Origin of the sequence: Bordetella petrii (assembly GCF_017356245.1) — a bacterium.
Lineage (GTDB): Bacteria > Pseudomonadota > Gammaproteobacteria > Burkholderiales > Burkholderiaceae_B > Bordetella_A > Bordetella_A petrii_D.
The window spans coordinates 506,238-618,988 of sequence record NZ_JAFMZZ010000004.1 but is presented as its reverse complement, the minus strand read 5'-3'; the positions used below and the strand labels follow the sequence as shown (position 1 = coordinate 618,988).

At 67.8% G+C, this 112,751-nt stretch carries 102 protein-coding genes, 4 tRNA genes, 1 other RNA gene and 1 pseudogene (2 of these 108 cut by a window edge); 79 read left to right on the top strand and 29 right to left on the bottom strand.

Annotated features, from left to right (window positions below; genetic code table 11):
* Positions 1–44 carry the 5' end (the start) of a thiamine pyrophosphate-binding protein gene (locus tag J2P76_RS21050; protein ID WP_207409788.1) on the bottom strand. 1,648 nt of this gene lie to the left of the window's left edge, so only the first 44 of its 1,692 coding nucleotides appear in the window; it begins with the start codon at positions 42–44; the stop codon falls past the left edge of the window.
* Between the two features lie 119 nt (positions 45–163).
* Here J2P76_RS21050 and J2P76_RS21045 point away from each other — a divergent pair, with 119 nt between their 5' ends.
* The 5 genes from J2P76_RS21045 (at position 164) to J2P76_RS21025 (ending at position 3,903) form a co-directional block, all read left to right on the top strand.
* Entirely contained in the window at positions 164–1,039 is an 876-nt protein-coding gene (locus J2P76_RS21045; protein WP_207409787.1) for a LysR substrate-binding domain-containing protein, read from the top strand.
* A gap of 46 nt (positions 1,040–1,085) precedes the next feature.
* Positions 1,086–2,018 carry a site-specific tyrosine recombinase XerD gene (gene xerD / locus J2P76_RS21040; protein WP_207409786.1) on the top strand — a complete coding sequence of 311 codons (933 nt, stop codon included), beginning with the start codon at positions 1,086–1,088 and terminating at the stop codon, positions 2,016–2,018.
* Between the two features lie 75 nt (positions 2,019–2,093).
* Complete coding sequence (ybaK, locus tag J2P76_RS21035) at positions 2,094–2,582, top strand: Cys-tRNA(Pro) deacylase (protein WP_207409785.1); 489 nt, start codon at positions 2,094–2,096, stop codon at positions 2,580–2,582.
* Between the two features lie 170 nt (positions 2,583–2,752).
* Positions 2,753–3,331, top strand: a complete 579-nt coding sequence (locus tag J2P76_RS21030) for a DJ-1/PfpI family protein (RefSeq protein WP_207409784.1) — start codon at positions 2,753–2,755, stop codon at positions 3,329–3,331.
* Positions 3,332–3,522: 191 nt separating this feature from the next.
* Positions 3,523–3,903: a ribbon-helix-helix domain-containing protein gene (locus tag J2P76_RS21025; RefSeq protein WP_207409783.1), complete on the top strand. Its 381-nt coding sequence runs from the start codon at positions 3,523–3,525 to the stop codon at positions 3,901–3,903.
* A 13-nt stretch (positions 3,904–3,916) separates the two neighbouring features.
* On the opposite strand, the gene pbpG is transcribed toward J2P76_RS21025, so the two are convergent.
* Together pbpG and J2P76_RS21015 are read right to left on the bottom strand one after the other, a co-directional pair.
* Positions 3,917–5,095 (bottom strand): D-alanyl-D-alanine endopeptidase, encoded by a 1,179-nt coding sequence (gene pbpG, locus J2P76_RS21020; RefSeq protein ID WP_242697634.1) that lies wholly within the window; start codon positions 5,093–5,095, stop codon positions 3,917–3,919.
* Positions 5,096–5,261: 166 nt separating this feature from the next.
* Positions 5,262–5,336: transfer RNA gene (locus J2P76_RS21015), tRNA-Arg, on the bottom strand.
* A gap of 329 nt (positions 5,337–5,665) precedes the next feature.
* Between J2P76_RS21015 and J2P76_RS21010 the strand changes: the two genes are divergently transcribed.
* The 13 genes from J2P76_RS21010 (at position 5,666) to J2P76_RS20955 (ending at position 21,361) form a co-directional block, all read left to right on the top strand.
* Positions 5,666–6,865, top strand: a complete 1,200-nt coding sequence (locus J2P76_RS21010) for an MFS transporter (RefSeq protein WP_207409782.1) — start codon at positions 5,666–5,668, stop codon at positions 6,863–6,865.
* Positions 6,866–6,868: 3 nt separating this feature from the next.
* Positions 6,869–7,003 (top strand): hypothetical protein, encoded by a 135-nt coding sequence (locus J2P76_RS23770; RefSeq protein ID WP_278253194.1) that lies wholly within the window; start codon positions 6,869–6,871, stop codon positions 7,001–7,003.
* 11 nt (positions 7,004–7,014) lie between these two features.
* A complete protein-coding gene (locus J2P76_RS21005; protein WP_207409781.1) occupies positions 7,015–9,693 on the top strand; it encodes a PD-(D/E)XK nuclease family protein in 2,679 nt (892 codons plus the stop codon).
* Positions 9,690–13,136, top strand: a complete 3,447-nt coding sequence (locus J2P76_RS21000; RefSeq protein WP_207409780.1) for a UvrD-helicase domain-containing protein — start codon at positions 9,690–9,692, stop codon at positions 13,134–13,136. The genes J2P76_RS21005 and J2P76_RS21000 overlap by 4 nt, the downstream gene beginning before the upstream one ends.
* Positions 13,137–13,433: 297 nt before the next feature.
* Positions 13,434–13,531, top strand: an RNA gene (gene ffs / locus J2P76_RS20995) — signal recognition particle sRNA small type.
* Between the two features lie 129 nt (positions 13,532–13,660).
* Entirely contained in the window at positions 13,661–15,715 is a 2,055-nt protein-coding gene (locus J2P76_RS20990; protein ID WP_207409779.1) for a DNA polymerase III subunit gamma/tau, read from the top strand.
* Positions 15,716–15,778: 63 nt separating this feature from the next.
* Positions 15,779–16,105, top strand: a complete 327-nt coding sequence (locus J2P76_RS20985; protein ID WP_207409778.1) for a YbaB/EbfC family nucleoid-associated protein — start codon at positions 15,779–15,781, stop codon at positions 16,103–16,105.
* A 19-nt stretch (positions 16,106–16,124) separates the two neighbouring features.
* Positions 16,125–16,733, top strand: coding sequence for a recombination mediator RecR (recR, locus tag J2P76_RS20980; protein WP_207409777.1), 609 nt, complete (start codon positions 16,125–16,127; stop codon positions 16,731–16,733).
* Between the two features lie 39 nt (positions 16,734–16,772).
* Complete coding sequence (locus J2P76_RS20975) at positions 16,773–18,038, top strand: CaiB/BaiF CoA transferase family protein (protein ID WP_207409776.1); 1,266 nt, start codon at positions 16,773–16,775, stop codon at positions 18,036–18,038.
* A gap of 91 nt (positions 18,039–18,129) precedes the next feature.
* Positions 18,130–19,170, top strand: a complete 1,041-nt coding sequence (locus J2P76_RS20970) for an ABC transporter substrate-binding protein (protein WP_207409775.1) — start codon at positions 18,130–18,132, stop codon at positions 19,168–19,170.
* A complete protein-coding gene (locus J2P76_RS20965; protein WP_207409774.1) occupies positions 19,163–19,975 on the top strand; it encodes an ABC transporter ATP-binding protein in 813 nt (270 codons plus the stop codon). The genes J2P76_RS20970 and J2P76_RS20965 overlap by 8 nt, the downstream gene beginning before the upstream one ends.
* A gap of 17 nt (positions 19,976–19,992) precedes the next feature.
* Positions 19,993–20,787 (top strand): ABC transporter permease, encoded by a 795-nt coding sequence (locus J2P76_RS20960; RefSeq protein WP_207409773.1) that lies wholly within the window; start codon positions 19,993–19,995, stop codon positions 20,785–20,787.
* A 46-nt stretch (positions 20,788–20,833) separates the two neighbouring features.
* Positions 20,834–21,361, top strand: a complete 528-nt coding sequence (locus J2P76_RS20955) for a carboxymuconolactone decarboxylase family protein (RefSeq protein WP_207409772.1) — start codon at positions 20,834–20,836, stop codon at positions 21,359–21,361.
* A gap of 128 nt (positions 21,362–21,489) precedes the next feature.
* Here J2P76_RS20955 and tal read toward each other — a convergent pair whose 3' ends face one another.
* The gene (tal, locus tag J2P76_RS20950) at positions 21,490–22,449 is read right to left on the bottom strand and encodes a transaldolase (protein WP_207409771.1); all 960 of its coding nucleotides are present in this window, start codon (positions 22,447–22,449) and stop codon (positions 21,490–21,492) included.
* A 177-nt stretch (positions 22,450–22,626) separates the two neighbouring features.
* On the opposite strand from tal, the gene carA reads away from it, so the two are divergent.
* From carA to J2P76_RS20935, 3 genes are all read left to right on the top strand, one after another.
* The gene (carA, locus tag J2P76_RS20945) at positions 22,627–23,781 is read left to right on the top strand and encodes a glutamine-hydrolyzing carbamoyl-phosphate synthase small subunit (RefSeq protein WP_207409770.1); all 1,155 of its coding nucleotides are present in this window, start codon (positions 22,627–22,629) and stop codon (positions 23,779–23,781) included.
* Positions 23,782–23,791: 10 nt separating this feature from the next.
* Complete coding sequence (gene carB, locus J2P76_RS20940; RefSeq protein ID WP_207409769.1) at positions 23,792–27,034, top strand: carbamoyl-phosphate synthase large subunit; 3,243 nt, start codon at positions 23,792–23,794, stop codon at positions 27,032–27,034.
* A gap of 192 nt (positions 27,035–27,226) precedes the next feature.
* Entirely contained in the window at positions 27,227–27,985 is a 759-nt protein-coding gene (locus tag J2P76_RS20935) for an SDR family oxidoreductase (RefSeq protein WP_207410625.1), read from the top strand.
* A gap of 3 nt (positions 27,986–27,988) precedes the next feature.
* On the opposite strand, the gene J2P76_RS20930 is transcribed toward J2P76_RS20935, so the two are convergent.
* Positions 27,989–28,630 carry a histidine phosphatase family protein gene (locus J2P76_RS20930; protein WP_207409768.1) on the bottom strand — a complete coding sequence of 214 codons (642 nt, stop codon included), beginning with the start codon at positions 28,628–28,630 and terminating at the stop codon, positions 27,989–27,991.
* A 138-nt stretch (positions 28,631–28,768) separates the two neighbouring features.
* On the opposite strand from J2P76_RS20930, the gene J2P76_RS20925 reads away from it, so the two are divergent.
* The 3 genes from J2P76_RS20925 to J2P76_RS20915 all read left to right on the top strand — a co-directional run bounded on the left by J2P76_RS20925 (position 28,769) and on the right by J2P76_RS20915 (position 31,389).
* Positions 28,769–30,091, top strand: coding sequence for a solute carrier family 23 protein (locus J2P76_RS20925; RefSeq protein WP_207409767.1), 1,323 nt, complete (start codon positions 28,769–28,771; stop codon positions 30,089–30,091).
* A gap of 351 nt (positions 30,092–30,442) precedes the next feature.
* Positions 30,443–30,919 carry a transcription elongation factor GreA gene (greA, locus tag J2P76_RS20920; protein WP_207409766.1) on the top strand — a complete coding sequence of 159 codons (477 nt, stop codon included), beginning with the start codon at positions 30,443–30,445 and terminating at the stop codon, positions 30,917–30,919.
* Between the two features lie 32 nt (positions 30,920–30,951).
* Entirely contained in the window at positions 30,952–31,389 is a 438-nt protein-coding gene (locus J2P76_RS20915) for a DUF4149 domain-containing protein (RefSeq protein ID WP_207409765.1), read from the top strand.
* On the opposite strand, the gene J2P76_RS20910 is transcribed toward J2P76_RS20915, so the two are convergent.
* On the bottom strand, positions 31,338–31,949 hold the full coding sequence (locus J2P76_RS20910; RefSeq protein WP_207409764.1) for a YhbY family RNA-binding protein: 612 nt from the start codon (positions 31,947–31,949) through the stop codon (positions 31,338–31,340). The genes J2P76_RS20915 and J2P76_RS20910 overlap by 52 nt on opposite strands.
* An 18-nt stretch (positions 31,950–31,967) precedes the next feature.
* On the opposite strand from J2P76_RS20910, the gene J2P76_RS20905 reads away from it, so the two are divergent.
* The 5 genes from J2P76_RS20905 to J2P76_RS20885 all read left to right on the top strand — a co-directional run bounded on the left by J2P76_RS20905 (position 31,968) and on the right by J2P76_RS20885 (position 37,898).
* Positions 31,968–32,603, top strand: a complete 636-nt coding sequence (locus J2P76_RS20905; RefSeq protein WP_207409763.1) for an RlmE family RNA methyltransferase — start codon at positions 31,968–31,970, stop codon at positions 32,601–32,603.
* A gap of 202 nt (positions 32,604–32,805) precedes the next feature.
* Complete coding sequence (gene ftsH / locus J2P76_RS20900) at positions 32,806–34,692, top strand: ATP-dependent zinc metalloprotease FtsH (protein ID WP_207409762.1); 1,887 nt, start codon at positions 32,806–32,808, stop codon at positions 34,690–34,692.
* Between the two features lie 12 nt (positions 34,693–34,704).
* The gene (gene folP, locus J2P76_RS20895) at positions 34,705–35,547 is read left to right on the top strand and encodes a dihydropteroate synthase (RefSeq protein WP_207409761.1); all 843 of its coding nucleotides are present in this window, start codon (positions 34,705–34,707) and stop codon (positions 35,545–35,547) included.
* Positions 35,544–36,887, top strand: coding sequence for a phosphoglucosamine mutase (gene glmM / locus J2P76_RS20890; protein WP_207409760.1), 1,344 nt, complete (start codon positions 35,544–35,546; stop codon positions 36,885–36,887). The genes folP and glmM overlap by 4 nt, the downstream gene beginning before the upstream one ends.
* A gap of 210 nt (positions 36,888–37,097) precedes the next feature.
* Positions 37,098–37,898, top strand: coding sequence for a GNAT family N-acetyltransferase (locus J2P76_RS20885; protein WP_207409759.1), 801 nt, complete (start codon positions 37,098–37,100; stop codon positions 37,896–37,898).
* A 65-nt stretch (positions 37,899–37,963) separates the two neighbouring features.
* Here the strand turns inward: J2P76_RS20885 and ppx are convergent, their stop codons facing one another.
* Positions 37,964–39,454: an exopolyphosphatase gene (gene ppx / locus J2P76_RS20880; protein ID WP_207409758.1), complete on the bottom strand. Its 1,491-nt coding sequence runs from the start codon at positions 39,452–39,454 to the stop codon at positions 37,964–37,966.
* 174 nt (positions 39,455–39,628) lie between these two features.
* Here ppx and ppk1 point away from each other — a divergent pair, with 174 nt between their 5' ends.
* The 5 genes from ppk1 (at position 39,629) to pstB (ending at position 45,733) form a co-directional block, all read left to right on the top strand.
* Positions 39,629–41,701 (top strand): polyphosphate kinase 1, encoded by a 2,073-nt coding sequence (gene ppk1, locus J2P76_RS20875; protein ID WP_207409757.1) that lies wholly within the window; start codon positions 39,629–39,631, stop codon positions 41,699–41,701.
* A 165-nt stretch (positions 41,702–41,866) separates the two neighbouring features.
* Positions 41,867–42,907, top strand: a complete 1,041-nt coding sequence (pstS, locus tag J2P76_RS20870; RefSeq protein ID WP_207409756.1) for a phosphate ABC transporter substrate-binding protein PstS — start codon at positions 41,867–41,869, stop codon at positions 42,905–42,907.
* A gap of 101 nt (positions 42,908–43,008) precedes the next feature.
* On the top strand, positions 43,009–44,025 hold the full coding sequence (gene pstC / locus J2P76_RS20865) for a phosphate ABC transporter permease subunit PstC (RefSeq protein WP_207409755.1): 1,017 nt from the start codon (positions 43,009–43,011) through the stop codon (positions 44,023–44,025).
* A gap of 20 nt (positions 44,026–44,045) precedes the next feature.
* Positions 44,046–44,903: a phosphate ABC transporter permease PstA gene (gene pstA / locus J2P76_RS20860; RefSeq protein WP_207409754.1), complete on the top strand. Its 858-nt coding sequence runs from the start codon at positions 44,046–44,048 to the stop codon at positions 44,901–44,903.
* Positions 44,904–44,944: 41 nt separating this feature from the next.
* Complete coding sequence (gene pstB, locus J2P76_RS20855; protein ID WP_207409753.1) at positions 44,945–45,733, top strand: phosphate ABC transporter ATP-binding protein PstB; 789 nt, start codon at positions 44,945–44,947, stop codon at positions 45,731–45,733.
* A gap of 141 nt (positions 45,734–45,874) precedes the next feature.
* On the opposite strand, the gene J2P76_RS20850 is transcribed toward pstB, so the two are convergent.
* Entirely contained in the window at positions 45,875–46,795 is a 921-nt protein-coding gene (locus J2P76_RS20850; RefSeq protein WP_207409752.1) for an alpha/beta hydrolase, read from the bottom strand.
* The gene (locus J2P76_RS20845) at positions 46,795–49,014 is read right to left on the bottom strand and encodes a TonB-dependent siderophore receptor (RefSeq protein ID WP_207409751.1); all 2,220 of its coding nucleotides are present in this window, start codon (positions 49,012–49,014) and stop codon (positions 46,795–46,797) included. Before J2P76_RS20845 ends, J2P76_RS20850 begins: the two co-directional genes overlap by 1 nt.
* A 175-nt stretch (positions 49,015–49,189) precedes the next feature.
* Here J2P76_RS20845 and J2P76_RS20840 point away from each other — a divergent pair, with 175 nt between their 5' ends.
* The gene (locus tag J2P76_RS20840) at positions 49,190–50,194 is read left to right on the top strand and encodes a helix-turn-helix transcriptional regulator (protein ID WP_207409750.1); all 1,005 of its coding nucleotides are present in this window, start codon (positions 49,190–49,192) and stop codon (positions 50,192–50,194) included.
* 23 nt (positions 50,195–50,217) lie between these two features.
* Here J2P76_RS20840 and J2P76_RS20835 read toward each other — a convergent pair whose 3' ends face one another.
* Positions 50,218–51,171, bottom strand: coding sequence for a LysR family transcriptional regulator (locus J2P76_RS20835; protein WP_207409749.1), 954 nt, complete (start codon positions 51,169–51,171; stop codon positions 50,218–50,220).
* Positions 51,172–51,306: 135 nt separating this feature from the next.
* On the opposite strand from J2P76_RS20835, the gene J2P76_RS20830 reads away from it, so the two are divergent.
* From J2P76_RS20830 to J2P76_RS20800, 7 genes are all read left to right on the top strand, one after another.
* On the top strand, positions 51,307–52,785 hold the full coding sequence (locus J2P76_RS20830; protein ID WP_207409748.1) for an aldehyde dehydrogenase: 1,479 nt from the start codon (positions 51,307–51,309) through the stop codon (positions 52,783–52,785).
* A gap of 22 nt (positions 52,786–52,807) precedes the next feature.
* The gene (gene tcuA / locus J2P76_RS20825) at positions 52,808–54,286 is read left to right on the top strand and encodes an FAD-dependent tricarballylate dehydrogenase TcuA (RefSeq protein ID WP_207409747.1); all 1,479 of its coding nucleotides are present in this window, start codon (positions 52,808–52,810) and stop codon (positions 54,284–54,286) included.
* A 74-nt stretch (positions 54,287–54,360) separates the two neighbouring features.
* Complete coding sequence (locus tag J2P76_RS20820; RefSeq protein WP_207409746.1) at positions 54,361–55,539, top strand: ABC transporter substrate-binding protein; 1,179 nt, start codon at positions 54,361–54,363, stop codon at positions 55,537–55,539.
* Between the two features lie 21 nt (positions 55,540–55,560).
* Positions 55,561–56,427 carry a branched-chain amino acid ABC transporter permease gene (locus tag J2P76_RS20815; protein WP_207409745.1) on the top strand — a complete coding sequence of 289 codons (867 nt, stop codon included), beginning with the start codon at positions 55,561–55,563 and terminating at the stop codon, positions 56,425–56,427.
* Positions 56,420–57,376, top strand: coding sequence for an ABC transporter permease subunit (locus J2P76_RS20810; protein WP_207409744.1), 957 nt, complete (start codon positions 56,420–56,422; stop codon positions 57,374–57,376). The genes J2P76_RS20815 and J2P76_RS20810 overlap by 8 nt, the downstream gene beginning before the upstream one ends.
* Positions 57,377–57,379: 3 nt before the next feature.
* Positions 57,380–58,132: an ABC transporter ATP-binding protein gene (locus J2P76_RS20805; RefSeq protein WP_207409743.1), complete on the top strand. Its 753-nt coding sequence runs from the start codon at positions 57,380–57,382 to the stop codon at positions 58,130–58,132.
* Complete coding sequence (locus J2P76_RS20800) at positions 58,119–58,841, top strand: ABC transporter ATP-binding protein (protein WP_242697632.1); 723 nt, start codon at positions 58,119–58,121, stop codon at positions 58,839–58,841. The genes J2P76_RS20805 and J2P76_RS20800 overlap by 14 nt, the downstream gene beginning before the upstream one ends.
* Before the next feature lie 84 nt (positions 58,842–58,925).
* Here J2P76_RS20800 and J2P76_RS20795 read toward each other — a convergent pair whose 3' ends face one another.
* Entirely contained in the window at positions 58,926–59,525 is a 600-nt protein-coding gene (locus J2P76_RS20795; RefSeq protein ID WP_207409741.1) for a nitroreductase family protein, read from the bottom strand.
* A gap of 263 nt (positions 59,526–59,788) precedes the next feature.
* On the opposite strand from J2P76_RS20795, the gene J2P76_RS20790 reads away from it, so the two are divergent.
* The 7 genes and pseudogenes from J2P76_RS20790 to J2P76_RS20760 all read left to right on the top strand — a co-directional run bounded on the left by J2P76_RS20790 (position 59,789) and on the right by J2P76_RS20760 (position 67,140).
* Positions 59,789–60,946 carry an iron-containing alcohol dehydrogenase gene (locus J2P76_RS20790; RefSeq protein WP_207409740.1) on the top strand — a complete coding sequence of 386 codons (1,158 nt, stop codon included), beginning with the start codon at positions 59,789–59,791 and terminating at the stop codon, positions 60,944–60,946.
* A 1-nt stretch (position 60,947) separates the two neighbouring features.
* Complete coding sequence (locus J2P76_RS20785; RefSeq protein WP_207409739.1) at positions 60,948–61,622, top strand: heavy metal response regulator transcription factor; 675 nt, start codon at positions 60,948–60,950, stop codon at positions 61,620–61,622.
* Positions 61,619–63,001, top strand: coding sequence for a heavy metal sensor histidine kinase (locus J2P76_RS20780; RefSeq protein ID WP_207409738.1), 1,383 nt, complete (start codon positions 61,619–61,621; stop codon positions 62,999–63,001). Before J2P76_RS20785 ends, J2P76_RS20780 begins: the two co-directional genes overlap by 4 nt.
* Before the next feature lie 107 nt (positions 63,002–63,108).
* Positions 63,109–63,360 (top strand): annotated as a pseudogene (locus J2P76_RS20775) (hypothetical protein); the annotation flags it as partial.
* Between the two features lie 19 nt (positions 63,361–63,379).
* A complete protein-coding gene (locus J2P76_RS20770; protein ID WP_207409737.1) occupies positions 63,380–65,089 on the top strand; it encodes a copper resistance system multicopper oxidase in 1,710 nt (569 codons plus the stop codon).
* A gap of 8 nt (positions 65,090–65,097) precedes the next feature.
* Positions 65,098–66,024, top strand: a complete 927-nt coding sequence (locus J2P76_RS20765; RefSeq protein WP_207409736.1) for a copper resistance protein B — start codon at positions 65,098–65,100, stop codon at positions 66,022–66,024.
* A gap of 39 nt (positions 66,025–66,063) precedes the next feature.
* A complete protein-coding gene (locus J2P76_RS20760) occupies positions 66,064–67,140 on the top strand; it encodes a permease (protein WP_207409735.1) in 1,077 nt (358 codons plus the stop codon).
* A 41-nt stretch (positions 67,141–67,181) separates the two neighbouring features.
* Here the strand turns inward: J2P76_RS20760 and J2P76_RS20755 are convergent.
* Positions 67,182–67,258 (bottom strand) — tRNA-Pro (locus J2P76_RS20755).
* Between the two features lie 184 nt (positions 67,259–67,442).
* Between J2P76_RS20755 and J2P76_RS20750 the strand changes: the two genes are divergently transcribed.
* A complete protein-coding gene (locus tag J2P76_RS20750) occupies positions 67,443–67,934 on the top strand; it encodes an MgtC/SapB family protein (RefSeq protein ID WP_207409734.1) in 492 nt (163 codons plus the stop codon).
* Positions 67,935–67,953: 19 nt separating this feature from the next.
* Here the strand turns inward: J2P76_RS20750 and J2P76_RS20745 are convergent, their stop codons facing one another.
* Both J2P76_RS20745 and J2P76_RS20740 read right to left on the bottom strand, forming a co-directional pair.
* Positions 67,954–68,337, bottom strand: coding sequence for an RNA-binding S4 domain-containing protein (locus J2P76_RS20745; protein WP_207409733.1), 384 nt, complete (start codon positions 68,335–68,337; stop codon positions 67,954–67,956).
* 26 nt (positions 68,338–68,363) lie between these two features.
* On the bottom strand, positions 68,364–69,023 hold the full coding sequence (locus J2P76_RS20740) for a glutathione S-transferase family protein (RefSeq protein WP_207409732.1): 660 nt from the start codon (positions 69,021–69,023) through the stop codon (positions 68,364–68,366).
* A gap of 294 nt (positions 69,024–69,317) precedes the next feature.
* On the opposite strand from J2P76_RS20740, the gene J2P76_RS20735 reads away from it, so the two are divergent.
* Genes J2P76_RS20735 through lpdA form a run of 4 tightly spaced genes read left to right on the top strand, consistent with a single transcriptional unit; the run spans position 69,318 to position 74,365 of the window.
* Positions 69,318–70,550: a 3-methyl-2-oxobutanoate dehydrogenase (2-methylpropanoyl-transferring) subunit alpha gene (locus tag J2P76_RS20735; protein ID WP_207409731.1), complete on the top strand. Its 1,233-nt coding sequence runs from the start codon at positions 69,318–69,320 to the stop codon at positions 70,548–70,550.
* Between the two features lie 2 nt (positions 70,551–70,552).
* Complete coding sequence (locus J2P76_RS20730; RefSeq protein ID WP_207409730.1) at positions 70,553–71,596, top strand: alpha-ketoacid dehydrogenase subunit beta; 1,044 nt, start codon at positions 70,553–70,555, stop codon at positions 71,594–71,596.
* Position 71,597: 1 nt separating this feature from the next.
* Positions 71,598–72,971: a dihydrolipoamide acetyltransferase family protein gene (locus J2P76_RS20725; RefSeq protein ID WP_207409729.1), complete on the top strand. Its 1,374-nt coding sequence runs from the start codon at positions 71,598–71,600 to the stop codon at positions 72,969–72,971.
* Positions 72,968–74,365, top strand: a complete 1,398-nt coding sequence (gene lpdA, locus J2P76_RS20720; protein ID WP_207409728.1) for a dihydrolipoyl dehydrogenase — start codon at positions 72,968–72,970, stop codon at positions 74,363–74,365. The genes J2P76_RS20725 and lpdA overlap by 4 nt, the downstream gene beginning before the upstream one ends.
* A gap of 115 nt (positions 74,366–74,480) precedes the next feature.
* Here the strand turns inward: lpdA and J2P76_RS20715 are convergent, their stop codons facing one another.
* Positions 74,481–75,638 carry an acyl-CoA dehydrogenase family protein gene (locus J2P76_RS20715; protein WP_207409727.1) on the bottom strand — a complete coding sequence of 386 codons (1,158 nt, stop codon included), beginning with the start codon at positions 75,636–75,638 and terminating at the stop codon, positions 74,481–74,483.
* Positions 75,639–75,725: 87 nt separating this feature from the next.
* On the opposite strand from J2P76_RS20715, the gene J2P76_RS20710 reads away from it, so the two are divergent.
* Positions 75,726–76,640 carry a LysR family transcriptional regulator gene (locus J2P76_RS20710; protein WP_207409726.1) on the top strand — a complete coding sequence of 305 codons (915 nt, stop codon included), beginning with the start codon at positions 75,726–75,728 and terminating at the stop codon, positions 76,638–76,640.
* Between the two features lie 3 nt (positions 76,641–76,643).
* On the opposite strand, the gene J2P76_RS20705 is transcribed toward J2P76_RS20710, so the two are convergent.
* Positions 76,644–77,630 carry a tripartite tricarboxylate transporter substrate-binding protein gene (locus tag J2P76_RS20705; RefSeq protein WP_207409725.1) on the bottom strand — a complete coding sequence of 329 codons (987 nt, stop codon included), beginning with the start codon at positions 77,628–77,630 and terminating at the stop codon, positions 76,644–76,646.
* Positions 77,631–77,857: 227 nt separating this feature from the next.
* On the opposite strand from J2P76_RS20705, the gene J2P76_RS20700 reads away from it, so the two are divergent.
* The 3 genes from J2P76_RS20700 to J2P76_RS20690 all read left to right on the top strand — a co-directional run bounded on the left by J2P76_RS20700 (position 77,858) and on the right by J2P76_RS20690 (position 80,968).
* Complete coding sequence (locus tag J2P76_RS20700; protein WP_207409724.1) at positions 77,858–79,414, top strand: AMP-binding protein; 1,557 nt, start codon at positions 77,858–77,860, stop codon at positions 79,412–79,414.
* 319 nt (positions 79,415–79,733) lie between these two features.
* Positions 79,734–80,291, top strand: a complete 558-nt coding sequence (locus J2P76_RS20695; protein WP_207409723.1) for an isochorismatase family protein — start codon at positions 79,734–79,736, stop codon at positions 80,289–80,291.
* 38 nt (positions 80,292–80,329) lie between these two features.
* The gene (locus J2P76_RS20690) at positions 80,330–80,968 is read left to right on the top strand and encodes a VOC family protein (RefSeq protein WP_207409722.1); all 639 of its coding nucleotides are present in this window, start codon (positions 80,330–80,332) and stop codon (positions 80,966–80,968) included.
* Between the two features lie 12 nt (positions 80,969–80,980).
* Here the strand turns inward: J2P76_RS20690 and J2P76_RS20685 are convergent, their stop codons facing one another.
* The 3 genes from J2P76_RS20685 to J2P76_RS20675 form a co-directional block, all read right to left on the bottom strand.
* Positions 80,981–82,240 (bottom strand): MFS transporter, encoded by a 1,260-nt coding sequence (locus J2P76_RS20685; RefSeq protein ID WP_207409721.1) that lies wholly within the window; start codon positions 82,238–82,240, stop codon positions 80,981–80,983.
* 138 nt (positions 82,241–82,378) lie between these two features.
* Positions 82,379–82,906 (bottom strand): SRPBCC family protein, encoded by a 528-nt coding sequence (locus J2P76_RS20680; protein ID WP_207409720.1) that lies wholly within the window; start codon positions 82,904–82,906, stop codon positions 82,379–82,381.
* Positions 82,899–83,237, bottom strand: coding sequence for an ArsR/SmtB family transcription factor (locus J2P76_RS20675; RefSeq protein WP_207409719.1), 339 nt, complete (start codon positions 83,235–83,237; stop codon positions 82,899–82,901). Before J2P76_RS20675 ends, J2P76_RS20680 begins: the two co-directional genes overlap by 8 nt.
* A gap of 192 nt (positions 83,238–83,429) precedes the next feature.
* On the opposite strand from J2P76_RS20675, the gene J2P76_RS20670 reads away from it, so the two are divergent.
* Both J2P76_RS20670 and J2P76_RS20665 read left to right on the top strand, forming a co-directional pair.
* Positions 83,430–84,788 carry an MmgE/PrpD family protein gene (locus J2P76_RS20670; protein ID WP_207409718.1) on the top strand — a complete coding sequence of 453 codons (1,359 nt, stop codon included), beginning with the start codon at positions 83,430–83,432 and terminating at the stop codon, positions 84,786–84,788.
* Between the two features lie 34 nt (positions 84,789–84,822).
* Positions 84,823–85,830 (top strand): ABC transporter substrate-binding protein, encoded by a 1,008-nt coding sequence (locus J2P76_RS20665; protein ID WP_207409717.1) that lies wholly within the window; start codon positions 84,823–84,825, stop codon positions 85,828–85,830.
* Between the two features lie 27 nt (positions 85,831–85,857).
* Here J2P76_RS20665 and J2P76_RS20660 read toward each other — a convergent pair whose 3' ends face one another.
* Positions 85,858–86,886 carry an asparaginase gene (locus J2P76_RS20660; protein ID WP_207409716.1) on the bottom strand — a complete coding sequence of 343 codons (1,029 nt, stop codon included), beginning with the start codon at positions 86,884–86,886 and terminating at the stop codon, positions 85,858–85,860.
* 55 nt (positions 86,887–86,941) lie between these two features.
* On the bottom strand, positions 86,942–88,591 hold the full coding sequence (locus tag J2P76_RS20655) for a thiamine pyrophosphate-dependent enzyme (protein ID WP_207409715.1): 1,650 nt from the start codon (positions 88,589–88,591) through the stop codon (positions 86,942–86,944).
* 160 nt (positions 88,592–88,751) lie between these two features.
* Here J2P76_RS20655 and J2P76_RS20650 point away from each other — a divergent pair, with 160 nt between their 5' ends.
* Together J2P76_RS20650 and J2P76_RS20645 are read left to right on the top strand one after the other, a co-directional pair.
* Positions 88,752–89,690 (top strand): LysR substrate-binding domain-containing protein, encoded by a 939-nt coding sequence (locus J2P76_RS20650; protein WP_207409714.1) that lies wholly within the window; start codon positions 88,752–88,754, stop codon positions 89,688–89,690.
* Positions 89,691–89,848: 158 nt separating this feature from the next.
* Positions 89,849–90,814, top strand: coding sequence for a Bug family tripartite tricarboxylate transporter substrate binding protein (locus J2P76_RS20645; RefSeq protein ID WP_207409713.1), 966 nt, complete (start codon positions 89,849–89,851; stop codon positions 90,812–90,814).
* An 11-nt stretch (positions 90,815–90,825) separates the two neighbouring features.
* Here the strand turns inward: J2P76_RS20645 and J2P76_RS20640 are convergent, their stop codons facing one another.
* Complete coding sequence (locus tag J2P76_RS20640) at positions 90,826–92,118, bottom strand: phospholipase A (RefSeq protein WP_242697631.1); 1,293 nt, start codon at positions 92,116–92,118, stop codon at positions 90,826–90,828.
* A 106-nt stretch (positions 92,119–92,224) separates the two neighbouring features.
* Entirely contained in the window at positions 92,225–93,727 is a 1,503-nt protein-coding gene (amaB, locus tag J2P76_RS20635; RefSeq protein ID WP_207409711.1) for an L-piperidine-6-carboxylate dehydrogenase, read from the bottom strand.
* A gap of 135 nt (positions 93,728–93,862) precedes the next feature.
* Between amaB and J2P76_RS20630 the strand changes: the two genes are divergently transcribed.
* The 7 genes from J2P76_RS20630 to J2P76_RS20600 all read left to right on the top strand — a co-directional run bounded on the left by J2P76_RS20630 (position 93,863) and on the right by J2P76_RS20600 (position 98,961).
* A complete protein-coding gene (locus tag J2P76_RS20630) occupies positions 93,863–94,612 on the top strand; it encodes an amino acid ABC transporter ATP-binding protein (protein ID WP_278253192.1) in 750 nt (249 codons plus the stop codon).
* Between the two features lie 111 nt (positions 94,613–94,723).
* Positions 94,724–95,515: an ABC transporter substrate-binding protein gene (locus tag J2P76_RS20625; RefSeq protein WP_207409710.1), complete on the top strand. Its 792-nt coding sequence runs from the start codon at positions 94,724–94,726 to the stop codon at positions 95,513–95,515.
* A gap of 15 nt (positions 95,516–95,530) precedes the next feature.
* A complete protein-coding gene (locus tag J2P76_RS20620) occupies positions 95,531–96,223 on the top strand; it encodes an amino acid ABC transporter permease (protein WP_207409709.1) in 693 nt (230 codons plus the stop codon).
* 2 nt (positions 96,224–96,225) lie between these two features.
* The gene (locus tag J2P76_RS20615; RefSeq protein WP_207409708.1) at positions 96,226–96,915 is read left to right on the top strand and encodes an amino acid ABC transporter permease; all 690 of its coding nucleotides are present in this window, start codon (positions 96,226–96,228) and stop codon (positions 96,913–96,915) included.
* Positions 96,916–96,938: 23 nt separating this feature from the next.
* Positions 96,939–98,228, top strand: a complete 1,290-nt coding sequence (locus J2P76_RS20610) for an NAD(P)/FAD-dependent oxidoreductase (RefSeq protein WP_207409707.1) — start codon at positions 96,939–96,941, stop codon at positions 98,226–98,228.
* An 11-nt stretch (positions 98,229–98,239) separates the two neighbouring features.
* Positions 98,240–98,824, top strand: a complete 585-nt coding sequence (locus J2P76_RS20605; RefSeq protein ID WP_207409706.1) for a helix-turn-helix domain-containing protein — start codon at positions 98,240–98,242, stop codon at positions 98,822–98,824.
* Between the two features lie 63 nt (positions 98,825–98,887).
* Positions 98,888–98,961 (top strand) — tRNA-Arg (locus tag J2P76_RS20600).
* 62 nt (positions 98,962–99,023) lie between these two features.
* Here J2P76_RS20600 and J2P76_RS20595 read toward each other — a convergent pair.
* Complete coding sequence (locus J2P76_RS20595) at positions 99,024–99,503, bottom strand: hypothetical protein (protein WP_207409705.1); 480 nt, start codon at positions 99,501–99,503, stop codon at positions 99,024–99,026.
* A 125-nt stretch (positions 99,504–99,628) separates the two neighbouring features.
* Here J2P76_RS20595 and J2P76_RS20590 point away from each other — a divergent pair, with 125 nt between their 5' ends.
* On the top strand, positions 99,629–100,978 hold the full coding sequence (locus J2P76_RS20590) for a class-II fumarase/aspartase family protein (RefSeq protein WP_207409704.1): 1,350 nt from the start codon (positions 99,629–99,631) through the stop codon (positions 100,976–100,978).
* Between the two features lie 65 nt (positions 100,979–101,043).
* Positions 101,044–101,421, top strand: coding sequence for a hypothetical protein (locus J2P76_RS20585; protein ID WP_207409703.1), 378 nt, complete (start codon positions 101,044–101,046; stop codon positions 101,419–101,421).
* Positions 101,422–101,444: 23 nt separating this feature from the next.
* Here the strand turns inward: J2P76_RS20585 and J2P76_RS20580 are convergent, their stop codons facing one another.
* Complete coding sequence (locus tag J2P76_RS20580; protein ID WP_207409702.1) at positions 101,445–102,902, bottom strand: phospholipase D-like domain-containing protein; 1,458 nt, start codon at positions 102,900–102,902, stop codon at positions 101,445–101,447.
* Between the two features lie 151 nt (positions 102,903–103,053).
* On the opposite strand from J2P76_RS20580, the gene J2P76_RS20575 reads away from it, so the two are divergent.
* Positions 103,054–103,129 (top strand) — tRNA-His (locus J2P76_RS20575).
* Between the two features lie 236 nt (positions 103,130–103,365).
* Here the strand turns inward: J2P76_RS20575 and J2P76_RS20570 are convergent.
* Entirely contained in the window at positions 103,366–105,327 is a 1,962-nt protein-coding gene (locus J2P76_RS20570) for an acyltransferase family protein (RefSeq protein WP_207409701.1), read from the bottom strand.
* A gap of 343 nt (positions 105,328–105,670) precedes the next feature.
* Between J2P76_RS20570 and J2P76_RS20565 the strand changes: the two genes are divergently transcribed.
* The 4 genes from J2P76_RS20565 to J2P76_RS20550 all read left to right on the top strand — a co-directional run bounded on the left by J2P76_RS20565 (position 105,671) and on the right by J2P76_RS20550 (position 108,109).
* Entirely contained in the window at positions 105,671–106,363 is a 693-nt protein-coding gene (locus J2P76_RS20565) for a metallophosphoesterase (RefSeq protein WP_207409700.1), read from the top strand.
* Positions 106,364–106,449: 86 nt separating this feature from the next.
* Positions 106,450–106,794, top strand: coding sequence for a hypothetical protein (locus J2P76_RS20560; protein ID WP_207409699.1), 345 nt, complete (start codon positions 106,450–106,452; stop codon positions 106,792–106,794).
* Between the two features lie 328 nt (positions 106,795–107,122).
* Positions 107,123–107,794: an N-acetyltransferase gene (locus tag J2P76_RS20555; RefSeq protein WP_207409698.1), complete on the top strand. Its 672-nt coding sequence runs from the start codon at positions 107,123–107,125 to the stop codon at positions 107,792–107,794.
* A 39-nt stretch (positions 107,795–107,833) separates the two neighbouring features.
* Entirely contained in the window at positions 107,834–108,109 is a 276-nt protein-coding gene (locus J2P76_RS20550) for a hypothetical protein (protein ID WP_207409697.1), read from the top strand.
* 87 nt (positions 108,110–108,196) lie between these two features.
* Here J2P76_RS20550 and J2P76_RS20545 read toward each other — a convergent pair whose 3' ends face one another.
* From J2P76_RS20545 to ypfJ, 3 genes are all read right to left on the bottom strand, one after another.
* Positions 108,197–108,958, bottom strand: a complete 762-nt coding sequence (locus tag J2P76_RS20545; protein WP_207409696.1) for a DUF1828 domain-containing protein — start codon at positions 108,956–108,958, stop codon at positions 108,197–108,199.
* Complete coding sequence (locus J2P76_RS20540) at positions 108,955–109,491, bottom strand: hypothetical protein (RefSeq protein WP_207409695.1); 537 nt, start codon at positions 109,489–109,491, stop codon at positions 108,955–108,957. The genes J2P76_RS20545 and J2P76_RS20540 overlap by 4 nt, the downstream gene beginning before the upstream one ends.
* Before the next feature lie 123 nt (positions 109,492–109,614).
* Complete coding sequence (ypfJ, locus tag J2P76_RS20535; protein WP_207409694.1) at positions 109,615–110,466, bottom strand: KPN_02809 family neutral zinc metallopeptidase; 852 nt, start codon at positions 110,464–110,466, stop codon at positions 109,615–109,617.
* Between the two features lie 42 nt (positions 110,467–110,508).
* Between ypfJ and J2P76_RS20530 the strand changes: the two genes are divergently transcribed.
* The 3 genes from J2P76_RS20530 to dapA form a co-directional block, all read left to right on the top strand.
* Entirely contained in the window at positions 110,509–111,132 is a 624-nt protein-coding gene (locus tag J2P76_RS20530; RefSeq protein WP_207409693.1) for an L-threonylcarbamoyladenylate synthase, read from the top strand.
* 13 nt (positions 111,133–111,145) lie between these two features.
* On the top strand, positions 111,146–111,793 hold the full coding sequence (locus J2P76_RS20525) for a site-2 protease family protein (RefSeq protein WP_207409692.1): 648 nt from the start codon (positions 111,146–111,148) through the stop codon (positions 111,791–111,793).
* 85 nt (positions 111,794–111,878) lie between these two features.
* On the top strand, positions 111,879–112,751 hold the 5' portion of the coding sequence (gene dapA / locus J2P76_RS20520) for a 4-hydroxy-tetrahydrodipicolinate synthase (RefSeq protein WP_207409691.1). Its footprint extends 27 nt past the window's final position; 873 of the gene's 900 nt are visible here — the first part of the coding sequence; it begins with the start codon at positions 111,879–111,881; the stop codon falls past the right edge of the window.

Genomic DNA, 112,751 nt, shown 5'->3' with positions numbered 1-112,751 from the left:
ATGTGCCCGCCCAGGCGGGGAGTGGGGGAGGTAGAAGTCGTCATAATCAGCCAGAATTCAAGCCGTCGAGAATAATGTTCCTGGGTTGCACAATGCAATTGATAAAATTGCACAATGTAGTGACCTGCCGGCACGTCGTCCCGCAGATAAACGCTATCTTCCCATGAGAAACGGCATTCCCAATCTCAGCGCCCTGCAGGCCTTCGAGGCGTCGGCCCGCCTGGGCAGCTTTTCGCGCGCCGCCGAAGAGCTGGCGCTGACGCACAGCGCCGTGTACCGCCAGGTGGCCAGCCTCGAGGCGCGCCTGGGCGTGCAGCTGTTCACGCGGGTGCGCCGCCGCATCGTGCTGACCGAACACGGCGCCGAGTATGCCGGGCGCATCCGCCACCATCTGGACCAGATCGAGAAAGACACCTTCGGCCTGGTCAGCCGCACCGGCATGGGCCGCAGCATCCATATTGCGGTGCTGCCCACGCTGGCCACCACCTGGCTGATCCCGCGCCTGGCCGGCTTCCAGCGGCAGCACCCCGACATCACCGTCAGCCTGTCGGTGCGCACGCTGCCGTTCCAGTTCAAAGACCAGCCCTTCGACGGCGCGCTGTACCACGCCAGCGGCATCTGGCCCGGCACACAGGGCGTGCTGCTGTTTCCCGAAAAAGAGCTGGTGCCGGTCTGCGCGCCGCATCTGCCGCGCCGCGCCGAAGACGGCCTGGCGGGGCTTACCCACCTGCACCTGAGTTCGCGCCCCGACGCCTGGCGCCAGTGGTACGGGGCCAACCGCCAGGCCTACGGCCCGCAGGCCGCGGGCGGGCCGCGCTACGAACTGTTCACCATGATGCTGGCGGCCGTGCAGGCCGGCCTGGGCGTGGGGCTGGTGCCGCACTTCCTGGCCCAGCCCGCGCTGCAGGCCGGCGAGTTGGTGCAGCCGGTGCCGCAGGTGCTGGCCGTGGGGCAGGGCTATTACTTCGGCTACCCGCAGCGCGACGAGCGTTCCGACGCCCTGCGCACCTTCGAGGCCTGGTTGAAGTCGGCCGTATAGTCCGTAGAATCAGCGCTCGTGCCGATTCCCTTGCCTTTCGCCCCGCATGCCTAGCGCCGCACCCCTGGCCTCGCAGGCCGATATCGATGCCTTCATCGACGCCGTCTGGCTCGAAGATGGCCTGGCCGCCAACACGCTGGCGGCCTACCGGCGCGACCTCACCGCCTTCGCGCATTGGCTGGAAACCCCGGCCGAACACGGCGGGGCGGCCGCGGCGGGCCTGCTGCGCGATGCGGGCACCGGCGACATCGAAGCCTGGTTCGCCGCGCGCCACGCCGACAGCCGCGCCACCACCGCCAACCGCAGGCTGGCGGCGCTGCGGCGCTTTTATGCCTGGGCGCTGCGCGAACACCGCGCCCAGCGCGACCCCTGCCTGACGCTCAGCGCGGCCAAGCAGCCGCCGCGCATGCCCAAGACGCTGTCCGAAGCGCAGGTCGACGCGCTGCTGCGCGCGCCCGACCTGAATACCGCGCGCGGCCTGCGCGACCGCGCCATGCTGGAAACCCTGTACGCCACCGGCCTGCGCGTATCCGAGCTGGTGAACATCAAGGTGCTCGAAGTCAGCCTGAACGAAGGCGTGGTGCGCGTGGTGATGGGCAAGGGCGGCAAAGACCGGCTGGTGCCGCTGGGCGCCGAGGCGGCGCACTGGATCGACCGCTACCTGCAGGCGGCGCGGCCCGAGCTGGCCGGCATGCGCGTCAGCGACGCGCTGTTTCTTACCGCCCGCGCGCAGTCCATGACGCGCCAGGCCTTCTGGCAACTGATCAAGAAATACGCCATTGTTTCGGGCGTGCGCGCGCCGCTGTCGCCGCACGTGCTGCGGCATGCCTTCGCCACGCACCTGCTCAACCATGGGGCCGACCTGCGCGTGGTGCAGATGCTGCTGGGCCATGCCGACATTTCCACCACGCAAATCTATACGCACGTGGCGCGCGAACGCCTGAAGGCGCTGCACGCCGCGCACCACCCGCGCGCCTGACCCGCGTTGCGCGGCCGGCGGCCGCTGCCTACACTACCGGCTTTTCCGTTCGCCGCACCGCGGCCTGCCGGCGCCATGAGCAAAGCCCGCCACGTATCCGAAACGCCCGCCACCCAGATGCTTAAGCGGCACAAAGTGGCGTACACCGAACACACCTACGACTACGTCGAGCACGGCGGCGCCGGCGAGGCCGCGCGCCAGCTGGGGCTGGACCCGCACGCGGTGGTCAAGACGCTGATCATGGAAGACGAGGCCGCCCGGCCGCTGGTGGTGGTCATGCACGGCGACCGCGAAGTGTCCACCAAGAACCTGGCGCGCCAGGCCGGCCTGAAAAAGGTCGCGCCCTGCCATCCCGAGGCCGCGCAGCGGCATTCCGGCTACCAGGTCGGCGGCACGTCGCCGTTCGGCACGCGCAAGCGCATGCCCGTGTGGGTCGAGGCCCAGGTGCTGGAATATCCCGTGGTGTATATCAATGGCGGGCGGCGCGGCTACCTGGTCGGCATCGACCCCAAGGCGCTGGTCAGCCTGCTGGACGCGCGGCCGGTCTCGGTGGCGCTGGAATAAGCCCGGGCGCCGCGGCGCCGCTTGCGGTATTCCGTTACCACCCGCGGCGCATCCGCCTGCCGCACAATCCTTGCATACCGGCCGCGATCCGCCCGGGCATGCGGCTTGCCGGGCGCCTGCGCCGGGCCGGCCTGGCCCGGCAGCCGCGCCACGACCACAAGGAGACCGACATGGCCAAAAAACTGCTGATGCTGGTAGGCGATTACGCCGAAGACTACGAGACCATGGTGCCGTTCCAGACGCTGCTGGCGGTGGGGCACACGGTGCACACGGTGTGCCCCGGCAAGAAGTCCGGCGACAGCGTCGCCACCGCCATCCACGATTTCGAAGGCGCGCAAACCTACAGCGAAAAGCGCGGCCACAATTTCGCGCTGAACCACGATTTCGAGCAGGTGGACGCCGACGCCTACGACGGCCTGGTCATTCCGGGCGGACGCGCGCCCGAATACCTGCGCCTGAACGAGCGGGTGCTGGAAATCGTGCGCCAGTTCGACCGCGCGGGCAAGCCCATTGCCGCGGTCTGCCACGGCGCACAGCTGCTGGCCGCCGCCGGCATCCTGAAGGGGCGCACCTGCTCGGCCTATCCGGCCTGCGCGCCCGAGGTGCGGCTGGCCGGCGGCACCTACGCCGAGATCGCCATCGACCAGGCCCACACCGACGGCAACCTGGTCACCGCCCCCGCCTGGCCGGCCCATCCCGCCTGGCTGGCGCAGTTCCTGAAAGTGCTGGGCACCACCATCACGCATTGAAGTGGAACCCACTCCCGGGTTCAGGTGTCTGGCTCCCGCAGGGTGCCAGACACCGAAGTGGGCAGCGGCCATCTCACCATACGGTGTCCGGCACCCCGCGGGAACCAGACGCCTGAACAGCCCGGCCCCGCGCCTTGCTGTTCGCCCCGCATTGGCCGTACATTGAAGCTCGCCTATCCGGAGCCGCCGCCATGTGCGAAATCTTCATCCGCGCCCATCCCGATTCTTATTCATCCGACACCCGCTCGCTGCGCCTGCATGGGGTCGCCACCAGCGTCCGGCTCGAACGCCTGTTCTGGTCGGTGCTGGAAGAAATCGCCGCGCGCGACGGCATGCGCGTCAATCAGCTGATCGAGCGCCTGTACGACGAACTGGTCGAATACCGCGGCGAGGCCGCGAATTTCACATCGTTCCTGCGGGTGTGCTGCCTGCGCTATGAGCTGCTGCAGGCCGATGGCCGCATTCCTACCGACGCGGCGGTGCCGATACGGTCGCTGGATGCCCGCGCGGTGCTGGCGGGGCTGTCGAGCGAACTGCACGATGGCGCGCTGCCGCGCCGCGCGGCCGCCTGAAGCGGCGCGCGCCTTACAGCATGGCCATCGCCACGTCGCTTTGCAGGATGCGCCGCAGGCGCACCGCGTCGCCGATGCGCGACAGCTTGCCCCGCGAGTCCAGCAGCACCATGGCCACGTCGCGGCCGTTGATGCGCGCCAGCATTACCAGGCATTCGCCTGCTTCGTTGATGTAGCCGGTCTTGGATACCTTGATGTCCCAGTCGGGCTTGCGCACCAGCAGGTTGGTATTGCGGAACACCTGCGTGCGGTTGGCGACATCCACTTCGTATTGGTCGTCGGTGGAATAGCGGTGGATCAGCGGGCGCTGCGCCGCCGCGCGCAGCAGGCGCGCCAGGTCGCGCGGCGACGAAACGTTCTCGCTGGACAGGCCGGTGGGCTCGATGAAATGCGTGCTGGACATGCCCAGCGCGCGCGCCTTGCGGTTCATGGCGTCGACGAACGCGGGCAGGCCGCCCGGGTAATTGCGCCCCAGCGCGTGCGCGGCGCGGTTTTCCGATGACATCAGGGCCAGGTGCAGCATGTCGCCGCGGCTCAGGCGCGTGCCCACCACCAGGCGCGACGAGGCGTGCTTCAGGGTGTCGACGTCGTCCTCGGTGATTTCCAGCATCTGGTCCATGGGCTGGTTGGCGTCCACCACCACCAGCGCCGTCATCAGCTTGGAAATCGACGCGATGGGCCGCACCACGTTGTCGTTCTTGGCGAACAGCACGGTCGAGGTTTCCAGGTCTTGCACATAGGCCGTGCTGGAACGCAGCGCTTCGATCTCGGCGCGCACCGACGCTGCCGGCGGCGGCAGGGCCGCGGCGCTGGAGCGGCGCGACTTGCTTCTGGATGCCGTGCGGGTTTTCCGGGATACGGTTTTTTTCTTGGAGGCCGTCTTTTTCGTGACGGTTTTCTTCGAGGCCGATTTCTTGGCGGTGGCCTTGCCCGAGGTCTTGCCTGACGCCTTGGCCGTGGCTTTCTTGCTGGTGCTCTTGCTGGTGCTCTTGCTGGTGGTGCTGCTGGTGGTCTTGGCGGTGGATTGCTTGGCGGCCTTGGCCTTGGCTGCCTTGCAAGCCGCCGACTTGGCGCTGGCCTTGCACGGATCGGTGGACTTGGCCGCCTGTGCCGCATCCGGCAGCAGGGTGCCCAGCGCCAGTGCCAGGGGCACCAGGGCGGTCGCAAGGGCGCGTTTCCAGAAAAAAACCATATGACAGGCAGGGTAAAAAGAGGCGCGCGACCGGGGATGGCCGGGAACGGCTTGAGCGGAGCCGGGAAAAACGAGATGAATTATAGACTTACGTGCAGAATTTAAACAGCTTTTTCAACTGTTGGGCAAGCACGCGATTGCAACAGGGCGGGATGAACAGGCGCGATGGCCTCGCCGGGTGGAATCGAACCACCAATTGACCCTTAGGAGGGGCCGGTTATATCCATTTAACTACGGCGAGAGGAGAAGCCTACCCCCGAAGCGCTACGCGCTTCCCCCCTCAAGGGGGCGACGCTGGCGGACCGGCAAAGCCGGCTCCGCGGCGTCCCCGGTTCACTCGCACCCGTTTTCATTGCGGGCGCGTCCGGTGCTGCGACACACTGATGACAAGATGCATTGTGTGCCACGACGGCAGCCGCGGGGGCTCTTTGCAAGAGCGGAATTCTAGCATCGGCGCGCGCGCGCGTCCGCGCGGCGGGGCGCAGACTTGTATATGATGGCTGCTGTTCCGTCCCCACGCGAACCGCCCCGCGCCGCGCAGGCGCCGATCCCCCTTGCCAGGCAGGCCCGATGTCCGATTCGCCCTCCATTTCGCTGCGTACCGTGCTGCTGGGCACGCTGGTCGTGCTGCTTGCCATGGGCGTGCGCGCCACGTTCGGGCTGTTCATGCAGCCCATGGGCCTGGCCCAGGGCTGGGGGCGCGATGTGTTTTCCATGGCCTTCGCCCTGCAGAACCTGGTGTGGGGCGCGGCCAGCATCCTGATGGGCATGCTGGCCGACCGCTACGGCTCGGGCCGCACCGTGGCGCTGGGCGCGCTGCTGTACGTGGCCGGCATGATCGGCACGCGTTTCGCCACCGATGAATTCAGCCTGTACCTGACGGCCGGCCTGCTGGTGGGGCTGGGCCAGGCGGGCACCACCTTTCCGGTGATCCTGCCCGTGGTGGCGCGTTCGGTGCCGCCGGCCTACCGCAGCACCGCCATGGGCATCGCCAGCGCCGGCGGCTCGCTGGGGCAATTTCTGGTGGTGCCGGCCGGGCAGCTGCTAATCACCGGATTCGACTGGACCGGCGCGCTGTGGGCGCTGTCGCTGCTGGTGGCGGCGGGCGCGCCGCTGGCGTATTTCCTGCGCGGCAAGCCGGACGCCCATGCCGGCGGCCAGTCGCTGTCGGCCGCGGTGCGCCAGGCGATGCGGCACCCTTCGTTCCATTTCCTGTATGGCAGCTATTTCGTCTGCGGGTTCCACACGGCGTTCATCACGCTGCACCTGCCGGCCTTCGTGGTCGATGGCGGGCTGAACGCCAGCCACGGCGCCACGGCCATCGCCCTGATCGGGCTGTGCAACGTGCTGGGCTCGTTCTACGCCGGCAAGCTGGGCGGCCGCCACAGCAAGAAGCTGCTGCTGGCGGGCGTATACGGCCTGCGCGCCTTCGGCATGCTGTTGCTGCTGGCGCTGCCGCTGTCGCCCTGGGTGCTGTATGCGTTCGCCGCCTGGATGGGCCTGTTCTGGCTGGGCACCGTGCCGCTCACGCAGGGCCTGATCGGGCAGATCTACGGCCTGCGCTATGCCGCCACGCTGTCGGGCATCGCCTTCCTGGGCCACCAGGTGGGCAGTTTCATCGGAGTCTGGCTGGGCGGCTATGTGTACGCCAGCACGGGCAATTACGATCTCATGTGGTGGATCGGCGTGGCGCTGGCCGTAGCCGCCGCGCTGCTGTGCCTGCCGGTGCGCGAACAGCCGCTCGAACAGCGCCTGCCGCAAGGGGCCTGAGCCATGGCGCGCCGCACCGTCTGGCGCATCCTGGGCGGCATCGCCCTGGCGGCCGTGCTGGCGCTCGGGTTCCTGGGCTATACCCAGCCCGCGCTGCGCATCAACTGGGAAACCCTGGCCGCCTTGTGCGGGTTCTAAGGCGCAGCGGCATGCCCCAGGCCCCGGATCCGGACTCGCTCATCACGCTGGAACAGGCCGGCCAGCTGCCGGCTGCCCAGACCCTGGTGCTTACAGTAAACAACCGGCTGGCGCGCCGCCTGACGCTGGACCTGGCGGCGCAATTGCGCCGCGAGCGGCAGGTCAGCGAACTGCCGCGCGTGTTGCCGCTGGCGGCCTGGCTGGCCGAGGCGGCGGGCGAACTGGCCTTCGCGCCGGGGGCCGAACTGCCCGCGCACCGGCTCGACAGCTTCGCCACGCAAATGGTGTGGGCCGACGCCATCGGCGAAGAAGAGGCCGGGCGCGTGCTGCTCGACACCGCGCAGGCCGCGGCCCTGGCCATGGACGCCGACACCCTGATGGACGAATGGCGCCTGCGCGTGCCGGACGGCGCCGATACCGACGAATACCGCGGCTTTTCGCGCTGGCGGCGCCGCTACCGCGCACGCCTGGCCGCCATCGACGCCGAAGATGCCAGCCAGGGCTACGCGCGCGTGCTGCGCGCGCTGCAGCAGGGCGAGGTGCCCGCGCCGCGGCACCTGGTGCTGGCCGGGTTCACCGATATCTCGCCGCGCTTCGCCGCCTTGCTCGACGCTTTCCAGCAGGGCGGCGCGGCGCTTGCCTGGCTGGGCGGCACGCTGGGCGAAGCCGCCGCGCCGCAGCGCTACGGCGCCGATGACCGCGGTGCCGAATGGCGCGCCGCCGCCGCCTGGGCGGCGCAGCGGCTGGCCGGGCAGCCGGACGGACGCTTCGCGATCGTGTCGGCGCAGCTGCAGGCCGAATCGCCGTTCGCGCGGCGCGTGGTCGGGCAGGCCCTGGCCGAAGGCGGCCATGCCTTCAACGTGGCGGTGGGGCGGCCGCTGACCGAATGGCCGGCCGTGCGCGCGGCGCTGGCCTGGCTGCACGCCTTGGCCGAGATGGCGCAGGCCGGCGCGGCCGACGCGCCGGTGCTGGGCGCGGCCCTGCTGGCCGGACACTGTGCGGGCGACCGCCGCGACCTGGCCCGCCTGGCGGCCATCGACGCGCGCTGGCGCCGCCAGGCGCGGGCGCGCATCGACGCCGCGCGCTGGCAGCGCGACCTGGCCGACGGCACCGCCATGTCGGCCGCCTGGCCGGCCGCGCTCGAAATCTGGCAACAGGCCGGCGAACGGCTCGGCACCGACCGGTGGATGCCGGTAATCCGCGCCGCGCTGGTGGCGCTGGGTTTTCCCGGCGAGCGGGCGCTGGACAGTGTCGGCTACCAGGTCATGGGCGCGTTCGGCGAGCTGCTGGGCCGCTATGCGGCGCTGGCGCCCGCCGCCGGGCCGCTGGACGGGCGCGGCGCCGTGCGCCTGCTGGCCAGCGCAGCCGCCGCGGCGTCATTCCAGCCGCAGCGCGATCCGCTGGCGCGCCTGGACGTGCTGGGCCTGCTCGAAGCCGAAGGCGGGCACTGGGACGGCATATGGATACTGGGCCTGACCGACGACGTGCTGCCCGCCACCCCGCAACCCAACCCGCTGCTGCCGCTGACGGTGCTGCGCCAGGCCGGGGCGCCGCGCGCCACGCCTGAACGCGAGCGGCAATGGGCCGAAGCGCTGTACGCCGCACTGTGCCGTTGCGCGCCCGAAGTCGTGGTCAGCCATGCCCATCTCGATGGCGAGCGTGAACTGCGGCCGTCGCCGTTGATCGCCGATGTCGCGCCGATGGCATGGCAGGCGCCCGCGGCGGCCGCCGCCGAGGCCTTGCCGCAGCAGGTGCTCGACGACGAACGCGGCCCGCCGCTGCCCCCGCCCGCGCCCGACAGCCCGCGGGCCGGCGCCACCGGCGGCCTGGACGTGCTGGACACCCAGGCGCGCAATCCCCTGTGGGCCTTCGTGCGCCACCGCCTGGGGGGCAGGGCGCTGGCCGACTATGCCGATGCCGCCAACCAGAATGTGCGCGGGCAATTCCTGCACCGCGCGCTCGAACTGGTATGGCGCATGCTGCCCGACCAGGAACAACTGCACGAAGCCATGGCGCAGGCCCGCCTGCCGGCCCTGATCCTGCAGGGGGTGGAACAGGCCGCCCAGGAAGAACTGCAGGCTTATCCGCGCGCGCTGCGCGAACTGGAATGCGAGCGCGCCTGCGCCGTGCTGGCCGACTGGTTCGACCTGGAAGCGCAGCGCCTGCCGTTCCAGGTGGCGCAAGTCGAAGAAACCCATCAGTGGTCGCGCGGGCCGCTGGCGCTGACGGTGCGGCTCGACCGCCTGGACCGCCTGCCCGACGGCCGGGCCGTGATCCTGGACTACAAGACCGGCATGACGCCGGGCAACCCCGAATCCGACTGGGCGCGCGCACGGCCCGTAAACCTGCAGCTGCCGTTCTACGCGGCCGTGCTGTCCGGCGACACGCCCGACGCCGACGTGGCCGCGCTGGTGCTGGCGCAGGTCCATGCGCGCCAGGTTGCCGCGGCCGGTCTCACCGACACCGAACTGGGCCTGGCGGGCGTCACCGCCGCCGACGCCGGCAAGGGCTTCGAAGGCCTGGCATGGCGCGACATTCTGTTGCGCTGGCGCGGCGCGGTCGAGGGCCTGGCCGACGAGTACGCATCGGGCTACGCCGCCAATCTGGCGTATCGCCGCGACGACCTGAAATATTGCGATGCCATGCCGTTCCTGCGGCTGCACCTTGAAGACGAGGACGACGCGGCATGACCGGATCCGCCCGCCAGCCCTCCGACCACCTGGCGCGCACCCGCGCGCTGGACCCGGCCGCCTCGTTCCTGGTGCAGGCGCCGGCCGGTTCGGGCAAGACCGAGTTGCTGACCGACCGCATCCTGGCGCTGCTGGCCACGGTAAGCCGGCCCGAAGAAATCGTGGCCATTACCTTCACCCGCAAGGCCGCGTCGGAAATGCATGCGCGCGTGCTGGGCAAGCTGCGCGACGGCGGCGGCCCCATGCCCGATACCGAGCACGGCCAGCGCAGCTGGCGCCTGGCGCGCGCCGCCCTGGAACGCAACGACGCGCTGGGCTGGAAGCTGCTGCAGCATCCCGCGCGCCTGTCGATCCGCACCATCGACTCGTTCTGCGCGGGCCTGGTGCGCGGCATGCCGTGGCTGTCCGAGCTGGGCGGCATGCCCGACATCGCCGACGACGCGCAGGCCCATTACGATGCGGCGGCGCGCGCCACGCTGGCCCTGGCCGACGATTTCGAGGCGGTGCGCATCCTGCTGGCGCACCTGGATGTCGATACCCAGGCGGCCGCCGAAGCCATTGCCGCCATGCTGGGGCAGCGCGACCAGTGGCTGCCGCTGCTGGCGCGCGGCAGCGACCGCGAGGCCCTGCAGGACGCCCTGGCCGAGGCCATCGGCGAAGACCTGCAGGCGCTGGCGCGCGCCATGCCGATGGGCTGGGACGAAGCCCTGCGCTGGCCGGCGCGCATGGCGGCGGCCGCGCTCGACGAAGACAGCCCGGCCCATGCGCTGGCCGCGCTGCGCGACTGGCACGCGCCGCTCGAACCCGACGCGGCCTGGCTCGATCAGTGGAAGGCCGTGCGCCATCTGCTGCTGACGGCGGCGGGCGGGCTGCGCAGCGCGCGCGGCGTCACCAGGAAGCTGGGTTTCCCGCCCAAGTGCGATCACAAAGAGCCCTTCACCCAGTGGCTGGACGCGGCCGACCCCAAAGCGGCCTGGATCTGGATGCTGGAGGCTGTCGACAAGGTGCCGCCGGCCGAGTTCAGCGAGGCGCAGTGGCGCGTGCTGGGCGCGCAGCTGATGACGCTGAAACTGGCGGTGGCCCAGCTGCACCTGCGTTTCGCCGAAACGCGCGAAGTGGATTTCATCGAGATCGCGCAGCGCGCCGCGCATGCCCTGGGCAGCGCCGACGATCCCGGCGAGCTGCTGCTCAAGCTCGACGCCTCGATCCGCCATTTGCTGATCGACGAATTCCAGGACACCAGCCTCACCCAGATCCACCTGCTGGCCACACTGACCGCCGGCTGGCAGCCGGGAGATGGCCGCACGCTGTTCCTGGTGGGCGACCCCATGCAGTCCATCTACCGGTTCCGCAAGGCCGAGGTGGGGCTGTTCCTGCAGGCCGCCGAACAGGGCGTGGGCGAAATCTCGCCCACCTTCCTGCAGCTTACCGACAATTTCCGTTCGCAGGCCGGCGTGGTGGACTGGGTGAACGCCACCTTCCGCGGCCTGCTGCCGGCGCGCAACGATGCGGCCGCCGGCGCCATCGCCTATACCGATTCAGCAGCGTTCAACCCGGCCATGCCGGGCCAGGCCGTGCGCCTGCACGCCGCTTTCAGCGCCGACGGCGCCGGCGCGGCCGATGCCGCGGCCGAGGCGCTGACGGTGCAATTGGTGCGCCAGGCGCTGGACGAAAGCGACCCCGCCAGCCGTCATCCGGTGGCCATCCTGGTGCGCGCGCGCGGCCACCTGGGCCAGCTGGTGCGCCGGCTGGCCCAGGCGGGCATCCGCTGCCGCGCGGTCGACCTGGTGCCGCTGGCGCAGCGCCACGTGGTGTCCGACTTGGTGCAGCTGTTGCGCGCGCTGTCGCATCCGGCCGACCGCATGGCCTGGCTGTCGGTGCTGCGCGCGCCCTGGTGCGGGCTGACGCTGAATTCCCTGCACACGCTGTTCGGCCACGACCTGGCGACCCCGGTGCCGGTGCTGCTGGCCGAGGCGCTGCGCACGCCGCGCCCGGCGCCCGATGCGGCCGCGCCCGGGCAGAGCCTGTCGCTGTGGGATGCGCCCGCCGCGCAGCCCTGCCGCGCGCAAGCCCTGCTGCCGGCGGCCGAGTACGCGCGCCTGGCCCACGTGGGCCCGATCTTGCTGGATGCGGCCAATGCCAGCGGCGCCATGCCGCTGGCGGCCTGGCTGGAATCGCTGTGGCGCAGGCTGGGCGGGGCGGGCCTGTACGCCAGCCCCAGCGCCGCCGAAGACGCCGAAAGCCTGTTCGTGCTGGTCGAGCGCCTGGCGCCGCACGGCGGCCTCGATCCGGCGCGGCTCGATGCCGCCCTGGCGCGCCTGTATGCCGCGCCCGAAGGCGGCGCCGGCGACGGCGGGGTGGTCGAGATCATGACCATGCACAAGTCCAAGGGCCTGCAGTTCGATACTGTCATTCTGTACGGCCTGCACAAGTCGCCGCGCGCCGAGCGCGCGCCGCTGGTCAGTTTCGAGCAAAGCGGCGAGCGCGTGCTGTTCGGGCCGGTGAAGCCGCGCGCCGACAAAGAGGCCGACCCGGTGTCGCGCTACCTGGGCCTGCGCGAAAAGCGGCGCGCCGCCTATGAAACCGACCGCCTGCTGTACGTGGCCGCCACGCGCGCGCGCCATCGCCTGCACCTGGTGGGCAACGTCGCCGTCGATCGCGCCACCGGCCAGCCCAAGGCGCCGCCCGCGGCCAGCCTGCTGGGACGCCTGTGGGAATGGCTGCCGGCCGACCAGAAAACCCCGCCGCCCGACTGGCAGGACGACACGCCCGCCGACGACGAAACGGCCGGCCAGCTGCGCGGCGAACCGCTGCGGCGATTGTCCGACCAGGCTATCGAAACCCTGCATGCCCGGCGCACCGCCATCGGCAGTCCCGGCTTTGCCGTGGGGGCGGCCATGGGGCAGGGCGCCGAACATCCCGCCTGGCAGCTGGACACCGCGCACGACGCCGCCATCGGCACGCTGGCGCACGCCTGGCTGGCCCGCATCGGCCAGGACGGCCTGCCCGCCTGGCCGGCCGACACGCTGCGCGGCTATCTGCCCGTGATGCAAAAACAGCTGACCCGCGCCGGCCTGCCGGCCGCGCAGGCCCCGGAAGCCGCGCAGGCCGTGCTCGACACGCTGCTGGCCACCCTGGCGCACGAACGCGGCCGCTGGCTGCTGTCGCAGTCGGCCGCCCGGCGCGAATGGCCGCTGATCGACGCCGCCGGCCGCGTGTCGGTCATCGACCTGGCGCTCAGCACCGAAGACGGCTGGCTGATCGTCGACTACAAGACCGCGCGCCCGCGCCCCGGCGAGCCGCCCGCCCATTTCGCCGCCCGCATGCGCGAACGCCACGCCGACCAGCTGGCCCGCTACTGCGCCCAGGTCACCGCGCTGGACAACCGCCCGGCCCGCGCCGCGCTGTACTTCCCGCGCGCCGAACTCTGGATCGACCTCTAGCGGGCCGGCGGTTACCAGGTGGTTTTGCCAGGTGTCTGACTCCCGCAGGGTGTCAGACACCGTACGACTGAGACGACTGCGGCCTACAGCGGTGTCAGGCACCTCGCGGAGCCTGACACCCATCAAAAAAAACAACCAAAAAAGCAAACAAAAGAACCCCATCTCTCACCCAGAGACGCCCCCCTCCCTCCCTCCAGGAGGGAGGGCCAGGGGAGGGAGCCCACATACAGCCCCCCGGGGCCCGCCAATTGAGATTCCAGCAGGCGGCCTTCCAGCCGCTCTGCTAGAATCTCAATTGGCGGGCCCCTTCGCATGGTTCGGCGGTGAACCTGGTCAGGTCGGGAACGAAGCAGCCATAGTCGTTTAGGATCAGTGCCGGAGTAAGGCTCGCCTACCGGTTTCCCCAAGGGGGCGCCGTAATCGGAACGAATTGCCGTGGGTTCATGGCAATTCGCGCCCTGGTTGCGGCGCCCCTTTGCATTTCCGGCGCGCCGGCCGCGCGCAACTGGCTCTACAATCCGTCCATGACTTATCTGGTACTGGCCCGCAAGTGGCGGCCGCGCTCGTTCGATACCCTGGTAGGCCAGGACCACGTGGTGCGCGCGCTGACACACGCGCTCGACTCCCAGCGCCTGCACCACGCCTGGCTCTTCACCGGCACGCGCGGCGTGGGCAAGACCACCCTGTCGCGCATCCTGGCCAAGTCGCTGAACTGCGAAACCGGCATCACTTCCAAGCCTTGCGGCCAATGCCGCGCCTGCACCGAGATCGACGCGGGCCGCTTTGTCGACTACCTGGAACTCGACGCCGCCTCGAACCGCGGCGTCGAAGAAATGACCCAGTTGCTCGAGCAGGCGGTGTACGCGCCCGGGGCGGGCCGCTACAAGGTCTACATGATCGACGAAGTCCACATGCTGACCGGGCACGCGTTCAACGCCATGCTCAAGACGCTCGAAGAGCCGCCGCCGCATGTGAAATTCATCCTGGCCACCACCGATCCGCAGAAAATCCCGGTCACGGTGCTGTCGCGCTGCCTGCAGTTCAACCTGAAGCAGATGCCGCCCGACGCCATCGTCGGCCATCTGCAGGCGGTGCTGGGCGACGAATCCGTGGCCTGCGAACTGCCGGCCCTGCGCCTGATCGCCCAGGCGGCCGGCGGGTCCATGCGCGACGCGCTGTCGCTCACCGACCAGGCCATTGCCTACAGCGCCGGCAACCTTACCGAAGAAGCCGTGCGCGGCATGCTGGGTACCATCGACCAGCGCCACCTGGTGCGCCTGCTCGACGCCCTGCCGGCCGGCGACGCCACCGGCGTGCTGGCCGTGGCCGACGAACTCTCCACGCGCGGGCTGTCGTACGCCGGCGCGCTGGCCGACCTGGCGGTGCTGCTGTCGCGCGTGGCCATCGAGCAGCGCGTGCCGGGCGCCACGCCGGCCGACGACCCGCTGGCCGCCGACATCTCACGCCTGGCCGGCGTGCTGCACCCCGACGCGGTGCAATTGTTCTATTCGGTGGCCGTGCACAGCCGCGGTGAGCTTTCCCTGGCGCCCGACGAATACGCCGGCTTCATCATGGCCTGCCTGCGCATGCTTGCGCTCAGCGGGCAAGCCGGCCCGGCCGCCGCACTGCAGGCCCCCGCGGCCGCCACGCCGCGGCCTGCCGAAGCCGCCGCCGCGCCCGTTGCCGCGGCCGCCGCCCCGGCCCGCCCGGCCGCCGCGCCGCCTGCCCCCGCGCAGCCTCCGCGCGCAGCGGCTGCACCCGCCGCCGCCCCTGCGGCGCCGGACGTCGAGCCTGCTGCTGCGCCCGCCGCGCCAGCCCGGCCCGCCGCATCGCCGCAGCCCGCGGCCGCCGATACGCCGCCCTGGGAAGATCCGCCCGCCGCGCCGGCCGCGGCCGAACCCGCGGCGGCTGCGCCCAAGGCGCCTCCGGCCGCCGCGCTGGCGGTCACGCCGCCCGCCACGCTGGCCAAGGCGCCGCCCCCTCAGGCCGACGGCGAGCCGCCGGCCTGGGTCGATGAAGACATTCCCGACGAAGCGCAGGGCGGCTACCTGCCCGCCGCCGAATTCACCGCCGACCCTGACGACGAATTCGAAACCCTGGCCACCGAAGTCTCCGCCGCCGAACTGGCGCCCGCGCCCCGTCCCCAGGCGGCGCCGCGCCGGGCCCGGCAGGCCGCGCCGCGCCTCGACAACATGTCGGCGGCCGAATGGCCGGGGCTGGCCGCGCGCCTGCCCGTCACCGGGCTGGCCGCCGAACTGGCGCGCCAGAGCGAATGGGCCGGCGTGCAGGGCGATGCCGTGGTGTTGCGGGTGGCCGTCAAAACCCTGGCCGAAAGCGAAAGCCGGGTGCGCCTGCAGACGGTACTGTGCGAACATTTCGGGCAGGGCCTGCGCCTGGAAATCGAAGTCGGCGCCACCGGCGACGCCACCGCGCACGCGGTGGCCCAGATCGAGCGCGCCGCGCGCCAGCAGGCCGCCGAAGACGCCGTGGCCGCCGATCCCTTCGTGCAGGCGCTGCGGGCCGATTTCGGCGGCCGGGTGGTGCCGGGCTCGGTGCGCGCCGTCGACCCCGCCGCGTAAGCGGCCCGGGGCCGCTATTGCGAGTTCCGCGAAAATTTCCCTCTATCCAAGGAAGCTTCCATCATGATGAAAGGACAACTTGCCGGTCTGATGCGCCAGGCGCAGCAGATGCAGGAAAACATGAAAAAGGCCCAGGACGCCCTGGCCGAGATCATCGTCGACGGCGAGTCCGGCGGCGGCCTGGTCAAGGTTTCCATGTCCTGCCGCCACGACGTCAAGCGCGTGGCCATCGATCCCAGCCTGCTGACCGATGACAAAGACATGCTCGAAGACCTGGTGGCGGCGGCCTTCAACGACGCGCTGCGCAAGGCCGAAGCCACCGCCCAGGAAAAAATGGCCGGCGTCACGGCCGGCATGCCGATTCCGCCGGGCATGAAGCTGCCCTTCTGATCCGCCGGCCGCCGCTGCGATGGACCCCCAACTGCCCGAACCCGAACCGCTCGTCTCGCTGATCGAGGCGCTGCGCCGCCTGCCCGGGGTGGGCGTACGTTCGGCCCGGCGCATGGCCTACCACCTGCTGCAGCACGACCTGCAGGGGGCCGACATGCTGGGCCGCGCGCTGGCGGGCGCCGTGCACAACCTGCGCCATTGCGCGCGCTGCAACAGCTTCACCGAAGACGAAGTCTGCGCCACCTGCGCCAATCCCAAGCGCGATCCGTCGCTGCTGTGCATCGTCGAAACGCCGGCCGACCAGAACATGATCGAGGCCAGCCACGGCTACCGCGGCCTGTACTATGTGCTGATGGGCCGGGTGGCCCCGCTCGAGGGCATCGGCCCGCGCGAGCTCGACTTCCAGCGCCTGCTCGAGCGCGCCTCCGACGGCGTGGTGCAGGAAGTGATCCTGGCCACCAACTTTACGGCCGAGGGCGAGACCACCGCGCACTTCCTGGGCGAAGTCCTGGCGGGCAAGGGCCTGAAGGTCACGCGCCTGGCGCGCGGCGTGCCGGCCGGTGGCGAGCTCGAATACGTCGATGCCGGCACCATCGCCTGGGCCCTGATGGAACGCAAGTCCGCCTAGGGCAGCCGGCGCCCGGGCCAGACCACAAAGGAGACCCCCATGTCCGCGCTCAAGGGCGTCAAAGTCCTGGAACTGGGCACGCTGATCGCCGGGCCGTTCGCCGCCCGCATGCTGGGCGAGTTCGGCGCCGATGTCATCAAGGTCGAAACCCCGCACGGCCCCGACGGCTCGGGCGGGGGCGACCCCATCCGCAGCTGGCGCTACCTGCATGAAGGCAATTCGCTGTGGTGGACGGTGCAGGCCCGCAACAAGCAGTCCATCGCGCTCAACCTGAAAGACCCGCGCGGACGCGAGATCGCGCGCCGCCTGGCGCTGGACGCCGACATCATCATCGAGAACTACCGTCCCGGCGTGCTCGAAAAATGGGACCTGGGCTACGAACAGCTGCGCGCCGCCAACCCGGCGCTGATCATGGTGCGCCTGTCCGGCTATGGGCAGACCGGGCCCATGCGCGACGCGCCCGGGTTCGGCGCCATCGCCGAGTCCATGGGCGGGCTGCGCTACGTTTCCGGCCACCCCGACCGGCCGCCGGTGCGCGTGGGCATTTCGGTGGGCGACTCGATCGCGGCGCTGCACGCGGTCATCGGCGCCATGATGGCGCTGCGCCACCGCGATGCCACCGGCGGGCGCTGGAACGGCAAGGCCGGCGCCGACTGCGTGGCCGGGCAGGGCCAGATGGTCGACGTGGCCCTGTACGAATCGGTGTTCAACCTGATGGAAAGCCTGGTGCCCGAATACGACGTGGCCGGCGTGGTGCGCGAACGCACCGGCGGCGCGCTGCCGGGCATCGTGCCGTCCAACACCTACACCACCCGCGACGGCCAGAACGTGGTCATTGCCGGCAACGGCGACGCCATTTTCAACCGCCTGATGCGCGCCATCGGCCGCGACGATCTGGCCCAGGACCCGCAACTGGCCCGCAACGACGGGCGCGCCCGGCGGGCCGACGAAATCGACGGCGCCATCCAGCGCTGGTGCGACACGCGCACCATCGACCAGGCCCTGGAGGCCCTGCGCCGCGCCGACGTGCCGGTGGGCAAGATCTACAGCGTGGCCGACATGTTCGCCGACCCGCAGTTCATCGCGCGCGGCATGATCGAGCAGCATCGCTTCCCCGACGGCGCCCCGGTCAAGCTGCCGGCCGTGGTGCCGCGCCTGTCCGAAACACCCGGAGGCACCCGCTGGCTGGGCCCGCGCCTAGGGGAACATACCGAAGAAGTCCTGAAAACGCTGGGGTATGATGCTGCGGCGATCGCAGAACTGGCCGAGGCCGGCGCAATCGGCGTCCCGCCGCCCGCCGCCTGACCCGCCAGCCAGCGCTTCCATAAAGCCAAGATGACGGCCTGCCGGGCCGCAATGCAGACACAGGCCGCACTGGCGGCAAAGGAGACCCTCAATGTCAGTCACTCGTCGTGAGTTGCTCAAGCTGGCCGGCGCCGCCGGCGCGATGGGCATGGCGCCCGCCATCGTGCGGGCCCAGAAGCTGGAAAAGAAAAGCGTGCAGATCGCCGTGGGCGGCAAGGCCCTCATCTACTACCTGCCGCTGACCATCGCCGAGGTCAAGGGCTTCTTCAAGGATGAAGGGCTGGACGTCAGCATTGCCGACTTCGCCGGCGGCTCCAAGGCCCTGCAGGCCGTGGTGGGCGGCAGCGCCGACGTGGTCTCGGGCGCCTTCGAGCACACCCTGCACATGCAGTCCAAGGGCCAGTTCTACCGCGCCTTCGTGCTGCAGGGCCGCGCGCCCATGATCGGCGTGGGCGTCTCGAAGAAGAACATGCCCGGCTACAAGAGCCCGGCCGACCTGAAAGGCAAGAAAATCGGCGTTACCGCGCCGGGCTCGTCCACCAACATGGTGGTCAGCTTCTTCCTGGCCAAGCACGGCCTGAAAGACAGCGACGTGTCCTTCATCGGCGTGGGCGCCGGCGCCGGCGCGGTCACCGCGCTGCGCAGCGGCCAGATCGACGCCATTTCCAACACCGACCCGGTGGTCTCGATGCTGGCCATGCCGGGCGACATCGACATCATCGTCGACACCCGCACCCTGAAAGACACCCGGGAAATCTTCGGCGGCAACATGCCGGCCGGCAGCCTGTACGCGCCCCAGGCCTTCCTGGACGCCAATCCCAACACGGCGCAGGCGCTCACCAACGCCATCGTGCGCGCCGACAAATGGATCCAGAAGGCCGGCGCCGAAGAAATCGCCAAGGCGGTGCCCACCCAGTACCTGCTGGGCGACCCGGCCGTCTACAAGGCCGCCATCGCCAAGAGCATGGAAGGTCTGTCGCCCGACGGCGTCATCCCCGAAGACGGCGCGGCCACCGCCGCCAAGGCGCTGGCCGCCTACGTCAAGGGTTTCGACGCTGCCAAGATCGACACCTCCAAGGTCTGGACCAACGAGTTCACCCGCCGTGCCAACCAGAAATATCCCAATGGCTGAAGCAGCACTTTCGCTCGATAGCATTACCTGCACTTTCGTGTCCCGCGACGGCGGGGGCAAGCGCTACACCGCCGTCCAGGACACCAGCCTGGCCATCGCGCCGGGCGAATTCGTTTCGGTGGTCGGTCCCACGGGCTGCGGCAAATCCACGCTGCTGAACGTGGGCGCCGGCCTGCTGGCGCCGTCGTCGGGGCAGGTAAAGGTGTTCGGCCAGCCGCTGTCGGGCATCAACACCCGGGCCGGCTACATGTTCCAGGGTGAAGCGCTGCTGCCGTGGCGCAGCGCCCTGGAAAACGTCATCGCCGGCCTGGAGTTCGCCGGCGTGGCGCGCCCCGAGGCGCTCGCGCGCGGCCGCGAATGGCTGCGCCGCGTGGGCCTGGGCGGTTTCGAAGAACGCTATCCGCACCAGATGTCGGGCGGCATGCGCAAGCGCGCCATGCTGGCGCAGACGCTCATCCGCGACCCCGACATCATCCTGATGGACGAGCCGTTCTCGGCGCTGGACATCCAGACGCGCCAGCTGATGGAAAACGAAGTGCTCGAACTCTGGATGGCCAAGCGCAAGGCCGTGCTGTTCATCACGCACGACCTGGACGAAGCCATTGCCATGAGCGACCGGGTGGTGGTGCTGTCGGCCGGCCCGGGCACCCACCCCATCGGCGAGTTCGCCATCGACCTGCCGCGCCCGCGCGACGTCGCCGAAGTGCGCACCCATCCGCGCTTCGTCGAATTGCACGCGGCCATCTGGGGCGTGCTGCGCGAAGAAGTGCTCAAGGGCTATGCCCAGCAAAAAACAGCCTCCTGAGGCGGTTCGGATCTGATATGTCGAAATTCATCAAACCCGGTTCAGCCAGCCTGCGGTTCTGGCAGCTGCTGTTGCTGGCGGCCATCCTGGTCATCTGGTATGTCGTGTCGCTCGATCCCAAGGTCGCCTTCTTCTTCGGCCAGCCGCTCGAAGTGTGGGGCCGCATCTGGGCCTGGTTCATCACCAACGGCGACATCTACCGCCACTTGTGGGTGACCCTGGCCGAGACCGTGCTGGCGTTTTTCATCGGCACCGTGTCGGGGCTGGGCTTCGGCCTGTGGCTGGGCCTGTCCAGCACGGCCAGCGCCATTCTCGACCCCTACATCAAGGCGGCCAATTCCATGCCGCGCGTCATCCTGGCGCCCATTTTCGGCATGTGGTTCGGCCTGGGCATCTGGTCCAAGGTGGCGCTGGCGGTCACGCTGGTGTTCTTCATCGTGTTCTTCAACGTCTACCAGGGCGTGCGCGAAGTCAGCCCCACCTTGCTCGACAACGCCCGCATGCTGGGCGCGGGCCGGCGCCAGCTGCTGCGCCACGTGTACTTGCCTTCGGCCACCAGCTGGGTGTTCTCCAGCCTGCATACCTCGGTGGGCCTGGCCTTCGTGGGGGCCGTGGTGGGCGAATACCTGGGCTCGGCCAGCGGCGTCGGCTACCTGATCCTGCAGGCCGAAGGCACCTTCGACGTCAACACCGTGTTCGCCGGCATCGTGGTGCTGACCGCGTTCGCGCTGCTGCTCGACTACATCGTGGGCCTGGGCGAGCAGCGCCTGATGAAATGGCAGCCCAAATCGGGCGAAACCGAAAAAATCTGAACCCGCGCGGCCCGGCCGGGGCCGCCCCTTTTCCGGAGTTAGCCGCATGGCGCGCCTGTCTTATGCTGACCTGAACCATCCCGATGCCAAGCCGCTGGTCGATCGCATCGTTGCCGAGCGCGGCAGCGTGCTGCACCTGTACCAGATGCTGCTGCACAGCCCCGCCGTGGCCGGCGGCTGGCTGAACTACCTGACGTCCATCCGCCAGCTCAGCACGCTGCCGGGCGACCTGCGCGAACTGGTCATCATGCGGGTGGCGGCGATCAACGGCGCGCCCTACGAAGCCGACCAGCACGCGCCCATCGCCCTGCGCGAAGGCATCACCCAGGCCCAGCTCGATGCGCTGGGCCAATGGAAGTCGTCGGACCAGTTCAGCGCCAGCGAACGTGCGGTACTGGCCTATACCGACGCCATGACGCGCCAGATCCAGGTGCCCCAGCCGGTGTTCGACGCCGCCCGCCAGGCCGTCGGCAGCGACAAGCTGATGGTCGAGCTCACCGCCACGGTGGCGGCCTACAACATGGTGTCGCGCTTCCTGGAAGCGCTGCAGGTGCACTCGCACGACGAGCGCTGAGCCTAGGCACAGGTGTCTGGCTCCGCGGGTGCCAGACACCGAAGTGTGGCAGGCTGTCTCGACAGCACGGTGTCAGGCACCCTGCGGGAGCCTGACACCTTGTATCCTGGCGCCCGCGCAGCTTGCCGCTATCGAGCCGGCGCCCCGCCCAGCAAGGCATCCAGCTTCACCGCATCCGCCGAAAACAGCCGGATGCCTTCGGCCAGTTTTTCCGTGGCCATGGCGTTGGCGTTCAGTTCGCTGCGAAACCACACTTCGTCGGCCGGGCGCCGCGCCGGCGTTTCGCCCGCATCGCCATCGCGCGCCAGGCGCGCCGGCACGTCGCCCGGCATGCCGTCGAGTTCGGCCAGCAGTTCGGGGCTGATGGTCAGCAGGTCGCAGCCCGCCAGCGCCAGGATCTGGCCTTTGTTGCGGAAGCTGGCGCCCATGATCTCGGTCGTGATGCCGTGCCGCTTGTAGTAGCGGTAGATCTCGGTCACCGACTGCACGCCCGGATCGTTGGCGCCGGCACGATCGGCCTCTACCCAGTCGGCGCCGGCCGCTTTCTTGTACCAGTCGTAGATGCGGCCCACGAAGGGCGAAATCAATTGCACGCCGGCATCGGCGCAGGCCACGGCCTGGGGCAGCGAGAACAGCAGAGTCAGGTTGCAGCGGATGCCGTCGGCCTGCAGCAGGCGGGCCGCCTGGATGCCTTCCCAGGTCGAGGCCGTCTTGATCAGCACCCGTTCGCGCGGAATGCCGGCTGCTTCGTACAGGGCGATCAGGCCGCGGCCGCGCTCGACCGTGGCGCGCGTGTCGAAAGACAGGCGCGCGTCGACTTCGGTGGATACCCGGCCCGGCACAATGTTCAGGATCTCGCGGCCGAACGCCACCAGCAGCCGGTCGGTCAGTTCGGCCAGGGGCGCGCCGCGGTGGTCGTGCACGACCTGGTCCAGCAACGGCCGGTAGGCGTCTTTCTGCACCGCTTTCAGGATCAGCGAGGGGTTGGTCGTGGCGTCGGTGGGGCGCAGCGCCCGCATGGCTTCGAAATCGCCGGTATCGGCGACGACGGTCGTGTGGCGGCGCAGGGCTTCAAGCTGGCTGGACATGGGGACAGATCAACTGGGGCGAAAGTTGGCGAAAAGGGTAGGGTATCACTACGCATGGGCCGCTTTTGACACGGAAATCTCCGCGCCCAGCCTTATACGGCGCGGTTCCCCGGGGAAAATGCCCTTCCAGGGTATAATTCCAAGGTTTGATCATCGATTCTGAAACCGGGGTTTACTGTGCTGCCGCAACTTTTTCCCGAGGGCGCCGATCGCTTCCCTCCTGCAATTCTGGCTTTGGCGGACGGTACCATTTTCCGGGGCGTGTCCATCGGCGCGCCAGGCCATACGGTCGCCGAGGTGGTGTTCAACACCGCCATGACCGGCTACCAGGAAATCCTCACCGATCCCAGCTATAACGGCCAGATCGTAACGCTTACCTATCCGCATATCGGCAATACCGGCGTCAATACCGAAGACGTCGAAACCGCGCGCGTGCTGGCCTCGGGCCTGGTGGTGCGCGACTGCCCCTCGCGTGTGTCGAACTTCCGCGCCACCCAGTCGCTGCCCGAATACCTGGCCGCGCAGGGCGTGGTGGCCATCGCCGACGTCGACACCCGCAAGCTCACCCGCATCCTGCGCGACGGCGGCGCCCAGGGCGCCTGCATCCTGGTGGGCGACGACGCCGAGCGCGCCGTCGAACTGGCGCGCGGCTACGCCGGCATGAACGGCCTCGACCTCGCCAAGGTGGTGTCCATCAAGGCCCCGCAAGACTGGTCCCAGGGCACCTGGCAGCTGGGCCAGGGCTTCGGCTCGCCCGAGCAGGGCCGCTTCCATGTGGTCGCCTACGACTTCGGCGTCAAGTACAACATCCTGCGCCTGATGGCCGACCGCGGCTGCCGCATCACGCTGGTGCCGGCCCAGACCTCGGCCGAAGACGTGCTCAAGCTCGATCCCGACGGCGTGTTCCTGGCCAACGGTCCGGGCGACCCCGAACCCTGCGACTACGCCATCGCCGCCACGCGGGTGTTCCTCGAGCGCAAGCTGCCCACGTTCGGCATCTGCCTGGGCCATCAGATCATGGGCCTGGCCGTCGGCGGCAAGACCGTCAAGATGAAAACCGGCCACCACGGCGCCAACCACCCCGTGCAAGACCTCGATTCCAAGCGCGTGTTCATCACCAGCCAGAACCACGGCTTCGGCGTCGACGCGGCCACGCTGCCGGCCAATGCGCGGGTCACGCACGTATCGTTGTTCGACGGCACGCTGCAGGGCTTCGAGCTCACCGACCGTCCCGCCTTCTGCTTCCAGGGCCATCCCGAAGCCAGCCCGGGCCCGCACGACATCATCGTGCTGTTCGACAAATTCATCAGCCTGATGGCCGGCCAGAAATAAATATCGCATCATGCCCAAGCGTACAGACCTAAAAAGCATCCTCATCATCGGCGCCGGCCCCATCATCATCGGGCAGGCCTGCGAGTTCGACTATTCCGGCGCGCAGGCGTGCAAGGCGCTCAAGGCCGAGGGTTACCGCACCATCCTGGTCAACAGCAACCCGGCCACCATCATGACCGACCCGGAAACGGCCGATGTCACCTACATCGAGCCCATTACCTGGCAGGCGGTCGAAAAAATCATCGAACGCGAAAAGCCCGACGCGCTGCTGCCCACCATGGGCGGGCAAACGGCGCTGAACTGCGCCCTCGATCTGGCCCACCAGGGCGTGCTGGCCAAGCACAACGTCGAGCTCATCGGCGCCAACGAGCACGCCATCGAAAAGGCCGAAGACCGCCAGAAGTTCAAGCAGGCTATGACCGACATCGGCCTCGAATCGGCCAAGTCGGGCGTCGCCCACAGCATGGACGAAGCCTGGGAAGTGCAGCGCCGCATCGCCGCCGAAACCGGCACCTCGGGCTTTCCGGCGGTCATCCGCCCCAGCTTCACCATGGGCGGCTCGGGCGGCGGCATCGCCTATAACGCCGAAGAATTCGAAACCATCTGCCGGCGCGGCCTGGAAGCCTCGCCCACCAGCGAGCTGCTCATCGAAGAATCGCTGCTGGGCTGGAAAGAATTCGAGATGGAAGTCGTGCGCGACAAGGCCGACAACTGCATCATCGTGTGCTCCATCGAAAACCTCGACCCCATGGGGGTGCACACCGGCGATTCCATCACTGTCGCGCCAGCCCAGACGCTGACCGACAAGGAATACCAGATCATGCGCAACGCCTCCATCGCGGTGCTGCGCGAGATCGGCGTCGACACCGGCGGTTCCAACGTGCAGTTCGCGGTCAACCCCGACAACGGCCGCATGATCGTCATCGAGATGAACCCGCGCGTGTCGCGTTCGTCGGCGCTGGCGTCCAAGGCCACCGGCTTTCCCATCGCCAAGGTCGCCGCGCGCCTGGCCGTGGGCTACACGCTCGACGAACTGCGCAATGAAATCACCGGCGGCGCCACGCCGGCCTCGTTCGAGCCGTCCATCGACTACGTGGTCACCAAGGTGCCGCGTTTCGCGTTCGAGAAATTCCCGCAGGCCGATGCCCGCCTCACCACGCAGATGAAGTCGGTGGGCGAAGTCATGGCCATCGGCCGCACCTTCAAGGAATCGTTCCAGAAGGCCCTGCGCGGCCTCGAAGTGGGCGTCGACGGCCTCAACCAGAAAACCACCGACCGCGAAAAACTGCAGGTCGAACTGGGCGAGCCCGGCCCCGAGCGCATCTGGTACGTGGGCGACGCCTTCGCGCAGGGCTTCAGCCTCGACGAAGTCCACAACATCACGCGCATCGACCCCTGGTTCCTGGCGCAAATCAAGGAAATCGTCGACATCGAGCTCGCGCTCGAACAGAAAACCCTGGCCGACCTCGACTACCCCACGCTGTGGCAGCTCAAGCGCATGGGGTTCTCCGACCGCCGCCTGGCGTTCCTGCTCGATTCGTCCGAATCCGAAGTCCGCAAGCTGCGCCACCAGCTCAACGTGCGCCCGGTGTACAAGCGCGTCGATACCTGCGCCGCCGAATTCGCCACCCGCACCGCGTACATGTACTCCACGTACGAAGACGAGTGCGAAGCCCAGCCCACCGACCGCAAGAAAATCGTCGTGCTGGGCGGCGGGCCCAACCGCATCGGCCAGGGCATCGAGTTCGACTACTGCTGCGTGCACGCGGCGCTGGCGCTGCGCGAAGACGGCTACGAGACCATCATGGTCAACTGCAATCCGGAAACCGTCTCCACCGACTACGACACCTCCGACCGCCTGTACTTCGAGCCGCTGACGCTCGAAGACGTGCTGGAAATCGTGCACAAAGAAAACCCGGTGGGCATGATCGTCCAGTACGGCGGCCAGACCCCGCTGAAGCTGGCGCGCGCGCTCGAAGCCAACGGCGTGCCCATCATCGGCACCAGCCCCGAATCCATCGACGTGGCCGAAGACCGCGAGCGCTTCCAGAAGCTGCTCAACAAGCTCGGCCTGCGCCAGCCGCCCAACCGCACCGCGCGCACCGAAGGCGAGGCCCTGGCGCACGCCACCGACATCGGCTACCCGCTGGTGGTGCGCCCCAGCTACGTGCTGGGCGGCCGCGCCATGGAAATCGTGCACGAACAGCAAGACCTCGAACGCTACATGCGCGAGGCCGTGAAGGTCAGCAACGATTCTCCCGTGCTGCTCGACCGCTTCCTGAACAACGCCACCGAGGTCGACGTCGACTGCCTGGCCGACGGCGAAACCGTGTTCATCGGCGGCGTCATGGAACACATCGAGCAGGCCGGCGTGCACTCGGGCGACTCGGCCTGCAGCCTGCCGCCGTACTCGCTGTCGGCCGAAGTCATCGCCGAGATCAAGCGCCAGACCACCATGATGGCGCGCGCCCTGAACGTCAACGGCCTGATGAACGTGCAGTTCGCTATCCAGGGCGGCGACGTCTACGTGCTGGAAGTCAACCCGCGCGCCTCGCGCACGGTGCCCTACGTGTCCAAGGCCACCGGCCTGCAGCTGGCCAAGATCGCCGCGCGCGCCATGGCCGGCCGCACCCTGGCCGCGCAGGGCGTCACCCGCGAAGTGGTGCCGCCGTATTTCTCGGTGAAAGAGGCCGTGTTCCCGTTCGTGAAGTTCCCGGGCGTGGACACCATCCTGGGCCCCGAAATGAAATCCACCGGCGAAGTCATGGGCGTGGGCAACAGCTTCGGCGAAGCCTTCGTCAAGTCGCAGCTGGCCGCCGGCGTGCGCCTGCCCGAAAACGGCACCGCCTTCATCAGCGTGAAAGACCAGGACAAGCCCCGCGCCGTCGAAGTGGCGCGCGGCCTGCACAACCTGGGCTTCAAGCTGGTGGCCACGCGCGGCACCGCCACGCAGATCGAGGCCTCGGGCATTCCGGTGCAGGTGGTCAACAAGGTCACCGAAGGCCGTCCGCACATCGTCGACATGGTCAAGAACGGCGAGATCTCGCTGGTGATCAACACCGTCGAAGAACGCCGCAACGCCATCGCCGACTCGCGCACCATCCGCACGCAGGCGCTGGCGGCCCGTGTCACCTTCTTTACCACCATCGCCGGCGCGCGCGCCGCGGTAGAAGGCATGCAATACCTGCGCCAGGGCCTGGGCCTGCAGGTGTATCCGCTGCAAGAACTGCACGCCAGCCTGGCTCAGCAGTAGGCCTCTCATGGCCAGGTGTCAGGCTCCCGAAGGGTGCCTGACACCGTAGAATTGAGACAGTCTTTGCCCACTTCGGTGTCTGACACCCGCGTTGCGGGAGTCAGACACCTGGCACAGACCCAGCCGCAACCCCCAGGCCCTATCATGCAAGCCATCACGGCCCATTCCGCGGGCCGGCACCATGAAACCGCCATGACCTCTGTTTTCATTACCGGCGCTTCCAGCGGCCTGGGCCGCGCCCTGGCCTGGCGCTATGCCCGCTCGGGGGCCCGGCTGGGGCTGGTGGCGCGCCGCGGCGAAGCCCTGCGCGCCCTGGCCGACGAGCTGCCCGGCGCGCATCACTGCTATGCGCTGGACGTGCGCGACCGCGCCGCGCTGCATGCCGCGGCCGGCGATTTCCTGGCGCACAGCCAGGGCAGGGTGGACGTGGTCATCGCCAGCGCCGGCATCAGCGCCGGCACCCTGACCGAGCACGCCGAAGACTTCGAGGTATTCAAGGCCATCGTCGATACCAACCTGCTGGCCACCGTGGCCACCTTCGAGCCGTTCATCGAACCCATGCGGCAGGCGCGCGCCGGCCGCCTGGTAGGCATCGCCAGCGTGGCCGGCATCCGCGGCCTGCCCGGCGCGGGCGCCTACAGCGCCTCGAAAGCCGCGGTGATCAGCTATTGCGAAAGCCTGCGCCTGGAACTGGCCGGCGCCGGCATCGGGGTGGTCACGATCGCTCCCGGCTACATCAAGACGGCGATGACGGCGGGCAACCCGTATTCGATGCCGTTCCTGATGGAAGCCGACGCCTTCGCGGCCAGGGCCCAGGCGGCGATCGAACGCGGGGTTTCGTATACCGTCATTCCGTGGCAGATGGGCATCGTGGCGCGGCTGATGCGCCTGCTGCCCAATGCGGTCTATGACCGGGCGGCCCGCAATGCGCCGCGCAAGCCGCGCCGCTGACCGCTACACCACATCGTTGCCGACGGCCGCGGCAATGTGCGCGACGTCGCCCCATTCCAGCACCTGCCAGCGCCGCGGCTCGACGCCGATCCGGTTGATGCTGGCGTTCAGCAGCATGGTCTGGCGCGGTAGCTCCAGGCCCACGCCCGAGGCATGCCGCCAGATGATGTCCAGCACGCCGCCGTGCGTCACGGCCAGCACCCGCTCGCCGGCGTGCCGCGCCGCCAGGTCTTCGATGGTGGCGACCACGCGCGCGTGGAACTGCCCCAGCGATTCCCCGCCTTGCAGCGGCCGGGCCGGATCACGGCTTTTCCAGGCGGCGGCCGCCTCGGGCGCCAGCTCGTCCACGCGATCCCAGGCCAGGCCTTCCAGCACGCCGAAGCCGCGTTCGCGGATGCCGGGCTCGACCCGCACGCGCAGCCCCAGCTGCTCGGAAACGGGCGCGGCCGTGTGGTGCGCGCGCTGCAGGTCGCTGCTGTACAGGGCGGCGAAGGGCCGGCCGGCGGCTTCTTCGGCCACGCGCGCCGCCAGCAGGGCGGCCTGGGCACGGCCGGTGTCGTTCAAGGGGGTGTCCTGCCATCCCTGCAGGCGGCGTTCGGTATTCCAGGCCGTTTCGCCATGCCGGATAAACCAGATTTCAGTCATGCGTGTTCCATCCCGTGTGCAGCCGAAAGCTTAACAGCGGCGCCGGCCCAGGGCAGCACCGTATTGCCGGCCGGACCGGCCGCCCCTACACTTGCGCCCGCGCTATTCCATAATTCCTGTCCTATTACCGGGGATCCCATGTCCGATTCTTATTTTCCACGCTGGAAGCTGGCCGACGAGACCGTGCCCGGCGCCATCATCGCGCCCGACGAACGCCTGTCGTGGCCGAAGAACGTCGCCATGGGCGCCCAGCACGTGGTCGCCATGTTCGGCTCGACGGTGCTGGCGCCCCTGATCATGGGCTTCGACCCCAACGTGGCGATCCTGATGTCGGGCGTCGGCACGCTGATCTTCTTCCTGTTCGTGGGCGGGCGCGTGCCCAGCTACCTGGGCTCCAGCTTCGCCTTCATCGGCGGGGTGGTCGCGGTTACCGGCTATGCCGGCGCGGGGCCCAATGCCAACATCGGCGTGGCGCTGGGGGCCATCATCGCCTGCGGCCTGGCCTATGCCCTGATCGGCGCGGTGGTGTGGTTCGCCAATGCGCGCGCCGGCGGCGGCGCCAACTGGATCGAGGCGCTGATGCCGCCGGTGGTCACCGGCGCGGTGGTGGCGGTCATCGGCCTGAACCTGGCGCCCATCGCTGCCAAGGGGGCCATGGGCGCCTCGGGCTTCGACGCCACCATGGCCATCGTCACCATCCTGTGCGTGGGCGGCATCGCCGTCTATACGCGCGGCACCGTCCAGCGCCTGCTGATCCTGGTGGGCCTGCTGCTGGCCTGCGTCATCTATGCCGTCTGCGCCAACGGCCTGGGGTTGGGCAAGCCCATCGACTTCTCCGGCGTCGCGGCCGCATCGTGGGTGGGCCTGCCGCAGTTCACGGCGCCGGTGTTCCAGACCCAGGCCATGGGGCTGATCGTGCCGGTGGCCATCATCCTGGTGGCCGAAAACCTGGGCCACATCAAGGCCGTCAGCGCCATGACCGGCCAGAACCTCGACCGCTACCTGGGCCGGGCGTTCGTGGGCGACGGCGTGGCCACCATGCTGTCGGGGGCCGTGGGCGGCACCGGCGTCACCACCTATGCCGAGAACATCGGCGTCATGGCCGTGACGCGCATCTACTCCACGCTGGTGTTCGTGCTGGCCGCCCTGATCGCCATCGTGCTGGGTTTTTCGCCCAAGTTCGGCGCCCTGATCCAGACCATTCCCGCCCCGGTGCTGGGCGGCATGTCGGTGGTGGTGTTCGGGCTGATCGCCGTGGCCGGCGCGCGCATCTGGGTAGTCAACCAGGTCGACTTCAGCAACAACCGCAACCTGATCGTCGCGGCCGTCACGCTGGTGCTGGGCGCGGGCGATTTCACCGTCAAGCTGGGCAGCTTCACCCTGGGCGGCATCGGCACCGCGACGTTCGGCGCCATCATCCTGTACGCGCTGCTGCAGCACAGCGGCCGGCGCGTGGTCTGAATGCCGTCAATATGCGTTTTACTGCAGCCAACTGCGACCAAATGACCGTTTCCTGAATGGCTTGCAATTCCGGCCGATTTTGACCACAATGGGGCCTTGCTTGCCCCGGTTCCGACCCGAGCCGGGGTTTTGTTTTGGTCGCAGCCTTGCCGTTGTCACGGGCCAGGGCCGATCAGAGCGGATGGTCGGGAACCACTGAAACATCGGGTCCGGCTTTGTTCCCGCCTGTTCGACCTTCCGCGCGTTCCATCGGCTTGCCCCGCCCCGGCGGCGCAGGCCACAAGCCTGACTGCGACCTTTCACCGAAACGCTCCATTCGGGGCGTTTTCTACTTTTTGTTTGGGAAACGACATGTCTGCCATTCCTTTGACCGCGCGCGGGGCGGAGCGCTTGCAAGCCGAACTCCAACGGCTGAAAACCATCGAGCGCCCCGCAGTGATCAACGCCATCGCCGAGGCCCGTGCCCAGGGCGATCTGTCGGAAAATGCCGAATACGATGCCGCCCGCGAACGCCAGGGCTTCATCGAAGGACGCATTGCCGAGCTCGAGGGCACGCTTTCCAACGCGCACATCATCGACCCCGCCGCGCTCGATGCCGAAGGCCGCGCCGTCTTCGGCGCCACGGTCGACATCGAAGACCTCGATTCGGGCGACCGCCTGTCGTACCAGATCGTGGGCGACGTCGAAGCCGATATCAAATCCAACCTGATCTCGGTATCCAGCCCCGTGGCTCGCGCCCTGATCGGCAAGTCCGAGGGCGATGTGGTCGAAGTCAAGGCGCCGTCGGGCGTGCGCGAGTACGAAGTGCTCGGCGTCCGTTACATCTGAACTGACGCCGCCGCCCCCCGGGAACACTGACGATGCCCAACCTGGCCCGTATCCTCGTCCGCCTGATCGCGGCGCTGTGGTGCGGTGCGCTCTGGAGCATCGGCGCGCTGGTCGCGCCCACCTTGTTTTCCTTGCTGGATGCCGCCGACGCGGCCAAGGTCGTCGCCCAATTGTTCCGGGTGCTCGCCATGGGCGGGCTGGGGGGCGCGGTATTTATGCTGATTCTCGACCGCCTGGCGCATGGCCAGGCGTTGCAAGCCCCCGGGCGCCGCACCGTCCTGCTGATGGCGGTGGGCACCGGCCTGGGGTATTTCGGGCTGAAAACGCTCATGGACTACGCCCGGGCGCTTGCCGCCGCCGGGCAGGCGGCGCCGGCCTGGGCCGACCCGGGCCTGCTGCACAACGTGTCCGGCGGAATTTACTTCTTGGTGGCCTTGGCGGCCCTGCGGCTGGTGGCCGCGGTGCGCTGAACGCCGCCGCGCGCGCCCGCGCGCAGGCTCAGCGCGCTGCCGGCGCGGCGCGGAATGCCATGCGGCGCCGCGGATGCGGTTTTCTTGGTAGTGGGACGCAGGGGGCGGCCGGCCTGATTCAGGCTGCCGCGGGCAGGCTTGGCGGGCTCGGCGGCCGTCTTGCGGGCGGGCGCCCGGCGCGGCTTGGCCAGGGTCTTGCCTTCGGCGGCCAGCTTCTTGGGCGTGTGCGGTTCAGACGGCTTGCGGCGGGCCGGGGCGCCGTCGGCGGGCGCGGCCACATTGCCGGGCAGCGGGCGGAACAGGATGAGCATCTTGCCCAGGTGGTGCACCGGCGCGCACGACAGGGCGTCGCAGATGGCGGCCAGCATGGCCTCGCGCTCGTCGCGGTCGCTGCCGCCGGCGCGCACCTTGATCAGCCCATGAGACGCCAGGGCGCGGTCGATTTCTTTCAAGACCGCGTCGGTCAGCCCGTTGTCGCCGATCAGGACGACCGGGCGCAGCGGGTGGGCGGCCGAGCGCAAATCGCTGCGCTCGCGTGAGGTGAGTTCTAATATAGGCATGCGTGGAATTGTACGGTAATGGCCAAAAAGAAATTCTCTAAAGACTGGATACACCAGCACATCAACGATCCCTATGTGAAGATGGCGCAACAAAAGGGCTACCGGGCCCGCGCCGCCTTCAAGCTGATCGAGATCCTCGACACCGAAAAGTTGATGCGCCGCGGCGATATCGTGGTCGACCTGGGCTCGGCCCCCGGCAGCTGGTCGCAGGTGGCGCGCGAGCGCCTGGCCGGCCCCGGCGGGGCGGTCGACGGCCGCATCATCGCCCTGGACCTGCTGCCCATGGAGCCCGTCGCGGGGGTGGAATTCATCCAGGGCGACTTCCGCGACGACGCGGTTTTGCAACAGTTGCAAGAAATGGTGGGTGGCCAGCCGGTAAGTCTTGTAATTTCGGACATGGCCCCCAACTTGTCGGGGGTCGGTGTCGCCGATTCGGCTCGCATCCAGCATGTCTGCGAGCTGGCCCTGGACTTCGCCTGCAACCATCTCAAGCCCGACGGGGCGCTGATCGTCAAGGCTTTCCACGGCAGCGGGTTCTCGCAGATCGTGCAAACCTTCAAGCAGCGCTTCAAGCGGGTGGTCGAACGCAAGCCGAAGGCCTCGCGGGACAAGTCCTCCGAGACCTTCCTGGTGGCGCGCGACCTGAAGTCCTGACCCGCCGCGGCACCCCGCCGCGGCCTGATCAACCCCACGCTGTCGAGGCCCCCCACCCAACCAGTCCGAATGTGTATCAGGCGCCCGCCGGGCGCTCAGACGGAATCTGCCCCGACAGGGTAGAATGAGCTATTGACATACTTGTGACTGTGCCATATACGCGGGGCGGTCGCCGGTCGGAATCGAAAGCAGGAGATCGACCTTGAACAATTCATTTTCTAAAGTCGCGGTCTGGATGGTGATCGCGCTGGTCCTGTTCACGGTATTCAAGCAGTTTGACGGGCGCGCCCAGACGCAAGACGGCGTCAGCTACACCCAGTTCATGGACGACGCCAAGGCAGGGCGCATCCGCAAGGTCGACGTGCAGGGCGACGTCCTGTACGTCACGCCCGACACCGGTCGCGCGTACACCCTGACCTCGCCGGGCGACCTCTGGATGGTGTCCGACCTGCTCAAATACGGTGTCGACGTCTCGGGCAAGGCCCGCGAAGAGCCGTCGCTGCTCATGAGCATCTTCGTGTCGTGGTTCCCCATGCTGCTGCTAATCGGCGTATGGGTGTTCTTCATGCGCCAGATGCAGGGCGGCGGGCGCGGGGGCGCATTCAGCTTCGGCAAGTCGCGCGCCCGCATGCTCGACGAAAACACCAACCAGATCACCTTCGCCGACGTGGCCGGCTGCGACGAAGCCAAGGAAGACGTCCAGGAACTGGTCGATTTCCTGCGCGACCCCAGCAAGTTCCAGAAGCTGGGCGGGCGCATTCCGCGCGGCGTGCTGATGGTGGGTTCGCCCGGCACCGGCAAGACGCTGCTGGCCAAGGCCATCGCCGGCGAGGCCAAGGTGCCGTTCTTCAGCATCTCGGGCTCCGACTTCGTCGAAATGTTCGTCGGCGTGGGCGCGGCCCGCGTGCGCGACATGTTCGAAAACGCCAAGAAGCATGCGCCCTGCATCATCTTCATCGATGAAATCGACGCGGTCGGCCGCCAGCGCGGCGCCGGCCTGGGCGGCGGCAACGATGAACGCGAACAGACCCTGAACCAGATGCTGGTCGAAATGGACGGCTTCGAGTCCGGCCAGGGCGTGATCGTCATCGCCGCCACCAACCGCCCCGACGTGCTCGATCCGGCCCTGCTGCGCCCGGGCCGCTTCGACCGCCAGGTCGTGGTGCCGCTGCCCGACATCCGCGGCCGCGAGCAGATCCTGCGCGTGCACATGCGCAAGGTGCCGCTGTCGCCCAACGTCGATGCCACGATCCTGGCGCGCGGCTGCCCCGGCTTCTCGGGCGCCGACCTGGCCAACCTGGTCAACGAGGCGGCGCTGTTCGCGGCGCGCCGCAACGGCCGCACCGTCGACATGTCCGACTTCGAAAAGGCCAAGGACAAGATCATCATGGGCGCCGAGCGCCGCTCGATCGTCATGCCCGAAGAAGAGCGCAAGAACACGGCTTACCACGAGTCCGGCCATGCCATCGTGGCCAAGATGCTGCCCAAGACCGACCCGGTGCACAAGGTCACCATCATCCCGCGCGGCCGCGCGCTGGGCGTGACCATGCAACTGCCCGAAAACGACCGCTACAGCATGGACAAAGACCGCCTGCTGAACACCATCGCGGTTTTGTTCGGCGGCCGCATCGCCGAAGAAATCTTCATGAACCAGATGACCACCGGCGCCTCGAACGACTTCGAACGCGCCACGGCCATCGCCCGCGACATCGTCACCCGCTACGGCATGACCAGCGAGCTGGGCCCCATGGTGTACGCCGAGAACGAAGGCGAGGTCTTCCTGGGCCGCAGCGTCACCAAGACCACGCACATGTCCGAAGCCACCATGCAGAAGGTCGACGCGGAAATCCGCCGCATCATCGACGAGCAATACGGCGTGGCGCGCAAGATTCTGGAAGACCACCGCGACATGGTCGAGACCATGACCCGCGCCTTGCTCGAATGGGAAACCATCGACGCCGACCAGATCAACGACATCACCTCGGGCCGTCCGCCGCGTCCGCCCAAGACCCCTGAAGGGCCGTCCGACAGCGCCGACACCCCGCCCACCGGGCTGGCCACGGGCGGCAGCACGCCGGCGGCGGTCTAGCGGCTCGCCTTCATGGCCAACACCTTCCTGTGCGGGCGCTTCGAGTTCGACCTTGAGCGCCCGCTCGTGATGGGTATCGTCAACATCACGCCCGATTCGTTTTCCGACGGCGGCCAGCACGCCGATGCCGATTCGGCCGTGCGCCACGCGCGGCAGCTCATCGACGAGGGCGCGCACATCCTGGACCTGGGCGCCGAGTCCACCCGGCCGGGCGCCGAGCCGGTGCCCGCCCAGGAAGAACTGGCGCGCCTGCTGCCCGTCATCGAGGCGCTGCGCGACTGCGGCGTGCCGCTGTCCATCGACACGTTCAAGCCCGATGTCATGCGGGCGGTGCTCGATGCCGGCGCCGACATGATCAACGACATCTACGGGTTTCGCCAGCCGGGCGCCATCGAGGCCGTGGCGCAGTCGCGCTGCGGGCTGTGCATCATGCACATGAAAGGCGAGCCCGGCACCATGCAGCAGTCGCCCGAATACGCCGACCTGCTGGGCGAGATCGGCGTGTTCCTGGGCGCCCGCGCCCAGCGCCTGCGCGCCGCCTGGGTCGACCCGCGCCGCATCGTGCTGGATCCGGGTTTCGGATTCGGCAAGACGGCCGAACACAACTACCAACTGCTGCGCAGGCTGTCCAGCCTGCGCGTATCCAGCTATCCCTTGCTGACCGGACTTTCCCGCAAGACCATGATCGGCGACGCCACCGGCAAGCCAGTGTCCGAGCGCCTGGCCGGCAGTATCGCCGGCGCGCTGGCCTGCGTGGCGCGCGGCGCCTCGATCGTGCGGGTGCACGACGTGGCCGCCACCATCGACGCCCTGAAAGTCTGGCAAGCAGCCGAACAAGGAGCCATACGAGCATGACGCAACGCAAGTATTTCGGAACCGACGGAGTCCGGGGCGAGGTGGGCGGCGAGGTCATCAACGCCGCCTTCGCACTGCGCCTGGGGTACGCCGCCGGCCGCGTACTGGCCCGCCAGCATGGCGGGCGGGGCGGCAGCCGCCCGCAGGTCGTCATAGGCAAAGACACGCGCATTTCGGGCTACATGCTCGAATCGGCCCTGGAAGCCGGCCTGTCCGCCGCGGGCATCGACGTGCTGCTGGCCGGCCCGGTGCCCACCCCGGCGGTGGCCTACCTGACGCGGGCGCTGCGCCTGGTGGCGGGCATCGTCATCAGCGCTTCGCACAACCCCTACCAGGACAACGGCATCAAGTTCTTCTCGGCCCAGGGCATGAAGCTGCCCGACGAGGTCGAAGCCGAGATCGAGGCCGCCCTGCACGAGCCCCTGGGCTGCGTGGGCTCCGAAGCCCTGGGCCGCGCGCGCCGCATGCAGGATTCCCAGGGCCGCTACATCGAATTCTGCAAAAGCACGTTTCCCAACGACCTGGACCTGAACGGCGTCAAGATCGTGGTCGATGCCGCCCATGGCGCGGCCTACAACGTGGCGCCGCATGTATTCCGCGAACTGGGCGCCGAGGTTCACGCCATCGGCGTGTCGCCCGACGGCTTCAATATCAACGAAGGCGTGGGCGCGCTGCATCCCGAATCGCTGGCGCAAGCCGTGCGCGAGCGCGGCGCACACCTGGGCATCGCCCTGGACGGCGACGCCGACCGCCTGCAGATGGTGGACGGCGACGGCCGCATCTACAACGGCGACGAACTGCTGTATGCCATTGTGCGCGAGCGCATGAGCCACGGCCCGGTGGCCGGCGTGGTCGGCACGCTGATGACCAACTACGGCTTCGAGCTGCAGATGCAGCGCTTGGGCGTGGGCTTCGAGCGCGCCAAGGTGGGCGACCGCTACGTCATGGAACAGATGCAGGCGCGCGGCTGGCTGTACGGCGGCGAAAGCTCGGGGCACCTGATCTGCCTCGATTGCCATACCACCGGCGACGGCATCATCGCCGCCCTACAGGTGCTGACGGCGCTGCGGCGCAGCAATACGCCGCTGGCCGAGTGGCTGGGCGATTTGCGCATGTACCCCCAGAAAATGATCAATGTGCCGCTGGCGCCCGGCACCGACTGGAAGTCCCACGCGGGCCTGGCCGCCGCCACGCGCGCGGTCGAGGCCGAACTGGCCGGCCGGGGGAGGGTGCTGATCCGCGCTTCGGGCACCGAGCCCAAGCTGCGCCTGATGGTCGAAGCCGAAGAGCCCAGCCTGGCCGCGTCCTGCGCCGAGAAACTGGCGGCCAGCCTGGCCTGAACCACACGCTTTAGCTGAAAGGGCCGGGCCTGCCAATGGCCCGGCCCTTTTTATTGCCAGGCGCGTATACGTCTGGATTTGTTTTGAATTAATCAGAAGTAAATTGAAGCGTTTGGGTTGGGCGTAAACTTCATAGTCATGTCACATTTCCGTCAGAACTCTGACACATCCGGTCTCCACACTGTCGCCATATTCTAGGAGTCCCGCGCAATGCTTGAATTAGCACGCATCGATTCTCGGCGTAATGCCGCCGAGCCCTGGACCGGCTCCGCGGCGCGGATCCTGGTGGTGGGGCTGGCGCGCACGCCCGACGAGGTCGAGCAGATCCAGCGGCTGCGTTACGACGTTTTTACCGAAGACATGGGGGTGGTTTTCCCCGATGCGCAAGACGGCATCGAGCAAGACCGCTACGACCCCTGGTGCGAGCACCTGATGGTACGCGAGCTCGACACCGGCCGCGTGGTCGGCACGTATCGCATCATGACCCCTGAAAAGGCGCGCGAGGCCGGCGGCTATTATTCCGAGTCCGAATTCGACCTGTCCGGCCTGGACGCGCTGCGCAACCAGATGGTCGAAGTAGGCCGTTCGTGCACCCACGCCGATCACCGCAGCGGCGCGGCCATCATGCTGCTGTGGTCCGGCCTGGCCGAATTCATGCGCCGCGGCGGCTACCGCTACATGCTGGGCTGCGCCAGCGTCAGCCTGCGTGACGACGGCGTTACCGCGGCCGAGGTCTGGCGCAATGTCGCCAGCCACCTGCAAGACCCCGACCTGCCGCGCATCGAGCCGCTGCACCGCTATCCGGTCGAGCGCCTGAACAGCGTGCTGCCGGCGCGCGTGCCGCCGCTGATCAAGGGCTACCTGAAGCTGGGTGCGCGCATTTGCGGCGAACCCGCCTGGGATCCGGATTTCAACGCGGCCGATTTTCCGGTGCTGCTGGACATGGCGCGCATGGATGACCGCTACCGGCGCCATTTCGGGCTGGATGCCGCGGCGCCCGAGGTGGCCTGATCATGCGCAGGCTGCTGCGGCGCTTGCGCATCCGGCTGATCCGCCGGGCCACCCGTCCGCTGCGGCTAGAACTCAAGCAGCTCGAACGAGAAACCGACTTTTCGCCATTCTGATTCTTCGGCGCGCAGCGTGAAATCGCTGAGCGGGTGCTTGGCCAGCCAGGCCCGGTTGACCCGCACCACGATCGAATCGCCGCGCACCGACACCGTCAGCGGCATTTGCGCGATATCGGCGCGGCGGCGCAGCAGCAGCACCGCCAGCCGCAGGCACAGAATGGCCACCCACTGGCTGCGGTCGCGCACCAGCGATTCCAGCTTGGCCAGCTTGCCCTGGTGCCCCAGCGCCAGCAGGGCCAGCAGTTGCTGGTCGGCGCGCGAGAACCCCGGCATGTCGGCATTGCCCAGCACGTAGGCGGTGTGCTTGTGGTATGCGTTGTGGGCGATGGACAGGCCCACTTCGTGCAGGTCGGCCGCCCAGCCCAGCGCATTGCGCAGCTCGGTGCGGCCGTTGTCGGCCGGATAGATCGAATCGAAGAACGACAGCGCCGCCTGGCGGACCCGCTGGGCCTGGTTGGCGTCGATGTGATAGCGCTTCATGAACTGCTGCACCGATTCATCGCGCTTGTCGTGCGCCGCGTCGCGGCCCAGCAGGTCGTACAGCACCCCCAGCCGCAGCGCGCCGTCGCCGGTATGCATGACTTCGATGCCCAGCTCGTCGAACAGGGCGCTCATGATGGCCAGCCCGCCGGGCAGCACGTCGGCGCGTTCGAGCTTGATGCCGGGCAGTTCCTGCGGAATGACGCGGCCCGAGCGGATGATGCGGTCTTTCAGCCGGTTCAGGCCCGCCCGCGTGATGCCCCGGTCGGAAAACCCGCATTCGGTCAGGATGGCGTACAGCGCCTTGGCGGTGCCCGACGAGCCATAGGCTTCTTTCCAGCCGGTCTTGCGGTACTGCTTGGCGATGATCTCGATTTCGCGCCGCGCCGCCAGTTCGGCCTGCTTCATCTGGTGGGCGTCTACCGCGCCGTCGGGAAAGAATTGCCGGCTGTAGCTGACACAGCCCATGTACAGCGACGACATCAGGCCCGGTTCGAAGCCCTTGCCGATGATGACTTCGGTAGAGCCGCCGCCGATGTCGATCACCAGGCGCCGGTTGGGCGAGGACGGCAGTGTATGGACTACCCCGGAAAAAATAAGCCGGGCCTCTTCGCGCCCGGCTATCACTTCAATGGGGAAGCCCAGCGCTTCCTGGGCGCGGGGCAGGAATTCGGGCGTGTTGCGGGCCACCCGGAAGGTGTTGGTGGCCACCGCGCGAACCCGGCTGGGGTGGAAGCTGTGCAGCCGTTCGCCGAAGCGTTCCAGTACTGCCACGGCGCGCTCGACCGCCGCTTCGCCCAGCCGCTTGTCCTGGTCCAGGCCCGCCGCCAGCCGCACTGTTTCTTTCAGGCGGTCGATCTGGTAGATGGCCTGCGCGCCGTCTTCTTGCTGGACGACCCGCCCGATCGAGAGGCGAAAGCTGTTGGAGCCGAGGTCTACGGCGGCCAGAAGATGATCCATGCGGTATGTCGGTAAGACTGTGAGTGGGCCGATTATAGATAACCGATATGACAGCCCGGCCGGGCCGCCGCGCGCCCCGGTTTTGGCGTACCCTAGCGGGTTAGCTGCAATGTCATGGAATCGTCATTTAACTGCAGTAAAACCAGGGCTTTGTCCTCCTCCATGGGATCCAGTATGTCGACTCGTCCGTCCGTTGAGCCTCCGTTCCTGAACCGCGAGCTGTCACTGCTGAAATTCAACGAACGGGTCCTGGCGATGGCGGAAAATCCCCGGGTGCCGCTGCTCGAACGCCTGCGCTATGTGTGCATTGTCAGTTCGAACCTGGACGAGTTCTTCGAAATCCGTATTTCCAGCCTGAAAGAACAGCAGCGGCAGAACCCCGCGCTGGTGGGGCCCGATGGCCGCACGCCGGCCGAGGCCTTCGCGCGCGTCCAGGAAAAAGTGCACGCACTGGTCGACCGCCAGTACAGCCTGCTGAACGACGACATCCTGCCGCGCCTGGACGCCGAGGGCATTGCGCTGCACCATGCCTCTGAATGGAACGCCGAGCAGCAGCAGTGGGCGCGCAACGTGTTCAACCGCGACGTCATGCCGCTGCTGACGCCCATCGGGCTCGACCCGGCCCACCCGTTTCCCCGCGTCTACAACAAAAGCCTGAACTTCATCGTGGCGCTGTCGGGCGCCGACGCCTTCGGCCGCCAGGCCTCGATCGCCGTGGTGCAGGCCCCGCGGGCGCTGCCGAGGCTGATCAAGATGCCGCCCGAGATTTCGGGCCAGCCCGACGGCTATGTCCTGCTCACCTCGCTGCTGCGAGCCTTCGTGGGCGAGCTGTTCCCGGGGCTGGAAATGCTGGGCTGCTACCAGTGGCGGGTAACGCGCAACAGCGACCTGTTCGTCGACGAAGAAGAAGTCACCAACCTGCGCCACGCCCTGCAGGGCGAGCTGTCGCAGCGCAACTTCGGGGCGGCCGTGCGCCTGGAAATCGACCGCCTTACCCCTCCCGACCTGGAAGCCTACCTGCAGCGCGAGTTCTCGCTTACCGCGGAAGACACCTACCGCGTCAACGGCCCGGTGAACCTGTCGCGCCTGATGCAGCTGTGCAATGCCGGCACGCGCCCCGACCTGGTCTTCCCGCCGCACCACGGCACGGTGCCGCCGCCGTTCGAGCGCGTGGCCGACAAGCCGGCCGAGCTGTTCGCGGCCGTGGCCGAGGCCGACCGGCTGCTGCACCATCCGTACCAGTCATTCCAGCCCGTTATCGATTTCCTGACGGCTGCCGCGCTGGATCCCGACGTCATGGCCATCAAGCAGACCATCTACCGCACCGGCGAAGACTCCGAGCTGATGCAGATCCTGCTGGCCGCGGCGCGCGCCGGCAAGGAAGTGACGGTGGTGGTCGAGCTGATGGCCCGCTTCGACGAGCAGACCAACATCAATTGGGCGGCCCGCCTGGAAGAGGTGGGGGCGCACGTGGTGTACGGCGTCGTGGCCCACAAGACGCACGCCAAGATGGCCCTGGTGCTGCGCCGCGAAAAGGGCCGGCTGCGCCGCTACGCCCACCTGGGCACCGGCAACTACCATCCCCGCACCGCGCGGCTGTACACCGATTTCGGCCTGCTGACGGCCGATCCGCGCCTGTGCGAGGACATGGACAAGGTCTTTACCCAGCTTACCGGCCTGGGAGCCCGGCGCAGCCTGAAGGCGCTGCTGCAGTCGCCTTTCACCCTGCACGAGACCATGATGGCCCTGATCCGGGCCGAAATCCGGGCCGCAAAGGCCGGCCGCAAGGCCCGCATCATGGCCAAGATGAACTCGCTGCTCGAAGAGCAGATCATCGCCGAGCTGTACAAGGCCAGCCAGGCGGGGGTGAAAATCGACCTGGTGGTGCGCGGGGTATGCGCCCTGCGGGCCGGGGTGCCCGGATTGTCAGACAATATCCGGGTGCGTTCCATCGTGGGGCGCTTCCTCGAGCACTCGCGGGTGTTCTATTTCCATGCCGACGGCGAGGAAACCGTGTACCTGTCATCCGCCGACTGGATGGACCGCAATTTCTTCCGCCGGGTCGAGGTGGCTTTCCCGGTGGCCGACAAGGCGCTCAAGAAGCGGGTCATCGACGAGGCCTTCACCTATGCCCTGCGCGACAACCAGCTGGCCTGGCAGCAGCAGTCCGACGGCACCTATGCCCGGGTGCGCAGCCGCCGCGCGCCCTTCAATCTGCACGATTTCCTGATGGAGCGCCTGGGATAGGGGGCGGCGCCCCAGGGGGCTGCCCCCCGGGGCGGGCGCGGCGCATGTCGCGTATGTGACTGTCACGGTCTTGTCATGTTGCGCTTCTAACATTCGTTGCGTCGGCGATCAGACGGGCGCAGTCAGCCCGCCGCGACTTCCTCAACGAGCACAGAAGGAACCCGAATGTTCAACCGTGTCTTCAAGCAAATTACCATCGGCGTCGCCCTGAGCGGCGCTGCCTTCGCCGTGCAGGCCGCCAATATCACCGGCGCCGGCGCTTCATTCCCGTACCCCGTCTACGCCAAGTGGGCTTCCGACTACAAGGCCGCCACTAACAACGCCGTGAACTACCAGTCGATCGGCTCGGGCGGCGGCCAGCAGCAGATCAAGGCCAAGACGGTCGATTTCGGCGCCTCGGACGACCCCCTCAAGGCTGCCGACCTGGAAAAGAACGGCCTGCTGCAGTTTCCGGCCGTGATCGGCGGCACCGTGCCGGTGGTCAACATCGAAGGCATCAAGCCGGGCCAGCTGAAGCTGTCGGGCCCCGTGCTGGCCGACATCTTCCTGGGCAAGGTCAAGAAGTGGGACGACGCCGCCATCAAGGCGCTGAACCCCGACGCCAAGCTGCCCGCGGCCGACATCATCGTGGTGCACCGTTCCGACGGTTCGGGCACGACCTTCGGCTGGACCAACTACCTGTCGAAAGTCTCGCCCGAATGGAAAGAAAAAGTGGGCGAAGGCAAAGCCGTGAAGTGGCCCACCGGCCAGGGCGGCAAGGGTAACGAAGGCGTCGCCGCCTACGTCGGCCAGCTGAAGAACTCGATCGGCTACGTCGAATACGCCTACGCCAAGCAGAACAAGCTGGCCTGGACCCAGCTGCAGAACAAGGATGGCAAGTTCGTGCAGCCCGAGCAGTCGGCCTTCGCCGCCGCAGCCGCCAACGCCGACTGGAAGAGCGCGCCCGGCATGGGCGTGGTGCTGACCAACGAGCCGGGCGCCGAATCGTGGCCCGTCACCGCCGCCACCTTCATCCTGGTGCACAAGGTGCAGGACAAGCCCGAGCAAGGCCGCGCCGTGCTGGAATTCTTCGACTGGGCCTTCAAAAATGGCAACAAGTCGGCCGAAGCGCTGGACTACGTGCCGCTGCCCGATTCGGTCACGGCTGAAATCCGCGCCGCCTGGGGCGAAATCAAGAGCGCCGACGGCAAGCCGGTCTGGAAGTAAACGCAGTCTGCAGTTCATGGCGCACGGGCCTGCGGGCCCGTGTGCCAGGTCGCGCCGCCCGGCGCGCCTGTTCCGAAGCGTCCTCCAAGGAAAGCCCATCCATGAGCGCGGTAATGGATAATACGGTGTTGCTACCGTCCCGCGAGACGGATTCCGTCACCACCGGCACGCCCTCGCCTATGAAGCAAAGCAAAAACGCGCTAATGGATGCGCTGTTCAAGAACCTGACCCGGCTGTTCGCCTTCCTGGTGTTCATCCTGCTGGCGGCCATCATGGCGTCGCTGATCTACGGCAGCCGCGAAACCCTGGCGGAATACGGCCTGTCGTTTCTCTGGACCAACGACTGGGATCCGGTCAAGCAGCACTTCGGCGCCGTGGTGCCCATCGTGGGCACGCTGCTCACCTCGGCCATCGCGCTGATCATCGCCGTGCCGGTGTCGTTCGGCATCGCCATCTTCCTGACCGAACTGTCGCCCGCCTGGCTGCGCCGCCCGCTGGGCACCGCCGTTGAAATGCTGGCCGCCATCCCGTCCATCATCTACGGCATGTGGGGCCTGTTCGTGTTCGTGCCGATCTTCCAGGAATACGTGCAGCCCGGGCTGATCGCCACGCTGGGCAGCCTGCCGCTGATCGGCGGCATTTTCGCCGGCCCGCCCTTCGGCATCGGCATCTTCACGGCGGGCCTGATCCTGTCCATCATGATCATCCCGTTCATCGCCGCCGTCATGCGCGACGTCTTCGAACTGGTTCCGCCCATGCTGAAAGAATCGGCGTACGGGCTGGGCAGCACGACCTGGGAAGTCATGTGGCGCGTGGTGCTGCCTTTCACCAAGTCGGGCGTCATCGGCGGCATCATGCTGGGCCTGGGCCGCGCCCTGGGCGAGACCATGGCGGTCACCTTCGTCATCGGCAACGCCTTCCGCTGGCCCGATTCGCTGTTCTCGCCGGGCAACTCCATTGCTTCCGCGCTGGCCAACGAATTCAACGAAGCGGGCGGCATGCAGAAGTCCGCGCTGCTCGAACTGGGCCTGATCCTGTTCCTGATCACCACGGTGGTGCTGGCATGCTCGAAGGTGCTGCTGCTGCGCCTGTCGGCGGCCGAAGGCAAGAAAACCTGAGCGAGCACCGGGAAAAACACATGGCTGAATCCGTACTCAACATGAAGAACGGCATCTATCGCCGGCGCCACCTGGTCAACAAGGTGATGCTGACGATTTCGCTGGCAACCCTGATGTTCGGGCTGTTCTGGCTGTTCTGGATCATTCTGACGCTGGTGTTCAAGGGCGCGCCGGCGCTGTCGCTGACGCTGTTTACCGAAATCACGCCGCCGCCGGGCCAGCAGGGCGGGCTGATCAACGCCATCACCGGCAGCCTGCTGATGGCCGGCGTGGGCACCCTGGTGGGCACGCCGGTGGGCATCCTGGCCGGCACCTACCTGGCCGAATACGGCCAGCGCGGCTGGCTGGCTCCGGCCACGCGCTTCCTGAACGACGTGCTGCTGTCGGCTCCGTCGATCATCATCGGCCTGTTCATCTATGCCGTGTACGTGGCCCAGGTGGGGCACTATTCGGGCTGGGCCGGTTCGCTGGCGCTGGCCATCCTGGTGATCCCGGTGGTGGTGCGCACCACCGACAACATGCTGCTGCTGGTGCCCAACAGCCTGCGCGAAGCCACCGCCGCGCTGGGCTGCCCCAAGTGGCGCATGATCACCCTGGTGTGCTATCGCGCCGCCAAGTCCGGCATCATCACCGGCATCCTGCTGGCCATCGCCCGCATCTCGGGCGAAACCGCGCCGCTGCTGTTCACGGCGCTGTCGAACCAGTTCATGTCGATGAACATGAACCAGCCCATGGCCAACCTGCCGGTGGTCATCTACCAATACGCGGCCAGTCCGTTCCAGGACTGGAACAACCTGGCCTGGGCCGGCGCCACCCTGATCACCCTGCTGGTGCTGGGCATCAACATCCTGGCCCGCAACCTGTTCCGCAAATCGTGATTGCACGCCGGCGCCCGCGCGCGCCGGCCTCGGGAAGATAAATGGAAAACACCGCTGCTACCGCCGCCCCCGCCGCCAAAGCCAAGATCGAAGTTAAGGACCTGAACTTCTACTACGGCAAGTTCCATGCCATCCGCAACGTGAACATGTCGATCCGCGAAAACAAGGTCACCGCGTTCATCGGCCCGTCGGGCTGCGGAAAATCCACGCTGCTGCGCACCTTCAACCGCATGTTCGAGCTGTACCCGGGCCAGCGCGCCGAGGGCGAAATCATGCTCGACGGCGAAAACCTGCTGACCTCCAAGACCGATATTTCGCTGATCCGCGCCAAGATCGGCATGGTGTTTCAGAAGCCCACGCCGTTTCCCATGAGCATCTACGACAACATCGCGTTCGGCGTGCGCCTGTTCGAGCGCCTGTCCAAGGGCGAAATGGACGAGCGCGTGGAATGGGCGCTGTCCAAGGCCGCGCTGTGGGGCGAAGTGAAAGACAAGCTGCATCAAAGCGGCAACAGCCTGTCGGGCGGGCAGCAGCAGCGCCTGTGCATTGCGCGCGGAGTGGCCATCAAGCCCGAAGTGCTGCTGCTGGACGAACCTTGCTCGGCGCTCGACCCGATTTCCACCGCCAAGATCGAAGAGCTGATCGCCGAACTGAAGAACGACTACACCGTGGTCATCGTGACGCACAACATGCAGCAGGCGGCGCGCTGCTCCGACTACACCGCCTACATGTACCTGGGCGAACTGATGGAATTCGGCGAAACCGACCAGATCTTCGTCAAGCCGGCCCGCAAAGAAACCGAAGACTACATCACCGGCCGCTTCGGCTGATCCGGCCGGATCGGCAGGTGTCAGGCTCCCGAAGGGTGCCTGACACCGTATAGCCGAGACAGTCTCCGCCCGCTTCGGTGTCTGGCGCCTGCGGAGCCAGACACCTGTCAGCCCGCCAGACACTGCCATGCCGCGCCTGCATCAGGGCAGGGCGGAGATGCGCGCCGCTTCGCGCGCCGACACCGGCAGCATCGCGCCATGCCCCAGGCCCGGAAAGCTGCGGTAGTGCACCGCCAGCCCTTCTTTGCCGCCCAGTTCGGCCGCCAGTGCCCGCGCGCCGGCGCCAGCGCTGGAAGCCGCGGGCCCCGGCCTGTCGCGTTCCCGGCGCGACCGTTCCGCTTCTCCCACCCACAGGTACAGCTGCCGCGGCGCCGCCGCGCAGCAGGCGGCCGTGTCCAGCGTACGCAGGCGTTCGGCCATGTAGGGCGCGCGCCACCACAGCGACGGGCTGGCCGCCACGTAGCGCTGGAACGCCTGGGGGCGGACGCGCAGGGCGTGCAGCACGAACAGGCCGCCGTAGGAGTGCCCGTACAGCGTCTGGCTCGCCGCGTCGATGGGCGCGGCCGCGCGCACCAGCGGCTTGACGCGCTGCTCGATCAGATCCAGCCAGGCATCGGCGCCGCCATTGCGGCGGCCGGACTGGCGCGGGTCCGCCCCGCCTGAACGGCCGGCGTGGGGCGGCCGCGGCGTGTAGTCCCAGGCGCGCGCGTCCACATCCAGGCGGGCATCGATGTCGTAGCCGATGCCCACCAGCACCGCCGCGGCAGGCCTGCCGGCATCGGCCAGGGCCTGCAGGGTGGCGTTGCCGTCCAGCAGGTACAGCACCGGCCACCCGCGGGCAGGGGCCGGCCCGGCCGGCACGATCACATCCACGCGCACATCGCGCAGGCCGTCGCCGCGCGGCAGCACCGCCTGCCGGGCCAGGCCCAGCAGGCCGAGCCGGGCGCGCGCCTGGGCCGGCGTCATCCCGTCGTCCAGCACCGGCTGTCCATGGGCGTTCGGCGCGGCGGCCAGCAGGGCGCCGCACAGCGCCGCCAGCGCGGGCAGGCTCAGGCGCGCCATCAGTACGTCACCGTCATGGTGGCGTAGTAGGCGCGCCCCGGCTCGTTGTAGGTCGCGGCGCCGGCGGCGCTGGAATTGCCTTCGCGGTACAGCTGCTTGTCGAACAGGTTGCTGACGCCGACGCGGAAACGCAGCCGCCTGCTGGGCTCGTAGCCCACGCTCAGGCCCACCAGCGCATAGGGGCTGAGCGTCTGCAGGCCTTCGTCCTGCAGGTCTTCGCCGGTGCGCGGGTTGGTCGACGGGCCTTTCTGCTTGCCGTAGTACGTGACATTGGCCTGGAACGACCACTGCGGCGTGTAGAACCAGTCCAGCGTGCTGTTGATGGTGTATTCGGGAATCACGCTCAGCGGTTCGCCGGTGCTCTTGTCCTTGGACTGGATCATGTAGGTGAAGTTGGTGTTCCAGTCCAGCGCCGGGGTCAGCGGAATGAACAAGTTGCCTTCCAGGCCCTCGACCACCGCCTTGCCGCTGTTGGTCCATTGCAGCACGCGCGCGCCGTTGGGCAGGCGGTAGGCGTAGTCATTGCTGGCCACGATCTTGTTCTTGTAGTCGTTGCGGAAGTACGCCGCGCTGGTGCGCCACGTGCCCGGGTCGTACTCGAAGCCGATTTCCTTGTTCACGCTGGTCTCGGGCGACAGGTCCTGGTTGCCCACCAGGTAGCAGCCGCCCGAGTTGGTCTGCGATTGCAGGCAGCCATTGCCGCGGCTGTACAGCAGGTAGTTGGGGTTCGACTGGTACAGGTTGGGCGCCTTGTAGGCGCGCGCGATGCCGCCCTTCAGGCGCAGGCTGTCGGTGGCCGCGTACGAGGCGTTCAGGCTGGGGCTCCAGTTATTGCCGAATTCGCTGTTGTGGTCAAAGCGCAAGCCCGGCGTCAACGTCGTGCGCAGGCCGGCCTCGATGTTGTCTTCGACGAACAGCGCATAGCTGTCCTGGCTGGTCTTGGTGGGGCGTTCGCTGCCCGCCGTGCCGCCGATGCCGCCGCCGGTGCCCGAGTGTTCCTGGCGCATGGCCGACGGGTCGTCCAGCGACTCGTGCAGGGCTTCCACGCCCACGGTGGCCACCTGCTGCCAGCCCAGTTTGAACGGCACGTTGACCTCGCCGGCCGCGCGCAGGTTGCGCAGGCGCGCGGTGTCGCGGCCGATGTCCTGCGGCGCGCCTTCGGGGCCGCCCGCCAGGCCTTCCTGCTGGCGCGAGTTGCGGGTGTAGTCGTACGACAGCGTGGCGCGCGACGTGCCCCAGGCATAGTTGCCGCGGTGCGTCAGGCCCACGTTCTGGCGGTACATCGCGTTGGTTTCCTTGCCGTACAGGCTGTCCGAGAAGTCGCTGTTGTTGTTGTTCATGGTGTCGCCGGCAAACAGGTTGCCCTGGCGGCTGTAGCCCATTTCCAGTTCCACCGTGTTGCGGGTGTCGGGACGCCAGGCGAACAGCGCGTTCAGGTCCTGGTTGATCACCCCTTCGCGGCCCGCGGTATCCGGGTTGCCGTTGTCCGAGGTCTCGGCGTGGCCGGCGTTGATGTCGCGCGCGTCGGGGTTGGTCTTGTTGTAGTTGCCGTAAACCCGCATGCTGAGGGTGTCGGTAATGGGCGTGGACAGGCGCACGTTGACGCGGTTGGTATTGCCTTCCTTGCTGTCTTCCGGCTGGTTCAGGTAGTACGTGGCCGATGCGCTGGGCTTGTCGGCGGGTTGCTTGGTAATGATGTTCACCACGCCGCCCATGGCGCCCGACCCATAGCGGGCCGCGGCGGGGCCGCGGATCACTTCGATGCGTTCCACTTCTTCGGCCGGCACCCAGTTGCTGTCGCCGCGCGTGTCGCGGTCGCCGTTCCAGCCGTAGCGCACGGCGTTGCGGGAATCGACCGGCTTGCCGTCGATCAGGATCAGCGTGTTCTCGGGGCCCATGCCGCGGATGTCGATCTGGCGGCTGTTGCCGCGCGCGCCGCTGGCGCTGTTGCCGGTCAGGTTCACGCCGGGCTCGCGGCGGATGATGTCCGACAGGTCGTTGGTGGGCGGACGGCGCTGGATTTCCTCGGCGGTGATCACCGAAACTCCCAGCGATTCCTTGATTTCCTCTTCGGCCGTGCCCAGCACCTGCACGGTGGCCATTTCCTGCACCACATCCGCATCGCGGGGCAGGGGCGCGTTCTGGGCCAGGGCCGCGCCCGACAATGCAAAACCGACAACGGCGCCGACATACGGTCGCGGGGAAGGGGGCGTGTACATGCGGTGTTCTCCGGGTGCGCAATAAGCGGCGCGTCCCGGTTGCCCGGTGACGCGCCTGTTATGGTTTAATTGGGAATGATTTCCAATATCATTCACGCTTCAACATTATGTCAGCCATGTTTCCGCCCGGGCTTTGCCCACCCACCAGAAAGCTTTGCCTGATCCTCATTTCCCCATGAGTTCCGCATCGCTCAATACCGGCGCGCCGTTCCGCCGTGATCCCGGCTTGGTGGACGAGCCGGCGCTGCGCCGCCAGGCGCGCCATGGTACGGCGCAATATGCGGTGGCGGCGCCCGGCGCCAGCCAGCCGATGTTCGAAGGCCTGGTCGATACCGTGGCGCTGGCCGATGGCCTGATCCTGCATCGCGTCGATGCGCGCGACCTGCAGGGCGTGGCCGTGCACGCCACCCTGCGCCCGGGGCTGCGCATTGCCCTGACGGTGGGCGGCAAGGCGGACGTGAACTTCGGCGGGCGGCGCATCCTGCTGGGGCCGCGCGCCGACGGCGGCGCGCGCGGCGCCGTGGTGGCCGTGGCCCGGCCCACCGACTTCGTGCGCCAGTCGCGGCGCGGCGACCTGGAACGCACAGTCAGCCTGACGTTCGGCGATGAATGGCTGCAGCGCCGCTTCGGCGGCGAACTGCAGGCCTGCCTGGCTTTCTCGCGCCGGCATTTGTCGATATATGAATGGAATGCCTCGGCGCAGGCCGTGGCGCTGGCCGAGCAGATGCTGGCGCCGCCCGAGCTGGACAGCGCGCTATGGCGCATGTACCAGGAATCGCGTTCGCTGGACCTGGCGGTAGAGGCCTTTGCCTGCCTGCGCGGCGGGGCGCCGGCCCGGCCCGCGGCGTCGATGCGCCAGCGCGAGCGCGCCCGCATGGAGCAGGTGCGCGACCTGCTCGACAGCGGGCAGGCCGATACCCTGACTCTGGAACAGATCGCGCGCCATGCCTGCGTCAGCGCCAATACCCTGCAGCGCCACTTCCGCGCGGCGTGGGGCAAGACCGTATTCGCCTATCTGCGCGATGCGCGCCTGGCGCGGGCCAGGCTGGCGCTGGAACGCGATGCCGTCAGCGTGGCCCAGGCGGCCTGGATCGCCGGTTATTCCAGCCCCGCCAATTTCGCCACGGCATTCCGCCAGCAGTACGGCATGCCGCCGGGGCAGGTGGGGCGGCGCGCCTGAGGCGCCGCGCCGCTGTGTGAATCCTAGGCCTGCAAGGCCTGCCGCGCCGTGCTGGCCGCCAGCACGGCGTCGACGGTGGCGCCGGACTTGAAGCGCCGCGCCGAGTCTTCCACCCAGGCCCTGAACGCCTGCACCGCCGGCGAGTCGCGCTTGTATTCCGGGTACACCAGGCAATAGCGCTTGGCATGCTTCAGCGCGATATCGAACGGAATGACCAGGTCGCCGCGCATGAGTTCCTGCTCGACGTAGAAGCGCGGCACCAGCGCCACGCCCAGGCCGGCGCGGGCCGCCTCGATCACCATGGAATACAGCTCGAACCGCATGCCGGGCAGCGGGCGGTCGTTGGGCGCGTCCACCATGTCGAACCAGCGGCGCCAGACATCGGTGCGCGTGGCCTTGTGCAGCAGGGGCACGCGGGTCAGGTCGGCGGGCTCGCGCAGCGCGGCCAGGTCGTGGTGGCGCGGGCTGATCACCGGCACGACTTCTTCGTCGAACAATTCGATTTTCACCACGCCGGTCCAGGCCGGATGGTCGAAATGCAGGGCCGCGTCGAAGTTGGTGCCGCGAAACAGGAAGGGCTCGGGCCGCTCGCTGAAATTCATGGTGATGTACGGGTGCAGCGCCTGGAATTCATACAGGCGCGGCAGCAGCCAGCGGTTCGAGAACGTGGGAATGACCGCCAGTTCGAGTATGCCGCCGGCGCCGCGGTGCGCCATCAGTTCCTGGGTGTGCAGCTCGATTTCTTCCAGGTGCGGCGCGATGCGGTCGGCATAGTAGCGGCCCGCGTCATTGAGCACCACCTGCTTCTTCACGCGCGTGAACAGGCGCGCATCCAGGTAGTTTTCCAGGGCGGCGATCTGGCGGCTGACCGCGCTTTCGGACAGGCAGAGCTCTTCGGCCGCCCGGGCGAAGTTCTCGTGGCGCGCGGCCGCTTCGAAGACCGCCAGCGCGACCGTGCTGGGTATTTTCCGCTTCATGCGTGCCCCCCGGACAGGTTGATTTGATGACAAAACCGCATCAACTCCTGATTATTAATCAGTTCCGGCCCCGGCAGGGTGCTGCCCATAATGGCGCATCGCATTCAGGCAGGCACATCAGACAAGGTCGAGGCAATGGAACGTTACCAACTCTTCATTAACAACCAATGGGTGGACGCCGCGGCGGGCGAGTGGTTCGACACCGAAGATCCGTTTTCCGGCAAGGCCTGGGCCCAGGTGCCCCGGGCGCGCGCCGCCGACGTGGACCGTGCGGTGGCCGCCGCCAAACAGGCGTTCGAGGGCGAATGGTCCCGGTTGTCGGCCAGCGACCGCGGGCGGCTGCTGTACAAGCTGGGCGAACTGGTCGAGCGCAATGCGCAGCGCCTGGCCGAAGTGGAAAGCCGCGACAACGGCAAGTTGATGAGCGAAGTGCTGGGGCAAGTGAAATACTGCGCCAAGTATTTCTATTACTACGGCGGCCTGGCCGACAAGATCCAGGGGCACGTCGTGCCCATGGACAAGCCGGGGGTGTTCAACACGGTGCGCTACGAGCCCATCGGCGTGGTGGCCAGCATCACCCCCTGGAACTCGTCGCTGCTGCTCACGGCCTGGAAGCTGGGGCCGGCGCTGTGCGCCGGCAATACCATCGTCTGCAAGCCGTCGGAATTCACGCCCACGTCGCTGCTGGTGCTGGCCGAACTGGCCGGCGAAGCCGGCTTCCCGCCCGGGGTGCTCAATGTGCTGACGGGCTTCGGCCCCGAGGTGGGCGAGCCGCTGATCCGGCATCCGGACGTGGGGCGCGTGGCCTTCACCGGCGGCGACGCCGCCGGCCGCCGTGTGTATGTGACCGCGGCCGAGGGCCTGAAGCGGGTGTCGCTGGAGCTGGGCGGCAAGTCGCCCAACATCGTCTTCGACGACGCCGACCTGGACCGCGCCGCCAATGGCGTCATCACGGGCATTTTCTCGGCCGGCGGGCAGACCTGCATGGCGGGCTCGCGCCTGCTGCTGCAGGAATCCATCCACGACGAGTTCCTGGCGCGCATCGAGAAAATCACGCGCTCGGCCAAGATAGGCGACCCTACCCAGTCCGATACCCAGATCGGCCCGGTGGCCACGCGGCCGCAGTACGAAAAGGTGCTGCAGTACATCGACATCGCCAAGCAGGAAGGCGCGCGCTGCGTGACCGGCGGCCGCGCGCTGTCGGGGCCGCAATACGGCGCGGGCCAGTTTGTCGAGCCCACCATCTTCGCCGACGTGACCAACAAGATGCGCATCGCCCAGGAAGAAGTGTTCGGGCCGGTGCTGGCGGTGCTGAAATTCAAGGACGAGGAAGACGCCATCCGCATCGGCAACGATATCCGCTTCGGCCTGGCCGCCGGGGTGTGGACCAAGAGCCTGCACCGCGCCATGCTGCTGTCGGACAAGCTGCGCGCCGGCACGGTGTGGGTGAACAACTACCGCTCCACCAGCTACATGACGCCCTTTGGCGGATTCAAGGACAGCGGCCTGGGCCGCGAAGGCGGCTTTGAATCGGTGAAGGAATATATGGAAGTCAAGAGCGTGTGGATGTCTTCGGACCTGAACATGCCGAATCCTTTCATTCGCAAGTACTGACCAAGCGGGAAGCGGAGCCACAATGAGCGAGACAACATCCCCGGACGCGCGCAAGACCTATGACGTGGTGGTGGTGGGCTGCGGCATCGCCGGCCTGAGCGCGGCGGTGACCGCCCTGCAGGCCGGCGCCCGCGTCGCCATCCTGGAGCGCGCGGCGCGCGAAGACCGCGGCGGCAACACGCGCTGGACCGAGGCCATGCTGCGCATGAAAAGCGAATCCGAGGTCGCCGACGACTTCGAAGAGCATTTCGCCGAGAACGCCGGCCACTACCTGGACCCGGAACTGATCAAAGAGGCCTCGGGCGCCTACGAGAACTGGTCGTCCATCGTCAAGGTGCTGGGCTTTGCCGACCCGGAGTTGATCTCGACCTTCGCCGACAATGCCGGCTCCGCAATCGCCTGGCTGAAATCGTTCGGCGTGCGTTTCGATTTTCTGCCCGGGTATTTCATTACCACCTGCACCAGCCGCATGGGGCCGGTGGGCGGCGGCCTGGCCTTGGTCGAGGCGCTGGCCGGCTGGGCCGAGCAGAACGGCGCCGACATTTATTACCGCACTACCGCGCGCGAATTCCTGCGCGCGGCCGACGGCGCCATCGCGGGCATCCGGGCCACCGGCCCCGATGCCCGCGCCTTCGACCTGGCGGCGCCGGCCACGGTGCTGGCCTGCGGCGGCTTCGAAGGCAACCCCGAGATGCTGGCCCAGTACCTGGGGCCGCGCGCCCGCTACCTGCGGCCGGTGGCGCGCGGCGGCTACTACAACAAGGGCGAGGGCCTGCGCATGGCGCTGGCGGCCGGCGCGGCGCCGTCGGGAGACTTCGGCCAGTTCCATGCCGAGCCGCTGGATCCGCGCTCGGGCGCGCCCGAACCCATCGTGCTGGTGTTCAACTACGGCGTGCTGGTCAACCGGCGCGGCGAGCGCTTTATCGACGAGGCGCCGGCCACGGTGGACGCCACCTACGAATCCATCACCCGCGTCATCCACGATCAGCCCGAAGGCATCGCCTGGGCGGTGCTCGACGCGCGCATCGACGACGTGCCCAACTGGCGCCGTAGCGTGCGTTCCGACCAGCCGCCGGTGCGCGCCGACAGCGTGGCCGAACTGGCCGCCAAGATCGGCGTGGACGCGGCGGCGCTGCAGGCCACGCTGGACGCCTACAACCAGGCCTGCGCGCCGGGCGATTTCGACGCGCTGCGCACCGACGGGCTGGCCACGCGGGCCGGCTATGCGCCGCGCAAATCGAACTGGGCGCGGCCCATAGACCGGGCGCCGTTCCTGGCGTATCCCATTATTTGCGGCAATTGCTTCACCTTCGGCGGCCTGAAGGTCGACACGCGCAGCCAGGTGCTCAATACCGACGGCGACCCGATTCCCGGGTTGTACGCGGCGGGCGAGACGGTGGGCCTGTACTACGGCACCTATACCGGCGCCACCTCGGTACTGCGCGGCGCGGTGTTCGGCCGGCTGGCCGGCGCCGCGGCCGCGGCGCGCCGCCAGCAGTGACCCCGCACCCGCGGGCGGGCCGCGCGCCCGCCCGCCGGGCGGTTCATACAACACAGTAGAACCAGGAGACAACCATGAAACGACGCACGCTGCAAAGCCTGCTGGCCGCCGCGGCCATTGCCGTCCTGCCGCTGGCGGGGCATGCCGCCGACACCACCGGCGTCACGGCGGACACCATCCGCATCGGCATGTTCGGCCCGCTGACGGGTCCCACCGCGGTGGGGTCGCTGCCGCTGTTGGGCGCCACCGCCATCTACCGCCACGTCAACGAAGCGGGCGGCATCAACGGCCGCAAGCTGCAGGTGCTGGTCGAGGACGACGCCTGCGATCCCAACAAGACCATCGCCGCCACCAAGAAGCTGATGTCGCAGGACCAGGTTTTCATGATCCACGGGGGCTGGTGCAGCGGCACGGTCATGGCGATCAAGCCCGAGCTGGCGCGCCATCCCGGGTTTCCGTTCATGGTGCTGGGCGCCGCCAGCACGGCGATATCCAGCCCGGTGCAGCCCAACATCTTCCATCCGGTGGCCACCACGGCCACGGTGGCGCGTTCGATGGTGGACTTCGCCCTGAGCAAGCCCGGCGCCAAGCGCATCGCCATCATCAGCCATTCGGACGAATGGGGTAAATCGCACATCGAGCCGGCGCTGGCCGAGCTGAAAGCGCGCGGCCTGGAGCCGGTGGAAACCGCCTACCTGGAACGCGGCAGCACCGACGCCACCTCGCAGCTGCTGCGCGTGCGCGCGGCCAAGCCCGACGCGGTGCTGGCCATTCTGTATCCGCCCGAGCTGACCGTCTACCTGCGCGACGCGCACAAGTACGGCATCAAGGCGCCGGTGATCGCCACGCAGGGCGTGTCGCTGGAAGACATGGTCAAGCGGGTGGGCAACCCGGCCGCCACCCGCGAACTGTATGTGTTCTACCCGCTGTCCAAAACGCTGGACGACCCGGCCTTCCGGCAATGGAAAGACATCTATGCCGCGGCGCATCCCAAAGACCCGGTCGAGACCCTGAGCTTCATGGGCATGACCGGCGCGCTGGCCATCGTCGAGGCACTCAAGCGCGCCGGGCCCGATCTGACCCGCGAGAAGTTCATGGCCGAACTGAACCAGCTGCGCGACTTCGATCCGGGCATCCAGTCGGGCCCGCTGACGTTCACTCCGCAGGACCATGCCGGCATCAAGCAGGGCAAGATGATCTACATGAAAGACGGCAAGCCCACCATCGTGTCGGCTTACCCGGCCGGCGGCTGACAGGCGGGGGCGCAGACCGTCATGCTTGCTCAATTGATCGTCAGCGGCATCGCGGTGGGGTGCGTATATGCCCTTATCGCGCTGGGGATGACCATTCTGTTCCGCTCCACCACCGTGGTGAACTTCTGCCACGGCGAGTTCTTCATGCTGGGGGCGTTCGCCGTGCTGGTGCCGCTGCAGACGCTGGGGTGGTCGTACGGGTGGTGCATCGTCTTTTCGCTGGGCCTGCTGTTCGTGGTGGGCATGGCGGTCGAGCGCGGGCTGATGCGGCCGCTGCAGCACGCGCCGCACATCAGCCTGGCCATGATGACCGTGGCCCTGTCGTACCTGTTCAAGGGCATTTCGCGCTTCTTCTACGGCCGCGAAGTGGTGGCCCTGCCGCCGCTGATGGCGGGCGACCCGGTGTTTTTCGGCGACGTGGTGCTGCTGCCGCAGGACATGCTGATCATGGGCCTGGTGCTGCTGGTGGTGGTGGCCTTCTTCGTCTTCTTCCAGAAGACCGAGACCGGCAAAGTGATCGAGGCCGCCTCGCAGGCGCCGCGCGGCGCCTTCCTGTCGGGCATCAACGTTCCGCTGCTGCGCAACCTGATGTGGGGCGTGGGCGCGGCCATGGGCGCGCTGGCCGGCATTCTGATCGCGCCCAACACGCTGGTGTACCCCGACATGGGCGGGCACATGCTGGTGCGCGGCTTTGCCGCCATGACGCTGGGCGGCTTCGGATCGCTGCCCGGCGCGGTGCTGGGCGGCGTCGTGCTGGGGGTGTTCGAGAACCTGGCGGGCGGGTATCTGTCCAGCGCGCTGGTGGACATTACCGCTTACCTGGTCATTATCCTGGTCCTGCTGATCCGTCCGCAGGGCCTGCTTGGATGGAGGCGCGACCGTGGCTGATTCCCGCAAGCGCACGCGCCGCGTGGCGTGGCTGCTGCTGTTCATCGTGCTGGCGGCCTTGCCGCTGGGCGTGAACAACTACGTACAGTTCGTCATCAACACCATGCTGGTCTACTGCCTGGCGGCGGTGGGCTTCAACATCGTCATCGGCTACCTGGGCCAGCTGGCTTTCGCCAACGCGGCGTTTTTCGGCATCGGGGCCTATGCCGCGGGCCTGGCCATGGCGCGCCTGGACCTGCCTTTTCCGCTGGCGCTGGTCCTGTCCGCCGCCGCCGGCGGCCTGGCCGGCGGGCTGGTGGGCCTGCCGGCGCTGCGCGTGCGCGGCTATTACCTGGCCATTGTGACGCTGGCGTTCGGCGAGCTGATGCGCTGGTTCTACGTGCACGCCGACGGCCTGACCTACGGCGCGGGCGGTTTCAGCGTGCCGCCGGCCAGCCTGTTCGGCGCGGCGCTGAACGAAACCGGCAAGTACTACGTGTTCCTGGCGGTGCTGGCGCTGGGCATGGCGGCCACGCTGCACTTGTTGAAGTCGCGCATCGGCCGCGCCTTTGTCGCCATCCGCAACAACGAGCCGGCCGCCGCCTCGCTGGGAATCGCGGTGGCGCGCAGCAAGGTGCTGGCCTTCGCCTGGAGCGGGCTGATCGCGGGCCTGGCGGGCGGCCTGTACGCGCTGCTCAACGGCCGTATTTCGCCCGACACGTTCGGACTGGCGCAGATGCTGATGCATTTCGCCATCGTCATGATCGGCGGGCTGGGCAGCATGGCGGGTTCCATCCTGGGCGCGGTGCTGCTGACCGGCGCGCCGGAGCTGCTGCGCAACTTCCCGGGCCTGGAAGAGATCGTGTTCAGCCTGCTGCTGATGCTGGTGCTGTTTTTCATGCCGCGCGGCCTGGGCGGGCTGGCGGCCGACCGCATCCCCGCCATGCGCGAACGGCTGTACCGGGAGTAGGCCATGCTGCAAGTCGAGAATATGACGGTGCGCTTCGCCGGCCTGAGCGCGGTCAGCGACCTGTCGTTCCAGGTCCGGCCGGGCGAGATATTCACCATGATGGGGCCCAACGGCGCGGGCAAGACCACGGCCTTCAACGCCATTACCGGCTTCGTCCGGCCGGCCAGCGGCGCGGTGTCCTACAACGGCGTCTCGTTGCTGGGCCGCACGCCCGACCAGATCGCCGGCATGGGCATACGCCGCAGCTTCCAGAACAACGGCATCCTGCGCGAGATGACGGTGCTGGAGAACGTGCTGACCGGGCTGGAGCTGGCCATTCCGCGCGCATTCTGGCGCACTGTGGCGGGGCTGCCGTCGGCGCGCCGCGCCGAGCGCGAGGCGGTGCGCACGGCCCGCGCCATGCTCGAGCGCATGGGCATCGCCGAGCTGGCCGAACGCACCGCCGGCGATCTGTCGTTCGGCCAGCAGCGGCTGGTGGAAATCAGCCGCGCGCTGGTTGCCGGCGCCGAACTGATCATGCTGGACGAGCCGGCGGTGGGGCTTTCGCCCAGCGACCGCCATCACCTGGGCGGCGTGCTGCGCGGCCTGGCGCGCTCGGGCATCGCCGTCGTGCTGGTCGAGCACGTGCAGGACCTGGTTATGGCCGTGTCCGACCGCATCCTGGTGCTGAACTACGGAAAATGCCTGGCCGAGGGCGCGCCGGATGCGGTGCGCAACAACCAGGCGGTGCTGGAGGCATATCTTGGCCACGAATGAACTGTTGCTGGACGTCGCCGGCCTGTCGGTGCGGCACGGGCGGGTGCCGGCCCTGGCGGGCATCGACCTGCAGCTGCGCCAGGGCGAAGCGATCGGGCTGCTGGGCGCCAATGGCGCCGGCAAGACCACGCTGCTGAACGCATTATCCGGCTTCCTGCCGCATGAGGCCGGCGCGGTGCGCCTGTTCGGCAAGCCAGCCCGCGCGGGCGCGCCGCACCGGGTGGCGCGGGCCGGCCTGCTGCAGGTCTCGCAAGACCGCGACCTGTTCGGCGACCTGAGCGTGCGCGACAACCTGCGCCTGGGCTGTCTGGCGCGCGCCAAGGCCCGCTACGAACGCAATCTGGAGCGGGTGTTCGGTTACTTTCCGCGCCTGCAAGAGCGCATGGCGCAGCGCGCCTCCACCATGTCGGGCGGCGAGCAGCAGATGCTGGCCATCGGCAGGGCGTTGATGGCCGAGCCGCGCATCATTCTGCTGGACGAACCCTCGGCGGGGCTGTCGCCCCTGTTCGTGCAGGAAATCGGCGCCATGATGCAGGCGCTCAAGCGCGAGGGTGAAGTGGCGCTGGTGCTGGTCGAGCAGAACATGCGGCTGGCGGCCCAGGTGGTCGACCGCTTTTATATGCTGCGGGCCGGACAGGTAGTGGCGCAGGGGCCGGCGGCCGAGCTCGAGCGCGATTACGAGCACCTGGCGCGCGAGTACTACCTGTAGGCGCGGGCGGCAGCGGCGGCCTCTCGCTCAAAAGAAAAGGCCCGCAGATTCGCCTGCGGGCCTTTCGTGCGCCTGGCCGGCCGATCAGCCCGCCACGCGGAAACGCTCGGCGTCGTCCATGAAGGGCTTGTCGCCGAAGCCGGCTTCGTTCGAGCCGAACGGCATCTGCGCCCGCAGCTTCCACGACGCGGGGATATTCCATTCGCGCGCCACGGCGGCGTCGATCAGCGGGTTGTAGTGCTGCAGGCTGGCGCCCACGCCGGCGTTGGCCAGGGTGGCCCATACCGACATCTGCGCCATGCCGCCGGCCTGTTCCGACCAGACCGGGAAGTTGTCCGCGTACAGGGCGAATTTTTCCTGCAGGCTGCGCACCACGTCCTGGTCTTCGAAGAACAGCACGGTGCCCACGCCGGCGGCGAAGCTGTTCAGCTTGGCTTCGGTCTGGGCGAAATTCTCGGGCGGCGCGACCTTGCGCACTTCGTCCACGGCAATGCGCCAGAGCTTTTCGCTTTCGGCGCCGAACAGCACCAGCGCGCGCGAGCTTTGCGAGTTGAACGACGACGGGCTGTGCTTGACGGCTTCCTGGATCAAGGACAGCAGTTCTTCTTTGGAGGCCGAGAGGTTGCGGCCCAGCGAATATTGCGTGCGGCGCTGCTTCAGCGCATCGAGAAAAGCGTTGTTCATGTGTGATCTTCCAACCAGTAGGTAGACGGTGCGAAGGCATTCTAACTGCGGCATTGCGCCGCGAACACCCAAAACACGCAGTCCGGCGTGGAACGGATTGTTCCTTTCATGGTGCGAATTGCGGCGCCGGCGTTCCGCCGTCCCGGGCGGGCGGCAGCCGCGCCGTGGCCGGGCCGGCGCCGCGCGGCCGTTGGTGTACGCTACATCCAGCCAATGAATAGCGGGGCGGCATGCACCGCCCGGCGCGCCCCCAAGGAGACACCATGACAAGCTTCCAGTTCACCACGGTCCCGACCCTGGCCATGGAATTCGGCGCCGCGCGCCGGCTGGGCAGCCTGCTGCGCGAGCGCTACACGGCCACCCGGCTGTGCCTGGTCACCGACGCGTTCCTGCATGCCAGCGGGCTACTGGCGCCGGCGCTGGCCGACCTGCAGGCGCACGGCTGGCAGGTCACCGTCATCGACGACGTGGTGGCCGATCCGCCCGACCATGTGGTGCTCAAGGCCGCGCAGCGCGCGCGTGATTGCCGCGCCGAACTGGTGCTGGGCCTGGGCGGCGGATCGTCGATGGACGTGGCCAAGCTGCTGGCCGTGCTGTGCGGCTCGGAGCAGTCGCTGGCCGACATGTACGGCATCGGCAAGGTGCAGGGCCCCCGGCTGCCGCTGGTGCTGCTGCCGACCACGGCGGGCACCGGCTCGGAAGTGACGGCGATTTCCATCGTCACCACGGGCGAAACCACTAAAAGCGGGGTGGTGTCGTCGTTCCTGATGGCCGACCTGGCCATCCTGGATGCCGAACTGACGCTGGGCCTGCCGCCCGCGGCCACGGCCGCCACCGGTATCGATGCCATGGTGCATGCCATCGAGGCCTACACGTCGGCGCGCCTGAAGAACCCGATTTCCGACATGCTGGCCCGGCAGGCCCTGGCGCTGCTGTCGGCCAACCAGCTGCGCGCCTGCCGCGACGGCGGCGACCGCGCCGCGCGCGAGGCGATGCTGCTGGGCGCCACGCTGGCCGGGCAGGCGTTTTCCAATTCGCCGGTGGCGGCCGTTCATGCGCTGGCCTACCCGCTGGGCGGCCATTTCCATGTGCCGCACGGGTTGTCCAATGCGCTGGTGCTGGTGCATGTGCTGCGCTTCAACCGGCAGGCCGCGTTGCCGCTGTACGCGGAGCTGGCGGCCGTGCTGCCGGGCGAAGGCTGCCCGGCCGATCCGGGCCAGGCGGCGGATTATTTCATCGCGCGCATGGAATCCCTGGTGCGCGAGACCGGCATACCGCGCACCCTGCGCGAGGTGGGCGTGGCCGAGCAAGACCTGCCCATGCTGGCGGCCGACGCCATGCTGCAGCAGCGGCTGCTGGTGAACAACCCGCGCCCGGTCGCCGAGGCCGACGCCCTGGCGATCTACCGGGCGGCGTTCTAGGATGCGCATCCTGGTCATCGAAGACGAGCGCAAGCTCGCCCACTACCTTCAGAAAGGCCTGGCCGAGCACAACTATGTGGTGGACGTGGCCCTGGACGGCGTCGACGGCAGGCATGCCGCCCTGGAAGGCAGCTACGACCTGATCGTGCTGGACGTCATGCTGCCCGGCATCGACGGGTTCGGAGTGCTGGCCGACCTGCGCCAGGCCAGGGACACGCCGGTACTCATGCTGACCGCCCGCGACAAGGTGGAAGACCGCGTGCGGGGCCTGGAGGGCGGGGCGGACGACTACCTGGTGAAGCCGTTTGCATTTTCAGAGCTGCTGGCCCGCATCCAGGCCCTGTTGCGGCGGGGCCGGGGGCAGGAATCCACCCTGTTGCGGCTGGACGACCTGGAGCTGGACCTGGCGCGGCGCAAGGCGCACCGCGCGGGCGCGCGCCTGGATTTGACCGCGAAAGAATTCACCCTGCTGGCCCTGATGCTGCGCCGCCAGGGGCAGGTGCTGTCCAGGACCCAGCTTGCCGAGCAGGTGTGGGACATGAATTTCGACGGCGACACAAATGTCATCGAGGTGGCCGTGCGCCGGCTGCGCGCGAAAATCGACGACCCGTTCGACAAAAAACTGCTGCACACCGTGCGCGGCATGGGCTACGTGCTCGAGGCCAGAGCGCCGTGAAGCGCCGGCGCATCCCCTCGATCGAAATCCGCCTGACGCTGCTGCTGGGGGCGATTGCCCTGGTTGTTTCCTGCGTGGCCGGCTATACCCTGTTCTGGGCGCTCAAGCGCGAAGTGCAGCGGCAAGAGATGGCCGAGGTCGCCGGCAAGCTGGAACTGATCGACCACTTGGTCGACATGCTGAATGCCCCGCCCGAAATGAAGCAGCTGCGGGATTCTCTCGACAACATTCTGGTCGGCCACACCAATCTGCGGGTGTGGATCCTGGGCCGTGACGGCGATGTTTTCCACGGCGGCGCGGCGCCCCGGTCGATACGTCCGGCGGGCGGGCAGGAAATATTCCTCAAGACTCAAGACGGCTGGGACATGCGGGGGCTGAGGCTGCCGATAGACGGCCCGGTCTTCAACGACGCGGATCTGGTCGTGGCGGTCAACATCCGGCCGGGTATCCAGTTCTTGTATGCGTTCGCCACCGCATTGATACTGATTTGCGCGCTGTGGGTGGGGGCGACGGTGGTGCTGTCCGCCTGGGCTGTCCGGCGCTCTCTGGCGCCGATACGGCGGCTGTCCGGCCAGGCCGCGCGCATCCAGCCGGGCAGCCTGGCGCTGCGGCTGCCCGAACACGGCATCGACCGCGAACTGTGCGAATTCACGCATACGTTCAATGCCACGCTCGACCGCCTGCAGGCCGCGTATCAGCAAATGGAGGGCTTCAACGCGGATGTCGCGCATGAGCTGCGCACGCCGCTGGCCACCTTGATCAACGGCACCGAGGTCACGCTGTCTTCGGCGCGTTCCGCCGATGAACTGAAAGAGTTGCTCGAATCCAACCTGGAAGAATTGCAGGGCCTCAAAACGCTGGTCAACGACATGCTGTTCCTGGCGCGCGCCGACGGCGGAGAGCTTGCCCAGGACCTGCAGGAAGTCCAGCTGCGCGGCGTGGCGGCGCACGTGGCCGAGTACTACGACGCCGCCCTGGCCGAGGCTGGGCTGTCGGTGGAAATTCATGGCGGCGGCACAGTGCTGGCCAATCCGCGGCTGCTGCGCCGCGCGCTGTCGAATTTGCTTAGCAACGCCATCAAGGCCAGCCCGCGCGGCCAGAGCATCGCCATTCATTGCAGTGCACAGAATGGCGGCGGCGAATTCAGGGTGCGCAATACCGGCGCTGCCATCGAACCGCAGGCATTGCCGCGGATTTTCGACCGTTTTTTCCGGGCCGACAGCGCGCGCAGCAGTAGAACCGAGGGGCACGGCCTGGGCCTGGCGATTGTCGATGCCATCGCGCGCATGCACGGCGGCGCCGCCTTTGCCGCGTCTGACGGCAGCGGCACCGAGGTGGGCTTTTCCCTGGCCCGGCCCGCGCACATTACAAAAAAGTAATTTTCCTGACAGCTTGGGGTTGGGTGCGGATGCCTATAGTGGCAGCCACTTCTTCTTGTTGGATTCAGGAAATCACGATGACCGGGAAACGCGTCTTCGGCCAGGTGTTCAAAGTCACCAATTCGGGCAAGATTCGCCACGAGATGGTGCTGGGAATGGAAGCAGACCTCAATAGCCACTATCAGATGATGCTCAAGAATCCCGGCATGCGGCATGACGCGCCCAACTCGGTGTCGCTGCAGGCTGGCAAAACGGGCGAGATCGTGTGGCAGTTCAGCAAGGCGGGCCGGGTGGCGTTCGGCTGCCTGGAGCCCGGCCATTATCCGGTCGGCATGAAGGGCGCCGTGTCGGTCAAATGACCTCGCACCGGGACCGCTCATGACCAAAGCCGTTTCGAACCCGCGGCGCCGCTTCGTGCAGGGTCTGGCCGCCGGCGGCACCCTGGCAAGCCTGGGCGCGTGGCGCGCGCCCGCATGGGCGGCTGCCCAAGCGGCGCAGGGCGCCGTGCTGTCCGGCACCGAGTTCAACCTGGATATCGCGCAGACTGCCGCCAACCTGACGGGCGCGCCGCGCATGGCCACCACGGTCAACGGCATGCTGCCCGCGCCCACGCTGCGCTGGCGGGAAGGCGATGCCGTGACGCTGCGCGTGACCAACCGGCTGGAAGAGGACACTTCGATCCACTGGCACGGCATACTGCTGCCCACCGCCATGGATGGCGTGCCCGGCCTCAGTTTTCCGGGCATACGCCCGGGCCAGACCTTTACCTACCAGTTCCAGGTGCGGCAAAGCGGCACGTACTGGTACCACAGCCATTCGGGGTTCCAGGAACAGACCGGGCTGTACGGCGCCATCGTCATCGATCCCAAATATCCCGACCCGGTCAGCGCGGACCGCGACTACGTCGTGCTGCTTTCGGACTGGACCGACGAAGACCCGATGAGCCTGTTCCGCAAGCTGAAGGTGATGCCCGACTACTACAACCACATCCAGCCATCGGTGGAAAACCTGCGCGAAGATGCGCGGAAAGCGGGGTGGAAGCAGGCGTTGGACGAGCGCCTGATGTGGCAGCGGATGCGCATGAACAATACCGACCTGGCCGATGTGTCCGGCGCCACCTACACCTTCCTGACCAACGGGCAATCGCCCGCCGGCAACTGGACGGGGCTGTTCCGGCCTGGAGAAAAAATCCGCCTGCGTTTCATCAACGGTTCGGCGATGAGCTACTTCGACGTGCGCATTCCCGGTTTGAAGATGACGGTGGTGTCGGCCGACGGGCAGCCTGTCAGGCCGGTGGAAGTGGACGAGTTCCGCATAGCGGTGGCGGAAACCTACGACGTTATTGTCGAGCCGGACGGCGACCGGGCCTACACCATTTTTTCGCAAGCCATGGACCGCTCGGGGTATGCGCGCGGGACGCTCGCGCCGCGCGCGGGCATGCAGGCCGACGTGCCGGCGCTGGACGCAGTGCAAGTCCTGACCATGATGGACATGGGCATGGCCCACGACATGTCCGGCATGGCGGGCATGCACCACGGCGGCGGCGCGGGCGAGGGCGGCATGGTGCAAGTAAAGCATCCCTATCCGGCCGAGCACGGCCCGGCCAATACCATGCCGCCCCAGGTCGTTTCGACCAGCCTGGGCGATCCGGGCGTGGGCTTGCGCGACAACGGCCGCAGGGTCCTGACGTACGCCGACCTGCATTCCATGGTCCAGCCGGCCGACAACCGCGCGCCCACGCGCGAGATCGAGCTGCACCTGACGGGCAACATGGAACGCTATATGTGGTCGTTCAATGGCTTGAAGTTCAGCGAGACCAAGCCCATCGTCCTTGAGTTCGGCGAACGGGTCCGCTTCGTGCTGGTGAACGACACCATGATGACGCATCCCATCCACCTGCACGGCATGTGGAGCGATCTGGAGTCGCCCGATGGAAGCTTCCAGGTGCGCAAGCACACCATCAGCCTGAACCCGGCGCAGCGCGTCACGTATCGGGTAAGCGCCGACGCCAAGGGAAACTGGGCTTATCACTGCCATCTGCTTTATCACATGGAAGCCGGCATGTTCCGCGCGGTGGTCGTGGAGTGATGGCAAGCATGAAAAATCATCGATATCCGCGCAACCGGCTTGCCGCGGCGGCGGGAATGCTGGCCTTGGCGCTTGCGAGCGCGGCGGCCCTGGGACAGCCGGCCCCGGCAACCATGCCGGACATGGACCATGGCTCGATGCAGGGGATGGGCCACGGCTCGATGCCCGGCATGGATCATGGTTCGATGCCGGCAATGCCAGGCGAAGCGAAAGCCGGCGCGGTGCCGGTGGGAACGCTGCCCACCAGCGACGGCACGGCGCAACAGCGCTATTCCGCCTACGGCATTCATCCGCACATGATGGACAACATCATCACCAGCCAGTTGTTGTTCGACAAGCTGGGCGTCGCCTATGACAGGGTCGGCCAGACCGGCCTGCAATGGGACGGCCAGGTCTGGGTGGGACGCGACCTGGACAAGCTCTGGATCAAGAGCGAGGGCGAGCGCGTGGGCGGCAGCACGGACGGCCGGGTAGAGGCTTTCTGGAGCCATGCCGTGACGCCATTCTGGGACTTGCAGCTGGGCGCGCGGCGCGATATCGGCGCCGGCCCCAAGCGCAACTGGGCCGCCATCGGCGTGCAGGGCGTGGCGCCGTACAACATCGAAACCGAAATGACCGGTTACGTCGGCGGCTCGGGGCGCACCGCGCTGGGGCTGAAGATGGAATACGACCTGCTGCTGACACAGCGGCTGATCCTGACGCCCGAGATCGAAGCCAGCCTGTACGGAAAAGACGACCCGGCGCGAGGCATCGGCGCGGGCCTGGCGGATGCCCGGTTCTCGCTGCGGCTGCGCTACGAACTGGCCCGCGAAGTGGCCCCGTATATCGGCGTGTCGTTCGGGCGCAAGTTCGGCCAGACCGCCAGCTACGCCAGCGCGGCGGGCGAAAGCCGCTCCGAGCGCGCCATCCTGGCCGGCGTGCGCATCTGGTTCTAATCGCCGATAATGCGGTCCGTTGGTTCCTGCCGCAGAGTCATGACAAGCACATCCAAGCCGCGCCGCCTTTCCCCGGCGCTGGGCATCGCCGTTTTCGTGGCGCTGGCCGCCATCGGCCTGTATTACGTGAAATGGTCCCCGTACTACCATCGCGCCTTCACCGCCGCCGACACGCATTCCATCGGGTCCTCCATCCTGATGGGCGCCGAATCCGCTCCGCCGGCTGCTTCGCTGGACGCCGCGCTGCATTACGCGCTGGCCTACGGCAAGGCGATCTGGCAGGCCATGGTGCTGGGGCTGCTGCTGGGCTCTGCGGTGCAGGCCTTGCTGCCGCGCCGCTGGATCGTCCGCGCGCTAGGGGGCACAGGCCTGGGCAGCGTGGTGGCGGGCGGCCTGATGTCGCTGCCCGGCATGATGTGCACCTGCTGCGCCGCGCCGGTGGTCGCCGGGCTGCGCAAATGCCAGGCGGCGCCCGGCAGCGCCGTGGCGTTCTGGCTGGGCAACACCATGCTCAACCCGGCCACGCTGGTCTTCATGGGCTTTGTGCTGGGCTGGAACTGGGCGGGCCTGCGCCTGGCGCTGGGCATCGTGCTGGTGTTCGGCCTGGGCTGGCTGCTGAACCGCATGAGCCGCAGCGATGAGCGCACGTTCGATTCCGCCCAGATGAAGGCCATGCAGGCGCAGGCCGAAGCCGCCGGAAGCGACGAGCCGAACCCGTTCAAGCGCTGGGCGGCGCTGTGCGCGCGCATGACGCTGCGGCTGGTGCCCGAGTACATCGTGCTGGTGCTGCTGCTGGGCGCCGCCCGCGCCTGGCTGTTTCCGCAGATCGGGGCGGGCGTGGACAACCACGTTTTGTGGATAGTGGGGCTGGCGCTGGCCGGCACGCTGTTTGTCATTCCGACCGCCGGCGAAGTGCCGATCGTGCAGGCCATGCTGGCGCTGGGCATGGCCGCCGGCCCGGCGGCCGCGCTGCTGATGACGCTTCCGCCCGTCAGTCTGCCGTCGCTGGCCATGGTGGCCAGGTCGTTCCGGCCTGTTGAGCTGGCGATACTGGTGCTGGCGGTGATCGCCGCGGGCCTGGCGGCCGGCGGGATTGCGGTGGGGCTGGGGTTCTAGGCTGCTGCCTGGCGGCAGTCGATGCCCGGCGTTGAATTCAGTGGTCGGGGCGGCGGGATTCGAACTCGCGACCCTCTGCTCCCAAAGCAGATGCGCTACCAGGCTGCGCTACGCCCCGACGTGCCGCTAAGATTAGCAGCGGGGAGGCATTGTACCTTAGCCGGCTGGTGGTTTTCGCGGGCACGGGCCGACCCGCGGCACGGCATGTAGGCGGATGTTGCACCAAGCCGATATGATGGGTGCGTGCGCCCTGTGCCGGCCGGCGCCGGGAACCTCCGTTCCGCCCTCCAGGAGACGCCGCCATGACGATCTGGCAAGAAATCTGGGCCACCATCCATAGCGAATTCAGCGACATTCCGGACGCGGGCGAAGCCACCCGCATTGTGCTGCGGCTGGGCATGGCTTTCGTGCTGGGCGGGCTGCTGGGCTACGAGCGCGAGCGCAGCGGCAAGGCCGCGGGCCTGCGCACCCATATGCTGGTGGCCCTGGGCGCGGCCCTGTTCGTGCTGGTGCCGCTGCAGGGCGGCATGCAGGTCGGCGACCTGAGCCGGGTGCTGCAGGGGGTGATCGCAGGCATCGGCTTCCTGGGCGCGGGCGCCATCATCAAGCTCAGCGGCGAAGGCGTGATCCACGGGCTGACCACCTCGGCCAGCATCTGGATGACCGCGGCCATCGGCGTGGCGGCAGGCATGGGGCGCGAAGCCACCGCCGTGGTCAGCACCCTGATCGCCCTGTTCGTGCTGGCGGTGCTGCGGCGGGTGGAAAAGCGCATCGACAGCAAGCCCGACGACTGACGCGATGCCCGGCTTGGGGCTACTTGCCGCGGATCTGGCCGATCAGCCGGCGGTCGCGCTTGGTGGGGCGGCCCGCGGTAATCGCCTGGGCCGGCTCGGGCGCCAGGCGGCGCATTTCGGCGGCGCGCTCGCGCGCGGCAATGCTTTCAGGGGTTTCTTCATACAGCTGGCGCGCCGCCGGCGCGGGGCCGCGCACGGCGCTCAAGGCCCGCACGCAGACGTGCATGGCGGGATCTTCCTTGCGCACCGCGACGCGGTCGCCGACCGCGATATCGCGCGCCGGCTTGGCGGGCTGGTCGTTGACCAGCACCCGCCCCTTGCCGATCTCTTGCGCGGCCAGGCTGCGGGTCTTGTAGAAGCGCGCCGCCCACAGCCATTTGTCGAGTCGCATCTTGTCTGCCATAGCGCGCCATTTTAGTGGCAAGCGCGTCAGTCGCGGTCCGGCGTGCCCAGCGGGAAGAGCTGCCGGTAGGGCCGGGCTTCGTCCACCGCGCGCGCGAACGACGGGCGCTGCAGCAGGCGGCCGCGATAGGCGATGACATTGGCATGGGCGGGGCCGATGGGATGGGTCCAGTCGGCGTAAAACAGGAACGGCGCGGCGGCGCAGTCGGCCAGGCTGAAATCGGCGCCCGCGGCCCACTGGCGGCCCTGCAGCCGCTGTTCCAGCCAGGCGTACGCGGTTTCCAGCATCTGGCGCGCCTGCTCCACGCCGTACGGATCACGCACGTCGGCCGGCCGCAGCGCGTCGAACACGACTTTCTGCTGGGGCGTGGATACATAGTTGTCGAAAAAGCGGTCCAGCATGCGCACTTCCAGCGCGGCGCGGGGGTCTTCGGGAATCAGCCGCACCGGCCCGGGATGGTGCAGGCCCAGGTGTTCGATGATGCAGGTGGCTTCCAGAATGGTCTGGTCGCCGTCCACCAGCATCGGAAAGCGCTTCATCGGCCACAGCTGCGCCAGCCGCTGCATGGCGGGACTGTCGGGGCCGGCCAGTATCTGTGGCTCGAATTCGATGCCGTTCTCATAGAAGGCGACCAGGGCCTTCTGGCAGTACGACGAAAAGGGGTGGAAATACAGTTGCAATGCCATGGCAGGGGCTCCTGAAGTTGGCGGCGGAGGATTCCGCCCTGTTACGACGAACGGGCGGGGCCGGAATCGACACGCCGGCGCCCGGCAGCCGGCTGTTTCACCATGTGCAACACAGCCCCCGGGCCGGGCCGTCTGGCGGGCGGGCAGGGCAGGCGCTTATGCTAATCTGTTCTCAGCCGGACGCACGCATTTACCCCGCCTGCGATCCGGTAGCGGCCGACTGCGCGGTTACCTCCAGCACCAGGCCTTTGCAAAGCAAGAACGCATGACACGATCAAGCGTGGAGACATAACCATGAGCCAATACGGCCCGCTGAAACTGCACGTCCCCGAGCCCACCGGGCGTCCGGGTTGCAAGACCGACTTCTCTTATCTGCATCTTTCGCCCGCCGGCGAAATCCCCAAGCCCCCCATTGACGTGTCCGCGGTCGATACCGGCCAGATGGCGTACCAGCTGGTGCGCGTCATCGACGACGACGGCCGGGCAGTGGGCCCCTGGGCGCCGCAGCTCGACGCCGACACCTTGCGGGCCGGCATGCGCGCCATGCTGAAGACGCGCATTTTCGACGCCCGCATGCTGACCGCGCAGCGGCAGAAGAAAATCTCGTTCTATATGCAGAGCCTGGGCGAAGAGGCTATCGGCTCGGCCCATGCGCTGGCGCTCGAGCCCGGCGACATGTGTTTTCCCACCTACCGGCAGCAAAGCATTCTGCTGACCCGCGACGTGTCGCTGGTCGAGATGATGTGCCAGCTGATGTCCAACGAGCGCGACCCGCTCAAGGGGCGCCAGCTGCCGGTCATGTATTCCAAGCGCGAGGCGGGGTTTTTCACCATCTCGGGCAACCTGGCCACCCAGTTCATCCAGGCGGTGGGCTGGGGCATGGCCTCGGCCATCAAGGGCGACACGCGCATCGCGTCGGCCTGGATCGGCGACGGCGCCACGGCCGAAGCCGATTTCCACACCGCGCTGACCTTCGCGCACGTGTACCGCGCGCCGGTGATCCTGAACGTGGTCAACAACCAGTGGGCGATCTCGACCTTCCAGGCCATTGCCGGCGGCGAAGGCGCCACCTTCGCGGGGCGCGGCGTGGGCTGCGGCATTGCCTCGCTGCGCGTGGACGGCAATGATTTCCTGGCGGTGTATGCCGCCTCGCAGTGGGCCGCCGAACGCGCCCGCCGCAACCTGGGCCCCACGCTGATCGAATGGGTCACGTACCGCGCCGGGCCGCACTCGACTTCCGACGACCCTTCCAAATACCGCCCCGGCGACGACTGGAGCCACTTCCCGCTGGGCGATCCGATCGCGCGCTTCAAGAAGCACCTGGTCGGGCTGGGCATCTGGTCCGACCGTCAGCAAGACGAGCTCAAGGCCGAACTCGAAGCCGAGATCCTGGCCGCCCAGAAAGAGGCCGAAAGCCACGGCACGCTGGTCGACGGCCACGTGCCCAGCGCCGCCAGCATCTTCGAAGACGTATACAAAGACATGCCGGAGCACCTGCGCCGGCAGCGCCAAGAGCTGGGGGTCTGATCATGGCGGACGAAAAGAACATGGGTCCGGCGACCACGTCGATGACCATGATCCAGGCATTGCGTTCGGCCATGGATGTCATGCTGGAGCGCGACGGCAATGTGGTGGTGTTCGGCCAGGACGTGGGCTATTTCGGGGGCGTGTTCCGCTGCACCGAAGGCCTGCAGGCCAAGTACGGCACCTCGCGCGTATTCGACGCGCCGATTTCGGAAGGCGGCATCGTGGGCGTGGCGGTGGGCATGGGCGCATACGGCTTGCGGCCGGTCTGCGAAATCCAGTTCGCCGATTACTTCTATCCGGCGTCCGACCAGATCGTGTCGGAAGCCGCGCGCCTGCGCTATCGGTCGGCCGGCGAGTTCATCGCCCCGATGACCATCCGCATGCCTTGCGGGGGCGGTATTTACGGCGGGCAGACGCACAGCCAGAGCCCCGAGGCGATGTTCACGCAAGTGTGCGGCCTGCGCACGGTGCTGCCGTCGAACCCGTACGATGCCAAGGGCCTGCTGATCGCCGCCATCGAAAGCGACGACCCGGTCATTTTCCTGGAGCCCAAGCGCCTGTACAACGGCCCCTTCGACGGCCACCACGACCGGCCCGTCACGCCCTGGAGCAAGCATCCGGGCAGCCAGGTGCCCACCGGCTACTACACCGTGCCGCTCGAATCCGCGGCCATCGTGCGGCCCGGCGAGGCGCTGACGGTGCTGACCTACGGCACCACGGTGCACGTGTCGCTGGCCGCCGCCCAGGAAACCGGCCTGGACGCCGAGGTCATCGACCTGCGCAGCTTGTGGCCGCTGGACCTGGAGACCATCGTCAACTCGGTGCGCAAGACCGGCCGCTGCGTGGTGGTGCACGAGGCCACCCGCACCTGCGGCTTCGGCGCCGAGCTGGTGTCGCTGGTGCAGGAGCACTGCTTCCACCACCTGGAAGCGCCCATCGAACGCGTAACCGGCTGGGATACGCCCTATCCGCATGCGCAGGAATGGGCGTACTTTCCCGGGCCGGTCCGCGTGGGCGCGGCGTTCCAACGCGTGATGGAGGCATGACATGGGAATCCACATCATCAAGATGCCCGACATCGGCGAAGGCATCGCCGAAGTAGAGCTGGTGGCCTGGCATGTGAACGTGGGCGATACGGTGGCCGAAGACCAGCCGCTGGCCGACGTGATGACCGACAAGGCCACCGTCGAGATTCCTTCGCCGGTGGTGGGCAAGGTGGTGGCGCTGGGCGGCAGCGTCGGCGACACCATGGCCGTGGGCAGCGAGCTGATCCGCCTGGAAGTCGAAGGCGCCGGCAATGCCAGGGCCGACGCCGCCGCGCCCGCCCGCGCCAGCCAGGAAACGGCCGCGCCGGCGCCCGCCAGCGTCGCTGAGCAGGCCGAGGCCGCGCCCGCGGCGGGCGGCATCGCGGGCCAGATCGCCAGGGACATGGCCAGCGGCGCGGCTGCCGCGCCCGGCGCCGCACAGCCGGCCCCCGCCGCGCCGGCCCGCCCCGCGGCCGGCCCCCGGCCAGCGCCGGCCGCGGCCGCGCGCCAGCCCGGCGAACGGCCGTTGGCCTCGCCGGCCGTGCGCAAGCGGGCCTGGGACATGGGCATCGAACTGCGCTTCGTGCAGGGCAGCGGCCCGGCCGGCCGCATTCTGCACGAAGACCTGGATGCCTATCTGCAAGGGCAGGGCGCCGCCGCGCCCGAAGCGCAGGCCGGATACCGCGAGCGCAACGACGAGCAGCAAGTGCCGGTGGTGGGCCTGCGGCGCAAGATCGCGCAGAAAATGCAGGAGTCCAAGCGCCGCATTCCGCACTTCAGCTATGTCGAGGAAGTCGACGTCACCGAGCTGGAAGCGCTGCGCACGCAGCTCAACCGCAAGTTCGGCGAGTCGCGCGGCAAGCTGACGCTGCTGCCGCTGCTGGCGCGCGCCATGGTGATCGCGCTGCGCGATTTTCCGCAGATCAACGCGCGCTACGACGACGAGGCCGGCGTGGTCACCCGCTACGGCGCGGTGCACCTGGGCGTGGCCACGCAGACCGACAACGGCCTGATCGTGCCGGTGCTGCGCCATGCCGAAGCGCGCGACATCTGGGCGCTGGCGGCGGAAATCGCGCGCCTGGCGCAGGCGGTGCGCAGCGGCAAGGCCGAGCGCGACGCGCTGTCGGGCTCGACCATCACTCTGACCAGCCTGGGCGCGCTGGGCGGCATCGCCAGCACACCCGTCATCAACCATCCCGAAGTCAGCATCGTGGGCGTGAACCGCATTGTCGAGCGGCCGGCCATCTACCAGGGCGCGGTGGTGGCCCGCAAACTGATGAACCTGTCCTCGTCGTTCGACCATCGCGTGGTCGACGGCATGGATGCGGCGCAATTCATCCAGGCGGTGCGCGCGCTGCTGGAACAGCCCGCGCTGCTTTTCGTGGAGGCGCCATGAGCGAGACCCGAACCACAACCCTGCTGGTGATCGGCGGCGGGCCGGGCGGCTATGTGGCGGCCATCCGGGCCGGCCAGCTGGGCGTGCCCACCATCGTGGTGGAAGGCCAGCAGCCTGGCGGCACCTGCCTGAACATCGGCTGCATTCCTTCCAAGGCGCTGATCCACGCCGCCCAGGAATACGAACGCGCGCGCGAGTACGCCGGCGAGTCGGCCCTGGGCATCTCGGTGCAGGCGCCCGCCATCGATATAGGCAAGACGGTCGCCTGGAAAGACGGCATTGTCGGCCGGCTGACCGGCGGGGTGGAAGCCCTGCTGAAGAAGAACGGCGTGCAGCTGGTGCGCGGCTGGGCGCGCGTGCTCGACGGCAAGACGGTCGAGGTCGACACCGGGCAGGGCAGCCAGCGCATCCAGTGCGAACACCTGCTGCTGGCCGCCGGATCCGAACCCATGCCGCTGCCGTCGATGCCGTTCGCGGGCAGGGTGGTCTCGTCCACCGAAGCCCTGTCGCCCACGGCGATTCCTGGCCGCCTGGTGGTGGTGGGCGGCGGCTATATCGGCCTGGAGCTGGGCACGGTGTACCGCAAGCTGGGCGCCCAGGTAACGGTGGTCGAGGCGCAGGACCGCATCCTGCCCACCTATGACGCCGAGCTGACCAGGCCCGTGGCGGCGGCCCTGGCGCGCATGGGCGTGGAATTGTGCCTGGGGCGCAAGGTGCTGGGCATGAACGCGGCCGGCGATGCCGTGCGCGTGCAGGATACGCACGGCGCCGAGACCGCGCTGCCGGCGGACCAGGTCTTGCTGGCCATCGGCCGGCGCCCGCGCACCCAGGGCTGGGGCCTGGAAAACCTGCAGCTCGACCGCGCCGGCAACGCCTTGCGCATCGACGACCAGTGCCGCACTTCGATGCGCAATGTGTGGGCCATCGGCGATATTGCCGGCGAGCCCATGCTGGCGCATCGGGCCATGGCGCAGGGCGAGATGGTGGCCGAGCTGGTGGCCGGCCGGCGGCGCCGTTTCGCGCCGGCGGCGATTCCCGCGGTGTGCTTTACCGATCCGGAAATCGTCACGGCCGGGCTGGCCCCGCAGCAGGCCCAGGCCGCGGGGCTGGATTGCGTGGCGGCGGCGTTCCCGTTCGCCGCCAACGGGCGGGCCATGACGCTGGAATCCACCGAAGGCTTTGTGCGCGTGGTGGCGCGCCGCGACAACCACCTGGTGGTGGGCTGGCAGGCGGTGGGGCGCGGCGTGTCGGAACTGGCGGCGGCGTTTTCGCAGTCGCTGGAAATGGGCGCGCGCCTGGAAGACGTGGGCGGCACCATCCATGCCCATCCCACGCTGGGCGAAGCAGTGCAAGAAGCCGCCCTGCGCGCGCTGGGGCACGCCCTGCATATCTAGGCGCAGCAGCCCAGGTGTCAGGCTCCGCCAGGTGCCTGACACCGATGTGCGCCAGACTGTGTCAAAAGTACGGTGTCAGGCGCCTGGCGGAGCCTGACACCTGGCTGCGCCGCGTTTACGCCAGTACGCCCTTGGCGATGGTATTGCGCTGGATTTCGCTGGTGCCTGTCACGATGCGGTACAGCCGCAGCCGCCGGAAAATGAACTCCACCGGATGGTTCTTGGTGACGCCCACGTTGCCGTGGATCTGCATGGCCTTGTCGGCGATCTCGAAGCAGCGCTCGGATACGAACAGCTTGCACATGGCGCCCAGCTGGCGCACGTCGTCGCCGGCGTCGGCGCGTTCGGCGGCGGCCAGCACCATCTGTTCGCACGCATACAGCGCCGTGGCCATGTCGGCCAGCATGTGCTGGATGGCCTGGAAGCGGCTGATCGGGCCGCCGAACTGCTGGCGCGTCTTGGCATAATCGACCGCCATCCGGAACGCCTGCCGGGCCAGCCCGATCATGGTGGGGCAGTGCAGCAGCCGGTTCACGCTGACCCGGTTCATGGCGATGCGAAAGCCTTCGCCCGGCTTGCCGATCAGGTTCTGCCTGGGCACGCGCACTTGGTCGAGCACGATGTCGGCATCCACGTACTGGCCCGTCATGGGCACGCAGTCGTGCACCAGGCGCACTCCGGGCCGGTCCAGGTCTACCAGAATCGCCGAGATTCCATCAGCGCCCTTGTCCGGGTCGGTCACGCACAGGGTGACCGCGAAGTCGGCGAACATCGAGGCGGTGATGTAGTGCTTGACGCCGGTGATCACGTAGTCGTCGCCGTCTTCCACGGCGCGCGTGCGCAGGCTGGTGGCGTCTGAACCCGACTGCGGCTCGGTCATCGCGAAGCACGCGCCGCGCTCGGCGTTGATTACCGGCATGATGTAGCGTTCAAGCTGGTAGGGCGTGGCGTAGCGGACCAGGTTGCCGATGCGCGACGGCCCGCCCCAGTCTCCCAGCACATGCGGAAACAGGATGGCGCCCGAGGCCGCCGCGTCGTCTTTCAGCACGCACAGGTCGCGGTACGGCAGCGCCTGCCCGCCGATTTCCCGGGGCAGCTGCAATCCGTACAGGCCCAGCTCGCGCGAGCGTTGCCAGATCGACTTGACCAGTTCGCGCGGGAACTCGTCTTCGTATCCCAGGCCCAGTTCGCGTTCCATGGGCAGCAGTTCATCGTGCAGGTAATGATGCAGGCGGTCGCGCAATGCCGCCAGCGCCGGGCTGTGTTGGGCCATGATGTCTCCTTGCGTAGTCTCCAGCTTGACAGCCCTGCGCTTCTTCGCAATTATCTTTTCTTCGATCTTGATAACCAGACGGAATCGATGAGACTCGAAGACCTGGACTATTTCCTGGCCGTGGCGCGCGCCGGGCACGTGGGGCGCGCCGCCGACGGCATGGGCATCAGCCAGCCGGCCCTGACCAAGGGCATCCGGCGCCTGGAAGACGAACTGAAGCTGCAGCTGTTCGTGCGCACGCCCAAGGGCATGGAGCTCACCATGCCCGGCAAGGCGTTCTACCAGCGCAGCCTGCAGGCCCGGCGCGAGCTGGACGAGGCGCTGCGCGAGGCCGGCGACCTGCATCGCGGCAGCATCGGGCTGGTGCGCGTCGGCGTTACGCCGCTGCTGGCCGAGCCGGTATTCAACCAGGCCTGCATCGACCTGCTGGCGCAGCGGCCGGCGGCCAGGATCAACGTCATGGTGTCGCTGAACGACGTGCTGATTCCGGCGCTGCGCCAGGGCGCCCTGGACTTTTCCATCAGCTCGCTGCACGACTCGGCCGCGCCGGCCGAGTTCGACCGCATTCCGCTGTTTCGCGACAACCTGTTCGTGGCCGCGCGCCAGGGGCATCCGGTGTTCGGCCACGCGAAAATCCGCTTCGACCACCTGATCGGCTATGGCTGGATGCTGCCCGGCCTGCAGGCGGCCTCGCGGCGCTGGCTGCAGACGCGCTTCGAGCAGCGCGGCGCGCCGCCGCCCGAAATCGTTATCGAATCCAATTCATCGGTGTCCAGCCTGGTCAGCATCCTGCACAGCACCGACCTGCTGACCGTGATCAGCGAGATCACGCTGCAGTCCGACGCCGGCAAGGGCCTGGCCGCTGTGCCGCTGGAAGACGTCACCTGGCACCGCGAGATCGGCATCATGACGCGCCACGGCAGTTATCAGTCGCCGCTGGCGCAGCGCCTGATCGAGATACTGCGCGAGCGCGCCCGCGCCGGCACGCCGCGCGCCCGGTAGGGCTTACTGGTTGCTGAGCCCCAGCTGCTTGATCAGCGGGCCGTAGCGGTTCGATTCGTCGTCGATCAGCTTCTGGAATTGCGCCTGCGATCCGGCAATGGGCTTGAACGACTGGGATTCCAGCGCCTTTTTCACGTCGGGCTGGTTCACGACCTTGACGATGGCCTGGTTGAGCCGTTCGACGATATCCGGCGGCGTGCCCCTGGGCACCGCGATGCCGCCCCAGCTGCCGCTTTCGAAACCTGGGTAGCCGGCCTCGGCCACCGTGGGAACCTGCGGCAGCGAACGGGCCCGCTCGGCGCTGGTAACGGCAATGGGCCGCACCTTGCCGCCCTGGATGAAGGCCATGGCGGGCGCCACCGCAATGATGCCCACGCCGACCTGCCCGCCGGCCAGGTCGTTGATCATGTTGCTGCCGCCCCGATAGGGCACGTGCAGGGCGTCGATACCGAAATGCTGCTTCACGGCCTCGAAGATCAGGTGCATGGATGAGCCGACGCCGGGGCTGCCGTAGCTGAGCTTGCCCGGATGCGCCTTGGAATACGCCACCAGTTCCGCCAGGTTGTGGATGGGCAGGCTGCTGTTGACCAGAATGACGTGCGGCGACAGGCTGATGCCCGCCACCGGCACGAAATCGCCGATGGGGTCGAATGTCAGGTTCGGCGTCAGGTGCTTGGCGATGGGGAAGTTGCCGCCGTATTCCAGCAGGGTGTAGCCGTCGGCCGGCGAGTTGGCGACCTTGGCGCCGCCGATGCTGCCGCCGCCGCCGCCCACGTTCTCGACGATGATGTTCTGTCCCAGTTCATGGCCCAGCGGGTCGGCCACCAGGCGGGCGATGTAGTCGAATTGGCCGCCGGCGGTAAAGGGCACCACCAGGCGGATCGGCCGGTCGGGGTAGCCGTCGGCGTGAACCGGCGCCGGCGCCAGGCCCGCCAGGCCCAGTGTGATGGCGGCGGTGGCCAGCCAGGGGCGGAAGTCGCGTATGTGCACAGATGTCTCCTATGGGTTGCCAGCAGGCTGTCGGCGCGCCTGTCGAGTGACGAGGCCTCAGATTTAACCTGCGGCGATTCCGCGCGCGATGCCGTATCTGCGCATTTCGATAACCGGGCGGTATGAATCCGGCGCGATAACGGCCCGGTATGAAAAATCGCGCCCGGGTTATCCCGCCAGTCTTGCGCGGCCTCACCATCCTGCTACGGAAACGAAGGAGGCATCCGATGAATCAAGGACGATATACCAGCCGCAATGCGGCCTATTGGCGCGATCGCCCCGCCATTATCTACGGCGACCGCACCGTCAGTTTCGGCCAGCTGGACACGCGTTCCAACCGCCTGGCCAATGCGCTGCTCGGCCTGGGCCTGGCCAAGGGCGACCGCGTTGCCGTGCAGGCCTGGAACTGCCCCGAGATCATCGAGCTGGAGTGCGCGCTGTACAAGGCCGGGCTGGTGAAGGTGGCGCTGAACGCGCGCCTGTCCAGCCGCGAAGTGGTCGACACGGTCAATAACGCGCAGGCCAGCGTGTTCATCGTGGACCCGGCCCACAGCGAAAGCGTGGCATCCATCCAGGGCGAACTGGCCACCGTGCGGCACATGGTCGTGACCGGCAGCGACAGCATCGAAGGCTGGCGTCCGTACGAAGCGTTCATCGCGGCGGGCGCCGACCGCAACCCCGACGTGGACATGACCGAGAGCGACCTGGCGGTGCTGCATTTCACCTCGGGTTCGACCGGCAAGCTGAAGGCCGCCATGCAGACGGTAGGCAACCGCATGGCCTCGCTGCGCAAGGTGGTGATGGGGCGCATGCGCGCCAATCCCGGCGAGGTGCTGGCGCTGGCCGGGCCGATCACCCATGCCAGCGGCATGTTCATGCAGCCCTTTCTGTTCCAGGGCGGCACCATTTTGCTGCACGACCGCTACGACCCAGAGGTTTTCCTGGATTCCGTCCAGCGCCACCGCGCGGCGTTCAGTTTCATGGTGCCCACCATGGTCAATATGCTGATCGCCGAGCCCAGCCTGCATCGCCACGACCTGAGCGCGCTGCGGCAGATTTCGTACGGCGGCGCGCCCATGGCGCCGGCCCGCATCCGTGAAGCCTGGGAAGCGCTGGGCCCCAAGCTCAGCCAGGGCTACGGCACCGGCGAGACCACCGGCGGGCTGGCGCTGCTGAGCACCGCCGACCATGCCCATGCGCTGGCCTCGCGTCCCGAAAGGCTGTCGTCCTGCGGCCGCCTGTTCGGCGAGGGCGAGCTGTACCTGGCCGACGACCAGGGCCAGCCCGTGGCCCCCGGCGAGGTGGGCGAGATCAAGGTGCGCGGTCCCGACGTGTTCGCCGGCTATTGGGGCGAGCCCGAGCTATCGGCCCAGGCGCTGCGCGACGGCTGGCTGCACACCGGCGACCTGGCCCGCATGGACGACGAGGGCTTTGTGTATATCGTCGATCGCAAGAAAGACATGATCATCACCGGCGGCTTCAATGTGTACCCCACTGAAGTCGAGCAGGCCCTGTACCAGCACCCGGACGTGTACGAGGCCTGCGTGTTCGGCATTCCCGACGACAAGTGGGGCGAAGCGGTCAAGGCGGTGCTGGTGCTCAAGCCCGGCGCGCAGGCCAGCGCGGATGACCTGCTGGCGCATTGCCGCACGCACCTGGCCGACTTCAAGAAGCCGCGCAGCATCGACATCGTGGCTGAACTGCCCAAGAACGCCAACGGCAAGCTGGCCCGCAAGCCGCTGCGCGATGCCTATTGGGCCGGGCAGGAACGCAAGGTAGGCTGAACGGCGCACGCCGCGAGAGCGGCGCCGCCAGGCCGCCAGATGCCAGACACCGCTGTGTGCCGCAGCTATCTCAGTCGTACGGTGTCCGACACCCTGCGGGAGTCGGACACTTGGCAATAAGGACGACGTCTGGCCCTGGGTATTTTCCAGGTGTCAGGCTCCGCCAGATGCCTGACACCGCACGACTGAGACGGCTGCCGCACACCGCGGTGTCAGGCACCTGCGGAGCCTGACCCCTGGATCACCTCGATCACGGAACGGCTGCTTGTGCGCGCCGCGCCGTCGTGGGTAGACTGGCTGCTTTCGCCTGGAGGCCGCCATGTCGTGCGCACTGCTGGTCGTGGATGTGCAAGAAGCCCTGTTCCGCCCGCAGCCCCGGCCCGCCGACGCCGACGCCACCGTGGCGCGCATCAATGCCCTGGCGGCGCGGGCCCGCCGCGCGGGCGCCGCTGTGATCCATATCCAGCACAATGCCGGCGGCACCGAGCTGGCGCACGGCAGCGCCGGCTGGCAGCTGTACGGCGGGCTGGAGCGCCTGGCGGGCGATCATGCCGTGGACAAGACCACGGCCGATGCCTTTTTGCGCACCGGCCTGGCGGCCCTGCTCGGGCAGCTGCAGGTGTCGCGCGTGGTGGTGTGCGGGTACGCCACCGAATTCTGCGTGGATACCACGGTGCGGCAAGCGGCCGCGCGCGGCTATGAAGTCGTGCTGGCCGCCGACGCGCACACTACCCACGACAAGCCGCACGCGAATGCCGCGGCCATCCGCACGCATCACAACATGACCTTGCCCGCCATATCCAGTTTCGGGCCGCGCATCGCGGCCATACCGGCCGGCCAGATCGTGTTCGGCGCGGCGCCTGCCCAGGCAGGGTAGACTGGCCGCTTTCCTTGCGCATCCCTGCCGGAGGCCGCATGCAAGCCTTGCTGGATCATATTGCCGTCGCGGCGCCGAACCTGGCCGCCGGCGCCGATTTTGTCGAACACGCGCTGGGGGTGCGGCCGCAGCCCGGTGGAGCGCATCCCCGCATGGGCACGCACAATCTGCTGCTGCGCCTGGGCGAATCCACCTATCTGGAAGTCATCGCCCGCGATCCCGCCGCGCCGGCGCCGTCGCGCCCGCGCTGGTTCGAACTGGACCGCCTGGCTCCGGATTCGCCGCCGCGCCTGGCAACCTGGGTGGCGCGCACCGATGATATCGCCGCGGCGGCCGGGGCCTGCGGCACGGCCGGGCAGATCGAGCCCATGACCCGCGGCGCGTTGTCGTGGCGCATTACCATTCCGCCCGACGGCAGCCTGCCCGCCGGCGGGGCCGCGCCCACGCTGATCCAGTGGGACGCCGCGCCGCATCCCGCCGCGAAGCTGGACGACCTGGGCTGCCATCTGGAAGCGCTGCAGGTCTTCCACTCTGATCCGGACGGCATCCGGGCCATGCTGGACGCCATCGCCTTCGATGGGCCGGTCGAGGTCCATGCCTTGCCGACCGGCGAGGCGCCGCGCCTGCTGGCGCGCATCCGCACGCCGCAGGGGCTGCGCACATTGCCGGCCGGCTGATGCGCCGGGCGCTCAGTGCGCCAGGCGCGCCGGCGCCATCAGGGTGAAACCCTGCAGCGGCAGGCGCAGCGAGATCAGCGCCGCCAGCAACAATATGGTGCCGGCGCTGCCGAAGGCCACCCAGTGCGTGCCGAAGGTTTCGTAGCCCCAGCCGCCCAGCCACGAACTGATCATGGCGCCCACCTGGTGGCCCAGATAGGCGCAGCCGTACAGCACGCCTACCAGGCGCACGCCGTACACGTCGGCCAGGATGGCCGACGACATGGCGATGCTGCCGGACCAGACCACGCCGCCGATGGCCGCGGCCAGGTACAGTTCCCAATGCGTGCCGACCAGCAGCAGGGCGAAGAAGCCCAGGCCGCGGATCAGGTAGATGGCGGCCAGGATCTTGCGGCGCGGCAGCACGTCGGACACCCGGCCCAGCACCAGCGTGCTGAAAATAGCCACCAGCCCGATCAGGCCGATGCCCAGCGAACTGGTGGTGGCGTCGAAGCCGTGGTCCATCAGCATGGGCATGCCATGCGTGCCCAGCAGGTTCATGCTGAAACCACAGGCGAACAGCCCCAGGGTGATCTTCCAGAACGGCGCCGTGCGCGTGGCTTCGCGGAACGCCAGGCTTTCGGGCGGCGCGGCGGTGCGGCCTGCCGGCCTGGCAGCAATCTGCTCGGGCGTCAGGTCGGTGTGCGGCGGGGCCTGGTCGCGCATCACGAACACGGCCATCGGCACGGTCAGCACGGTGAACAGCACGGCGAAGCCCAGCAAGGTGGTTTGCCAGGTGGTGGATTCGACGGCGTAGGTCAGCGCCGGCGTCATCACGGCAATGCCCGCCATCGAGCCGGTGGACAGGAAGAACAGCGCCATGCCGCGCCGGCGCGTGAACCAGCGGGTGAGCAGGGGCGTCAGGGCGACCGGGCTGGTGAAGGCCAGCCCCACCGACATCAGCACGCCGAAGGCCAGCAGGAAGCTGACCGGATCGCGCGCGTTGACCGTCCAGATGATGGAAACGACCACGATCGCGGTGCCCAGCAGCAGTACGAAGCGGGTGCCGCGGCGCGCCACCAGGATGCCCGCCACCGGCATGCCCAGGCCATAGCACAGCATGCCGATGGCCACGATGCCCGACAGCAGGCTGCGGCTGAAGCCCAGGTCTTGCGCCATGGGCAGGAAGAAAGGCCCGACCCCCATGCGCATGCCCACCGTCAGCAGCGTCAGCAGCGTGGCCGCCGCCACGATGTTCCACCCGAAATACCAGCCCTTCTGTGTGCCAGCCAACTTCGTCTCCGTATCTTGTCAGGCGGGCGCCTTGATGGCGGGCGCCCAGGCGGAGATTGTCGATGATTTCGGGGCGCCGCGCTCGCGGGGTGTACGGTCAGCGAACAGGCACGGCGGGCCCGCGGCGGCACGGCTTGTTCAGATGCCGAATTGCTTCTCGTATTCGGCCTTCAGGCGCGGCCACTCGAATTTCATGGCTTCGCCGCCGACAATGCGCCCGATGGGGGCGCCGGCCAGCAGCCGGTCGAGCACGTCCAGGCAGATATGCCAGCCGGCCGCGCCCATAGCGATGAAGCCGCGGTCGATGTTGTGCCAGAGCGTAAGGCGCGTGCCTTCGCCCAGCGGTTCGAGGGTCCAGCGCAGGTGGTTGCCGCTCCAGTCATATTCCAGCAGGCTGGGCGCTTCGGCCCGTGTTACCTGGGTGTCCGAGGTTTGCGGCGTTGGCGCTCCCACTGTGGAAAGCCGGGCGGGGCCCACCGCGCCCAGGCTGCGGTCGGCGTCGAACGGCGCCCATTCGCGCAGGCTGGCCGGGTCGGTCAGCGCTTTCCATACTTGTTCCGGCGGATGGCGCAGTTCGCGCGTGACGATAAGCGTCCATTTTTCGGCGTCTTTGCGGATTTGCGCGCCGGCGGCAGCGCCGGGCAGGTACTGGTTGCGGTCATTCATGCTTCTTGCCCCTTTGTGGCGGTACGGGATTTACTTGGTCCAGGTGGCGCTCCAGCGCGTCGAAACGGGCCGCCCAGAACTGGCGGAACGGCGCGAGCCAGGCATCGATCTCTAACAACGGTTCGGGCCTGATGCGGTACAGGCGCCGCTGCGCGTCGACCCGCGCCTCGACGAACCCGGCTTCGCGCAGCACCCGCAGGTGCTTGGAAACCGAGGGTTGTGAAAGATTCAGCCGGGTTTCGATATCGCCCACCGACTGCTCGGATGCGGCAAGCAGGCTGAGGATGGCGCGGCGGTTCGGCTCGGCGATGATGGCGAATGCGGATTCCATGCCCTATATATACTCAATAAGGCATATACGCGTCAAGGCATTTATCAGTGCGCTTTTCTTTGATATCGTCATACAATATTATTGACAGATAGCAATACCGGTTCGTATCATCCGCCGTACCGGGCCGCCTTTTCAGGGCGGCATGCCCTTATCAGCCGGCGTCCAGATCGGCTTTCACGGAGACAAGCAGCCATGGGCGGCACCGATACCCGCAATCTGACGCGCCAGCTGGCCGACTATGTGGTCGACACCCGCCTGGAAGACATTCCCGACGATGCGCGCAAGGAAGCGCGGCGCGCCCTGGTGAATTTCATGGGCTGCGCGCTGGGCGGCAGCCGCCACGAAGCCATGGACATCACGCTGGCCGCGCTGGGGCCCTATGCCGGCCCGCCCACGGCGCGCGTGCTGGGCCGCGCCGAACATACCGATCCGCTGCTGGCCGCGCTGCTCAATGGCATCAGTTCGCACGTGCACGATTACGACGACACTACGCCCAGCAACTACATCCATCCCACATCGCCGGTGGCCTCGGCGCTGTTCGCGTATGCCAGCATGCACGCCGTGCACGGCGCCGACCTCGAGCTCGCTTATGCGCTGGGCTACGAAACGGTCACGCGCATCGGCAATGCCACTTATCCCGCGCACTACCAGGCGGGCTGGCACAGCACCGGCTCGATCGGCGTGTTCGGCGCGGCCGTCGCGATCGGCAAGCTGCTGGGCCTGGACGCCCGGCAGATGGTGTGGGCCATAGGCCTGGCCGCCACGCAATCGGCCGGACTGCGCGAGATGTTCGGCTCGATGGCCAAGTCATTCCATCCCGGCCGATCGGCCCAAAGCGGCTATATCGCGGCCCTGCTGGCGCAGCGCGGCTTCACCGCGGGCGCGCATGCGCTCGAAGGGCCGCGCGGCTTCGCGGCGGTCGAGGCCGCCGACTACGACCTGGCCATGGTCAGCGAGGGCCTGGGCCGCCAGTACCATTTTCACCAGAACACCTACAAGCCGTTTCCGTGCGGCATCGTCATCCATCCCACCATCGACGCCTGCATCCAGCTGCGCCGCTCGCACCAGATCGACGCCGGCCATATCGCCGCGGTGCGCCTGCGCGTGGCGCCGCTGGTGCGCGACCTGTGCGACAAGAAACAGATCGCCACCGGGCTGGAAGGCAAGTTCTCGGTGTATCACGCGGCGTCCATCGGGCTGGTGCGCGGCAAGGCGGGTCTGGCCGAGTTCACCGACGAAGCCGTCAATGACCCGCTGATGCGCCAGGTGCGTGAGCGGGTCCAGGCCGAGGCCGACCCGTCCATGCCGGAAGACAGCGTGCACGTCGAGGTCTCGATGCAGGACGGCAAGACCCACACCCTGATGCTGGAGCATTCGCTGGGCAATCTGCAGCGGCCCCTCAGCGATGCCCAGCTTGAAGACAAGTTCCGCGACCAGGCCACCATGCTGCCCGCGACGCAAGTCGAGGCCCTGATCGCGGCATGCTGGCAGCTAGAGCGCATCGACGATGTGCGCAAGTTGGTGACGCTGGCAGTTCCCAGGGCGGGATAGCCCCATACCAGGCAGCACCCCCAAGGAGGAGACCATGAGAACAATTACCACCGTACTGTTGCTGGCCTTGGCGATGGCTCTGCCGCCGGCCGCGCGCGCCGAGGTCAGCGAGCTGCGCATTCCGCTGGGCGCCGGCGGTTTCGGATTCCTGCCCCTGTATATGATGCAGAAGCACAAGCTGATCGAGCAGCAGGCCGAAAAAGCGGGCGTCAAGGTGACGGTCGACTGGGCCAGGCTGGGCGGCCCGTCGGCAATGATCGATGCGCTGCTGTCGGGCTCGGCGCATTTCGTATCGGCTGGCCCGCCGTCGTTCCTGATCCTGTGGGACCGCACCAAGGGCAGCAGCGACGTCAAGGGCGTGGCGGCAATGAGTTCGATGCCCATGTTCCTGAACACCCGCGCCGCGCATCTGAAGTCTATCGACGATCTCAAGCAGGGCGACAAGATCGGCGTCACGTCGGTGAAGTCGTCGATTCCATCGATCATCATGCAGATGTACGCCGTCCAGAAGTACGGCAAGGACCAGGCCTTCCGCTTTGATCCGTACACGGTCACCATGGGGCATGCCGACGCCGCGGCCGCGCTGCTGTCCGGCAGCAGCAATATCACCGCGCACTATGCCTCGCCGCCGCTGGCCCAGCTCGAGCAGCACACCCCGGGCATCCGCAGCATCATGAATTCCGATGATGTGATGGGCGGGTCCACCACCTTTACCATGGTGTCCACCACCACGCGCTTCGCCAAGGAAAACCCGAAGGTCTACGCCGCCTTCGTGGCCGCGCTGAAGCAGGCGCAGGACATGATCAAGGCCGACAAGCGAGCGGCGGCGCAGGTGCTGATCGACTCGATGGGCGGCGGCAAGACTTTCAGCATCGACGACATGGTCCACATCCTGGATGATCCGGCCACCAAGTACACCACCACGCCCGAGCACGTGATGAAGTACGCGCAGTTCATGAACGACATCGGTTCGTTGAAGCACCGGCCCGCGTCCATCCGCGACCTGTTCTTCGACTACGGCGCGATTGCCGAAGGCAATTAAGGCAAGCCGGCTTGGCGCCGCCGCGGCTCAGTGGCGGCGCAGTTCGAAAGCGGGCCGGATCTGGCCGGTGCGCAGACCGGCCGCGTTGCGGATATCGGGCCGGGCCCATTCCCGCAGCGTGTCCAGCCGCGAGGCCGGCAGGCCAAGCTGCCGCAGGGTTTCGATGGCCGCGGCATGCACGGTTGCCATGTTGCCGTCCGACATCTTCACCGCGATGCCCAGGCCCTGTGCGCACAGGCCCATGCCCTGCACGCCGTCGGCGCCGGTCTTGGCGACCAGTTCGCCCGGCAGCGCGCCCATCAGCGCCAGGTCGGACCGCCCCGAGCCGGACACCAGCCGCGGATGCGCCATCATGGCCTGCCGCAGCGTGTGCAGCGCGGCTGCGGCGCCGGCATCGCCAGCCTGGGCGGCGGCCAGCCGGGCATAGCCGGTGGCCAGCGCCGACAGCGGCAGGGCGTAGGTGGGCGCCGAGCATCCGTCGATACCCGCGCGCAGCGCGTCGGCCGGGATGGCGCACGCCTGCGCCAGTTCGCCGCGCACGGCGGCTTGCAGCGGATGGGCGGCGGACAGGTAATCGTGGCGCGTCAACCCGTGCTGGGCGCAATAGGCCAGGAAGCCGGCATGCTTGCCCGAGCAATTGTGGTGCAGCGTGGTGGGCTGGAAGCCGGCCGGCGCCTGCGCGCCGCCGGGCATGCTGAACACAATCGGCATGTGGCACCCGCACTGCAATTCGTCCGGCCGGCAGCCCGCCTTGTCCAAAAGGCCGGCAACGATTTCGGTGTGCGCGGTTTCGCCCGAATGGCTGGCGCACAGCAGCGCGATTTGCTCGGAACGCAGGCCGAAGTGCGCGGCGCCGCCGGCGCGCATGAAGGGCAGCGCCTGGAACGGCTTGAGTGACGAGCGCGCAAAGGTCAGCGTGTCCGGGTCGCCCGCGCTGGCCACCAGCCGGCCGGTCGGGTCGACCACGGCAATCGACCCGAAATGCTGGCATTCCACGATGTCGCGGGCGGCCTCGGCGCCGCCGCGCGTGCGCTCGACCAACAGGGTATGGGGCATGGTTCGCTCTGCAAGAATGCGTCGGCTCACAGTGTAGTGGCACCACCCGGCGCGTTCAGCCGGCCGGCGCCGGCCCCGTGTCCGGCAGGATGGCCGCCAGGCTGCTGCGCACCTCGATGAACCGCGGCCCATCGGCGCGCAGGCCCGCGGCGATGGCCGCGTCGACCTGCCCGGCATGCTCGACGCGGCTCGACGCCATGCCGAACGCCGCGGCCAGGGCCGGAAAATCGGGATTGGACAGCGAGGTGCCGCTGACGCGGCCGGGGTACTGGCGTTCCTGGTGCAGGCGGATCGAGCCGTAGCTGGCATTGTTGGACACGATGAACAGGATCGGCAGCTGGCGCTCTACCGCGGCGATCATTTCATTGCCGGTCATCAGGAAGCCGCCGTCGCCCACCAGGCAGATGGTCTTGCGGCCGGGATGGCGCAGGGCGCTGGCGACGGCGGCCGGCGTGCCGTAGCCCATGGCGCCCGACAGCGGCGTCATCAGCCGCTGGCTGCCGCGGAACGGAAAATGGCGGTACACCGGCGCGGCGAAGGTGCCGGCGTCCAGGCAGACGATGGCGTCGTCGGGCGCCTGCTCGGCCAGGCTGCGCACCACCAGGTTGAAGTCGACGCCATCGGACGGCTGGCCCGCCACCCAGGCGGCGCGCTGCGTGTGCCGGCTGCGCAGTTCGGCGGCCCACTCGGGATCGCGATCAGGCCGGGCCGGCGCGTCGGCGGCCAGTTGCCGCAGCAGCGCCGCCGGGTCGCACACCAGGCCGTGGTCGGCTGCGAAATTCAGGCCCACGATATGCGGGTCCGGATAGCAGTGCAGCAGTTGCTGGCTGGCTTGCGGCAGGTCCGGAAAGGCATAGCCCTGCGTGGGCACGTCGCCCAGGCGCGTGCCCAGCGCCAGGATCAGGTCGCTGCGCCGCAGGGCGTCGATCTGCTCGGGCGGGTTGGCCAGGCCGAGTTCGCCCGCGTACAGGGCGTCGTCATTGGGGTACAGGTCGTGGCGCCGGAACGAAACGGCCACGGGTATCTGCCAGGCCTGCGCGAACGCACGCAGCGCCTCGCGGCCGCCCGGCTGCTCCAGTGCGCCGCCCGCCACGATCAGCGGCCGCCGCGCCTGGTTCAGCTGCTGCCGCACGGCCTCCAGTTGCGGGGCCGACGGCAGCGTGGCGGCGTGCGGCGTGGCGCGCCAGGCGGGCTGCGCGGCTTCCTGCTGCTGGATGTCTTCGGGAATCACCAGCACCACCGGCCCGGGCGTGCCGGTGGTGGCCAGGCGGATCGCCTTGAAGGCCGCCTCGGCCAGCTGGCCGGGGTCCGTGGGCTCGAACACCCATTTGGCGATGTCGCCGAACATCTTCTGGCAGTCGATTTCCTGGAACGCCTCGCGGCGCAGGTCGCGCTTGGGGATCTGGCCCACCACGACGATCAGCGGCACCGCATCCTGCTGGGCGGTGTGGATGGCGATCGCGGCATTGCTGACGCCGGGCCCGCGGCTGACCATCACGACGCCGGGCCGGCCGGTCAGCCGCCCGTCGGCCACCGCCATGTAGCCCGCGCCGCTTTCATGGCGGCAGACCACTGTGTCGATTTCGGGAAAATCCACCAGGGCGTCCAGAATGCCAAGATAGCTTTCGCCGGGAACCAGGAAAACCCGGTCCAGGCCGTTGATGTGGAAGATCTTGAGCAGGGCGTGTGCAGAGGTGTGCTTCATGCGTGGGGCGTGCGGGCAGGGGTGGGCCGCCAGGGGCGGCGGCATGGGGAGCTTGGCGGTATTCTGGTAGGCTGCCGCGTCGGCATCAATGATGCGGTGCCTATATCAGCTATGCGGGCCGGGCATGGGCCGCCCGCGCCTGCCAGGGAGGGCATGGGCCGTGGACCTGAAGCGCCTGGAATACTTTTTGTCGGTGGCCGAGCACGGCAGCTTTTCGCGCGCCGCCAGTGTCATCGGCGTGGCGCAGCCGGCGCTGGGCCGCCAGGTGCAGCGCCTGGAAGAAGCCTGCGGCACGCGGTTGTTCTATCGGCACGGGCGCGGCGTCTCGCTGACCCGCGAAGGCGAGGTCTATGCGCAGCGTATCCGGCCGCTGCTGCAGCAGCTGGGCGCCGCGGCGGCCGACCTGGCGGCCGGCACCACGCCGCTGGCCGGCGTGGTCACGGTGGGGCTCACGCCCACTGTGATGTCGCTGATCGGCCTGCCGCTGCTGCAGCGCATGCGCGCCATTGCGCCGGGCGTGAAGGTCAACTTTCTTACCGGCTACAGCGGCTACGTGCACGAATGGCTGGTCGACGGCCGGCTGGATGTGGCCATTCTGCACGACGCCCGCCGTTCGCGGCACATCGCCGTCGATTACCTGGCCAGCGCGCGGCTGTTTCTGGTGTCGCACCCCCAGCGCGCGCGCGAAGCCGGCATCCTGGGCCGCGCCAGCGTGCCGGTCAGCCGCCTGGCCGCGCTGCCGCTGGCCCTGCCGAGCCGCACGCACGGATTGCGGCGTACCCTGGAAGCCGCCGCCACGCGCGCGCGGCGAGTACTCGAACCCGACTACGAGCTCGACACCCTGGCGCTGATGAAGGACGTGGTGCTGGCCGGCGTGGCCCATACCGTGCTGGCCATGCCGGCGGTGGCCGCCGAGGCTCGCGCCGGCGCGGTGGTCACCGCGCCCTTGTCGCCGCGCCTGGAAACCCGCCTGATGGTGGCCACCTCGCTCAACCAGCCCCTGACCCAGGCCGGCCGCGCCGTGCTGGGCGAGATCCGCCCGGTGCTGGTAGAGGCCATCCGCTGCAGCGAGCTGCCCCTGCATATCCAGGTCGGCTGATGCGCAGCGTTCGCGCGGCGGCCAGATAGAACAAAACGGCATAGCTGATACAAGCGCGCGGCCATCGGCATCGCGGCGCCGGATCGGAATAATGGCATGGCCTTGCGCGGCTGCCGCCGGCCGCCGCGCCGCCCATACCTATATCCACGGAGACAGCCATGAACCGCCTGGCCCGCGCAGCCTTGTCGCTTTGTTTTTGCCTGGGAACCGCGGCGCACGCCGCCGGTTTTCCCGACCGGCCCATTACGCTGGTCGTGCCGGTAGCGGCCGGCGGCACCATGGACATCGCCGGCCGCGTGCTGGGCCAGCACCTGAAAGACGTGCTGGGGCAGACGGTGGTGGTAGAAAACCGGCCCGGCGGCAGCGGCAATATCGCCTACACCCAGGTGGCGCGGGCCGAGCCCGACGGCTACACGGTGCTGTTCTCGTACGAAGGTTTCCATACCGGCAGCCCGGCGCTGTCCACCAACCAGGGCTGGGATCCGGTCAAGAGCTTCACGCCCATCGGCGAAGTGTTCCGCGGCCCGCATGTCATCCTGGTGCCGAAGAACGCGCCGGCGCAGACCCTGGGCGAACTGATCGCTCAGGCCAAGGCGCAGCCAGGCAAGCTCAACTACGCCTCGTCGGGCGTGGGCTCCATCCAGCACCTGGGCGCGGAACAGTTCAAGCAGCTGACGGGCACCGACATCATGCACGTGCCGTACAACGGCGCGGCGCCCGCCATGAAAGACCTGATCGCCGGCCGGGTGCAGCTGTTCATTACCACGCCGCCCAGCGCCATCGGCCACCTGAAGGCCGGCACCATCCGCGCCCTTGCCATCACCAGCAAAAAGCGCCATCCCATGCTGCCCGACGTGCCCACCACCGCCGAGGCCGGACTGCCGGAATTCACGCTCGAGGCCTGGTTCTCGCTGTTCGGCCCGGCCGGCATGCCCGACGCGGTGCGCGACAAGCTGTCACAGGCGCTGCAGACGGTGGTGCAGTCGCCCGGGTTCGCCGCGCAGATCAATGAACTGGGCGCCTATGCCAGCTACCAGCCGCCCGCCGAACTGGCGCGCATCGTGCAGGACGGGCTGGCGCACTGGTCGGCGGTCGTGAAAGCCGCCGGCGTGGCGGCCAACTGAGCGCGGCGGCCTCAGGGCACCAGCGACAGGCCGATGCGGAACTGCGATTCGTTGCGCTGGTTGTAGCCCAGCAGGGTCTCGCCGTAGCCGTTGAAGTACTGCAGGTGCAGGTAGCCGTTCATGTTCAGCCAGGTGCGCCGCAGCGGCCAGGCGAAATCCAGCTGCGTGGTGCGGTGGCGGCTGGCGCCCTGCCGGTACATGGCCGAGATCACCGCGCCGTCGTCCTGCGCCCAGCGCAGGTTCCAGTCCACATACCCGGCATAGTCGGCGTAGTCGGTGTTTTCGTCTTCCACGGCGAAATAGGCCCGGACCTTGGGGGCGAATGTCAGCGTGCTGCCGCTGTCGAAACGGTAGTTGATGGCCGGCTGCACGTAGGCATCGTTCAGCGAGCGCGAATCATCGCCGCTCTTGCCGTTGGACATGTGCTCGACCCCGGTATTCAGGCCCAGGCGCCAGTTCTGGCTGGGCGAGGTCCACATGTTGTCGGACAGCCAGAACACGCTGGGATTGAAGGTGGTGTCGATGAACGGCATCGAATCGCCCTCCAGGTCCCACAGCGAGGTCTGGGTGTAGCCCACGTAGAAATTTTCGCCGAAGGTGGGTTTGCGGCCGCCCGGCGGGTTGAACAGCCGGTACTTGGCGCTGATCTGGAAGCGCGCGGTCGTGCCGCCGCGCGTGCCCACGTCGAAATAAATGGGCTGGTATTCGGACAGTGCGCCGCGGAATGCATCGAAGGCCGTGGGTTTGGCCTGCCATTGCGCCTGGGCGGCATCGGTGGGGGCAGGGCCGGCGTTGAGCGCGGCGCCGGTGGCCTCGACTTCCGCCACGGGCACCGGCTGGCCGGTGCGGGCGTCGATCACGGGGCCCTGCGCCGGCGTGCTGGCCAGGGTGCCGCTTTCACGGCCGGTGACGTCCAGCGCCATCATGGTGGGTTCGCCTTCGATGGACAGCGCCTGCAGCCCGCGTGCCTGTTGCGGCACCACGGTGCTCCACGCGACCCGGGCAAAATTGTTCACCGGGATGTTCAGGGCGGCCTGCGGGCTGGCCAGCGTGGCCAGGCTGCGGACGATGGCGCCGTCGGCGCCGCGCCATTGCACCACCAGCTGGTTGGGCGGCTGCCACTGCGTGCCCGCGTCGCCGTCGTTGAAATACACCGCCTGTATCTGTACGGTTTCGCCCGGCGCGGCGGCGGGCCGTTCCAGCTGGTAAGTAATGCCGGCGGCGGCCGGCATGGCGGCGCCCAGCAGCGCGGCCAGCAGCAGGGCGCGCAACGGGGAAGGCAGGGGGGCGGTATGCGAAAACATGGGCAAGCGAGGGTAAATGGCGACGACGCACTGTAGCACCGCCGCCGGGGCCGCCTGCAACCGCATGTAAACCATTACGTCATGGTGCGCGCTTGCACCGGGCGCGTCATTGCCCGAACTTGATGCCCTGGGCCAGCGGCAGTTCGCGCGAGTAGTTGATGGTGTTGGTGGCGCGCCGCATGTAGTTCTTCCAGGCATCCGAACCCGATTCGCGGCCGCCGCCGGTTTCTTTTTCGCCGCCGAACGCGCCGCCGATCTCGGCGCCCGAGGTGCCGATGTTGACGTTGGCGATGCCGCAGTCCGAGCCCGCCGCCGACAGGAAGGTTTCGGCTTCGCGCAGGTCGTTGGTGAATATTGCCGACGACAGCCCCTGCGGCACGCCGTTGTGCATGGCCAGGGCCTGCTCAAAATCGCCGTAGCGCATCACATACAGAATGGGCGCGAAGGTTTCGTGGCATACCACGTCGGTCTGGCCCGGCATTTCGACAATGGCGGGACGCACATACCAGGCGTCGGGGTACTGGTCCTGCAACACGCGTTCGCCGCCGGTGACGCTGCCGCCCTGTTCGCGCGCGGCCTGCAGGGCCTGCTGCATGGCATCGAAGGCGGCGCGGTCGATCAGCGGGCCCACCAGGGTGGCGCTGTCCAGCGGATTGCCGATGCTTGCGCTGGCGTAGGCGGTGCGCAGGCGCGCCAGCAGGTCGTCGGCCGCGCTTTCGTGCACGATCAGCCGGCGCGTGCTGGTGCAGCGCTGGCCGGCCGTGCCGATGGCGCCGAACACGATGCCGCGCGCCGCCATGTCCAGGTCGGCGCTGGGCGCCACGATGATGGCGTTGTTGCCGCCCAGTTCCAGCAGTACGCGGCCGAAGCGCTGCGCGACCCGCGGCCCCACCTGCCGGCCCATGCGGGTCGAGCCGGTGGCCGACACCAGCGCCACGTCGTGCGAATCGACCAGCACCTCGCCCACCTGCCGGCCGCCGATCAGCACTTCCAGCAGGCCGGCCGGCGCATCGCCGAACTGCTGCACGGCCTGTGCGAACAACGCCTGGCAGGCCAGCGCCGTCAGGGGGGTTTTCTCGGACGGCTTCCAGACCACGGCGTTGCCGCACACCAGGGCCAGCGCGGTGTTCCACGACCACACCGCAACCGGGAAATTGAATGCGCTGATGACGCCGACCACGCCCAGCGGGTGCCAGGTTTCCATCATGCGGTGGCCAGGGCGCTCGGAGGCGATGGTCAGGCCGTACAGCTGGCGCGACAGGCCCAGCGCGAAATCGCAGATGTCGATCATTTCCTGCACTTCGCCTTCGCCTTCGGCCAGGATCTTGCCCGCCTCGAGCGACACCAGCCGCCCCAGCTCCTGCTTGTGGCGCCGCAGCGTATCGCCGAACAGCCGCACCAGCTCGCCGCGGCGCGGCGCCGGCACCAGCCGCCAGGCCTGGCTGGCCTGGCGCGCGCGGGTGATCGCCGCATGCGCCTGCGCCACGCTGTGTTCGGCCACCTGGGCCAGCCGCGCGCCGTCGATGGGGCTGTGCGCCGCCAGCGTGCCGCCCCGCAGGGCGGCCTCGCCCAGGCCCAGGGCGCGCAGAATGTCTTGGGGGGTATTCATCGGTACTCTCCTTGGGGCGGCAACAGTGGCGCGTGCATCGAGCGTTAGGGAAATGCCTAGGTGGAATTCCGGCAGAAAAATTTACTATACGAAACTCTGACGCCAAATGCGAAATCTTTTTGAGATTGCAGCCCCATGCCGGATCCTTTGGTCGTTGTCGAAGCGGTACACAAGACCTTCCACCGCGAAGGCCAGCCGCCGCATGCGGCCCTTACCGACATCCATTGCCGCATCGAACGCGGCGAAGTGCTGGTGGTAGTGGGGCCGTCGGGCTCGGGCAAGAGCACGCTGCTGCGCACCCTGAACGGCCTGGAGTCCATCGACGCCGGCGACATACGCATCGATGGCGTGTCGATCGGCGATTCCGCCACTGACCTGAACCTCTGGCGCACCGAGGTCGGCATGGTGTTCCAGCATTTCAACCTGTTCCAGCACCGCACCGCGCTCGACAACGTGGCGTTGCCGCAGCGCGTGGTGCGCAAGCGCAATCGCGCCGAAGCCGAGCGCTATGCCCACGCCCTGCTCGAGCGCGTCGGCATGGCCGATTTCGGCGCCCGCTATCCCAGCCAGTTGTCTGGCGGCCAGCAGCAGCGCGTGGCCATTGCCCGCGCGCTGGCCATGGATCCGAAGCTGATGCTGTTCGACGAAGCCACGTCGGCGCTCGATCCGGAAACCGTGGGCGGCATCCTGGACCTGATGCGCGAGCTGGCGGGCGACGGCATGACCATGGCGGTGGTCACCCATGAAATGGGCTTCGCGCGCGACGTGGCCGACCGCGCCCTGTTCATGGACGGCGGACGCATCATCGAAGAAGGCAGCCCCGACACGCTGTTCCGGCACCCCAGCCACGCGCGCACGCAGGCCTTCCTGGAAAAGATTCTGTAGCACCCGCGCGTGCCCCGCGCGCGCGGCCTCGCAGTCGTTGTGGTGGTACCGGCAATACCGTCCGGCCTCGTTCGGCCCGGCGGCTTCACATCGTTAAAGAGGATTCTCAACATGCAGAAAATCAAACAATGGCTGGGCGTCGCAGCGCTGGCCCTGACGGCTGCCTGCGTCACCACGGCCGCCCGCGCGGATGCGCTGTCGGACATCCTCAAGCGCGGCGAATTCCGCGTGGCCGTGCAGACCTCGGGCCCGCTGATGAGCTTCATGGACAAGTCGGGCAAGCGCACCGGGCTGGCTGTGGAACTGGCGCGTCGCATGGCCGACGACCTGGGCGTGAAACTGGTGCTGCAGGACTACGAATGGAAAGGCCTGATCCCGGCGCTGCTGTCCGGCAAGGCCGACATGGTGGCCGCCGACATGACGCCCACGCCGCAGCGGGCCGCCCAGATCCTGTTCTCGGCCCCCATGTTCTACGCCGAGACCGTGGCCGTGGTGCCCAAGGACTCGCCCTATAAAAGCTACACCGACCTGAACAAGGGCGACGTCACCATCGGCGCGCTGGGCGCCAGCACCTACGCCGAGGTCGCGCGCAAGATGCTGCCCGAGGCCAAGCTGAAAGAGTTTTCGGGCGGCAGCGCCCCGGTCGGCCAGGCGATCTCCAGCGGCCGGCTCGACGCCGGCATCATGTCGCTGAGCACGGCCAACCAGTTCCTGGCCGATTTCGGCAACCTGCGCGTGCTCGACGGCATCATGGTGCGCGAGCCGCTGGCCTTCGCGGTGGCCCCCGACGCCTATCGCCTGAAATTCTGGCTGGACAACTGGCGCGAGCTGCGCACGGCCGACAATTCGCTGCCCGAAGCCGTCAAGTACTGGTATTCCACCGATTGGAAGAAAGAGCATTGACGGCGGCCTGAGCCCATGAATTGGCTGATCGACTACTACAACTGGCGCATCGTCGGCCAGTACGCGGGCCAGTTCGCCGACGGGCTGGCCAACACGCTGGTGGCCGCCGGGGTCAGCCTGGTGTGCTCGGTGGCGCTGGGCGTGCTGGTGGCGCTGGCGCGCATGGCGCGCCGGGCGCCGGTGTGGCGGCTGGCGGCGGGGTACATCCAGTTCATCCGCGCCACGCCCCTGCTGGTGCAGATCTACCTGGTGTACTACGCGCTGCCGTATTTCATTCCGGCGGCCAAGTCCTGGAGCGAGCTGATCCTGGGCATCGTCGCGATGACGCTGCACCATACGGCGTACATGAGCGAGATCGTGCGCGTGGGCATCCAGTCGGTGCCGCGTGGCCAGATCGAGGGCGCCAAGGCGGTCGGCATGGGTTTCCGGCAGCGCCTGCGCTACGTGGTGCTGCCGCAGGCATTCGCCAACACCTTGCCGCCGCTGCTGGGCCAGACGGCGGTGCTGATCAAGGACACATCGCTGTTGTCGCTGATCGCCGTATTCGAGCTGGTGGCCGCGGGCGTGCTGATGAACAGCGAGCGCATCGTGCCCAATGAAAGCTTCCTGACCATCGCGGCCGGGTACTTGCTGATCTACGCCTGCATGCTGGGCCTGTCGCGCCTGGTAGGCCTGTGGCTGGCGGGGCCGGCCTGGAACGCGAGGTAGCCATGCTGAACGAATACTGGTCCACCGCGGTGACCGTCATGCCCTTTCTGCTGAAAGGTTTTCTGGAAACGCTGAAGATCTCGTTCCTGGCCATTATCGCGGGCTCGACGCTGGGCTTCCTGATCGGCGTGATACGCAGCTACCGCATCCGCGTGGTGCACCAGCTGCTGGGGCTGTACATCCACATGCTGCGCGGCACGCCGTTCCTGGTGCAGCTGTACGTGTTCTATTTCGTGCTGCCCAGCAGCGGCATGGCCTGGCTGGAATGGGATTCGGACACGGCGGCCTTCGTGTCGCTGTCGGTGTATACGTCCAGCTACGTGGCCGAGATCGTCATGAACGCCATCCTGGCTGTGCCGCGCGGCCAGGTCGAGGGCGCCATGACGCTGGGGCTGCGGCCGCTGCAGGCCCTGCGGCTGGTGGTGCTGCCCCAGGCCATGCGCCTGATCGTGCAGCCCATGAGCGGCGTATACGTCATGCTGATCAAGAGCACCGCCATTCTGTCGGTGGTGGGCATTACCGAACTGACGCGCCAGGGAGAGGTGTTCATGATCACCTATCCCAGCAAGTCGCTGTTCATCTATGCCCTGATCGCGCTCATCTATTTCATATACTGCTATCCCTTGTTGCGCCTGGCCAACTGGGTTGAAAAACGCGTCGCCGGATCGCTGGCGCCGGCGTCCCTGGCCTAGGGCCTGTCTGCTTCCATGCCATCATGGCTTCCGAGTACATCGACACGTTTTACAAGCGCACGCTGGGCGCTGCGCAAACCCGCTACGGCGCGCTGGCCGGACCCGCCAGCACCGACATCTGCATCGTCGGCGGCGGGCTGGCCGGGCTGACGGCCGCGCTGGAACTGGCCCGCCGCGGCCGCCAGGTCACCCTGCTGGAAGCGTGCCGGGTGGGGTGGGGCGCTTCCGGCCGCAACGGCGGCTCGGTGTCGCCGGCCTTCTCGGCCGGCGCCGACCTGATCCGCCGGCGCGTGGGGCAGGCGGGCTACGAGGGCCTGTACCGCCTGTCCATCGAAGGCGTGGATATCATCCGCGACAACATCCGCGACCTGGGCATCGCGGATGCGCGCAAAGTCGACGGCCGCCTGCGCGTACTGCGCTACGACGACGCAGCTTCGCTGCGCGCCTATTGCGACGAACAGCGCCGGTTCGGCCGGCAGGTCCGGCTGCTGCAGCGCGACGAGGTGCGCGAACTGCTGCGTTCCGACGCGTACTTCCAGGGCGTGTACGATCCGGACTCGTTCCATTTCCACCCGCTTAACTACGCCCTGGCGCTGGCGCGCGAATGCGCGCGGCTGGGGGTGCGCATCCATGAAGATTCGCCGGTGCGTTCGGCCAGCCTGGCCGGCGCGGCGAAGCGCCTGACCACCCCGGAGGGCTCGGTCGAGGCGCAGACCGTGGTTTTCTGCACCGGGGGCTATACCGACGGCCTGGTGCCCGCATTGCGCCGCGCCATGCTGCCCATCGCCACCTACATCATGCTGACCGAGCCGCTGGGCGAGCGCGTGCGCGAGGCCATCCGCACCGACGCCGCCATTGGCGACACGCGCCGGGCCGGCAACTATTACCGCGTGGTCGAGGGCGGGCGCATCAGCTGGGGCAGCCACATCACCACCCGCATCGACGACCCGCCCGACCTGGCCGAGTCGCTGCGCGCCGAATTGCTGTCGGTGTATCCGCAACTGGCCGGGGTGCGGGTCGAGGTGGCCTGGTCGGGCCGCATGGCTTACGCCCGCCATCTGATGCCGCAGATCGGCCAGCTGCAGCCCGGGGCGTGGTACTGCACCGCGTTCGGCGGCCATGGCATGAACACCACAGCCATCGGCGGCCGCGTGGTGGCCGAAGGCATATGCGGCGACAGCGAGCGCTATCGCCAGTTCGCGCCCTTCGGGCTGGACTGGAACGGCGGCCCGCTGGGCACCGCCGCCGTGCAGCTGACCTACTGGTCGTACCAGGCGCGCGACCGGCTGCGCGAGCGCCGTTCGCGTGCGTGAAGGACACCATCATGCCCACCACCAAGCAGAGCGCGCTGGCGCAACGGCTGCGCGACCTGCGCAGGGCGCGCGACTGGACCCTGAAACAGGCCGCCCAGGCCACCGGCGTGGCGGCGTCCACCCTGTCCAAGATCGAGAACGGGCTGCTGTCGCCCACCTATGACAACCTGCTGAAGATCGCCGCCGGCCTGGAACTGGACGTGGCCGAGCTGTTCATGCCGCCGCAGGACCACATGGGCACCGGCCGCCGCTCGATCAACCAGCTGGGCGAGGGCCGCTCGTACGAAACCCCGTACTACGACCACCGGCTGCTGTGCAATGCGTTGTCGCACAAGCGCATGATGCCGTTCTACACGCGGGTCAAGGCCCGTTCATTCGGCGAGTTCCACGACTGGAGCCGCCACCGGGGCGAAGAATTCGTCTACGTGCTCAGCGGCGAAATCGAGCTGCACACCGAGTTCTACCAGCCCGCCCGCCTGGCGGCCGGCGAAAGCTTCTATATCGACAGCCGCATGGGCCACCGGGTCATCAGCCTGAGCCAGGACGACGCCATGGTCCTGTGGGTGTCGACGGCGGCCGAACTCGAAGAGCAGTAAGCCGTGCCGGGCTGCCCGGCACGGTACAATTGCCGCGCGCTATCATACGCACAGTTTTTCAATGTCGCGGTAGCTCAACTGGATAGAGCAGCGGCCTTCTAAGCCGCAGGTTACGGGTTCGATTCCTGTCCGCGACGCACACGACTTGCGCCTGGCCATACGCCAACCGCTCGGCGCGAGGCCAGGCGCGCGTCCGGTGCTATGGCTCTTCGCTTTTCGACGGCGAAACAGGCGACAGCCACCAATAGTTGGCCGCCAGCAAGGCCACGAAAGCCAGCACGCAAAAAAGAATATCCAGCACGCCGGCATCGGGCTTGAGCATCTTGCGCGCGACCACGAATGCCAGCAATTCCAGAATGGCGCGCAGATCGTGCGTGACGAGCGTACGGGCAAGCTCTATGGCAATCACCGCCAGCAATATGCGGTAAATCAGCTCGTAGAATGTTTCTGACTGCTGCCAGTCCATGGCGGCCAGGGGCGGCACGCTATGAATGGTGAACACGACAACGCCTGCCAGGATCGCCACCGCAAATAGTCGCTCGATCCCTGTCGCTACTTTTTTGTAGTAGTGCGGTATTCGATAGCCCGTATTCATGACAGAGACCCGTGTGCTGAGTGTTTTCTTGCCATCGTGCGTGCGCCGAGCCTCGATTTTGTGCCTGGCATCGGCAAATGGCAAGGGTCCGCATGAGTGCGCCTTGCTGGCGGCCGGGTGCGCGGTTCAGCATGGCTGCGATATCCTGATTGACAATAAATATGTATGTACTTAATATAAAGTACGTACATTTTAATGCGCCCCATGCCATGCCCGTCTCCGTGATCGAATCCTCCATTTTCAAAGACATGTTCGGCACCGCCGCGATGCGCGCCGTATTCGACGACGCGGCCACGCTGCGCCGCTACGTCGAGACCGAGGTGGCGCTGGCGCGGGTGCAGGCCGGCCTGGGCATCATCCCGCGGCCGGCGGCGGATGCCATTGCCGCCCGCGCCGACGCATCGCGCCTGGACCTGGACGTACTCAAGGCCGAGACCGAGATAGTGGGCTATCCCATCCTGCCGCTGGTGCGCCAGCTGGCCCGGATGTGCGGGCCCGAGGGCGAATACCTGCACTGGGGCGCCACCACGCAAGACATCATGGATACGGCGACGGTGTTGCAGGTGCGCGACGCGCTGGCCCTGGTCGAGGCCGACCTGGCAGAGCTGGACGGCATACTCGACGCGCTGGCGCAGCGCTATCGCGACACGCCGATGGCGGGCCGCACCCATCTGCAGCATGCCCTGCCCATCACCTTCGGGTACAAGGCCGCAGTGTGGCTCCTGATGGTGCGCCGCCATCGCGAGCGCCTGACGCAGTTGCGTCCGCGGGTGCTGGTGGGCCAGTTCGGCGGCGCGGCCGGCACGCTGGCCTCGCTGGGCGGGCAGGGGCTGGCAGTGCACGAGGCGCTGATGCGCGAGCTGGGCCTGCACAGCGCGCCGGTCACCTGGCACGTGGCGCGCGACGGCCTGGCCGAGGCCGTGCAGTTTCTGGGCCTGGTCACCGGCTCGCTGGGCAAGATCGCGCTGGACATCATGCTGATGATGACCAACGAGCTCGCCGAGGCCTTCGAGCCTTTCGTCAAGAGCCGCGGCGCCTCCAGCACCATGCCGCAGAAGCGCAACCCGATTTCGTGCGAACTGATGCTGAGCGCTTCCAAGACGGTGCGCCAGCACGCCGGCCTGGCGCTGGACGCCATGGTGCAGGACTTCGAACGGGCCACCGGACCCTGGCACATCGAGTGGTCGGCCATTCCCGAATCCTTTGTGCTGACCGCCGGCGCGCTGCGGCAGGCGAAGTTCATGCTGGGCGGCCTCGAGGTCGACACGCAGCGCATGCGCCGCAACCTGGACCTGACCGGCGGCCTGATCGTGTCCGAGGCGGTGATGATGGGCCTGGCCCCGCACCTGGGGCGCCAGGTCGCTCACGATGTGGTCTATGACGCGTGCCGCGAGGCCATGGCCGAACGCCGTCCGCTGGCCGATGTGCTGGCTGGCGAGCCGCGCATCGCGGCCCACCTGGACCGCGCCGCCATCGACCGGCTGTGCGATCCCGCCAACTACCTGGGCGCGGCGCCGCAGATGGTGGACCGCATGCGCGGTTTCGGCCTGCAGTCATGAACGGAGAGGGGGCCGGCAGGGTTATCATACGCAGGCCTCATCAAGCCCTCGTACAAGGACCATTCATGAAAACGCAACGTGCTCTACTGACAGGCGGTGTGCTGCTGGCCTTTTCCATTACGGCGCAGGCCGCGGGCATGGCCTTCATGAATCATTCCATCATTGCCAGCATTCCCAAGAAAGACCTGCCCAGCTTCAGCGCGGCGGTCAACGAAACCCTGGAAAGCCAGCCCGACGGCGTCAGCACGACCTGGACGGGCTCGCAGCCGCGGCGCGGCCAGCCGATCAAGGTCAAGATGACCGTAGAGCACACCACCGAAACCCAGAAGGCCAACAAGTGCCGCCAGCTCGACGCCGTGGTCAGCCAGGACGCCGCTTCCGAGAACTGGTCGTTCTGGTTCTGCAAGCAGGATTCGGGGCAGTGGAAGGCCAGCCGCAACTAAGCAGCTGACCCGGCGCGCCGCGCCTACAGGTATGGCGAGGCCAGCCAGATCACCTTGTTGCGCAGCCGCTTGGCGAAAGGCTGGCCGTACAGCTGTTCCAGCGTGACCTGGCGCGCGCCCGCGATGTGGCCGTCGATGCGCGCGGCAATCCACGCGGCCAGGTCGCGGTCGTAGATTTCGGTGTCCAGTTCGAAATTCAGGCGCAGGCTGCGCGGATCGAGATTGGACGACCCGATGTACGACCAGGCGCCATCCACCGTCATCAGCTTTGAATGGTCGAACGCGCCCGACGCGCGCCACACCCGGCACCCGGTGCGCACGATCTGGTCCAGCTGCGCCGTCATGGCGTAGTTCACCAGGCGCAGGTTGTTGCGGCCCGGGATGACGATATCGACGGTAATGCCGCGCCGGGCCGCGGTGGCCAGCGCGCCGATCAGGGGCTGATCGGGCAGGAAGTAGGGCGACTGGATGCGGATGTGCTGCTGCGCCACCGCCAGCGCGCCCAGCAGCATGTTGCGGGTGCTGACCACCGCACGATCGGGGCCCGACGGCACGCAGCGCATGGGCACCGTGCCCGGCAGCGGGGCGATGGGCGGCGGAAACCAGGGGGCGCTGTCCAGCGATTCGTGCGTGGTGAAGTTCCAGTCGTGGGCGAACACCGACATCAGCTGCGCCACGATCGGGCCGTCGAGCTGGAAATGGACGTCGTTGTTGGTTTTGTCGCCGGACAGCGCGCGCACGAAAGCGGCGCGCACATTCATGCCGCCGGTGAAACCGGCGCGCCCGTCCACCACCAGGATCTTGCGGTGGCTGCGCAGGTTGGCGTAGGGCATGCGCAGCAGGCCCAGCGGATTGGTCATGAAGCGCGCCGTGCGCACCCCGCCGCGCTGCAGCCTGCGCACAATGGGCGGATGCGAATAGCGGCTGCCGATGGCGTCGATCAGCACGCGCACCTGCACGCCGCGCTGGTGTGCTTCGATCAGCGCCTGCGCCATCTCGATGCCGATGGGGTCGCTGTCGAAAATATAGCTTTGCATGGCGATGCAATGGCGGGCATTGCGAATGGCCTGCATCATGGCCGGATAGGCTTCGTCGCCGCCGCCCAGCGGACGCACCGCGTTGCCGCCCAGCATCGGAAAGTGGCTGACCTTGTCGCCCAGCGTTTTCAGCGAGGCGAACTGGGCGCTGGAATAGGGCACCACGTCGCCGACCGGCGACTGGGCATGGCCGGCGTACGCCAGCATGGCTTCGTCGCGCTGCTGCGAGACGCGCGTCTGGCGGATGCGGTTCACCCCCGCCACAAAATAGAACAGCGCGCCGAACAGCGGGGAAAACAGCGCCACGCCCACCCAGCCGATGGCGGCGCGCACGTCCTGCTTGGTCATTGCCGCATGCACCGCGGCCCCCGTGCCGGCCACCAGGCTGACCCCGAACACCAGGTGCGGCCAATACTCGTGCAAAAGCTCGTCTATGCGATCCATAAGAAGCCTGAAATGTGCCCGCGCCACTGCCCCGCGCCCGGTGCCGGCGGATGCGCCAGGATAGCAAGGCGCCGCCCTGCCGGGAACGGGGTAGGCGGCAGGGCAAGGCCCAAAATATATGCTAGAATTCGGCCTCTTTGCAGCAGCAATGGTGGCTGTAGCTCAGTTGGTAGAGTCCCGGATTGTGATTCCGGTTGTCGTGGGTTCGAGTCCCATCAGCCACCCCAATTAATTCTGATAAATCAAGTAGTTGCGCTGCTCAGATATTTTCACGACGTGAAAATTAGAAGTTCAAAGAGAATTTGGGAATTTACTTTGTCGCCGTGGCGCGTTTTGTCGTGCGGCGGCCGTAGTGCCGATGTGTTGTTCCCGCGTTCTGATCCTGTATCTAAGGCTGCAAGCCCACGCCCGGAACGAACCGGCGTGAGCGGGTTTCTTACGCAGAGACCATAAGGCGGCGGTTCTACTGGAGGGCAGGCGCCAGTACATCGCGCAGCCGCTCCGCGCCGCCGTCGGTAAGGTGGTGCTTGTCGCGGTACAGGGTGCGCCCTTCTTCGGCCACCAGGCATCCGCGCGCATCGCACAGGCGCGGCGCCGGATCCAGAAGCTTGAAATCATATTTGGCCTGCAGGGCGCGGATATCTGCCTCGACTTTGTGCTGGCGTTCGCGGTGGCTGGCCATCGTCGGGCCGACTTCGGCGGCACCCTGCCGCCGTATGCTCAGCATGGCCTTGTCAAAGGGCATCCGATTCGACGGCAGCAGCGGAACGTCAAGCATCAGGAATATCTGGCGTCCCGGACGCGACAGCTTCTGCAGGGTGCGCTCGAGGCCGGCCGACAGAATCGACTGGCCCTCGGTTCGCGGCGTCCCGCGTAGGTCGGTAAAGGTCTCGTCTGCATCGACCCAATAGCCGGCCAGGATAATGCGGTCGATCGGCGATGCGGCAAGGTAGTCCATGACGGCCTCGGTGATGCCCACGCATGGCGGCCGCGTGGGAGGCACCGCATCGAGCATCGGCACGCAGCTCGAATAGGTCAGGGCGATGCCTGACATGCCGCGTTCTTTGGCCAGCAGGTCGGCGCCGGCAGTCCACATGCGGGCGTGCGAGTCGCCTACCAGCGCAAACTGCGGCCCGCGGCCTGCGCCGATACCCAGCGGGCAGCCGGAAGCGCCGGCGCGGATCAGGTCCAGGCCGGGCTTGCCTTCACACGCAAGGCCGGGCTTGACCGACACGTCTTTGTCCAGTTGCTGGATGGCGGGCAACAGCGCCTGCTTGATCGGCGTGCCCTGGGCGGCAATACTGTGGGCCAGCCGGCCCGCCCCGTAGCAGGCTGCCAGGGCAATTGCGGCGGCCACCAGAACAAGCCATTCCGGCACGTTGTTCAGGCCGCGGCGGAATGGCTGTTCGAGATACCGCCACGATGCCCATGAAACGGCAAGAATCAGCACCAGCATGGCTGCCACCGGGATGGCGGGCAGCGCGTGGGCGCTCCAGCCTGCCGAGCGCATGATGACCAGCATCGGCCAATGCCACAAATACATCGAATATGAAATCAGTCCGATCCATACCAATGGCCGCCAGCTGAGCATTCGGCTGACCCAGCCGGCCTGGCTGCCGCCGCCCGCGTAGATGATGAGTACGGCGCCGATGGTGGGCAGCGCTGCGTGCAAGCCGGGGAAGGGGGTTTGGGTGGTGTACGCGAAGACTGGCCAAAGAATCATCGCCAGGCCCAGGGTGCCCGCGGCGTTGGCGTGCAGTGCGGTCCTGGCCACGCCGGCGCCGGATACGGCGCGAGAGGCCAGCAAAGAGCCGAGCGCCAGTTGCCAGGCGCGCGCCGGCAGCGTGTAGAACGCCGCGGCAGGGTCGTGGCGCATCAGCCAGATACTGGCGCCCGCGCTCAGGCCGGCCAGGATAGCCAGGGCCGCCGTCAGGCCGCGTTTGCGGCCGGCCCAAAACCACAGGGCCAGCAGCGCGGGCATGACGATGTAGAACTGTTCCTCGACGGCCAATGACCAGGTATGCAACAGCGGCTGGCTGGCCAGGGCGCTTTGCTGCCAGTAGTCGTTCCGGGTGTGCCAGAAAAGATGATTGGAAAAGAAGTACGCCAGCTTTTCGGCGGCGCGTCCGGCTTCCTTGAAGTCGGCCGGCAACAGAAAGAAGAAGCCCGCAACCAGCGTGGCGAACACCATTGCCAACAATGCCGGGAAGATGCGCCGCACGCGCCGCGCATAGAAATGGCGCAGCGAGAACTTGTTGGCTGCAAAGTCGATCAGCAGCAGCCGAGTAATCAGGTAGCCCGATATTACGAAGAAGACATCGACACCGACGAAGCCTCCGCTGAAAGGCGGCACTTCGGCATGAAATAGCACAACAGGCAGTACGGCAAGGGCGCGCAGGCCGTCGATATCCGGGCGATACTTCATATGTATTTATTCTTTACGAGCGCGGCGCAGTATAGCGCGCCGACAGGCAAAGAAGCTGTGCGCAGGCAGCGTGTAGCGATCGCCTAGTAGTGCTCTTCCTGGTGCTGCTGTCGATATGCGCGCGCCAAGGCTATTATCACCAGGGTGACGCACATTGCGATCACGCTGAGTACACTTGCGGCAATTAACACGGCGTCTCCTGAATACAGTGCCTTGTCTCGCCTTCAGCGTAACTGTTACAGAATTGTGACATAGCGGGGATTACCGGCCAGACGTGGCCGTATTTCTCTTCATTCGGAAAAGAGGCGGAAAGGCAACAGTGCCTCGTAGCGGCGCCAGCACCATGACCCAGCCATTCCGGCGCGTGCCGGCCAACCCCGCCGGCCGCGACTTTGCCGTGGGCGATATCCATGGCCATTTCAGCCGCCTGCAGCAGGCGCTGGACGAATTCGGCTTCAACCCGGCACAAGACCGCCTGTTCTCGGTCGGGGACCTGGTCGACCGCGGCCATGAAAGCGAAGCGTTCATGCAGTGGCTGGACCGGCCCTGGTTTTACGCGGTGCAAGGCAATCACGAAGACTATGCGATCCGCCATGTGCGCACCGCGCAGGTCGATGTCGACAATTGGCGCCGGTATGGCGGCGGCTGGTTCCTGGATCTGCCGCCCGAGCGGCAGCGGGTGTATGCGCACGCCCTGGCCCAATTGCCGGTGGCCATCGAAGTGGCTACCCGGGCGGGGCCGGTGGGCCTGGTGCACGCCGACTGCCCGGTGCAGGACTGGACCCGGCTGGAGGCCCGGCTGCGCGATCACTATCGGCGCACCCGCTCATATTGCCAATGGTCGCGCACCCGGCTGGAACAGCACGATGCCTCGGTGGTGGCCGGGGTCAGGGCGGTGGTGGCGGGGCACACACCCGTGGCGCGGCCGGTGATACTGGGCAACGTGTATCACATCGACACCCAGGGGTGGGCCTCCGGCTATTTCACTTTGCTGGACCTGGACACGCTGCGGGCCTGGCCGCAGCCGCCCGCGTGATGCGTTGATGGGCGCGGCGCCCGGGGCCAGCTTAAGGCCGCCGCCCGTGCGCCGTTAATCGGCCGTGACCCTGACAAAGGCGACCCATGTCGATTTCACCGATTTCCGGCTCTACCTTCATCCACCTGAACCCCAACGATACCGGCACGCCGCCGCTGGCGCGCGCCGCCAGCAGGCCCGCCGGCGCCGCGGGGGCTGCGGCGCCGCAAGAGCAGTCCGCCGATCCCGTGACGGAAGTCATCAAGCAGCTGCAGGAACGCCTGCGCCAGGTGATGCTGCAGATCCAGCGCCTGCAGGCCAGCCGGATTCCCGAAGAGCAGAAGCTGCCGCAATTGCGCGCCCTGAACAGCCAGGCCATGCAACTGCAGCAGCAGATTGCCGCGGCGCAAGAGAAAGCGCTGCGGGCCGCCAGCGGCGGCATCAGCGCCTAGCGCCGCCGCGCCTCGGACAGCGTGCCAGGTATTTGAAAACACAGAAAAAATCCTTGTGATACCATCCCGGCCTATCGCGTTGGCCCTGGCAGTACTGCGTGCCGGCGGCGATTCCTGATTTTTCCGGCGGGCCCAGGCCTGCCGCATTGCTGGCGCACCCATCACGGCTCCTCGATCGAGGGGCCGTTGGCATTTTTGCGGCGCCGTTTTTATCGATTTTTCACGCAGCGGAGTTTTTCCATGCCTGTGACCTGCCTTTCCCCGGCCGCCCGGCTCAACCCGGCGGCCATTTTCGACGACCCCTGACTGATATTGATAGGAGATTGCCGTGCCGACGCTGGCGCTGGGCGCATTCCCCGGGTGGCTTGCCCGCATCATGGAATTGCGCATCGACGTTGACCCTGGTTCGTGGAAGCTGGATAACGAACTGGAATCCCTGTATAGCCGCATTACCCGCCCGGGCGACCGCCTGCACGGCATGCCGGAGGCCAGGACCGGAATCCCCGGGCTGGTGCTTCGCTACCGCGAAGCGGACGGAGAATTCTACGTTTATGTGGTGGACCAGGCGCGCGGCCGGCTGGCCGGCTATACCGTATTCAATCGCCTGGTCGAACTGGGGCGGCGCGCTGATCCGCTGCTGCGCGCCCCGCATTCCAAGTATGACGCGGCCTACCAGCGCCGCGGCCTGGCCGCGGCGGTCTACCGCTGGGCCCTGGATGCCGGCCAGTGCCTGATCACCGGCGCCCGCCAGTCAGTGGGCGCGCGGGCGCTGTGGCAATCGCTGGCCAGGCAATACGAACCCCGCTATGTCGATCTGCGGCGCAAGCTATTGACCGACCTGGGGCCGCAGGTGGCCGGCCCGGTGCTGCACGATCTGCATACGCGCATGGTGCTGCTGGGGCGGGGCTGGACCTGGCGGCGCCTGGCAGACGCGGCAGGCATGCGGGAGGAAAGTTTGATCGAACCGCCGGCTTCGTTACAAAACTTATCAGGCTTGTAAACAAATGCGCGGTATGCTGGCCCTAGAGAGGGCCTTTGAGTGCATCAAAACAATTTGATCTACAAGGGGTATCGGCTGACAGCCAAAGTCGCACGCGGCAACCCCGACGACAGAACGGCAAACGCGCCGGGCTCCCCTGTCTTTACTGCATCGGTTTTTGTGGTGCAGGCTGATTCCGTACAGGAACATGGCGACGAATACGTGGTGCCCGGCTTTGCCGACGGCAATTTTGTATACAGCCCGCGCGAAGCTGTGCACGAAGCCATCAGCCATGGCTGCGCGATCGTCGACGCCCTGACCGGAGTCGTCAACTAGGCAGGGCTGTCCCGCAATAAAACGGTGTCCGGCACGCAGTGCCCGACACCTGTTCGCGTCGGCAGTGCCAGCTTTGGCGGCCGGCGATCAATCGGCGAAAATCTCGGCCCAGCTGCGGGCCTTGCCCAGCGGCCGTACGGTTGCCGACTGTTCCAGGATGGACACGGCCTTGTTGCGTTCCTCGGCCGACGCCCCGTCTTCCAGGATGACCAGGCGGCCGTTCGCGGCGTCGGCCATTTTCACGTCGGCCATCTTGCCGTGGGTCTGGTACACCTGCGTCCAGTCCATCTTCTTGCCGGCTTTCAATGCGATGGGCTCGATATATGTCAGCGCCGTGCCCGCGGCGCTGCGCACGGCATAGGCGAAATCCGCCATGTGGCCGCTGCTGCCCTGCGTCCGGGCGCCTTGCACCAGGCGCTTGCCCACGGCTTCGGCCAGGGCGCGGCCCACTTCGGCGCGAAAGCGCAGGCGGCTGAATTTGGGCATCCACTGGGTGCACTGGAAGCTCAGCGCCGTGGCCAGCTTCACGGCTTCCCACAGGGCGTCCTGCAATTGCGCGACGGGGCCGCTGGCGATGATGGCGCCGGTCTTGTCGAAGCGCGCCAGGCTGACGCCGGGCGCCTGGTTCAGCAGGTCCAGGCGCTTGGCATTGAGCTCTATGCCGTAGGCGGCGGCGTGCATGGCGGCCGCGCCGGCGTCGGTCAGGTAGAACGATTGTTCGTCGGGCCGGGCGATGAAAAATGCCCCGTGCTGGCCGTCCAGGCCCATGGGCACCGGGGTCACGGCGCGCACGGCGCGGTCGCCGGCCGGCAGGACGGTCCATCCGGCGGCTTGCAGGAACGCGGTCATAGCAGCAATTCGATCTGGCGGCCCTTCATGGGGTGGGCAAAGCCCCCCGCCAGGACCAGGTTGGCCTGCCGCAGGAAATACGGGATCAGGGCGGCGATGTCGTCCAGCGCCGGCACGACGGGCTCGGCGTAGCCTTCGCCGTCGTCATGCCAGACGTGCCGGTGGGTGCGCTCGGCGAGCACGCCGCGATAGTGCTGCCGGCCTTTGCCCACCAGGCTGGTGTGGAAGGTGTCGCCGGTATCCACGCCGATGACGCGGTGCGGCCCCACGAACAGGCTGGCCGAACAGGTTTCGGCCATGGCGATGACGGCCTGGCCGTGCACGGCGGTGCGGGCCGGCCGGTAGACGGCGCGGAAGATGATGTCGTCGCGGGCTTCGCCGCGCAGCCGGCAGGCCGACGAGAATTCCATCCATTGGGCGTGGCCGGCGGCGGGGCGCGCCGCCCAGGCCACCGCTTTCACGGTTTCCTTGGGCTCGGCCAGAATGTCGCGGACTTCGGCCGGGGTAATAAGGGGAGCTTGCGTATTGGCCATGGGCCGCTGTCGTGTTTGTCTTGGTCCGGGCGGGCCGGCCTGGGCGGCCGGCGGGCGATGGCGGGCATCGCAAAGGGGCGTAATCTTACAAGAAGCCGGCGGCGCGAGGCCGGCCGCGCGGTATCAAAGCGTGTCGGCGGAAAACGTGTCGCATTGGCGCAGGTCGCCGCTGTCCAGGCCGCGCTTGAACCAGCGCACTCGCTGCGCCGACGAACCGTGGGTGAAGGCGTCGGGCACCACATAACCCTGGCTTTGCTTTTGCAGGGTGTCGTCGCCGATGGCAGTGGCCGCGTTCAGGCCTTCTTCGACGTCGCCGCTTTCCAGGATGTTGCGGGCCTGGTCGGCATGCCGGGCCCACAGCCCGGCGAAGCAATCGGCCTGCAATTCCATGCGCACTGACAGGGCGTTGGCCTGCCCCGGGTTGCGCTGGCGCAGGCGGTCGACCTGATCGGAGATTCCCAGCAGGTGCTGCACGTGATGGCCCACTTCGTGCGCAATGACATAGGCCTGCGCGAAGTCGCCCGGCGCGTTCAGGCGGCGTTCCATTTCGTCGAAGAAACTGAGGTCGATGTAGACCTTGCTGTCGCCCGGGCAATAGAACGGCCCCATGGCGGCCTGGCCCGTGCCGCAGGCGGTGGGCGTGGCGCCGCGGAACAGCACCAGCCTGGGGGCGACGTACTGGCGGTTCAGGTTCTGCTGGAAAATGGCGCTCCAGGTGTCTTCGGTTTCGCCCAGCACCTTGGCCACGAAGTGCGCCTGCGGGTCGTCGGCCGGCGGCTGGCTGGGCGCCTGCTGCTCGACGGGCGCCGGGCCTTCGGCCATTTGCAGCACCACAGAGGGATCGACGCCGAAGTAGATGGCCACCAGCGCCAGCACGATCGTGCCGATGCCGATCGAGCCCCGCCCGCCCAGACGCGGGCCGCGCGAACGGCGATCTTCGATGTTCTGGCTTTCCCGCGAATTGTCCATGCGCATGTGTTTCTCCTGAGCAAGCGCCAAGGATGCTAGGATAAACCCATGGCCCTATTTTTCTCCATCCATCCCGACAACCCGCAGCCCCGCCTGCTGAAGCAGGCCGCGCAGTGGCTGAACGACGGCGGACTGGTGGCGGTTCCCACCGACTCCAGCTATGCCGTGGCGGCCCACCTCGACGACAAGGCGGCGGCCGACGCGCTGCGGCGCCTGCGCGGGCTGGACGAGCGCCATCACCTGACGCTGCTGTGCCGCGACCTGGCCGAGATCGGCCACTTCGCGCGGGTCGACAACCGCCAGTACCGGCTGCTGAAGGCCGCCACGCCGGGGCCATGGACTTTCATCCTGGAAGCCACGCGCGAAGTGCCGCGCCGGGTCTCGCATCCGTCGCGCAAGACCATCGGTATCCGGGTTCCCCAGCATGCGGTCACCCTGGCGCTGCTCGAACAGGTAGGCGCGCCGCTGCTGTCCACCACGCTCATTCCCAAGGGCGAAGACGACGCCCTGAACGACGCCGAAGACATCCGCGAGCGCTATGCGCACGAGCTCGCGGCCGTCATCGATGCCGGCGCCTGCCCGCAGTCGCCCACCACGGTCATCGACCTTACCGGCGATGAACCCGCCGTATTGCGCCGCGGCCGCGGCGACCCGGCCTCGCTGGGCCTCTGATTCCCTCCCGTCCATGTCCGATCTCATCCAGACCATCGCGATCTACGCGATTCCCGTCATTTTCGCCATCACGCTGCACGAGGCGGCGCACGGCTACGTGGCGCGCATGCTGGGCGATCCCACCGCCCAGCAGGCCGGGCGCATCACCCTGAACCCCATGCGCCACATCGACCCGGTCGGCACGCTGCTGGTGCCGGTGGGCATCCTGCTGATGTCCAAGCTCATGGGCGGGCCGGCCATGCTGTTCGGCTGGGCCAAGCCGGTGCCGGTCGATTTCGGCCGCCTGCGCCGCCCCAAGAAAGACATGCTGTGGGTGGCGTTGGCCGGGCCGGCGGCCAACCTGCTGATGGCCATCTTGTGGGTCGTTTCCATGCGCCTGTACCTGGCCGGCGGCCTGCAGGAAGGCTACTGGTACCAGATGGCCATGGCGGGCGTCAACGTCAACCTGGTGCTGATGGCCCTGAACCTGTTGCCCATACTGCCCCTGGACGGCGGGCGCATACTTTTCAGCCTGCTGCCCAACCGCCTGGCCTGGCAGTATTCGCGCATCGAGCCCTACGGCCTGGTTATCGTATTGCTGCTATTGGTTACCGATGTGCTCTGGATCCTGATGCAGCCCATTCTGCAATTGGGGACGGCCATCGTCACCTGGTTCTTGTAAGGGCCAATATCCGTTAAACTCCGCGATTCGACTGACTCAGTTCATCGCCCGGGGCTTGTCGTTCCGGGTCCGGAGCCCATTCTTCATGGCATCCCCCGCCGAAACAATCCATTTTCAGGGCAGCATGGTGGCGCTGGTCACCCCGATGCAGCCCGACGGCAGCCTCGACTACGCTGCCTACCGGTCGCTCATCGACTGGCATATCGCCGAAGGCACCGACGCCCTGGTCGTGGTGGGCACCACCGGCGAATCGCCCACCGTGTCCATGGACGAGCACGCCGAACTCATCCGCGTGGCGGTCGAGCACGCGGCCGGCCGCATCCCGGTCATCGCCGGGGTGGGCGCCAACTCCACCGACGAAGCCATCCACCTGTCGCGCCACGCCAAGGCCGTGGGCGCGCAGGCCGGCCTGTCGGTGGTGCCGTACTACAACAAGCCCTCGCAAGAAGGCCTGTACCGGCACTTCCGGGCGGTGGCCGAAGCGGTCGACCTGCCCACCGTGCTGTACAACGTGCCCGGCCGCACCGTGGCCGACATGTCCAACGAAACGGTGCTGCGCCTGGCGCAGGTGCCGGGCATCATCGGCATCAAAGACGCCACCGGCGACATCGGCCGCGGCGCCTTGCTCATCCGCGAGGCGCCGGCCGGCTTCCAGGTGTTCAGCGGCGACGATCCCACCGCCACGGCGCTCATCCTGCTGGGCGCGCGCGGCAATATTTCTGTTACGGCCAATGTGGCGCCTCGGCTCATGCACGAGCTCTGTGCCGCCGCGTTGGCGGGCGACGTGCCCAAGGCGCGCGAACTTAATGCGCGCCTGGCACGTCTAAACAAGGCCTTGTTCGTCGAGGCCAATCCCATTCCTGTGAAATGGGCGCTGGCTCAAATGGGCCGTACCGCGCTGGGCTACCGGCTGCCCCTGGTGGAACTGGGCACGCAACACCACGACACGGTACGCCGC

What these genes read in the sequence shown, in the direction of transcription:
- J2P76_RS23770 (WP_278253194.1), top strand. Translation starts at nt 6,869, where the DNA reads ATGGCGCGCCGCACCGTCTGGCGCATCCTGGGCGGCATCGCCCTGGCG.
- J2P76_RS20830 (WP_207409748.1), top strand. Translation starts at nt 51,307, where the DNA reads ATGGAACGTTACCAACTCTTCATTAACAACCAATGGGTGGACGCCGCG.
- J2P76_RS20615 (WP_207409708.1), top strand. Translation starts at nt 96,226, where the DNA reads ATGCTGAACGAATACTGGTCCACCGCGGTGACCGTCATGCCCTTTCTG.
- J2P76_RS20665 (WP_207409717.1), top strand. Translation starts at nt 84,823, where the DNA reads ATGAGAACAATTACCACCGTACTGTTGCTGGCCTTGGCGATGGCTCTG.
- J2P76_RS20730 (WP_207409730.1), top strand. Translation starts at nt 70,553, where the DNA reads ATGGCGGACGAAAAGAACATGGGTCCGGCGACCACGTCGATGACCATG.
- xerD (WP_207409786.1), top strand. Translation starts at nt 1,086, where the DNA reads ATGCCTAGCGCCGCACCCCTGGCCTCGCAGGCCGATATCGATGCCTTC.
- amaB (WP_207409711.1), bottom strand. Translation starts at nt 93,727, where the DNA reads ATGAATACCCCCCAAGACATTCTGCGCGCCCTGGGCCTGGGCGAGGCC.
- J2P76_RS20545 (WP_207409696.1), bottom strand. Translation starts at nt 108,958, where the DNA reads ATGACCGCGTTCCTGCAAGCCGCCGGATGGACCGTCCTGCCGGCCGGC.
- J2P76_RS20660 (WP_207409716.1), bottom strand. Translation starts at nt 86,886, where the DNA reads ATGCCCCATACCCTGTTGGTCGAGCGCACGCGCGGCGGCGCCGAGGCC.
- J2P76_RS20985 (WP_207409778.1), top strand. Translation starts at nt 15,779, where the DNA reads ATGATGAAAGGACAACTTGCCGGTCTGATGCGCCAGGCGCAGCAGATG.
- J2P76_RS20745 (WP_207409733.1), bottom strand. Translation starts at nt 68,337, where the DNA reads ATGGCAGACAAGATGCGACTCGACAAATGGCTGTGGGCGGCGCGCTTC.
- J2P76_RS20840 (WP_207409750.1), top strand. Translation starts at nt 49,190, where the DNA reads ATGAGTTCCGCATCGCTCAATACCGGCGCGCCGTTCCGCCGTGATCCC.
- J2P76_RS20570 (WP_207409701.1), bottom strand. Translation starts at nt 105,327, where the DNA reads ATGAAGTATCGCCCGGATATCGACGGCCTGCGCGCCCTTGCCGTACTG.
- greA (WP_207409766.1), top strand. Translation starts at nt 30,443, where the DNA reads ATGTCTGCCATTCCTTTGACCGCGCGCGGGGCGGAGCGCTTGCAAGCC.
- J2P76_RS20670 (WP_207409718.1), top strand. Translation starts at nt 83,430, where the DNA reads ATGGGCGGCACCGATACCCGCAATCTGACGCGCCAGCTGGCCGACTAT.
- J2P76_RS20680 (WP_207409720.1), bottom strand. Translation starts at nt 82,906, where the DNA reads ATGAATGACCGCAACCAGTACCTGCCCGGCGCTGCCGCCGGCGCGCAA.
- J2P76_RS20735 (WP_207409731.1), top strand. Translation starts at nt 69,318, where the DNA reads ATGAGCCAATACGGCCCGCTGAAACTGCACGTCCCCGAGCCCACCGGG.
- J2P76_RS20725 (WP_207409729.1), top strand. Translation starts at nt 71,598, where the DNA reads ATGGGAATCCACATCATCAAGATGCCCGACATCGGCGAAGGCATCGCC.
- J2P76_RS20675 (WP_207409719.1), bottom strand. Translation starts at nt 83,237, where the DNA reads ATGGAATCCGCATTCGCCATCATCGCCGAGCCGAACCGCCGCGCCATC.
- J2P76_RS21025 (WP_207409783.1), top strand. Translation starts at nt 3,523, where the DNA reads ATGTGCGAAATCTTCATCCGCGCCCATCCCGATTCTTATTCATCCGAC.
- carB (WP_207409769.1), top strand. Translation starts at nt 23,792, where the DNA reads ATGCCCAAGCGTACAGACCTAAAAAGCATCCTCATCATCGGCGCCGGC.
- J2P76_RS20560 (WP_207409699.1), top strand. Translation starts at nt 106,450, where the DNA reads ATGTCGATTTCACCGATTTCCGGCTCTACCTTCATCCACCTGAACCCC.
- J2P76_RS21030 (WP_207409784.1), top strand. Translation starts at nt 2,753, where the DNA reads ATGGCCAAAAAACTGCTGATGCTGGTAGGCGATTACGCCGAAGACTAC.
- J2P76_RS20605 (WP_207409706.1), top strand. Translation starts at nt 98,240, where the DNA reads ATGCCCACCACCAAGCAGAGCGCGCTGGCGCAACGGCTGCGCGACCTG.
- ppk1 (WP_207409757.1), top strand. Translation starts at nt 39,629, where the DNA reads ATGTCGACTCGTCCGTCCGTTGAGCCTCCGTTCCTGAACCGCGAGCTG.
- J2P76_RS20790 (WP_207409740.1), top strand. Translation starts at nt 59,789, where the DNA reads ATGACAAGCTTCCAGTTCACCACGGTCCCGACCCTGGCCATGGAATTC.
- J2P76_RS20835 (WP_207409749.1), bottom strand. Translation starts at nt 51,171, where the DNA reads ATGAAGCGGAAAATACCCAGCACGGTCGCGCTGGCGGTCTTCGAAGCG.
- J2P76_RS20640 (WP_242697631.1), bottom strand. Translation starts at nt 92,118, where the DNA reads ATGTTTTCGCATACCGCCCCCCTGCCTTCCCCGTTGCGCGCCCTGCTG.
- J2P76_RS20715 (WP_207409727.1), bottom strand. Translation starts at nt 75,638, where the DNA reads ATGGCCCAACACAGCCCGGCGCTGGCGGCATTGCGCGACCGCCTGCAT.
- J2P76_RS21010 (WP_207409782.1), top strand. Translation starts at nt 5,666, where the DNA reads ATGTCCGATTCGCCCTCCATTTCGCTGCGTACCGTGCTGCTGGGCACG.
- J2P76_RS20770 (WP_207409737.1), top strand. Translation starts at nt 63,380, where the DNA reads ATGACCAAAGCCGTTTCGAACCCGCGGCGCCGCTTCGTGCAGGGTCTG.
- J2P76_RS20695 (WP_207409723.1), top strand. Translation starts at nt 79,734, where the DNA reads ATGTCGTGCGCACTGCTGGTCGTGGATGTGCAAGAAGCCCTGTTCCGC.
- J2P76_RS20590 (WP_207409704.1), top strand. Translation starts at nt 99,629, where the DNA reads ATGCCCGTCTCCGTGATCGAATCCTCCATTTTCAAAGACATGTTCGGC.
- J2P76_RS20915 (WP_207409765.1), top strand. Translation starts at nt 30,952, where the DNA reads ATGCCCAACCTGGCCCGTATCCTCGTCCGCCTGATCGCGGCGCTGTGG.
- J2P76_RS21005 (WP_207409781.1), top strand. Translation starts at nt 7,015, where the DNA reads ATGCCCCAGGCCCCGGATCCGGACTCGCTCATCACGCTGGAACAGGCC.
- J2P76_RS20905 (WP_207409763.1), top strand. Translation starts at nt 31,968, where the DNA reads ATGGCCAAAAAGAAATTCTCTAAAGACTGGATACACCAGCACATCAAC.
- J2P76_RS20795 (WP_207409741.1), bottom strand. Translation starts at nt 59,525, where the DNA reads ATGAACAACGCTTTTCTCGATGCGCTGAAGCAGCGCCGCACGCAATAT.
- J2P76_RS20700 (WP_207409724.1), top strand. Translation starts at nt 77,858, where the DNA reads ATGAATCAAGGACGATATACCAGCCGCAATGCGGCCTATTGGCGCGAT.
- lpdA (WP_207409728.1), top strand. Translation starts at nt 72,968, where the DNA reads ATGAGCGAGACCCGAACCACAACCCTGCTGGTGATCGGCGGCGGGCCG.
- recR (WP_207409777.1), top strand. Translation starts at nt 16,125, where the DNA reads ATGGACCCCCAACTGCCCGAACCCGAACCGCTCGTCTCGCTGATCGAG.
- J2P76_RS20760 (WP_207409735.1), top strand. Translation starts at nt 66,064, where the DNA reads ATGACAAGCACATCCAAGCCGCGCCGCCTTTCCCCGGCGCTGGGCATC.
- pbpG (WP_242697634.1), bottom strand. Translation starts at nt 5,095, where the DNA reads ATGGTTTTTTTCTGGAAACGCGCCCTTGCGACCGCCCTGGTGCCCCTG.
- J2P76_RS20820 (WP_207409746.1), top strand. Translation starts at nt 54,361, where the DNA reads ATGAAACGACGCACGCTGCAAAGCCTGCTGGCCGCCGCGGCCATTGCC.
- J2P76_RS20960 (WP_207409773.1), top strand. Translation starts at nt 19,993, where the DNA reads ATGTCGAAATTCATCAAACCCGGTTCAGCCAGCCTGCGGTTCTGGCAG.
- J2P76_RS21045 (WP_207409787.1), top strand. Translation starts at nt 164, where the DNA reads ATGAGAAACGGCATTCCCAATCTCAGCGCCCTGCAGGCCTTCGAGGCG.
- J2P76_RS20935 (WP_207410625.1), top strand. Translation starts at nt 27,227, where the DNA reads ATGACCTCTGTTTTCATTACCGGCGCTTCCAGCGGCCTGGGCCGCGCC.
- J2P76_RS20815 (WP_207409745.1), top strand. Translation starts at nt 55,561, where the DNA reads ATGCTTGCTCAATTGATCGTCAGCGGCATCGCGGTGGGGTGCGTATAT.
- J2P76_RS20655 (WP_207409715.1), bottom strand. Translation starts at nt 88,591, where the DNA reads ATGAAGCACACCTCTGCACACGCCCTGCTCAAGATCTTCCACATCAAC.
- J2P76_RS20585 (WP_207409703.1), top strand. Translation starts at nt 101,044, where the DNA reads ATGAAAACGCAACGTGCTCTACTGACAGGCGGTGTGCTGCTGGCCTTT.
- ppx (WP_207409758.1), bottom strand. Translation starts at nt 39,454, where the DNA reads ATGGATCATCTTCTGGCCGCCGTAGACCTCGGCTCCAACAGCTTTCGC.
- pstC (WP_207409755.1), top strand. Translation starts at nt 43,009, where the DNA reads ATGAGCGCGGTAATGGATAATACGGTGTTGCTACCGTCCCGCGAGACG.
- J2P76_RS20630 (WP_278253192.1), top strand. Translation starts at nt 93,863, where the DNA reads ATGCCGGATCCTTTGGTCGTTGTCGAAGCGGTACACAAGACCTTCCAC.
- ypfJ (WP_207409694.1), bottom strand. Translation starts at nt 110,466, where the DNA reads ATGCGCATGGACAATTCGCGGGAAAGCCAGAACATCGAAGATCGCCGT.
- J2P76_RS20765 (WP_207409736.1), top strand. Translation starts at nt 65,098, where the DNA reads ATGAAAAATCATCGATATCCGCGCAACCGGCTTGCCGCGGCGGCGGGA.
- J2P76_RS20645 (WP_207409713.1), top strand. Translation starts at nt 89,849, where the DNA reads ATGAACCGCCTGGCCCGCGCAGCCTTGTCGCTTTGTTTTTGCCTGGGA.
- J2P76_RS20925 (WP_207409767.1), top strand. Translation starts at nt 28,769, where the DNA reads ATGTCCGATTCTTATTTTCCACGCTGGAAGCTGGCCGACGAGACCGTG.
- J2P76_RS20845 (WP_207409751.1), bottom strand. Translation starts at nt 49,014, where the DNA reads ATGTACACGCCCCCTTCCCCGCGACCGTATGTCGGCGCCGTTGTCGGT.
- J2P76_RS20930 (WP_207409768.1), bottom strand. Translation starts at nt 28,630, where the DNA reads ATGACTGAAATCTGGTTTATCCGGCATGGCGAAACGGCCTGGAATACC.
- J2P76_RS20785 (WP_207409739.1), top strand. Translation starts at nt 60,948, where the DNA reads ATGCGCATCCTGGTCATCGAAGACGAGCGCAAGCTCGCCCACTACCTT.
- glmM (WP_207409760.1), top strand. Translation starts at nt 35,544, where the DNA reads ATGACGCAACGCAAGTATTTCGGAACCGACGGAGTCCGGGGCGAGGTG.
- J2P76_RS20565 (WP_207409700.1), top strand. Translation starts at nt 105,671, where the DNA reads ATGACCCAGCCATTCCGGCGCGTGCCGGCCAACCCCGCCGGCCGCGAC.
- J2P76_RS20710 (WP_207409726.1), top strand. Translation starts at nt 75,726, where the DNA reads ATGAGACTCGAAGACCTGGACTATTTCCTGGCCGTGGCGCGCGCCGGG.
- tal (WP_207409771.1), bottom strand. Translation starts at nt 22,449, where the DNA reads ATGTCCAGCCAGCTTGAAGCCCTGCGCCGCCACACGACCGTCGTCGCC.
- pstA (WP_207409754.1), top strand. Translation starts at nt 44,046, where the DNA reads ATGGCTGAATCCGTACTCAACATGAAGAACGGCATCTATCGCCGGCGC.
- J2P76_RS21000 (WP_207409780.1), top strand. Translation starts at nt 9,690, where the DNA reads ATGACCGGATCCGCCCGCCAGCCCTCCGACCACCTGGCGCGCACCCGC.
- J2P76_RS20910 (WP_207409764.1), bottom strand. Translation starts at nt 31,949, where the DNA reads ATGCCTATATTAGAACTCACCTCACGCGAGCGCAGCGATTTGCGCTCG.
- J2P76_RS20580 (WP_207409702.1), bottom strand. Translation starts at nt 102,902, where the DNA reads ATGGATCGCATAGACGAGCTTTTGCACGAGTATTGGCCGCACCTGGTG.
- J2P76_RS20625 (WP_207409710.1), top strand. Translation starts at nt 94,724, where the DNA reads ATGCAGAAAATCAAACAATGGCTGGGCGTCGCAGCGCTGGCCCTGACG.
- J2P76_RS20750 (WP_207409734.1), top strand. Translation starts at nt 67,443, where the DNA reads ATGACGATCTGGCAAGAAATCTGGGCCACCATCCATAGCGAATTCAGC.
- J2P76_RS20805 (WP_207409743.1), top strand. Translation starts at nt 57,380, where the DNA reads ATGCTGCAAGTCGAGAATATGACGGTGCGCTTCGCCGGCCTGAGCGCG.
- J2P76_RS20965 (WP_207409774.1), top strand. Translation starts at nt 19,163, where the DNA reads ATGGCTGAAGCAGCACTTTCGCTCGATAGCATTACCTGCACTTTCGTG.
- J2P76_RS20530 (WP_207409693.1), top strand. Translation starts at nt 110,509, where the DNA reads ATGGCCCTATTTTTCTCCATCCATCCCGACAACCCGCAGCCCCGCCTG.
- ybaK (WP_207409785.1), top strand. Translation starts at nt 2,094, where the DNA reads ATGAGCAAAGCCCGCCACGTATCCGAAACGCCCGCCACCCAGATGCTT.
- J2P76_RS20740 (WP_207409732.1), bottom strand. Translation starts at nt 69,023, where the DNA reads ATGGCATTGCAACTGTATTTCCACCCCTTTTCGTCGTACTGCCAGAAG.
- J2P76_RS20850 (WP_207409752.1), bottom strand. Translation starts at nt 46,795, where the DNA reads ATGGCGCGCCTGAGCCTGCCCGCGCTGGCGGCGCTGTGCGGCGCCCTG.
- J2P76_RS20970 (WP_207409775.1), top strand. Translation starts at nt 18,130, where the DNA reads ATGTCAGTCACTCGTCGTGAGTTGCTCAAGCTGGCCGGCGCCGCCGGC.
- pstS (WP_207409756.1), top strand. Translation starts at nt 41,867, where the DNA reads ATGTTCAACCGTGTCTTCAAGCAAATTACCATCGGCGTCGCCCTGAGC.
- pstB (WP_207409753.1), top strand. Translation starts at nt 44,945, where the DNA reads ATGGAAAACACCGCTGCTACCGCCGCCCCCGCCGCCAAAGCCAAGATC.
- J2P76_RS20525 (WP_207409692.1), top strand. Translation starts at nt 111,146, where the DNA reads ATGTCCGATCTCATCCAGACCATCGCGATCTACGCGATTCCCGTCATT.
- tcuA (WP_207409747.1), top strand. Translation starts at nt 52,808, where the DNA reads ATGAGCGAGACAACATCCCCGGACGCGCGCAAGACCTATGACGTGGTG.
- J2P76_RS20620 (WP_207409709.1), top strand. Translation starts at nt 95,531, where the DNA reads ATGAATTGGCTGATCGACTACTACAACTGGCGCATCGTCGGCCAGTAC.
- J2P76_RS20610 (WP_207409707.1), top strand. Translation starts at nt 96,939, where the DNA reads ATGGCTTCCGAGTACATCGACACGTTTTACAAGCGCACGCTGGGCGCT.
- J2P76_RS20955 (WP_207409772.1), top strand. Translation starts at nt 20,834, where the DNA reads ATGGCGCGCCTGTCTTATGCTGACCTGAACCATCCCGATGCCAAGCCG.
- J2P76_RS20540 (WP_207409695.1), bottom strand. Translation starts at nt 109,491, where the DNA reads ATGGCCAATACGCAAGCTCCCCTTATTACCCCGGCCGAAGTCCGCGAC.
- J2P76_RS20975 (WP_207409776.1), top strand. Translation starts at nt 16,773, where the DNA reads ATGTCCGCGCTCAAGGGCGTCAAAGTCCTGGAACTGGGCACGCTGATC.
- folP (WP_207409761.1), top strand. Translation starts at nt 34,705, where the DNA reads ATGGCCAACACCTTCCTGTGCGGGCGCTTCGAGTTCGACCTTGAGCGC.
- J2P76_RS20690 (WP_207409722.1), top strand. Translation starts at nt 80,330, where the DNA reads ATGCAAGCCTTGCTGGATCATATTGCCGTCGCGGCGCCGAACCTGGCC.
- J2P76_RS20990 (WP_207409779.1), top strand. Translation starts at nt 13,661, where the DNA reads ATGACTTATCTGGTACTGGCCCGCAAGTGGCGGCCGCGCTCGTTCGAT.
- J2P76_RS20885 (WP_207409759.1), top strand. Translation starts at nt 37,098, where the DNA reads ATGCTTGAATTAGCACGCATCGATTCTCGGCGTAATGCCGCCGAGCCC.